This is a genomic window from Paenibacillus sabuli (genome assembly GCF_014705605.1).
Lineage (GTDB): Bacteria > Bacillota > Bacilli > Paenibacillales > Paenibacillaceae > Paenibacillus_D > Paenibacillus_D sabuli.
The window spans coordinates 1-114,362 of sequence record NZ_JACXIZ010000021.1 but is presented as its reverse complement, the minus strand read 5'-3'; the positions used below and the strand labels follow the sequence as shown (position 1 = coordinate 114,362).

At 62.0% G+C, this 114,362-nt stretch carries 112 protein-coding genes, 1 pseudogene, 1 riboswitch and 1 other annotated feature (1 of these 115 running past the window's edge); of the genes and pseudogenes, 98 read left to right on the top strand and 15 right to left on the bottom strand.

Features of this window, described 5'->3' with window-relative positions; all coding sequences use genetic code 11:
• Both ccpA and IDH44_RS13495 read left to right on the top strand, forming a co-directional pair.
• On the top strand, positions 1-506 hold the 3' portion of the coding sequence (gene ccpA / locus IDH44_RS13500; protein WP_190918434.1) for a catabolite control protein A. Its footprint begins 499 nt before the window's first position; 506 of the gene's 1,005 nt are visible here — the last part of the coding sequence; its start codon lies off the left edge, out of view; the stop codon is at positions 504-506.
• A 70-nt stretch (positions 507-576) separates the two neighbouring features.
• Positions 577-1,275, top strand: coding sequence for a 5'-methylthioadenosine/adenosylhomocysteine nucleosidase (locus tag IDH44_RS13495; RefSeq protein ID WP_190918432.1), 699 nt, complete (start codon positions 577-579; stop codon positions 1,273-1,275).
• Between the two features lie 8 nt (positions 1,276-1,283).
• Here the strand turns inward: IDH44_RS13495 and IDH44_RS13490 are convergent, their stop codons facing one another.
• On the bottom strand, positions 1,284-2,456 hold the full coding sequence (locus IDH44_RS13490) for an acetoin utilization protein AcuC (protein WP_190918430.1): 1,173 nt from the start codon (positions 2,454-2,456) through the stop codon (positions 1,284-1,286).
• Between the two features lie 63 nt (positions 2,457-2,519).
• A complete protein-coding gene (locus IDH44_RS13485) occupies positions 2,520-3,152 on the bottom strand; it encodes a GNAT family N-acetyltransferase (RefSeq protein ID WP_317890181.1) in 633 nt (210 codons plus the stop codon).
• A gap of 250 nt (positions 3,153-3,402) precedes the next feature.
• On the opposite strand from IDH44_RS13485, the gene acsA reads away from it, so the two are divergent.
• Positions 3,403-5,127 (top strand): acetate--CoA ligase, encoded by a 1,725-nt coding sequence (gene acsA, locus IDH44_RS13480; protein WP_190918427.1) that lies wholly within the window; start codon positions 3,403-3,405, stop codon positions 5,125-5,127.
• Between the two features lie 108 nt (positions 5,128-5,235).
• Here the strand turns inward: acsA and IDH44_RS13475 are convergent, their stop codons facing one another.
• Positions 5,236-8,415: a transglycosylase domain-containing protein gene (locus IDH44_RS13475; protein WP_190918425.1), complete on the bottom strand. Its 3,180-nt coding sequence runs from the start codon at positions 8,413-8,415 to the stop codon at positions 5,236-5,238.
• Positions 8,416-8,556: 141 nt separating this feature from the next.
• Positions 8,557-8,805 (top strand) — a binding site (T-box leader).
• Between the two features lie 50 nt (positions 8,806-8,855).
• Between IDH44_RS13475 and tyrS the strand changes: the two genes are divergently transcribed.
• The 3 genes from tyrS to IDH44_RS13460 all read left to right on the top strand — a co-directional run bounded on the left by tyrS (position 8,856) and on the right by IDH44_RS13460 (position 12,320).
• Positions 8,856-10,118 carry a tyrosine--tRNA ligase gene (tyrS, locus tag IDH44_RS13470; protein WP_190918423.1) on the top strand — a complete coding sequence of 421 codons (1,263 nt, stop codon included), beginning with the start codon at positions 8,856-8,858 and terminating at the stop codon, positions 10,116-10,118.
• Positions 10,119-10,222: 104 nt separating this feature from the next.
• Positions 10,223-10,756: an NfeD family protein gene (locus IDH44_RS13465; RefSeq protein ID WP_190918421.1), complete on the top strand. Its 534-nt coding sequence runs from the start codon at positions 10,223-10,225 to the stop codon at positions 10,754-10,756.
• Positions 10,757-10,784: 28 nt separating this feature from the next.
• Positions 10,785-12,320, top strand: a complete 1,536-nt coding sequence (locus tag IDH44_RS13460) for a flotillin family protein (RefSeq protein ID WP_190918419.1) — start codon at positions 10,785-10,787, stop codon at positions 12,318-12,320.
• A 148-nt stretch (positions 12,321-12,468) separates the two neighbouring features.
• Here the strand turns inward: IDH44_RS13460 and rpsD are convergent, their stop codons facing one another.
• Positions 12,469-13,068: a 30S ribosomal protein S4 gene (rpsD, locus tag IDH44_RS13455; protein WP_190918417.1), complete on the bottom strand. Its 600-nt coding sequence runs from the start codon at positions 13,066-13,068 to the stop codon at positions 12,469-12,471.
• A gap of 314 nt (positions 13,069-13,382) precedes the next feature.
• On the opposite strand from rpsD, the gene IDH44_RS13450 reads away from it, so the two are divergent.
• From IDH44_RS13450 to IDH44_RS13435, 4 genes are all read left to right on the top strand, one after another.
• Complete coding sequence (locus IDH44_RS13450) at positions 13,383-15,416, top strand: sensor domain-containing diguanylate cyclase (RefSeq protein ID WP_223869647.1); 2,034 nt, start codon at positions 13,383-13,385, stop codon at positions 15,414-15,416.
• Positions 15,417-15,552: 136 nt separating this feature from the next.
• Positions 15,553-16,668, top strand: coding sequence for an aminopeptidase (locus IDH44_RS13445; RefSeq protein WP_190918415.1), 1,116 nt, complete (start codon positions 15,553-15,555; stop codon positions 16,666-16,668).
• Positions 16,669-16,766: 98 nt separating this feature from the next.
• Positions 16,767-17,009, top strand: coding sequence for an HPr family phosphocarrier protein (locus IDH44_RS13440; protein WP_190918414.1), 243 nt, complete (start codon positions 16,767-16,769; stop codon positions 17,007-17,009).
• 148 nt (positions 17,010-17,157) lie between these two features.
• The gene (locus tag IDH44_RS13435; protein ID WP_190918412.1) at positions 17,158-17,445 is read left to right on the top strand and encodes a YlaN family protein; all 288 of its coding nucleotides are present in this window, start codon (positions 17,158-17,160) and stop codon (positions 17,443-17,445) included.
• Between the two features lie 83 nt (positions 17,446-17,528).
• Here the strand turns inward: IDH44_RS13435 and cax are convergent, their stop codons facing one another.
• Positions 17,529-18,587 carry a calcium/proton exchanger gene (cax, locus tag IDH44_RS13430; protein ID WP_190918409.1) on the bottom strand — a complete coding sequence of 353 codons (1,059 nt, stop codon included), beginning with the start codon at positions 18,585-18,587 and terminating at the stop codon, positions 17,529-17,531.
• Between the two features lie 166 nt (positions 18,588-18,753).
• Here cax and IDH44_RS13425 point away from each other — a divergent pair, with 166 nt between their 5' ends.
• Positions 18,754-19,143 (top strand): Asp23/Gls24 family envelope stress response protein, encoded by a 390-nt coding sequence (locus IDH44_RS13425; protein WP_190918408.1) that lies wholly within the window; start codon positions 18,754-18,756, stop codon positions 19,141-19,143.
• A 78-nt stretch (positions 19,144-19,221) separates the two neighbouring features.
• On the opposite strand, the gene ftsW is transcribed toward IDH44_RS13425, so the two are convergent.
• Positions 19,222-20,403, bottom strand: a complete 1,182-nt coding sequence (ftsW, locus tag IDH44_RS13420; protein WP_190918405.1) for a putative lipid II flippase FtsW — start codon at positions 20,401-20,403, stop codon at positions 19,222-19,224.
• Between the two features lie 15 nt (positions 20,404-20,418).
• Complete coding sequence (locus IDH44_RS13415) at positions 20,419-20,763, bottom strand: YugN family protein (protein WP_190918404.1); 345 nt, start codon at positions 20,761-20,763, stop codon at positions 20,419-20,421.
• A gap of 201 nt (positions 20,764-20,964) precedes the next feature.
• Here IDH44_RS13415 and IDH44_RS13410 point away from each other — a divergent pair, with 201 nt between their 5' ends.
• The 3 genes from IDH44_RS13410 (at position 20,965) to IDH44_RS13400 (ending at position 23,645) form a co-directional block, all read left to right on the top strand.
• Positions 20,965-22,170, top strand: a complete 1,206-nt coding sequence (locus IDH44_RS13410; RefSeq protein ID WP_190918402.1) for a M20 metallopeptidase family protein — start codon at positions 20,965-20,967, stop codon at positions 22,168-22,170.
• 122 nt (positions 22,171-22,292) lie between these two features.
• Entirely contained in the window at positions 22,293-22,736 is a 444-nt protein-coding gene (locus tag IDH44_RS13405; protein WP_190918400.1) for a CBS domain-containing protein, read from the top strand.
• Between the two features lie 114 nt (positions 22,737-22,850).
• Positions 22,851-23,645: a thermonuclease family protein gene (locus IDH44_RS13400; RefSeq protein ID WP_223869646.1), complete on the top strand. Its 795-nt coding sequence runs from the start codon at positions 22,851-22,853 to the stop codon at positions 23,643-23,645.
• Positions 23,646-23,657: 12 nt separating this feature from the next.
• Here IDH44_RS13400 and IDH44_RS13395 read toward each other — a convergent pair whose 3' ends face one another.
• Together IDH44_RS13395 and IDH44_RS13390 are read right to left on the bottom strand one after the other, a co-directional pair.
• The gene (locus IDH44_RS13395) at positions 23,658-24,077 is read right to left on the bottom strand and encodes an ImmA/IrrE family metallo-endopeptidase (RefSeq protein ID WP_190918398.1); all 420 of its coding nucleotides are present in this window, start codon (positions 24,075-24,077) and stop codon (positions 23,658-23,660) included.
• A 33-nt stretch (positions 24,078-24,110) separates the two neighbouring features.
• Positions 24,111-24,530: a helix-turn-helix domain-containing protein gene (locus IDH44_RS13390; protein ID WP_317890180.1), complete on the bottom strand. Its 420-nt coding sequence runs from the start codon at positions 24,528-24,530 to the stop codon at positions 24,111-24,113.
• Positions 24,531-25,384: 854 nt separating this feature from the next.
• Here IDH44_RS13390 and IDH44_RS13385 point away from each other — a divergent pair.
• The 24 genes from IDH44_RS13385 to IDH44_RS13270 all read left to right on the top strand — a co-directional run bounded on the left by IDH44_RS13385 (position 25,385) and on the right by IDH44_RS13270 (position 46,938).
• Positions 25,385-25,816 (top strand): phage tail terminator family protein, encoded by a 432-nt coding sequence (locus tag IDH44_RS13385; protein WP_190918394.1) that lies wholly within the window; start codon positions 25,385-25,387, stop codon positions 25,814-25,816.
• A 158-nt stretch (positions 25,817-25,974) separates the two neighbouring features.
• The gene (locus tag IDH44_RS13380; protein ID WP_190918392.1) at positions 25,975-27,291 is read left to right on the top strand and encodes a phage tail sheath family protein; all 1,317 of its coding nucleotides are present in this window, start codon (positions 25,975-25,977) and stop codon (positions 27,289-27,291) included.
• A gap of 1 nt (position 27,292) precedes the next feature.
• The gene (locus IDH44_RS13375) at positions 27,293-27,757 is read left to right on the top strand and encodes a phage tail tube protein (protein WP_190918390.1); all 465 of its coding nucleotides are present in this window, start codon (positions 27,293-27,295) and stop codon (positions 27,755-27,757) included.
• 29 nt (positions 27,758-27,786) lie between these two features.
• Positions 27,787-28,197 carry a phage tail assembly chaperone gene (locus IDH44_RS13370; protein ID WP_190918388.1) on the top strand — a complete coding sequence of 137 codons (411 nt, stop codon included), beginning with the start codon at positions 27,787-27,789 and terminating at the stop codon, positions 28,195-28,197.
• A gap of 224 nt (positions 28,198-28,421) precedes the next feature.
• Positions 28,422-30,785 (top strand): hypothetical protein, encoded by a 2,364-nt coding sequence (locus IDH44_RS13365; protein ID WP_190918386.1) that lies wholly within the window; start codon positions 28,422-28,424, stop codon positions 30,783-30,785.
• The gene (locus IDH44_RS13360) at positions 30,782-31,465 is read left to right on the top strand and encodes a LysM peptidoglycan-binding domain-containing protein (protein ID WP_190918384.1); all 684 of its coding nucleotides are present in this window, start codon (positions 30,782-30,784) and stop codon (positions 31,463-31,465) included. Before IDH44_RS13365 ends, IDH44_RS13360 begins: the two co-directional genes overlap by 4 nt.
• Entirely contained in the window at positions 31,458-32,426 is a 969-nt protein-coding gene (locus IDH44_RS13355) for an XkdQ/YqbQ family protein (RefSeq protein ID WP_190918381.1), read from the top strand. Before IDH44_RS13360 ends, IDH44_RS13355 begins: the two co-directional genes overlap by 8 nt.
• Before the next feature lies 1 nt (position 32,427).
• Positions 32,428-32,730: a DUF2577 domain-containing protein gene (locus IDH44_RS13350; protein WP_190918379.1), complete on the top strand. Its 303-nt coding sequence runs from the start codon at positions 32,428-32,430 to the stop codon at positions 32,728-32,730.
• The gene (locus IDH44_RS13345; RefSeq protein ID WP_190918377.1) at positions 32,727-33,134 is read left to right on the top strand and encodes a DUF2634 domain-containing protein; all 408 of its coding nucleotides are present in this window, start codon (positions 32,727-32,729) and stop codon (positions 33,132-33,134) included. The genes IDH44_RS13350 and IDH44_RS13345 overlap by 4 nt, the downstream gene beginning before the upstream one ends.
• Complete coding sequence (locus IDH44_RS13340) at positions 33,127-34,200, top strand: baseplate J/gp47 family protein (RefSeq protein ID WP_190918376.1); 1,074 nt, start codon at positions 33,127-33,129, stop codon at positions 34,198-34,200. The genes IDH44_RS13345 and IDH44_RS13340 overlap by 8 nt, the downstream gene beginning before the upstream one ends.
• Positions 34,200-34,805 (top strand): putative phage tail protein, encoded by a 606-nt coding sequence (locus IDH44_RS13335; protein WP_223869660.1) that lies wholly within the window; start codon positions 34,200-34,202, stop codon positions 34,803-34,805. Before IDH44_RS13340 ends, IDH44_RS13335 begins: the two co-directional genes overlap by 1 nt.
• Positions 34,802-35,086 (top strand): ketopantoate hydroxymethyltransferase, encoded by a 285-nt coding sequence (locus tag IDH44_RS13330; RefSeq protein WP_190918374.1) that lies wholly within the window; start codon positions 34,802-34,804, stop codon positions 35,084-35,086. Before IDH44_RS13335 ends, IDH44_RS13330 begins: the two co-directional genes overlap by 4 nt.
• 1 nt (position 35,087) lies before the next feature.
• Entirely contained in the window at positions 35,088-35,327 is a 240-nt protein-coding gene (locus IDH44_RS13325) for a hypothetical protein (protein WP_190918372.1), read from the top strand.
• A 143-nt stretch (positions 35,328-35,470) separates the two neighbouring features.
• Positions 35,471-36,664 (top strand): tail fiber protein, encoded by a 1,194-nt coding sequence (locus IDH44_RS27195; protein ID WP_317890179.1) that lies wholly within the window; start codon positions 35,471-35,473, stop codon positions 36,662-36,664.
• A 1,107-nt stretch (positions 36,665-37,771) separates the two neighbouring features.
• Complete coding sequence (locus IDH44_RS13315) at positions 37,772-38,014, top strand: hypothetical protein (protein WP_190918371.1); 243 nt, start codon at positions 37,772-37,774, stop codon at positions 38,012-38,014.
• A 177-nt stretch (positions 38,015-38,191) separates the two neighbouring features.
• Positions 38,192-38,476 (top strand): phage holin family protein, encoded by a 285-nt coding sequence (locus tag IDH44_RS13310; protein WP_190918369.1) that lies wholly within the window; start codon positions 38,192-38,194, stop codon positions 38,474-38,476.
• Positions 38,454-39,215, top strand: coding sequence for a M23 family metallopeptidase (locus tag IDH44_RS27190; protein ID WP_190918367.1), 762 nt, complete (start codon positions 38,454-38,456; stop codon positions 39,213-39,215). The genes IDH44_RS13310 and IDH44_RS27190 overlap by 23 nt, the downstream gene beginning before the upstream one ends.
• A gap of 357 nt (positions 39,216-39,572) precedes the next feature.
• The gene (locus IDH44_RS13300) at positions 39,573-41,336 is read left to right on the top strand and encodes a DNA repair helicase XPB (protein ID WP_223869644.1); all 1,764 of its coding nucleotides are present in this window, start codon (positions 39,573-39,575) and stop codon (positions 41,334-41,336) included.
• Complete coding sequence (locus IDH44_RS13295; RefSeq protein ID WP_190918366.1) at positions 41,333-43,369, top strand: hypothetical protein; 2,037 nt, start codon at positions 41,333-41,335, stop codon at positions 43,367-43,369. The genes IDH44_RS13300 and IDH44_RS13295 overlap by 4 nt, the downstream gene beginning before the upstream one ends.
• A gap of 163 nt (positions 43,370-43,532) precedes the next feature.
• Entirely contained in the window at positions 43,533-43,955 is a 423-nt protein-coding gene (locus IDH44_RS13290; protein WP_223869659.1) for a YlbF family regulator, read from the top strand.
• Positions 43,956-44,003: 48 nt separating this feature from the next.
• Positions 44,004-44,267 (top strand): YlbG family protein, encoded by a 264-nt coding sequence (locus IDH44_RS13285; RefSeq protein ID WP_190918363.1) that lies wholly within the window; start codon positions 44,004-44,006, stop codon positions 44,265-44,267.
• A 200-nt stretch (positions 44,268-44,467) separates the two neighbouring features.
• On the top strand, positions 44,468-44,905 hold the full coding sequence (locus tag IDH44_RS13280; RefSeq protein ID WP_190918361.1) for a hypothetical protein: 438 nt from the start codon (positions 44,468-44,470) through the stop codon (positions 44,903-44,905).
• A gap of 270 nt (positions 44,906-45,175) precedes the next feature.
• Complete coding sequence (locus tag IDH44_RS13275; RefSeq protein WP_190918359.1) at positions 45,176-46,087, top strand: selenium metabolism-associated LysR family transcriptional regulator; 912 nt, start codon at positions 45,176-45,178, stop codon at positions 46,085-46,087.
• Positions 46,078-46,938 (top strand): PHP domain-containing protein, encoded by an 861-nt coding sequence (locus tag IDH44_RS13270; protein ID WP_190918357.1) that lies wholly within the window; start codon positions 46,078-46,080, stop codon positions 46,936-46,938. The genes IDH44_RS13275 and IDH44_RS13270 overlap by 10 nt, the downstream gene beginning before the upstream one ends.
• A gap of 24 nt (positions 46,939-46,962) precedes the next feature.
• Here the strand turns inward: IDH44_RS13270 and IDH44_RS13265 are convergent, their stop codons facing one another.
• Positions 46,963-48,696, bottom strand: coding sequence for an Rqc2 family fibronectin-binding protein (locus IDH44_RS13265; protein ID WP_190918356.1), 1,734 nt, complete (start codon positions 48,694-48,696; stop codon positions 46,963-46,965).
• 198 nt (positions 48,697-48,894) lie between these two features.
• On the opposite strand from IDH44_RS13265, the gene IDH44_RS13260 reads away from it, so the two are divergent.
• From IDH44_RS13260 to spoVM, 18 genes are all read left to right on the top strand, one after another.
• Positions 48,895-51,675 carry a calcium-translocating P-type ATPase, SERCA-type gene (locus tag IDH44_RS13260; RefSeq protein ID WP_190918354.1) on the top strand — a complete coding sequence of 927 codons (2,781 nt, stop codon included), beginning with the start codon at positions 48,895-48,897 and terminating at the stop codon, positions 51,673-51,675.
• 1,077 nt (positions 51,676-52,752) lie between these two features.
• A complete protein-coding gene (gene dapF / locus IDH44_RS13255; RefSeq protein WP_190918352.1) occupies positions 52,753-53,583 on the top strand; it encodes a diaminopimelate epimerase in 831 nt (276 codons plus the stop codon).
• 179 nt (positions 53,584-53,762) lie between these two features.
• Complete coding sequence (locus IDH44_RS13250; RefSeq protein WP_190918350.1) at positions 53,763-55,688, top strand: bifunctional homocysteine S-methyltransferase/methylenetetrahydrofolate reductase; 1,926 nt, start codon at positions 53,763-53,765, stop codon at positions 55,686-55,688.
• Positions 55,689-56,129: 441 nt separating this feature from the next.
• On the top strand, positions 56,130-56,390 hold the full coding sequence (remA, locus tag IDH44_RS13245; protein ID WP_020615370.1) for an extracellular matrix/biofilm regulator RemA: 261 nt from the start codon (positions 56,130-56,132) through the stop codon (positions 56,388-56,390).
• 12 nt (positions 56,391-56,402) lie between these two features.
• Positions 56,403-57,020, top strand: coding sequence for a guanylate kinase (gene gmk / locus IDH44_RS13240; protein WP_190918349.1), 618 nt, complete (start codon positions 56,403-56,405; stop codon positions 57,018-57,020).
• A 15-nt stretch (positions 57,021-57,035) separates the two neighbouring features.
• Positions 57,036-57,245 (top strand): DNA-directed RNA polymerase subunit omega, encoded by a 210-nt coding sequence (rpoZ, locus tag IDH44_RS13235; RefSeq protein ID WP_190918347.1) that lies wholly within the window; start codon positions 57,036-57,038, stop codon positions 57,243-57,245.
• 63 nt (positions 57,246-57,308) lie between these two features.
• Positions 57,309-58,547 (top strand): bifunctional phosphopantothenoylcysteine decarboxylase/phosphopantothenate--cysteine ligase CoaBC, encoded by a 1,239-nt coding sequence (gene coaBC, locus IDH44_RS13230; protein WP_190918346.1) that lies wholly within the window; start codon positions 57,309-57,311, stop codon positions 58,545-58,547.
• Positions 58,544-61,072, top strand: a complete 2,529-nt coding sequence (gene priA, locus IDH44_RS13225; protein ID WP_190918344.1) for a primosomal protein N' — start codon at positions 58,544-58,546, stop codon at positions 61,070-61,072. Before coaBC ends, priA begins: the two co-directional genes overlap by 4 nt.
• 50 nt (positions 61,073-61,122) lie before the next feature.
• A complete protein-coding gene (def, locus tag IDH44_RS13220) occupies positions 61,123-61,614 on the top strand; it encodes a peptide deformylase (protein ID WP_190918342.1) in 492 nt (163 codons plus the stop codon).
• Positions 61,615-61,618: 4 nt separating this feature from the next.
• Positions 61,619-62,572 carry a methionyl-tRNA formyltransferase gene (fmt, locus tag IDH44_RS13215; protein WP_190918340.1) on the top strand — a complete coding sequence of 318 codons (954 nt, stop codon included), beginning with the start codon at positions 61,619-61,621 and terminating at the stop codon, positions 62,570-62,572.
• A complete protein-coding gene (gene rsmB, locus IDH44_RS13210; protein ID WP_190918338.1) occupies positions 62,569-63,975 on the top strand; it encodes a 16S rRNA (cytosine(967)-C(5))-methyltransferase RsmB in 1,407 nt (468 codons plus the stop codon). Before fmt ends, rsmB begins: the two co-directional genes overlap by 4 nt.
• Before the next feature lie 169 nt (positions 63,976-64,144).
• The gene (rlmN, locus tag IDH44_RS13205) at positions 64,145-65,191 is read left to right on the top strand and encodes a 23S rRNA (adenine(2503)-C(2))-methyltransferase RlmN (protein ID WP_190918337.1); all 1,047 of its coding nucleotides are present in this window, start codon (positions 64,145-64,147) and stop codon (positions 65,189-65,191) included.
• A 13-nt stretch (positions 65,192-65,204) separates the two neighbouring features.
• Complete coding sequence (locus IDH44_RS13200; RefSeq protein ID WP_397326775.1) at positions 65,205-65,954, top strand: Stp1/IreP family PP2C-type Ser/Thr phosphatase; 750 nt, start codon at positions 65,205-65,207, stop codon at positions 65,952-65,954.
• 7 nt (positions 65,955-65,961) lie between these two features.
• Positions 65,962-68,157, top strand: a complete 2,196-nt coding sequence (pknB, locus tag IDH44_RS13195; protein ID WP_190918333.1) for a Stk1 family PASTA domain-containing Ser/Thr kinase — start codon at positions 65,962-65,964, stop codon at positions 68,155-68,157.
• The gene (gene rsgA / locus IDH44_RS13190) at positions 68,141-69,070 is read left to right on the top strand and encodes a ribosome small subunit-dependent GTPase A (RefSeq protein WP_397326774.1); all 930 of its coding nucleotides are present in this window, start codon (positions 68,141-68,143) and stop codon (positions 69,068-69,070) included. Before pknB ends, rsgA begins: the two co-directional genes overlap by 17 nt.
• 4 nt (positions 69,071-69,074) lie before the next feature.
• Complete coding sequence (gene rpe, locus IDH44_RS13185; protein WP_190918331.1) at positions 69,075-69,740, top strand: ribulose-phosphate 3-epimerase; 666 nt, start codon at positions 69,075-69,077, stop codon at positions 69,738-69,740.
• Complete coding sequence (locus IDH44_RS13180; RefSeq protein ID WP_190918329.1) at positions 69,733-70,176, top strand: hypothetical protein; 444 nt, start codon at positions 69,733-69,735, stop codon at positions 70,174-70,176. The genes rpe and IDH44_RS13180 overlap by 8 nt, the downstream gene beginning before the upstream one ends.
• 151 nt (positions 70,177-70,327) lie before the next feature.
• Complete coding sequence (spoVM, locus tag IDH44_RS13175) at positions 70,328-70,408, top strand: stage V sporulation protein SpoVM (protein WP_036709866.1); 81 nt, start codon at positions 70,328-70,330, stop codon at positions 70,406-70,408.
• A gap of 97 nt (positions 70,409-70,505) precedes the next feature.
• Here spoVM and rpmB read toward each other — a convergent pair whose 3' ends face one another.
• On the bottom strand, positions 70,506-70,694 hold the full coding sequence (rpmB, locus tag IDH44_RS13170) for a 50S ribosomal protein L28 (protein ID WP_190918327.1): 189 nt from the start codon (positions 70,692-70,694) through the stop codon (positions 70,506-70,508).
• 331 nt (positions 70,695-71,025) lie between these two features.
• On the opposite strand from rpmB, the gene IDH44_RS13165 reads away from it, so the two are divergent.
• From IDH44_RS13165 to IDH44_RS13145, 5 genes are all read left to right on the top strand, one after another.
• Positions 71,026-71,385: an Asp23/Gls24 family envelope stress response protein gene (locus IDH44_RS13165; RefSeq protein WP_190918325.1), complete on the top strand. Its 360-nt coding sequence runs from the start codon at positions 71,026-71,028 to the stop codon at positions 71,383-71,385.
• Between the two features lie 15 nt (positions 71,386-71,400).
• A complete protein-coding gene (locus IDH44_RS13160) occupies positions 71,401-73,167 on the top strand; it encodes a DAK2 domain-containing protein (protein WP_190918324.1) in 1,767 nt (588 codons plus the stop codon).
• 18 nt (positions 73,168-73,185) lie between these two features.
• Entirely contained in the window at positions 73,186-74,046 is an 861-nt protein-coding gene (locus IDH44_RS13155; RefSeq protein ID WP_190918323.1) for a DegV family protein, read from the top strand.
• Between the two features lie 5 nt (positions 74,047-74,051).
• Positions 74,052-76,112, top strand: a complete 2,061-nt coding sequence (gene recG, locus IDH44_RS13150; protein ID WP_190918322.1) for an ATP-dependent DNA helicase RecG — start codon at positions 74,052-74,054, stop codon at positions 76,110-76,112.
• Positions 76,113-76,184: 72 nt separating this feature from the next.
• Positions 76,185-76,472 (top strand): stage VI sporulation protein F, encoded by a 288-nt coding sequence (locus tag IDH44_RS13145; protein ID WP_190918321.1) that lies wholly within the window; start codon positions 76,185-76,187, stop codon positions 76,470-76,472.
• A 95-nt stretch (positions 76,473-76,567) separates the two neighbouring features.
• On the opposite strand, the gene IDH44_RS13140 is transcribed toward IDH44_RS13145, so the two are convergent.
• Positions 76,568-77,248: an SOS response-associated peptidase gene (locus tag IDH44_RS13140; RefSeq protein WP_190918320.1), complete on the bottom strand. Its 681-nt coding sequence runs from the start codon at positions 77,246-77,248 to the stop codon at positions 76,568-76,570.
• A 166-nt stretch (positions 77,249-77,414) separates the two neighbouring features.
• Between IDH44_RS13140 and IDH44_RS13135 the strand changes: the two genes are divergently transcribed.
• From IDH44_RS13135 to coaD, 13 genes are all read left to right on the top strand, one after another.
• Entirely contained in the window at positions 77,415-78,689 is a 1,275-nt protein-coding gene (locus tag IDH44_RS13135) for a DUF2515 family protein (protein WP_223869643.1), read from the top strand.
• 84 nt (positions 78,690-78,773) lie between these two features.
• Positions 78,774-78,884, top strand: a riboswitch (TPP riboswitch).
• A gap of 149 nt (positions 78,885-79,033) precedes the next feature.
• A complete protein-coding gene (locus IDH44_RS13130) occupies positions 79,034-80,122 on the top strand; it encodes an ABC transporter substrate-binding protein (RefSeq protein ID WP_223869642.1) in 1,089 nt (362 codons plus the stop codon).
• A 70-nt stretch (positions 80,123-80,192) separates the two neighbouring features.
• Complete coding sequence (locus tag IDH44_RS13125; protein ID WP_190918319.1) at positions 80,193-80,495, top strand: thiamine-binding protein; 303 nt, start codon at positions 80,193-80,195, stop codon at positions 80,493-80,495.
• Positions 80,485-81,261 (top strand): ABC transporter permease, encoded by a 777-nt coding sequence (locus IDH44_RS13120; RefSeq protein WP_190918317.1) that lies wholly within the window; start codon positions 80,485-80,487, stop codon positions 81,259-81,261. Before IDH44_RS13125 ends, IDH44_RS13120 begins: the two co-directional genes overlap by 11 nt.
• On the top strand, positions 81,258-82,058 hold the full coding sequence (locus tag IDH44_RS13115; protein WP_190918316.1) for an ABC transporter ATP-binding protein: 801 nt from the start codon (positions 81,258-81,260) through the stop codon (positions 82,056-82,058). Before IDH44_RS13120 ends, IDH44_RS13115 begins: the two co-directional genes overlap by 4 nt.
• A complete protein-coding gene (locus tag IDH44_RS13110) occupies positions 82,055-82,894 on the top strand; it encodes a TatD family hydrolase (RefSeq protein ID WP_190918313.1) in 840 nt (279 codons plus the stop codon). Before IDH44_RS13115 ends, IDH44_RS13110 begins: the two co-directional genes overlap by 4 nt.
• Before the next feature lie 252 nt (positions 82,895-83,146).
• Complete coding sequence (locus tag IDH44_RS26970; RefSeq protein ID WP_263364386.1) at positions 83,147-84,022, top strand: N-acetylmuramoyl-L-alanine amidase; 876 nt, start codon at positions 83,147-83,149, stop codon at positions 84,020-84,022.
• 186 nt (positions 84,023-84,208) lie between these two features.
• Positions 84,209-84,598, top strand: a complete 390-nt coding sequence (locus tag IDH44_RS13100; protein ID WP_190918309.1) for a hypothetical protein — start codon at positions 84,209-84,211, stop codon at positions 84,596-84,598.
• Positions 84,599-84,873: 275 nt separating this feature from the next.
• Positions 84,874-85,959 (top strand): endospore germination permease, encoded by a 1,086-nt coding sequence (locus tag IDH44_RS13095; protein WP_190918307.1) that lies wholly within the window; start codon positions 84,874-84,876, stop codon positions 85,957-85,959.
• Positions 85,960-87,435: a spore germination protein gene (locus IDH44_RS13090; RefSeq protein WP_190918305.1), complete on the top strand. Its 1,476-nt coding sequence runs from the start codon at positions 85,960-85,962 to the stop codon at positions 87,433-87,435.
• 2 nt (positions 87,436-87,437) lie between these two features.
• On the top strand, positions 87,438-88,607 hold the full coding sequence (locus IDH44_RS13085; RefSeq protein WP_190918303.1) for a Ger(x)C family spore germination protein: 1,170 nt from the start codon (positions 87,438-87,440) through the stop codon (positions 88,605-88,607).
• A gap of 278 nt (positions 88,608-88,885) precedes the next feature.
• Positions 88,886-89,482, top strand: coding sequence for a 16S rRNA (guanine(966)-N(2))-methyltransferase RsmD (gene rsmD / locus IDH44_RS13080; RefSeq protein ID WP_190918301.1), 597 nt, complete (start codon positions 88,886-88,888; stop codon positions 89,480-89,482).
• Positions 89,469-89,978, top strand: coding sequence for a pantetheine-phosphate adenylyltransferase (gene coaD / locus IDH44_RS13075; RefSeq protein ID WP_190918299.1), 510 nt, complete (start codon positions 89,469-89,471; stop codon positions 89,976-89,978). The genes rsmD and coaD overlap by 14 nt, the downstream gene beginning before the upstream one ends.
• A 21-nt stretch (positions 89,979-89,999) precedes the next feature.
• Here coaD and IDH44_RS13070 read toward each other — a convergent pair whose 3' ends face one another.
• The gene (locus IDH44_RS13070; RefSeq protein ID WP_190918298.1) at positions 90,000-91,199 is read right to left on the bottom strand and encodes a nucleoside recognition domain-containing protein; all 1,200 of its coding nucleotides are present in this window, start codon (positions 91,197-91,199) and stop codon (positions 90,000-90,002) included.
• 108 nt (positions 91,200-91,307) lie between these two features.
• On the opposite strand from IDH44_RS13070, the gene IDH44_RS13065 reads away from it, so the two are divergent.
• Entirely contained in the window at positions 91,308-92,357 is a 1,050-nt protein-coding gene (locus IDH44_RS13065; protein ID WP_190918297.1) for a S16 family serine protease, read from the top strand.
• Here the strand turns inward: IDH44_RS13065 and IDH44_RS13060 are convergent.
• Positions 92,354-93,595: a nucleotidyltransferase gene (locus IDH44_RS13060; RefSeq protein WP_190918550.1), complete on the bottom strand. Its 1,242-nt coding sequence runs from the start codon at positions 93,593-93,595 to the stop codon at positions 92,354-92,356. The two genes, IDH44_RS13065 and IDH44_RS13060, sit on opposite strands and share 4 nt — an antisense overlap.
• 127 nt (positions 93,596-93,722) lie before the next feature.
• Between IDH44_RS13060 and IDH44_RS13055 the strand changes: the two genes are divergently transcribed.
• From IDH44_RS13055 to trmD, 18 genes are all read left to right on the top strand, one after another.
• A complete protein-coding gene (locus IDH44_RS13055; protein ID WP_190918296.1) occupies positions 93,723-94,232 on the top strand; it encodes a YceD family protein in 510 nt (169 codons plus the stop codon).
• A gap of 67 nt (positions 94,233-94,299) precedes the next feature.
• Positions 94,300-94,473 carry a 50S ribosomal protein L32 gene (gene rpmF, locus IDH44_RS13050; protein WP_190918295.1) on the top strand — a complete coding sequence of 58 codons (174 nt, stop codon included), beginning with the start codon at positions 94,300-94,302 and terminating at the stop codon, positions 94,471-94,473.
• Between the two features lie 161 nt (positions 94,474-94,634).
• The gene (fapR, locus tag IDH44_RS13045; RefSeq protein WP_190918548.1) at positions 94,635-95,231 is read left to right on the top strand and encodes a transcription factor FapR; all 597 of its coding nucleotides are present in this window, start codon (positions 94,635-94,637) and stop codon (positions 95,229-95,231) included.
• Entirely contained in the window at positions 95,215-96,204 is a 990-nt protein-coding gene (gene plsX, locus IDH44_RS13040) for a phosphate acyltransferase PlsX (RefSeq protein ID WP_190918294.1), read from the top strand. The genes fapR and plsX overlap by 17 nt, the downstream gene beginning before the upstream one ends.
• Positions 96,205-96,214: 10 nt before the next feature.
• Positions 96,215-97,201, top strand: a complete 987-nt coding sequence (locus IDH44_RS13035; RefSeq protein ID WP_190918293.1) for a beta-ketoacyl-ACP synthase III — start codon at positions 96,215-96,217, stop codon at positions 97,199-97,201.
• A 19-nt stretch (positions 97,202-97,220) separates the two neighbouring features.
• Positions 97,221-98,150: an ACP S-malonyltransferase gene (gene fabD / locus IDH44_RS13030; RefSeq protein ID WP_190918292.1), complete on the top strand. Its 930-nt coding sequence runs from the start codon at positions 97,221-97,223 to the stop codon at positions 98,148-98,150.
• A gap of 22 nt (positions 98,151-98,172) precedes the next feature.
• Entirely contained in the window at positions 98,173-98,925 is a 753-nt protein-coding gene (gene fabG / locus IDH44_RS13025) for a 3-oxoacyl-[acyl-carrier-protein] reductase (protein WP_190918290.1), read from the top strand.
• A gap of 85 nt (positions 98,926-99,010) precedes the next feature.
• The gene (gene acpP, locus IDH44_RS13020) at positions 99,011-99,244 is read left to right on the top strand and encodes an acyl carrier protein (protein WP_190918288.1); all 234 of its coding nucleotides are present in this window, start codon (positions 99,011-99,013) and stop codon (positions 99,242-99,244) included.
• Positions 99,245-99,415: 171 nt separating this feature from the next.
• A complete protein-coding gene (gene fabF / locus IDH44_RS13015) occupies positions 99,416-100,657 on the top strand; it encodes a beta-ketoacyl-ACP synthase II (RefSeq protein ID WP_190918286.1) in 1,242 nt (413 codons plus the stop codon).
• Positions 100,647-101,342, top strand: coding sequence for a ribonuclease III (gene rnc / locus IDH44_RS13010; RefSeq protein ID WP_190918284.1), 696 nt, complete (start codon positions 100,647-100,649; stop codon positions 101,340-101,342). The genes fabF and rnc overlap by 11 nt, the downstream gene beginning before the upstream one ends.
• Before the next feature lie 156 nt (positions 101,343-101,498).
• Positions 101,499-105,074, top strand: a complete 3,576-nt coding sequence (smc, locus tag IDH44_RS13005; protein WP_190918282.1) for a chromosome segregation protein SMC — start codon at positions 101,499-101,501, stop codon at positions 105,072-105,074.
• Positions 105,075-105,126: 52 nt separating this feature from the next.
• On the top strand, positions 105,127-106,119 hold the full coding sequence (gene ftsY, locus IDH44_RS13000) for a signal recognition particle-docking protein FtsY (RefSeq protein ID WP_190918280.1): 993 nt from the start codon (positions 105,127-105,129) through the stop codon (positions 106,117-106,119).
• Positions 106,120-106,243: 124 nt separating this feature from the next.
• Positions 106,244-106,669, top strand: a complete 426-nt coding sequence (ylxM, locus tag IDH44_RS12995) for a YlxM family DNA-binding protein (protein WP_190918278.1) — start codon at positions 106,244-106,246, stop codon at positions 106,667-106,669.
• Positions 106,659-108,044 carry a signal recognition particle protein gene (ffh, locus tag IDH44_RS12990; protein ID WP_190918276.1) on the top strand — a complete coding sequence of 462 codons (1,386 nt, stop codon included), beginning with the start codon at positions 106,659-106,661 and terminating at the stop codon, positions 108,042-108,044. The genes ylxM and ffh overlap by 11 nt, the downstream gene beginning before the upstream one ends.
• Before the next feature lie 37 nt (positions 108,045-108,081).
• Positions 108,082-108,354, top strand: coding sequence for a 30S ribosomal protein S16 (gene rpsP / locus IDH44_RS12985; protein ID WP_190918274.1), 273 nt, complete (start codon positions 108,082-108,084; stop codon positions 108,352-108,354).
• A gap of 26 nt (positions 108,355-108,380) precedes the next feature.
• Positions 108,381-108,611, top strand: a complete 231-nt coding sequence (locus IDH44_RS12980; RefSeq protein WP_190918272.1) for a KH domain-containing protein — start codon at positions 108,381-108,383, stop codon at positions 108,609-108,611.
• Between the two features lie 67 nt (positions 108,612-108,678).
• Positions 108,679-109,197 (top strand): ribosome maturation factor RimM, encoded by a 519-nt coding sequence (gene rimM / locus IDH44_RS12975; RefSeq protein WP_190918270.1) that lies wholly within the window; start codon positions 108,679-108,681, stop codon positions 109,195-109,197.
• A gap of 6 nt (positions 109,198-109,203) precedes the next feature.
• Entirely contained in the window at positions 109,204-109,956 is a 753-nt protein-coding gene (gene trmD / locus IDH44_RS12970) for a tRNA (guanosine(37)-N1)-methyltransferase TrmD (RefSeq protein ID WP_190918546.1), read from the top strand.
• On the opposite strand, the gene IDH44_RS12965 is transcribed toward trmD, so the two are convergent.
• Positions 109,945-110,646 (bottom strand): HNH endonuclease, encoded by a 702-nt coding sequence (locus tag IDH44_RS12965; RefSeq protein ID WP_190918269.1) that lies wholly within the window; start codon positions 110,644-110,646, stop codon positions 109,945-109,947. The two genes, trmD and IDH44_RS12965, sit on opposite strands and share 12 nt — an antisense overlap.
• A gap of 233 nt (positions 110,647-110,879) precedes the next feature.
• Between IDH44_RS12965 and rplS the strand changes: the two genes are divergently transcribed.
• The 5 genes and pseudogenes from rplS to IDH44_RS12940 form a co-directional block, all read left to right on the top strand.
• Positions 110,880-111,221, top strand: a complete 342-nt coding sequence (rplS, locus tag IDH44_RS12960) for a 50S ribosomal protein L19 (protein WP_190918267.1) — start codon at positions 110,880-110,882, stop codon at positions 111,219-111,221.
• A 68-nt stretch (positions 111,222-111,289) separates the two neighbouring features.
• Positions 111,290-111,985 carry a signal peptidase I gene (gene lepB, locus IDH44_RS12955; RefSeq protein ID WP_190918265.1) on the top strand — a complete coding sequence of 232 codons (696 nt, stop codon included), beginning with the start codon at positions 111,290-111,292 and terminating at the stop codon, positions 111,983-111,985.
• A 14-nt stretch (positions 111,986-111,999) separates the two neighbouring features.
• Complete coding sequence (gene ylqF / locus IDH44_RS12950; protein ID WP_190918263.1) at positions 112,000-112,869, top strand: ribosome biogenesis GTPase YlqF; 870 nt, start codon at positions 112,000-112,002, stop codon at positions 112,867-112,869.
• A gap of 79 nt (positions 112,870-112,948) precedes the next feature.
• The gene (locus IDH44_RS12945) at positions 112,949-113,563 is read left to right on the top strand and encodes a ribonuclease HII (protein WP_190918261.1); all 615 of its coding nucleotides are present in this window, start codon (positions 112,949-112,951) and stop codon (positions 113,561-113,563) included.
• A 73-nt stretch (positions 113,564-113,636) separates the two neighbouring features.
• A pseudogene (locus IDH44_RS12940) lies at positions 113,637-114,362 on the top strand (DNA ligase); the annotation flags it as partial.

The window sequence follows — 114,362 nt, the reverse complement described above, 5'->3', positions numbered from 1 at the left end:
ATGCCGTCAATGCGTTGATTCAAAAAGGCCATCGCGCCATCGCCATGATCAGCGGAACGCTGCAGGACCCTGCTAACGGCTATGCCCGCTTCCAGGGCTATAAGCGGGCACTCGAGCAAGCAGGCATCGCGTACGACGAATCGCTCGTTCGCGTCGGCAATTACCGCTACGAGTCGGGCATCGAAGCGATGAAGTATTTCCTGGAGCTTAAGGACACGCCGACGGCCGTATTCTCGGCTACCGACGAGATGGCGATCGGCGCCATTCATGCCATTCAGGATTCCGGCGCCAAAGTGCCAGACGACATCTCGGTCATTAGCGTAGACAACAGCCGGATGGCCTCGATGGTACGTCCGCAGCTGTCGACGGTGGCGCAGCCAATGTACGATATCGGCGCTGTATCGATGCGCCTGCTGACCAAGCTGATGAAAAAAGAAAATGTGGATGATCCCAAAGTCGTATTGCCGCACGAATACATTTCGCGTCAATCGGTCCAACCCGTTTAGCGACACAACCATCTAATCCCTTGGCGCTCGTTGCGTCGAGGGCGTTTTTTTGAAAAGGAAGGGGAAGCATGTGAAGAACAGGAAAATGGGCATTATTGGAGCCATGTCCGAGGAAGTCGAACTGCTGCATCGCCATGTCGAGGTGACGCAAAAGCATGAAAAGGCCGGTCTGACGCTGTACGAGGGGACGCTGCACGGACGTGATGTGGTGTACGGCAAATCCGGCGTAGGCAAGGTGAATGCGGCAGTCTGCACGCAATTCATGATTGATCTTGGCGCGGGGGGGATCTGCTTCACCGGCGTAGCCGGTGCGCTCGACCCGGAGTTGGAAATCGGAGATCTCGTCATCTCCTCAAGCTGTGTGCAGCATGACATGGACGCTTCGCCACTCGGCTTCGCACGGGGAGAGGTGCCGTTCCAAGAGGTCTCGGATTATGCAGCCGACGGAACACTCGTCGAGCTGGCACGGCAGACCGGAGAGCGGCTCTTCCCCGGGCGTTGTCTCGTCGGCAAGGTACTCTCGGGCGACCAATTCATCGCCAGTCGCGAGTCCGTACAAATGCTCCGCGAGGAGATGGGCGGGGCGTGCGTGGAGATGGAGGGCGCAGCCTTGGCGCAGGTCTGCTGGATGAACGGTACCCCGTTCGTCGTCATCCGTTCCATGTCGGACAAGGCAGACGGCTCTGCCCAGGTTAATTTTGAGACCTTTACCCAGGAAGCAGCCGACCGCTCTTATCGCTTCGTTAGCGCGCTCGTCGAAGCGCTCTGACGCTCAGCTCAAAGATCCTGAACGGCAATTGCAGCGGTGCTGCGGTTGCTATGCGCGATCTCGTCTCTTCGGGGCATGGGCGCCCAGCTCGAGGTATCATCCAGCCAATGCGTCGGCAGCTCCACCGGACTCTCCGGCTGCCAGCGCTCCATCCACTGCCGAGGCAGCGTCTGGGGGCCCGCTCCGAGCTGCGCGACGAGCGGATGCTCGATCATCGTCAGCCATACCATCGCCCATGCGCGCGGCACGACGCGCCAGATGTCATACCCGCCGCCGCCGATCGCGACCCAGCGTCCGTCTGCATAGCGATGCGCGAGCCGGTGAATGCGCGCCGGCATCTCCTCATAGATGCGCATGCTGCAGTGGACGTGCGAGAGCGGATCGTAAGCATGGGCATCGCAGCCGTGCTGACTGATGATCAAGTCGGGCTTGAAGGCCGCTGCGACCTTCTCGATGCTGGCGGAAAAGCATTCCAGCCACGAATCATCCTCGGTATACGGATCGAGCGGGATGTTGTAGCAGGCGCCGAATCCTTCGTGGCCGCCCTTCTCCTGCACGAACCCCGTGCCCGGAAACAAAAACTTGCCGGTCTCGTGAATCGAGTACGTGCAGACGTCCGGATCGTGATAGAACGCAAACTGCACCCCGTCGCCATGATGGACGTCGGTATCGATATAGAGCACGCGCAGCTTGTAACGGCTGCGAATGTGAGCGATTGCAACGGCGGCGTCGTTGTATACGCAAAAGCCCGCCCCGCGCTCGGGAAATGCGTGGTGCAGCCCGCCCCCCATATGAAACGCGTGCCTCGCTCGACCCGAAGCGACGAGCTCGGCGGCATGCACGCTGCCCCCGACCAGCGCCGCGGAAGCCCGATGCATGCCCGGGAAAAAGGGTGTGTCTTCCGTCTGAAGGCCGTAGGCTGCAGCCTTGGCGAGCCATGACGAGGACGGCTGCTCCGTGCTGAGCGCCTGCACCGCTTCGATGTAATCGTCGCGGTGGACAAGCCGCAGCAGCTCGTCGCTGGCAGGAGGCGGCACCTGCATATGCGAACGCTCCAGCGCCGACACATTATGCAGCAGATCGATCGCTAGTTTGAGGCGCTGCGGATTAAAAGGGTGTTGATCGTTGAACCGGTAATGCATCGCCTCCGGGTGATGAACAAATACGGCATCGGACGGCATGGCAATCGTCTCCTCCTTTCTTTTGCGGCCAATTAAATGCGCCGGTCTGCGCAGGATCTTAAGCTAGTACATGAAGCGTTGCCTGAAGCGAACCCGGTCGAACTTCTCGACCGACGATAGCGGCACCTCTTTGCCGATGCGGACCATCAGACAGTTGGCCGGGTGGGAACAGATTTCGGGATCATCCGTCGCAAACCATACCATATCGACCGATTTCATCAGATTCTCCATCATTTTACGGTAATCCCAGACGTTCATTTTGTTGCCTTCCAGATCCCAGTGCCAATAATACTCGGTTGCGAACACAATGGCATTATCCAATTGGCTGTCCGCGAACGCGCTGCGGATCATGTGCTTGCCCAGTCCGAGCGCCCGGTACGAGTTGGAGACTTCGACAGCGCCGAGCTCGATTAAATCGTCCATGTTGCCCTCGGACCAGCGTTCGAGCTCGTCCGGATAGTGAAAGGTCACGTAGCCGACAATGGTCGTGTCGTCGCGGGTGACAATGACGCGGCCTTCCTCCAGGGCGGCGATTTCGACGAGCGCTTCGTGCTGGTCGCGCGGCCGGCGAAAGGCGTCCAGATCGGTATGCATGCTCCAGCCTGCAAGCACGTCCGGCGCTACCGGTCCCTCTACGAGCAGCTCGCCCTCCTTGGAGGACAGACGGTTGACCTGATAGATTTTTCGATGTTCCACTCGCCATCCCATCCTTCCATCCTGCTACTTCAAAGCGTATCAAAAAGTTGTCTTAAAAGTAAAGGACGTATGCGGAATAGTTGTGTTATGCTATAATACGTTTTGTCGGTATAAGCGTAAACGGATACACAAACCGAGACTTGCCGCGCCGGCGACCGTCATACTTGCGCGATGCAGCGCGATGCGCGTCTGTCTTGTAAGCGTATACTGCGGGCGGCGTGAACGATCAGAGTTCAGGAGGATGATTCGGATGGAAAATGTTCAGCAAGAACGCATCGCGGCCACCGCGACGACACCGAACATGCGAGATTACGAGAACACGTATGCGTCGATGCGATGGGAAGAGGTGGAGAAGCAGTTCTCCTGGCATGAGACCGGCAAGGTCAATATGGCCTACGAGGCTGTCGACCGTCATGTCGAGCAGGGGCGCGGCAGTAAAACGGCGCTGCTGTACAGTGACGCTTCACGCGAGGAATCGTACACCTTTGCCGATATTGCTGCGCAATCGTCTCGTTTTGCCAACGTGCTGAGGGGACTTGGCATCGGCAAGGGCGACCGCGTTTTTATATTCATGCCGCGTACGCCGGAGCTGTACTTCAGCCTGATGGGCGCGCTCAAAATCGGCGCCGTGGTCGGGCCGCTGTTCGAAGCGTTCATGGAGACGGCGGTGCGCGATCGACTGCAGGACAGCGAAGCGGTCGCCATCGTCACGACGCCCGCACTGCTCGGCCGTATTCCGCGCAGCGAGCTGCCTGCGCTGAAGCATGTCATCGTCTTCGGCGACGACGTGCCGTCGGAGGAAGGCATCGTCGATTATCGCACCGAGATGGCCGGCGCCTCCGAGGAGGCGCAGATCGAGTGGCTGGGACGCGAGGACGGATTGCTCCTCCATTATACGTCGGGCTCCACCGGCAAGCCCAAAGGCGTCTATCATGTGCAGAATGCCATGATTCAGCATTACTACACCGGACAGGTCGTACTGGACCTGCAGCCCGACGATGTGTACTGGTGCACAGCCGACCCGGGTTGGGTGACGGGCACCTCGTACGGGATTTTCGCGCCTTGGCTCAATGGCGTAACCAATGTCATTCGCGGCGGGCGGTTCAGCCCGCAGGACTGGTACGCGACCCTGCAGAAGTACGGCGTGACGGTCTGGTACAGCGCCCCTACTGCATTTCGCATGCTGATGGGCGCAGGCGACGAGGTCGTCCAACAGTACGATCTGTCGAAGCTGCGCCACGTGCTGAGCGTCGGAGAGCCGCTCAACCCCGAGGTCGTGCGCTGGGGGCTCAAGGTCTACGGGCATCGCATCCACGACACCTGGTGGATGACCGAGACAGGCGGGCAGCTAGTCTGCAACTACCCTTGCATGACGATCAAGCCGGGCTCGATGGGCAAGCCGCTCCCGGGCATCGAGGCGGCGATCATCGACGACAACGGCAACGAGCTGCCGCCCAATCGCATGGGCAACCTGGCCATTCGCACGCCGTGGCCGTCGATGATGCGCAAAATCTGGAACAATCCGGCCAAGTACGAGGAATACTTCCGTCTGCAAGGCTGGTACGTCTCCGGCGATTCCGCGTATCGTGACGAAGAGGGGTACTTCTGGTTCCAAGGTCGAATCGACGATGTCATCAACACCTCCGGCGAACGCGTCGGCCCGTTCGAGGTTGAGAGCAAGCTGGTCGAGCACCCGGCGATCGCCGAGGCGGGCGTCATCGGCAAGCCGGACCCGATGCGCGGGGAGATTATCAAGGCGTTCATCTCGCTGCGCGAAGGCTTCGAGCCCTCTGAGGAGCTCAAAAAGGAAATCTACACCTTTGTCAAGGTAGGCTTGTCGGCGCATGCGGCGCCGCGCGAAATCGAGTTCAAAGACAAGCTGCCGAAAACACGCAGCGGAAAAATCATGCGGCGGGTGCTCAAAGCGTGGGAGCTGGACTTGCCGACAGGCGATCTTTCGACAATCGAGGACTAATTTCAATGAAATTCAAAACGGCACGGGACCTTAGCCCCGTGCCGTTTTGTCTTGAAAGTATAGAACATATATGATTTCGCCTAGCTCGTAACGGTTAGCCCACCCATGCTATTTCAGCTGCACGGGAGCGGAGCGTTCCGACTCGCCGCCGGCATTGACCGCCGTAATTTGGAACCAGCCGGATTCGAGCGTGGAGATGTAGTCGAAGCGGCCGACCGGTGCACTGCCGATCTTGGTGTAGCTGCCGCCGTCCGCGCTGTAATAGACGTTGTAGCTGGTAACCTGCTGGCTGGTGTCGTTAGCCTTCCAACTGAGTCGGACGCCGGTCTCCGTCTTGCGAGCGGTGATCGGCCCGGGAGCAGTGACAGCGCCCGGCGTGTTATCCTCGGCCTCGTTTCCACTGTCCGTATCTTCCCCATCCGAGCCGCCGTCGTTGCCTGCGCCGTTGCCCCCATTCGGAGCACCGGGGTCGTTCGGCTCGTTGGAATTCCCGTCCTCGTCGTTCGGATCCTCCGTCGTTCCGCCGCCATTCTCCGGCTGTTGCGGCTCGTTGGAGGGCTGACCGAGCTCGGCGACGCGGCTCGGCGCAGACTCGCGCCCGGCGACGTCGACCGCAGTGACATAGTAGCGGTAGCTGTTGCCGGCAATGCTGGTAGAGAAGCTCGTCGCACTTCCCGCACTGATCGAATCGCCGATTTTGCTGTAACCGGCGCCGTTGATCGAGCGATACAGGCGGTAACCGACCACGTCGGATTCCGGGCTCGCGTTGAAGGTAATGCTGACGGTGCCGCCTTCAGGCGCGGCTAGCCGCACATTGGCCGGCGGCGCGGGCGTTGCGCCGTCGTCGGTGCGCGGGTCCGTCTTGGACGGCGCCTCGTCCCCGGCATCGCGCGGCATGTAGCTGCCGAGCGGCCGGCGGTCGCTGGCCGGCATCACTTTGAGCGCCTCCTGAATCTGATCCATCAACGCATCCAGCGGCTCCTTGCGCTTGATGACAATCTTGCGCTGCACGAAGTCCTCGGGCGTTGTGTCATGCGGTATATAGTTAACCCCGTTGTACGTGATATAGGCGGCTTGGACCAGCGCATCGTCCGCTTCGGTCGGCACGTAGGCCTCGTTGAACCAGTCCGTCACCAGCAGGCCGCGCTGTCGTGTCAGATCGGTTGGCCTTTTGCCGCTGACGCTTGAGACCGTCGCTTTAACGATGCCGTCCGGCTGCTCGAAGGCTTCCGACTTGAACAACTCGCTTCTTGCGTCGGTTACCTGATTCAGAATCTCGGCCCAGAGCAAGCGCGCCCGGCTGCGTCCTTCGCCGGTGAGTGAATTTTTTTGCTTTTCGTATCCGACCCAGACGCCGAGCGTCACGTCGGGCGTATAGCCCATGAACCAGACGTCGCCGTAATTTTGGGTCGTGCCGGTTTTTCCGGCAATTGGAATCTCGCCATATTTGTTGAACAAGCCGGTAAGCGAGTGCCCGGTCGATCCCGACTGGGACACGACCGTGCGCAGCATATCGGTCATCAGGAACGCCGATTGCTCGCTCACGACCCGTTCGGGCACGGCCTTGTGCGCGTACACCTCGTTCCCGTCGGCGTCCACGATCTTGCTGACCATGAACGCATCGTTGAAGACGCCGTGATTGGCGATCGCGCCGTACGCATTGGTCAGCTCCTCGACCGTGACGCCTATGCTCAGGCCGCCGATGACGCCCGTCTGAGCTGCGTCGTCCTGCGGCTGCAGCGTCGTTACGCCGAGCTTGCGCACGAACTCCCACGCCTTTTCGATCGTGACGTCGTTCAGGAAGATTTTCAGCGCCGGCAGATTGAGCGAGCGATTGAGCGCCTCGCGCGCCGTTACCAGTCCGTCGTATCCGGACGAGTAGTTTTTCGGGATATGGTAGCCCTTGGAATAGTCGCGCAGCACGATCGGCGCGTCGTCTATGATGGAAGCCGGCTGCACAAGCCCCGCATCGATGGCCGGCAGATATGCGGCGATTGGCTTCATCGCCGAGCCCGGTTGACGCGTCATCTGCGTGGCATAGTTCATCTGCTCGTGATAAAAATCCCGTCCTTCGATCATGCCGAGAATGGCGCCGGTTTTGTGATCGATCAGCATCGCCGCGGTTTGCTCCATCCCTTTTTCCGGATTGTCGGGAGAAAAATTGTCCGGGTTGGCGGCAATTTGCTGCATGACCTGGTAGATTTGCGGATCGATCGTCGTGTGCACATGATAGCCGCCGCGCAGCAGCTTTTGCCGCGCCTCCTCCAGCATGGTGCCGTAATTCTCGTCGCGCCGCAGCTGCTCGAGCGTCATATTCGGCTTCTCCTGCTGAAGAAGCACCTCCGATGCCTGGCGCTCCGCCTCCAGCATCAGGTAGGGATAAGTGGAGTAGGCTTTTTCCTCGGACTCGGCCAGCGCGCCGCGAATGTCAAAGGCAACCGCCTCATCGTACTGCTGCTGCGAGATGCGCTCGGTAAAGAGCATCCGGCTCAAGACGAAGCGCTGTCGCTCGATGGCGCGCTCAATGTTGCGTTCGTTCATTTCGCCGCGGCCGTTGTAGGCCGAATACAAGGACGGCAATTGCGGAAGACCGGCCAAGTAGGCGGATTGGGCGATATTGAGCTGGCTTAGATCTGTGATGTCAAATATGCCCTCGGCGGCGGCTTTGATGCCGAACACCTGATAGCCGTTGGAGCCGTTGCCAAACGGCATTTTGTTCAAGTAAGCGGTAAGAATTTCGGGCTTGGTCAAATACCGCTCCATGCGGAACGAAAGAAAGATTTCCTTGAATTTGCGGGCATCGGTCACGTCCAGACTCAAAAAGACGCGGCGCGCCAACTGCTGCGTCAGCGTGCTGCCGCCGGTCTGATTTGCCTCGTTCAGCAGCTTTTGCTTGACGGCTCGCCCAAAGCCGTTGATATCGACGCCTTTGTGCTCGAAAAAATTGCTGTCCTCGACGGAAAGCAGCGCGTCGATGACCTGCTGCGGAATTTCGTCGGGCTCGGCCAGGCGCCGGTCCTCCTCGGTCCGCAGCTGGCCGACCAGCTCGCCGTTATTGAAATAGACGAAGCCGGTCAGCGCGTTTTCGTTGATTTCGGACTCGATCACGGTGCGCGGCCGCACCGGGTCGTCCTTGACGAGGGAAGCGACGTAGCCGGTGACGGCGCCTCCGCCGAACAGGCCGAAGATGAGGATAAAGATGATGATCCACTTTATCGTTGTATACACGACGAGCCCGAAGGTGCGCCAGCCGCTGCGGGCGCTCGTGCGTGGTTTTTTTTCTTCCATTACTATGTAGGCCTCCTCTGCAAAATCCCCCATTATTATAGCACAACCTGTCAGATCAACGCACAAAATCGAAGCGATTTTAATGCAGCGCCGACATTGACATCGTCAGGTCGCTATGATATAAATTTCATATTAATAAGGTTACAAGCTGTGACAGGCTTCAGTAGACCTGCGAACACGCGTTGCAGAGAACCGGTGGAGGGTGCGAACCGGTACGCGCCGCAGCAGTCGAATTACCGCCTTGAGCTTAACGGTCGAACGCTGCCCCGCAGCCGGTAGGCCGTCTACGGTTCGTACCCGTTAGCGTACTCGAGTGAGCGTGTGCCCGATCTGACCAAGGGCGCATGCTAACGAGGGTGGTACCGCGAGCAAATCCTTCTCGTCCCTTGGGACGCGAAGGATTTTTTTGTTGAAAACCAATGGAAAATGGAGATGAGCACATGAGCAAGTGGGAGCAACTGACAAGCGAGCAAAAGCAGGAGGTCGAACGTCAACTGAAGGTTATTCGCCGCGGCGTGGTGGAGATCGTGCCGGAAGACGAGCTGCAGGAAAAGGTAGCCGGCGCGGTCGCGAGCGGCCAGCCGCTCAAGATCAAGCTGGGGCTCGATCCGTCCGCGCCGGATATCCACATCGGCCATACGGTCGTGCTGCACAAGCTGCGTCAGTTCCAGGAACTGGGCCATGAGGTGCAGCTGATTATCGGCGACTTTACCGGCCGGATCGGCGACCCGACCGGCAAGTCGGAGACCCGCAAGCAGCTGACGGAGGAGGATGTGAAGCGCAACGCCGAGACGTACCGGCAGCAAATTTTTAAAATTCTCGATCCCGACCGCACGACCATTTATTTTAATTCCGAGTGGCTCGGCCCGATGACCTTCGCCGAGGTTGTTGGCCTCTCGGCGAAGGTGACGGTGGCGCGGATGCTGGAGCGGGACGACTTCACCAAGCGTTACCAATCCGGGCAGGCGATCAGCATTCACGAATTTTTTTATCCGCTCATGCAGGGCTATGACTCGGTAGCGCTGGAGAGCGACGTCGAGCTCGGCGGGACCGACCAGAAGTTCAATCTGCTGATGGGCCGCACCTTGCAAAAGGAATACGGCAAACGCACGCAGGCGACGATCATGACCCCGCTCATCGAGGGCCTCGACGGGGCGATGAAGATGAGCAAGAGCCTCGGCAATTACATCGGCATTGATGAAGCGCCGGGCGAGATCTACGGCAAGGCGATGTCCATCCCCGACGAATTGATGACCAAATACTATGAGCTGGCTACAGATATCGGCCAAGCGGAGCTCGATGAGCTGACGCGCGGGCTGGCGGAGGGCAGCGTCCATCCCCGCGATGCCAAAATGCGACTGGCCCGAACCTTCGTCCGTATGTACCACGGGGAAGAAGCGGCGCAGGCGGCGGAGACGACCTTCGTCACGGTGTTTCAGCAGCGCGCGCTGCCGGATGAGATCGCCGAGGCCGTGCTCGCCAGCGAAGAGCTGGAGGAGGGCCGGATTCGTCTGGGCCGGCTGCTGGTCGCCCTCGGGCTGCAAGGCTCCGGCAGCGAGGCGCGGCGCAGCATTCAGCAAGGCGCCGTGCGGCTCAACGAGGAGAAGCTGACCGACCCCAATGCTGAAATCGCGCCGAAGGACGGCGATATTGTGCAGGTCGGCAAGCGAAAGTTCGCAAAGATCAAGCTGGGCGGCGCTTGAAGAAATATGGCGATCTTGTGAAACTTTACGCATGGATGTCACGTATTAAATAACGGATATCGGCTTTCAAATCCTGGGTGGTATGGAGAGGGGCGGGCGTTGCGGTGGAAGTGTTATTCTGGTCCTGTTTGCTCGGAGGTGTCCTGTACGCCATCGTTACCGTCATCTTCGGCGATCTGCTCGGCACCGCGCTCGACGGCGCGCTCGATTTTTTGTCGGCGGACTCGCCGTGGCTGCAGCCGATGACGCTTGTCGGCGGCGTCACCGCATTCGGCGGCGCGGGCGTGCTGCTGACGCGCTACACGGAGCTGGCGATTCCGGCGATCCTCGTCATTGCCGTGCTCGGCGCGGTGCTGATCGGCATCGGCGTGTACTTCATGTACGTCAAGCCGATGAAGGACAGCGAGAATTCGACGGGCTACTCCATGACGGAGATGGGCGGCAAAATCGCCGAGGTGCTCGTGCCGATTCCCGCAACGGGCTACGGCGAAGTGCTGCTGCGCGTTGGGGGAGCGGGCGTAACGAATCAGATTGCAGCCAGCTTCAACGGGCAGACGATCGAAGCCGGCGCCCGCGTCGTGGTCGTCGAGGTCAAGGACGACACGCTCTTCGTATCCAGACTGGACCTGGAAGGTTAGGAGCCGTAGTCATGAGAGGAGAGATGGAATGCCTGAATATTTAGTCGTACCCGCTATAGTGGTGGGCGTATTCGTCGTGCTTGGCTTGGCCTTTTGGGCGCGCTTCAAGACCGTGAGTCCGGACGAGGCGATGGTTGTGACCGGTTCGTTCCTGGGCAAGCGCAATACGCTGGTGGACGAGAGCGGACGGCGGATCAAAATCGTACGGGGCGGCGGCGCGTTTATCCTGCCGGTGTTCCAAAAGTCTGAATTCCTGTCCCTGCTCTCGCACAAGCTGGATGTGTCGACGCCTGAAGTGTACACCGAGCAAGGGGTGCCGGTCATGGCCGACGGGGTGGCGATCATCAAGATCGGCGGCTCGATCGAGGACGTATCGACAGCGGCGGAGCAATTCATGGGCAAGCCGACCGAGGCCCTCAAGTCCGAGGCGCAGGAGGTGCTCGAAGGGCACCTGCGGGCGATCCTCGGCTCGATGACGGTCGAAGAGGTGTATCGCAACCGCGACCGCTTCGCGCAGGAGGTGCAGGGCGTGGCGGCCAAGGATCTCAAGAAGATGGGCCTGCAAATCGTCTCCTTCACAATCAAGGATCTGCGCGATACGAACGGTTATCTGGACGCGCTCGGTAAGCCGCGGATCGCCGTAGTCAAGCGAGACGCCGAAATTGCCGAGGCCGAGGCGATCCGGGATTCGCGGATTCAGAAGGCCCGGGCCGAAGAAGAAGGCCAGAAAGCCGAGCTGCTGCGGGATACGAATATCGCCGAAGCCTCCAAGGAGAAAGAGCTGAAAATCGCGGCCTTCAAGCGCGATCAGGATACGGCCAAGGCGGACGCCGATCAGGCGTATTCCATCCAAGAGGCGCGTGCCAAGCAAAGCGCGGTCGAGGAGCAAATGAAGGTCGAGCTGGTGCGCAAGGAGCGCGAGATCGATCTGGAAGCGAAGGAAATCCTGCGGCGGGAGAAGCAATACGACGCCGAGGTCAAGAAAAAAGCCGACGCCGACCGATATGCGGTCGAGCAGGCGGCCGAGGCCGACAAGGCCAAACGCTATCGCGAGGCGGACGCGCTGCAGTACAAGATCGAAGCGGAAGCCAAAGCGATGGCGGAGCAAAAGCGGCTCGACGGTCTGGCCGCGGCCGATGCCGAGCGCGCGAAGGGTACGGCGGACGCCGAGGTCATCCGACTGCGCGGTCTGGCCGAGGCAGAGGCCAAGGAGAAGCTGGCCGAAGCGTTCAGCAAGTTCGGCGAGGCGGCGGTGCTGGACATCATCGTCAAAATGCTGCCTGAGCTGGCCGGCAAGGTCGCGGAGCCGCTGCAGCAGATCGACAAGCTGACGGTGGTGGACACGGGCAGCGGCGAAGGCGCGGCACGGGTGAGCAACTACGTCACCTCGCTGATGGCGACTGCGCCGCAAATGCTCAAGGATGTGTCGGGCATCGATCTCGACAATCTGGTCCGGAACCTGACGAGTAAAAGCGCGCCGGGGCGCGACAGCGAGCGGCTGCCGGTCCAGGCCGAAGCGGGCGAGGCGACGGCGGTCCAGACGAAAGATTCCCTACCCGAATAACGAAAGGCCAGCAGAGACAGATACCAAACACCAGACACCAAGACACCAAGACACCAAGACACCAACCCATTCGAAGCCCCGCTTTCCTTATTGAAAGCGGGGCTTGGCGAAAAAAAACCGCCGCAGAATGCGACGGTTTTTGGCAGCCTTAGCGGCTGTAAAATTCGACGATTTGCTTTTCGTCGATGTCCTGGGACAGCTCGGCGCGTTCCGGCAAACGGATGTACTTGCCTTCCATTGCCGTATCGTTGAACTCCAGGTAGTTCGGGATATGATGACGACCTTCCAGCGCTTCCTTGATCGCTTTCAGCGAACGGCTGCGCTCGCGCAGGCCGATGATGTCGCCCAAGCTGACCATGTAAGACGGGATGTCCACTTTTTTGCCGTTGACCGTCACGTGACCATGCGCAACCAATTGGCGCGCGCCTGCACGGGAGTTGGACAGACCCAGACGATAGACGAGGTTGTCCAGACGGCTTTCCAGCAGGAACATGAAGTTCTCGCCGGCAATCCCTTTCAGCTTGGTAGCTTTGTCGAACAGGTTGCGGAACTGCTTTTCGTTCAAGCCGTACATGTGACGCAGCTTTTGCTTTTCTTGCAGCTGAATGCCGTAGCCGCTCAGTTTTTTGCGTTGTCCCGGGCCGTGTTGACCTGGAGGGAACGGGCGCTTCAGCTCTTTGCCGTTGCCGCCCAGCGAGATGCCCAGACGACGGCTCAATTTAAACTTGGGTCCTGTATAACGTGCCATGCGTAGTCAAAACTCCTTCATCAAATGGAATGTTTGAGTAAGGGGTTCTCCTGTTTCGCCGGCATTGCTCGATCGTCTCCCGAATCCGGTGGACGTCCGTCAGACACTTCAGCCGCTGGTCTGTCGGTGAGCGCAGCCATGAGGGTGACACAAAACCGTAAGCCCTTTATTCAACATCTAATATTAAAGGAAATTGGGGGAGAAAGTCAAGTGTCAGTAAGCAGGTGAGTCAAGAGGGAGTCTTCACAAAATTTTATGGCTCCAAAGTCCTGTCTTGCATACAGAAACTAGTGCATTCTTCATGAAAATGAAGTATGATGGCTATATTAATCCACGCGTCGGTCACCGATGTGACCGGAGAAAGCCGCGAGAAGGACTGGGTGCTGCGTATGGCTGAAGAAATCCGCGCTCAAGACACCTGTTGGCCAGACATGACAAGCGATTCGTCAGGGAAAGGCTCGACTGCGAATCCGATGATTCGCAAATGGCTCGGCGAGGTTGAAGCGCCCCCGTTGGAGGAGTTGCTGGAAGCTAGCTTGGTCGCGTGGGCGGCAGAAGCGGCGCAGCTGGAAATGGTCAGCCGCGGCATCTGCATGCTGGGGGACGCTGACGGGCAGGCGATCGCCCTGCAGCAGGGGGAACTGTGCGCCGACCCGGTGATCGGCGCGCGGCTGCGGGAGCTGCTCGCCAAGTCGCTCGGCGAGGCTGCCGCCTCGGGCCAGTATACGGCCGCACACTTGCCCATGGAGGAGGGGCCCGGGCTGGTTGCAGCGGCACGACCAATCTATGCGGCTGATGGCGCCGCGATGCTGTGCATCCTGGCGATCGCCGCGCGAGGCGAGGCGCCGCCTTCGTCGGATCTGATGACGGCAGCAGCGCTGCATTTCCGCTCTCGCTTTGACCAGCGGTACACGGAGGCGCTGCTTCAGCGCTTGCTGGCACGCCAGAGCCACGCCGAACGGGCGACGGAACGGGAAGCGGCGCTGTTCGATTCGACGAAGCGGCTGCACGATCAGATCAATGTGACGTCCGTGCTGCGTGAGCTTGTCATTACGCTGGAGACGTTGTACCCCGATGCGCATGTCGATCTATTGCTCTCCCAGGATCATGCCAATGCCGATGCGCGCGTGAAGCCGCTTGTTTTCAAGCATGGGGCGAACGATCTCTGCGCCAGAGCCTTCGTGGAAGGGCGCGCGGTCACCGAAGCCGCAGACGGCCAGACCCATGTGGCGGTTCCGATGACGGGCAAGCAGGCGGTCTACGGCGTCATTCGCCTGGTATGCGAGACGCCCCTTTGGGAGCGGGCATGGCTTCCGGAATTCCAGATGCTGGCCAACACCGCCGGCTCGGCATTCGAGAATGCCAAGCTGTATGAGCAGTCCAACCTGCTCATTAGCGAGCTGCAATTGATCAACGAATTGACCAAGCGGCTCAATCAGTCGCTGCGGCTGAGCGAAATTTTCAAGCTGGCTACCACGGATCTGCTGCAAATTTTTGAAGCCGATTATTGCTGCCTGCTGCAGTTCGACAAAAAGACCGAGCAATTCGTCGTGATGAGCGCCAACCATCCGGGACTGGACAGCGATCTGTTCCCCAAGGATTACGGCTTCTGCGGAACGGTGTATCAGACGAGGGAGCCGCTGATCGTATCGGATTATGCGGAGAAAAACACGGTCCCCTCCAAGCTGATGCAGCTGACGGGCTCGCGCTCGTTGATTGCATCGCCGATTGTCGTCAACAGCGATGTCGTCGGCGTCATTCTCGTGTCCCATCGCAGCGCGAATTTTTTTTCGTACGACAACTACAAGCTGCTCCAGGTGCTCTCCACGCATGTAGGCCTGGCTATCACAAATGCTTCCCTGCATGCCGAGGTGCGCCGCATGGTCATCACGGACAACTTGACCGGGCTGCATGCTCGCCACTACCTGAACGAACGGATTCAGGAAAAGCAGCGCTCCGATCCCAGCGGCTCGTTGATCCTGGTCGATATCGATCATTTCAAGCGCATCAACGACACGTACGGCCATCAGGTGGGCGACGAAATTCTGATCCAGGTCGGCCGTATCGTGCGGGCCTGCATCCGGGAGACGGACATCGCCGCGCGCTGGGGAGGCGAGGAGCTGGCCGTCTATCTGCCCCGGGTCCGGACCGATCAGGGCTACCGGATCGCCGAGCGCATTCGCTCCCAGGTGGAGGCGCAGACCTCTCCGACGGTGACGAGCTCTTGCGGGGTCTCGGAATGGACCTTCGAGGACGACAAGATCAGCGTCGAAAGCTTGTTTTATCGAGCGGATATGGCCCTCTACGAGGCCAAAAACAACGGCCGCAACCGGGTGTTTGTCGGCTAGCCGCAGCAACTGTGCAACGCCCTTCGCGCAAGGGCGTTTTTGTGTGCTTTCGTTCCGGCCTGCGACAGCTTGGCATCGCATCGGCAAACGTGATAGGATGTGTACACAATGTACTGAATAGAAGGAGGCGAGGCAAGTGAAGGATCCGCGCATTGCAAAGTTGGCTCAAAATCTGGCGGGCTACTCCATTGATGTGCAGCCTGGCGAAAATATTCTGATTCATATGACCGGATCGGAGCGCGAGCTCGTGTACGCCCTGATCGAGGAGGTCAGCAAGCGGGGCGGGCGGCCGTTCGTCGAGACCAGCGACCGGTCGGTGCTGCGTACGATGCTGATGCACGCGACGAAGGAACAGATGGAACTGTGGGCGCAATTCGATCTGCGCCGCATGGAAGCGATGGACGGCTACATCGGGATTCGCGCCGGCGAGAATGCAAACGAACTGGCCGACGTGCCCGAGGAGCGAATGAGACTCTACGAGCGGCTGTATCAGCATCCGGTGCATCTGGAGCAGCGCGTCAAGCATACCAAATGGGTCGTGCTGCGTTATCCGAATGCGTCGATGGCGCAATTGGCGAATACGAGCACCGAGGCGTTCGAACAGTTTTATTTCGACGTGTGCAATCTGGATTACGCCAGAATGGAAAAAGCGATGGCGCCGCTGGAGGCGCTCATGAAGCGCACCGACCGTGTTCGCATCGTGTCGCCCGGCACGGACCTGTCGTTCTCGATCTTGAACATCGGGGCCAAAATCTGCTCCGGCCACCGCAATATCCCGGATGGGGAGGTCTTCACGGCGCCGGTGCGCAATTCGGTCGAAGGCACGATTGCCTACAATACCCCGAGCGTGCATGCGGGCGTGACGTTCGAGCGGATTGTCTTCACGTTTGAGAAGGGCCGAATCGTGCAGGCGACGAGCAACGACGACAAGCGGCTGGCGGAAATACTGGACGTCGACGAGGGCGCCCGCTATATCGGCGAATTCAGCCTTGGCTTCAATCCGCATATTCTGCATCCGATGAAGGATACGCTGTTCGACGAAAAAATAGCGGGCAGCCTGCACTTTACGCCGGGACAGGCGTATGAAGAAACCGACAACGGCAATCGCTCCTCGGTGCATTGGGACCTCGTGCTGATCCAGCGCCCGGAATACGGCGGCGGAGAGATCTATTTCGACGACGTGCTGATTCGCAAGGACGGACGCTTTGTCCTGCCGGAGCTGGAGGGGCTGAATCCGGAGCATCTTCGCTAAAGCCTGGCGTATTTGTGCATTTGACTATTGAACGTTCGGGAAAATCAGGGTATGATGTAGAAAAGGTTTTCACAAAGACGATATTGGAGGGGATTTTCATGTCCAACAACGCAGCAATTGTAGATATCTCGCAAACCGCTAATCGATTCCGTTCTTCGATCGTTCTTCAAGCTGAAAACAAGTATATCGATGTGAAAAGCATCCTCGGCCTGTTCACGACGCTGGTCAGCGGACATTCCTACGAGCTCCATGTCCACGGTCCGGACGCAGAAGAGGCGAAAACCGCGATGGCCGAGGTGTTCAAAAAGCATAACCTCGACATTGCGATTGTACCGGAATAAGGACACGAATGACCCTCGCCAATGCTTGCTCCACGCCCTTCCGTTATTCGGCAGGGCGCCTTTTTTGTTTTGTCCTTGTGTATTGGCCCGTTTTCGACTAATATAAAAGGTATAGCAGACGGCGACGATCGCACAGGGGGGAGTACAATTGTCTTCATCGGATGTTATGGTGAGTATGCACCACAAGGCGCTGCATCTTCTCCAGGAGGATGCGAACAAGATTGAAAAGCTGATCGAAGTTCAGATGGAGAACTTGACCACTCGCAAGTGCCCGCTGTACGAGGAAGTGCTGGATACCCAGATGTTCGGCTTCTCACGCGAGGTTGATTTTGCGGTTCGCGCCGGGTTGATCCCTGTCGCTGCGGGCAAGGATCTGTTAAGCAGGCTGGAGCGTAATCTTGCGCAGCTATACGAAGCATTGAATCCAAAAGGGTAGTCTCCGCGGAGGCTGCTCTTTTTTTATCGGGTCCTCCCCTGGCGGCGCAGCGCATCCGGGGAGGGCTTGGGGGCCTGGATGCGTCAGACGAGGAAGAAAGCAATGCCCAAAATGAAATACACCATAAGCAGAAGCGCGCCCTCGTACCAGTTCGTACGTCCGTCGCGCGAGACCGAGGCGGCAATGAAGACCGACACGCCGATGGCGGTCAGCTCGATCGGTGTAAACAAAATATCCATCGTCTTGCCGAACAAGGCGCTGGCAAAAATAAGCACCGGCGCGACAAACAGTGCGATTTGCAAGCTGCTTCCGACCGCAATTTCGACAGCGCCGCCGATTTTGTTTTTGAGCGCCAGCATGACCGCGGCGCTGTGCTCGGCGGCATTGCCGACGATCGCAATCAGGAAGGCGCCGACGAACAATTCGGACAGGCCGAATTCGGTGGTGAATTGGTCGAGCGTGCCGACCAGCCATTCGCTGACGAGGGCGACCATGGCGGTCGCGAGCAGCAAGTACACGATGGAGCGGCGACGGGACCAGGCAGGCGCTTCGTCGTGATCAGCTTGACTCTGTTCGTCGCGCAGCAGCTCCTTGTGCGTCACCATCGAAAACACGAGCCATAGCAGATAGGAGACAATCAGGATGGCGGCGACCGACAGGCTCAGCAGCTCGTCCTTGGCGGCGGAGAAGCGCTCGCTGGTCACGAACATGGCCGGCACAAAAAGCCCGATTACAGCCAGGACCATCAAGGTGGCATTGTGGCCGGCCGCTTCCTCGTTGTAGCGCTGCTGCTTGTACTTGAGCCCGCCGAGCAGGATGCTCAGGCCGAGCACGAGCAGCAAATTACCGATAATGGCGCCGGTCAAGCTGGCCTTGACCATGTCGAACAACCCTTCCTTGACGAGGAACAGGGCGATAATCAGCTCGGCTGCATTGCCGAAGGTCGCGTTCAAAAAACCGCCCAGCCGCTGTCCGGCATAATGGGCTACGCTTTCGGTCGCTTGACCGAGAAAACCGGCCACAAACAATATGGCAATTGCAGAAAATGCGAATTGTACGGTCATGTTCCAGTGCAAAAAATGACTGCCGGCGCTAAGCGCAAAAAATAGCGCCAATCCGGCTACAAACCACTTGCTTCGCATCCGCTCACCTCGCTAGGGAATCAGCCTCTACAACGAATACGTTACCCAAAGCCGCCGCATGTTAATCGGTCCGATGCACGTCTGGCGACTGCGAGGTAGGCGCTGCTTGCTTCACTCCTGACGTTCCAGTACAATGAATATATCTGGTAAACGAGGAGTGAAGGATATGACCGAAGAGCTCTCTACGCAGACAGGAGTCGTACGCATTTCCGATGATGTCGTATCCACCATTGCGGGTCTGGCTGCACTGGAGACGCCCGGAATCGCGGCGATGTCCGGAGGGATCTCCGAAGGCCTGGCGAAGCGGCTCAGCGGCCGCAATGTGCAACGCGGCGTATCGGTCGAGGTCGGTCAGCTGGAGGCGGCTATCGACCTGCGCATCATCGTCAAGTATGGCATTCCGATTCAGGAGGTATGCCGCGTCCTGCAGCAAAATGTACGCGAAGCGGTGCTGAATATGACCGGCTTGCAGGTCGTTGAGGTGAACGTCAAGGTCGAGGGCGTCGCCTTCCGCGAGGAAGAAACGGAAGACATTCAAGCGCTTCGCGTCAAATAAGCGCCAGTCCAGCACAGTGCCATTCCGAACAGTCTCCGATACGCGACACAAAAAACAGCCCGCAGCGCGTCTTACGCGCTAGCGGGCTGTCGGTTTTCGCTTGTTCGTCGAGCGCTGGGGCTGACGGTCGTATTCGCGGGATATGCTGAGCAGCACGCCGACGCTGCCGAAGACGACCAGCATGGACGACCCGCCGTGGCTGATGAACGGAAGGGTAACGCCCGTGATCGGAATCGTGCCCGTCACGCCGCCGATATTGACGAAGGCCTGAATAGCAATCATGCCGACAATCCCCGCCCCTACGACGGTGCCGTACACATCGCTGCAGCGCAGGCAGACGAGCAAGCCGCGCCACAGGAAGACCAGATACACGAGCAGGAACAGCACGCTGCCGATGAAGCCGAATTCTTCGCCTATGACGGCAAAAATAAAATCGCTGTAAGCGTAGGTCAGGTAATGCAGCTTTTGTACGCCGTCGCCAAGACCGACGCCGGTCAGACCGCCGTGTCCAAGCGCAAACAGCGAATGGGACAGGTGCCAGCCGCTGCCCTGCATGTCTTCCAGCGGATTCATCATCGTCGTGAAACGGTCGATGCGGTACTGCCACGCCATCGGGTCGTGCAGCATGGAGGCGCTCACCATCAGGGCGACGACGACGGAGACGATGACGCCGGAGTAGAACAGATGCTTGAGGTTGGCGCCGCCCGCCACGATCATGACGGCCGCGGTGGCGGCCAGAATGAGGCAAGAGCCCAGATCGGGCTGCAGCATAATCAGACCGCATATAAAACCGACGATGACCATGATCGGCAGCAGACCGCGCTTGAATTCGCGAAATTTCTCGCCTTTTTTGGTAATCAGACGACCGAGGTACAAGATCAGCGCGAGCTTGGCAAATTCGGTAGGCTGGATGCCCAGACCGGCAAAGCCGAACCAGCTGCGCGCGCCATTGCGCTCCTCTCCGATGAACGGCACGATGATCAGCATGAGCAGAACAGGCAAAAAATAAAGAATAAAGCCTTTTTTGAAGCGTTCGTACCGAATGTTCATCACGGTCAGCATGATGACCGTGCCGAGCGCAACCCATACCAGCTGACGCTTCAGGAAGTACAGCGCATCATGGCCATATTCGGCGCTGGACACCGCGATATTCGAGCTGGCGCTGAACACCATGACCAATCCGAAGCCCGAAAGCAGCAGCGTCAGGATGAGCAGTACAAAATCAGGTCTGCCCCGTGTTCTCGTCTGCGGCTTGTTCACCGGCCGTTCCACGGGCTAAGCCAGCAGTCGTTTCAGGCTCTCAAGCCGCTGCAAGGCCGTATTAAGAATCGGCTCGGGTACGGGCGTCTCGTACTCCAGCCCGTGCGGGAACGTGCTGCGTCCGAGATAGACGGCTTCGATGGCCAGAATCGCATGCGGCTGCTCCAGCTTGCCCTCTACGGCGCGGGTGTTGATGCGCAGGAAGTATTCGTTTTTGTTGGCGCGGTCCTCCAGCTTCAGATCGTAGGTCGCACGATAATACTCCCACTGCCAGCGGACGAAGCCGAGCTGCTCCGCAGAATCATCCAAATGCGCCAGGTCGCTTGTCATGCCGTTCAGGCCTGTATCTTCAATGATCACGGATATTCCCCCTTCAAAATGGTACAATGTACGTATTCTATATTATGATAGTATGTTTCCCTGTCATGTGCAAGCTTTCCGCACTCGGACGGCTGCGGAAAACGTGACAGAATGACGAACTGTTTCGACGCCTGCGCTTTACGGGGGCTATCCGGGATTGATAGAATAGGAGCATCATAAGCGAATCAGAGGGGGCCGAGGATGAAGACCAACGAACAAATTCAAGCGGCGCTCGAGGCGCGTCTGCCGCAGATGACGGCATGGCGCAGATACTTGCATCAGCATCCCGAGCCGTCCTTCCATGAACAGGAGACGGCCCGATATATCGCCGAGCAGCTGCGCGAGATGGGCTGCGACATCCGGACCGGCGTGGGCGGTCACGGGATCGTCGCGACGATTCGCGGCGAGCGGCCGGGGCCGGTCATCGCGCTGCGCGCGGATATCGACGCTCTGCCGATCCAGGATGAGAAGGACGTCCCGTACCGCTCGACGGTAGACGGCGTCATGCACGCCTGCGGCCACGACGCGCATACCTCGACCATGCTGGGGATCGCCTCCTATTACCAGAGCGTCCGCGGCGAGCTGCAAGGCGAGCGCAGGCTGCTGTTCCAGCCGGCGGAGGAGATCTGTCCGGGCGGCGCCAAGCCGATGATCGAGGCGGGCGTGCTGGAAGGCGTCGATGCCATCTACGGCGTGCATCTCTGGTCGCCGCTGCCGTATGGCGCGGTCGCTACGCGCCCGGGGCCGTTCATGGCTGCGGCGGACGAATTCACGGTCACCGTGACGGGCCAGGGCGGGCATGGCGGCTTGCCGCATCAGACAATCGATGCCGTCGTAGCCGGGAGCGCGCTGGTCCAGGCGCTGCAGTCGATCGTCAGCCGCAATGTCAATCCGCTGCAGCCGGCGGTCCTGTCGGTGGGCGCCTTTCACGCCGGCAAGTCGGGCAATGTCATTGCCGAGCGCGCCGTGATGAACGGGACGGTGCGCACCTTCGATCCGCAGACGCGGCGCATGATTCGAGCGAGGATGGAGCAGATCGTCGCCCAGACGGCCGAGCTCCATGGCGCCAAGGGCGAGCTGAATTATCGCGAGGGCTATCCGTCCGTGGTCAATGACGCGGGCGAGGTCGACCGCTTCATGCGCGTGGCGGCGCAGCTCCCCGGCGAGCTGCAGGTGGAGCGTTCGGACATGATTATGGCAGCTGAGGATTTTGCTTATTACCTGCAGCAGGTGCCGGGCTGCTTCATGTTCGTCGGAGCGGGCAACGAGCAGACGGGCGCGATCTACGCGCACCATCATCCCCGCTTCGATCTCGACGAGCGGGCGATGGCCGTAGCGGCCCGTCTGCTGATCGCGATGGCAGAGGACCGTGTCGGCGCTGCGTCCGGGACGGCGGGCGCGGGATAAGCCTGTCCGGCGAGGCGATGTATGGAGCCGGACCGTCCGGGCATGCTAATGGCTGGATGCGCCGGCCTCGTTTCTAACGGGGTTCGGCGCTCTCGAATCCAGATGACGGGCGGAGGGTAACGATGCGCAAAGTAAGCGACATCATGTCTACAGATTGTGTCACTGCGACGATGCAGGACACGATCTACGAATTGGCGATTCTGATGAAAAACAACGATATCGGCTTCGTGCCGATCGTGGAGGGCCGCGAACTAAAGGGCGTGGTGACCGACCGCGATCTGGTCACGCGCGGCTACGCGGGCAAGCATTCCGGATCGACCGAAGCGTCGGAGGTCGTCACGACCGATATCCGCAGCATCACCGGCGATCTACCTGTGGACGAAGCGGCCCGCATTATGGCCAAGCACCAGATCAGGCGGCTGCCGGTGGTGGAGGACGGCGACCTCGTAGGCGTCGTCGCGATCGGCGATCTGGCAGTGCGCGAGTTGCTTGAGGACGCGGCAGGAGGCGCCCTGAGCGGCATCTCCGAGCATGAGCATCGCGAGCCGCACGCGTCGCTGCACTAGGGCGAGTGTGCATACACGCCCTGGCCGTCGAATTTCAGGCGCGCAGCACAATCCCCCTTTCGCTCGCGGAAGGGGGATTGTGCTGCGCAATTTCGTGGAGAGGCAGGAATTCATTTGATAAAAAAACAGTTAATTGATGGAGACAGTAAAAGAAAGCGATACAGGGCCGCGATCATCGCCCCCATCTGGCTGCTGCTGGCGCTGCTCGCGAGCGGGTGCGGGCAGATTGCCACGACCGCGGCGCCTGCCGGCGACATCGCAGCGGCGTATCCGGAGCTGGAGGGGTTGACTGCCGAATCCGGCAAGGTGGAGCGCGTCATCGACGGCGACACCTTCGTCCTGGAGGGCGGGGCGCGGGTCAGGCTGATTGGCGTCAACACGCCGGAGATCAGTGGCAAGGCCGAATATTACGGGCAAGAGGCGGCGGCGTACGCCCGGCAGCGTCTGGATGGCGCGAGCGTGCGGCTGGTGAAGGATACCGGCGACACGGATCGGTACGGGCGGCTGCTGCGCTATGTCTTCGTCGGCGAGGAAGCGCGCATGTTCAATGAAGAGCTCGTCCTGGCGGGCTATGCCTCCGTCATGACGATTCAGCCGAATGTACGCTTGGCCGACCGCTTCGTCGAAGCGGAGCGCAGCGCGCGCGCGGCCGAGTCCGGACTGTGGGGCGGCGAGCAGGAGGGGAGCGCCGCTGCGGCGGACAGCGGCGCAGACGACGCCGGCACGGCGGACGGCTCGCCCCGGTCTTCCGCTTGTGAGGATCCCCGGGTCAAGGGCAATATCAATAGCAAGCGCGAACGGATCTACCATGTGCCCGGCAGCCGTTACTACGAGCAGACCGTGCCGGAGGAGCTTTTTTGCACGGCGGAGGAAGCCGAGGCTGCGGGCTTCCGCGCGCCCAAGGGCTAGCGGTCTGGAGCTCTAGAGGTAATACGCATGCATGTCGCGGGGCACGCCGCAGCGCAGGAGGAAGCTCTCCAGCTGCTCGCCGTGCTCCATGCGCTCGCCGACCGCCAGCAGCTTGACGGCGAATTCGTTGGCTTGCCGTTCGAATTTGCCGATGACGAAGTTGGTCTCCTTCTGCACGAAGTAATGATTGACCCCCTTATGCAGCACGATGTGCCCGAGCTCGTGGGCGCAGATGAAGCGCTGCTCCTCCTCTTCCAGCTGAGCGTTAATGATGATAAACTTGCGCCGCAGCAAGCGCTGGCAGTAGCCCTTGACGGACTGTGGCAGCTCCAGATGAAGGACCGTGACGTTGAGACAGGCCGCCAGCTTGAAGGGGTCGCTTGTTCCGTATTTGGCATGGAGATTGCGCGTTCTCCTTTTAATGTCGATCATAATTCCCCCTTGCTTTGCAAGGCCAGTGCGCTGTCAGTTCTCGGTGAGGTTGTTCGGGTTTCTGGCCTTTTTGTAATTTTCCTTGTTACGCTGCTTGGCTTCCCAAAAAATCGTCTCCATCACGCCCATCATCTTGGCGCGGTCCGTTTCGGAAAACTCAATGCCGTCGAAAAACAGCACCTCCGGGCTCTCCAGCATTTTTTTGAGGTCGCGTTTGTCCTTGGCCGTCGCCCAATCGGGCACAGCATGCTGAAATTCCTCGCGCCCGAGCAAATGGTCGGTGGAGGTATTGAGCAGCTCGGCGATTTTGAGCAGGGTCTCGCTCGGGGGAATGGCCACGTCCCGTTCATAGTTGGAAAAATTGGCCCGGTTCATGCCGAGCTGCTCCGCCATCTTGTCTTGGGTGAACCCGCGCCGGTTGCGCAGCGCTCGAATCCTTTGCCCTATGGACACGGTCATCTCTCCTAAAAAGAAAATTAAATTTGCACTTGACGTAAATTATATTTGCTTTTATACTGAAAAGCAAGCGGAAGACGACAACAAGCGCAAATCACATTTACATTTGGCGCTGGTTAGACAAATCTTACAGCGCATCGCTCACAATTTATATTTACGGGATTAGTATACCGCGTAAATATAATGCGCGCAATGGGTTCTGGCATGTTGGGTGCATAGCGGACAGAAATGACCGTTACAGCGCCGATTGCGCTAGATGAGCGTTGTAACGGACACTTTTGACTGTTAGCGGACTCTGGCGCTTGTGTTAAGCCGAATTCTCAGTCTAACGGACAAAAAATGTCCGTAAGGAGCAAGGAGCCTATCCGATGCCTAGCTGATGTCTACCTGACGCTTGGCCGAATCCGGCCATCATCAGCGACTCCGAGGTCGTCAGCGAATGGCATCAGTCGCGCCGACTCCGCCAGCGAATGGCATAAGTCGTTCCGATACGCCAAAAAATTGCGCCAGTCGGTCCGATGCCTGCGAAGGATTTCGCCAACCGTTCCGACGCCGACAAAGGTTTGCATCAGTCGTTCCAATATAGCCAATGAATTGCATCAGCTGCGTCGACGACGTCAGAAGCTTGCATTCGTCGATTCGCCTGGTCCGACGTGCAGATGTTGCATGCAGGCTAGTTGTTGCATGTCATATAAGTAAATTATATTTACTTATAACCAAAAAAACGTGTATGAGGTTTTCTAATATGCCCTGCCATACGGCATTAAACTGGGCCCGGCTGCGCAAGCGAGGACAGTCGGATCAGCAGAGGGGCCTGGCCCCCCTCGCGCAGAAAGGAGGGAGCATGGAGCGTGGATGCCATCACGATGCAAGGATTCCGCAGCGGCGTCCAGACGCTGCTCGAAGCATCGCTGCCCGAACTGCCGGTCACGGAGCCCGGCAATCCGGAGCAATTGACCGTCGCGCATCTGCAATTGGATGCTCTGCCCATCGTCCATACGCCGGCCACCGGCTGGCGGGCCAGGAGATCGCATGTTGTCAACGTGCGGTACGCGGCGCCTCAGGATACGCAGGAGGAGGCGCTGGCCGTTGCGGAGCGGCTGACCGACGCACTCGAACGGGTGCAGCTCGGCAGCCAGTTGTATCGCTGCTCCGAGCTGCGCGTCGAATCGGCGCCGGACGGGCTGCGGGTGACGGCGAGCTATGCATTCGATGTGCTGCGAGAGCACGGTCAGGAGCCGGCGATGCAGCGCATGACGCATGACGGTGCGGTGAGCGGGTAAGGCCGTCTGCCACCGCCGTCATGCCGCCGGACCCCGCGTGCTGGGAGCTGTGCGCGGAAGGACTGCCCGAATGCAAGCAATGCGAACAAGAAAAGCAAAGCGGTTGACCCGGCTTCGCCCACATTTCAACTAAATTAAAACTCAGGAGGATGAATCGCATGCAAGGAGGAACATGGACCACACAAAACAAGGTGCGCCCCGGCGTATACATCAACTTCAACTCGGCGCCGCAGCCGACAGGTACAGTCGGCGAACGCGGCATCGTCACGATGCCGGCGGAGCTCGCATGGGGAGCCCCGCACGAGGTGCTCACCATCGAAGCCGGCGCGGCGACGCTGGAGCGGCTCGGCTACGCGCTCGGCGAACCGCAGCTGCTGCTCGTCCGCGAGGCGCTCAAGCGCGCCCGCACGCTGCTGCTGTACCGTGTCAACAGCGGGACGCCCGCTGCTGCGACGAGCGACGATCTGACCGTGACGGCCGCATACGGCGGCAGCCGCGGCAACGACCTTGCGGTGGCCGTCACGGAGACGGAGGGCGAAAGCGGTACGTTTACGGTGACGACCTATCTGTCCGGCAAAGAAATCGATACGCAGCAAGCGGCGACGGTCGGGGAGCTGACCGATAACGGCTGGGTGGCCTTCAGCGGCACTGGCGCGCTGCAGGCGATCGCCGCGCTTCCGCTGACAGGCGGTGCGAACGGAGCGGCGACGGCACAGGATTATGCCGATTATCTGAGCGCCATCGAGCTGCACGATTTCCACGCGATGGCCGTGCCTTCGACCGACGATACCCTCAAGCAGACGATTGCGGACTTCGTGCGCCGCTTGCGCGAGCAGGAGGGGCGCAAGGTGCAGGCCGTGCTGGCCAATTATCCGATCGCCGACTACGAGGGCGTCATCAGCGTACGCAATGGCGTCCGTCTGGCGGACGAGACCGTGCTGGACGCGGCGCAGGCGACGGCCTGGACGGCCGGCGCGGCGGCCGGGGCGCAGATGAACGAGTCGCTGACCTATGCGGCGTACGACGGGGCGATCGATGTCGAGCCGCGTCTCACGCATACGGATACGGTAGCGGCGCTGCAGGGAGGCGAGTGGGTATTCACGCACAATGCCGGCCGCGCGATCGTCGAGCAAGACATCAACTCGCTCACGAGCTTCACGCCGGAGACGGGCAAGGCCTTCGCTAAAAACCGCGTCATCCGCGTCCTCGACGGCATCAACAACGACTTCGTGCGCATCTTCGGCGCGAACTATATCGGCAAAGCCCCGAACAACGAGGACGGGCGCAATCTGCTCAAAAGCGAGTGCATCAGTTATCTGTCCTCGCTGCAGGGAATCGGCGCGATTCAGAATTTCGACGCGCAAGCAGACATTGCCGTCCTGGCGGGGGCGGATGTCGACAGCGTCGTCATCGAGTCGTACGTCCAGCCGGTCGACAGCATCGAAAAAATCTATATTCAAGTGGAGGTACGCTAATATGGCCTATCTGAATCCGAGAGACACGATTAGCGGCAAAACGGGCAAGGCGTTCGCAATCCTGGAGGGGCAGGTGCACGAGCTGTTCTACGCCAAAACGGTCGAATCGACGATTGAAAAAAACAAAGCGGACGTGCCGGTGCTCGGCCGCACCAACATCGGTAAAAAAGCGGCCGGCTGGAGCGGCAGCGGCACGCTGACCGTGTACTACATGACCAGCGTCTTCCGCCAGCTCATGCTGGAATTCATCAATACGGGCAAGGACTTCTACTTCGATCTGCAGATCGTCAACGAGGACCCGGCCTCCAGCGTCGGCAAGCAGACGGTCGTGCTGCGCAACTGCAACCTCGACAGCATGATTGCCGCCAAATTCGACGCCACCAGCGACGACATGCTCGACGAGGAGATGGCCTTTACCTTTGAAGGCTACGACATCCTGGATCAATTCAACGCGCCGGCTCAATAAGCAAGCAGCGAAGGAAGGGGAGTAACCGCATGAGCAATCTGCAGCAATTTCTGAATGCCCACCCGATCGACAACCTGACCGACGAGGTCGTCATCTCCGAGCGCTTCAAGGGAGAGGACGGCAAGCGGCTCAAGTTCAAGATCAAAGCGATGTCCAATCGCGACTTTGACGACATCCGGCGGCAATCGATGGAGATTCGCAAAAACAAAAAGGTGGAGCTGGATCTGCAAAAATTCAATTCCGCGATCATCATTAACCATACGCTGGAGCCGGACTTCAAGGATGCGGCGAGCATCCAGGCGACCGGGAGCCTCAATCCGGAGGAGTACCTGAACAAGGTGCTGCTGGCTGGCGAGATCGCCGAGCTGTCGATGCAGATTCAGCGGCTGAGCGGGTTCGATCAGGACATGGACGAGCTCGTGAACGAAGCAAAAAACTGATTCGGGAGGGCGATGCGGAGGCGAACTACGCCTACTACGCTCTCCACAAGCTGCACACGATGCCCGGCGACTTCATCGCGCTGCCGCGGCGGGAAAAGGCGTTCGTGATGGCGTGCATCGACGAGCGCCTCAAGGCCGAGAGCCGCGCCGCCAAGCGCCGGAAGTGACGGGCTCCTAAATATCGCGGCCGGACCAGGCGTCCGGCCGGAAAGGGGGGAGGAAGGATGGCGAGTGCCGAGTCGCTTATTAAGCGCATTGGAAAGCTTGAAAATTCGTTGGGGAAATTTAATCGCTCAATTAACCAGGCTGCCGATAGCTTAAAACGGTTGAACAACGCGACAAGAAAGTCCTCGAAGAGCAAAGCCGAAAAATGTTGCTGCGAGGGCAATGCAGGAAATAAGACGGGAGCCTCTAAAGCTGCAGCTGCTGACTTGTCCCAAACCATTAAGTTTATGACCACTTGGATTGGCAAATTGACCGGTCTGGCTTTTAAATCAATTAAACAGTTAGCCGTTTCAACACCCAAATTTTTGGTTCAAGCATCGAAGGCGATAAAGCAATGGTCATTGGCCGTGCCTAAAGTTCTGAAAGCTGCTCCAAGCGTCATAAAAGGCTGGGCTCAAGCAGTTCCAAGGCTGCTTAAAGGAGCGCCGGCCGTTATGAGACAGTGGGCCGGCGCAGTACCCAGGCTTTTGAAATCGGCGCCGGGTGTTCTAAAAGGGTGGGCCTCAGCCGTTCCCAAGCTATTGAAGGCAGCGCCAGGCGTCATGAAAGGTTGGGCGGCAGCGGGCGCCAAGCGATTTGGAAAGGGAGCTGAGGTCTGTAAAAAGCAAACGGAGAAAGCTTGCAAGCCGCAAACTGGATCGGGGAACTCCGGTACAAGCAGCTCCTCAGGAAAAACGTTAAATAAGTTGGGACGATCTGCATTAAACGCTGCCATTCCACTTGTGATTGATGGGGGAATGGAACAACAAAAAGTACTCGATACGTTTATTGCAAGAACGGGCGATGCCGAGATTGGCGGAGCGATGTTTGACAAGCTCAAGACAAATGCGCTGAATGCAGGACAAGATGTAACCAAGGCGCTTCAAAACTCCCTAACCTTAATGCCAAAGGTTGAAAATTATAGCCAGCTAGAGAAATTAAGCGGAATTGCGATGCAGATTCAAGGCTCCGATGCTACCGGAAAAGGCGGCGCAAACGGAATGAGCGCCATTCAGGCCGCGCTAAAAGGGGATGAGACCGGCGTAGCTGCTTCGTTGGGAGTAGCGACAAGTACTGTGACGGCTTCCGGAATTGGAGAGCTGGGCAAATCCGGCGACATCGAAGGCGTTATAGCAGCTCTCCAGCGTCTCACGGAGCAGGCAGGCATGGGGGAGCAGGCGCTGAACCAAATGGCGACAACGCCCAGCGGCATGATTGAATCGTTAAAAACTAAGTTTCTTGACGGATTTGCCACGGCAGGCATGAACGGCATTCAGGCGATCTCGCCGCTCTTAACGCTGCTGACAGAAGCCTTTCAACAAGGGAAATTTGATCCCTTCTTCAGCGGTTTGACCGCAGCGATGCAAATGCTTGGGCAAGTGGTAACGAGTGTCGGAACGTGGATAATCGATAATCTTGATATCGTCAAGACAGTCCTTTGGTCGATCGCCATCGTCATCGCAGCACTCGGCGCCATTTGGTTACTGAATTGGCTGATCGCGATGTGGCCTGTACTGGCGGTTATAGCGGGCATTGCTATGCTCATGATGATCTTGGGCGAGCTTGGCGTCTCAACCGAACAAATTCTCGGCTTTGTCGGCGGCTTGTTCATGTCGTTATGGGCAATTGTAAAAAATGTTTTTGCCATGGCCTGGAACACGATTCTGTCATTTGCTCAATTTTTGGCCAATTTATTTATCGATCCGGTCTACACCATCAAAAAACTGTTTTACGATCTGGCTTCGCAAGTTTTAGACTACTTCGGAAACTTGATCAACAGCTTGGTGGACAAACTGAACAATTTGATCAAAGTCGGTCAAAATCTGGGGTTTAACATTGACCTGATTCCGACCTTCCCGGACAGCAGCGAGCTATTGGAAAAGTGGAAGCCTGAGACCGACAAAAACATCGTCAATCTCGACCATCTCAAAATGGAGTACGAAGATCTGGGAGACGCCTTCAATACCGGCTACGCCGGCGGCAGCAAGCTGCTGCAGGGCGCGGGCAGTCTGCTGAACGGTATGCCGGGTGCCGAAAACGATTGGACCCAGGATCTCGGGGGAATGTCGCCGGCTGCGGCAACTGGAATGCCGCCCGCCGCGGGAGCGGCAACACCGCCGACAGCAGCGATGCCGACCGAGCTGGATCGGGTGGACGAGGTCGGACGCATCGACGAGAAGGTGGACATTTCCAGCGAGGACATCAAGCTGATGCGCGAGCTGGCGGAGATGAAAAACATTCAGAACTTCGTCTCGCTGACGCCGACCGTATCGGTCCAGACCGGGGACATCAACAACAACACAGACGTCGACTCGGTGATCACGCGCATCGAGACGGTGCTCTCGGAGCAGATCGCCTCGTCCGCGAGGGGGGCGTACGCATGAGGTACTCCATTGAACTGAGCTACAACAACAAGGAGGAGTCGTTCGTGCTGCCGGTTAATCCGCAGCAGCTCGAGGCCGGCGACGCCGCGGGCGGCACGACCTACGACGTCATCGGGCTCGGCGAGATCAATGTGCTCAAGCCGCCGACCCTCACGGACTTCACGCTGGCGGGTCTGTTCCCGGCGACGCTGTATCCGTTCCGTACGGTCGAAACGCCGCTGCCTCCGATGGATTACGTGTTGTTGCTGCGCAAGTGGATGCGCAAGCAGCGCCCTGTTCGCTTCATCCTGATCGGCGCCGGCTACGAGATCAACACCGCCGCCTCGATCGAGCAGTTCGACTGGACCGAGGCTGCCGGCGGCAGCGGGGATATCGAGTATACGCTCAAGCTGAAGAGCTACCGGTTCTACGCGGCGCGCAAGGTCAATCGGACGCGAACGGCGAGCGGGGATGCGGCGCTGACGCGCCAAGCGGAGCCGCGCCCGGACGAGCGCGAAATTCCGGCCACCTATACGCTGCGCCGGGGAGATACGCTCTGGACGGTCGCGCAATGGCAGCTCGGCGACGGGACGCGCTGGCGCGAGATCCAGACGCTGAACGGGATCTCCGAGGCCGAGGTGCTCCAGCTGCCCGTCGGCAAGGTGCTGCAGTTGCCGCAGGGAGGGGACGCCAATGGTTGAGCTCGTGATCGACGACCGCTCCGGCGGCATCTGGGACCTCTCGCAGCTCGTCTCGGAGCTGTCCTGGAAGACGAGCCGGATCGGCCGGCCGGCCAGCCTGGAATTCACGCTGCTCCAGCAGCCGCACACGGTGACGAACCGCTTCCGCTGCGAGAACGGCTACATCGTCCGGCTCCGCGTGGATGAGCGCGACCTCTTCTACGGCTATGTGTTCTCGGTCAGCGGCGGCAAGAGCGAGGACATGCGCGTGCTCGCCTACGATCAGGTGCGGTACCTGATGACCAGCGATACGTACGTGCTGAGCGACGTGACGGCGACCGAAGTCGTGCAGCGCATTGCCACGGACTTCGAGCTCCAGCTCGGCCGGCTGGACGATACGGGCTACCGCATTCCGACGATGGTCGAGGACGGGCAAAAGCTGCTGGACGTCATCTGCAAGGCGCTCGATCTGACGCTGATCCACAGCGGCCGCAACTTCGTCTTCTTCGACGACTTCGGCGAGCTGACGATTCGCAATATCGAGGAGCTGGAGACGGACTTCTATCTCGGGGCGGACAGCCTGCTCTACGATTACGATTACGAATCGTCCATCGATTCGAGCACGTACAACCGCATCAAGCTGTACCGGGACAACAAGGAGAGCGGCAAGCGCGAGCTGTACATCGTGCAGGACAGCGCGACGATCGCCAGATGGGGCCTGCTGCAGCTGTACGAATCGGTCGACGAGAATCGCAACGAGGCGCAGATCAAGGAGCTGCTCGATACGTATATCACGCTGCGCAACCGGGAGTCGCGCACCATCAAGCTGCGGGCGATCGGCGACACCCGGCTGCGCGCAGGCTGCTATGTGCCGGTCATACTCGAGCGCTATGACTTGAATCAGCCGTTCCTCGTGGAGGAATGCACCCATAGCTTCGAGCCGGGCAAGCATACGATGAATCTGGAATTGAAGGTGATCTGATATGGCAGGCATGCTGGACTTAATCAAGGCCGCCGGCGCTTCGGCGGTGGAGGCGGGAGCGCCGGTGCAGCTGCGCTACGGCGTCGTGGCGTCGGTAGAGCCGCTGGCGATCACGGTCGATCAGCGCTTCTCGCTGACGCGGCCATTTCTCGTCCTCACGGCCGCGCTGCAGCGGCTCACGGTATCGGTGGACGGCAGCGAGCGCGTCGTGCGTCCCGGGCTTCAGCCCGGGGAGCGGGTATTGCTCGTGCGGATGCAGGGCGGTCAGCAATATGTCGTGCTGGACAAGGTGGTGGAGGCATGATCCCGAACGGGACGACGGTCGGCAATCTGGCGGTCACCTCGCGCAGCGCGCCGTCGCTGACCTGGCGGCTGGATATGACGCGCGGGCGCATCGCCGGCATGACGGACGGGCTGGAGGCGATCCGGCAAGCGGTGTTCAAGGTGCTGCAGACGGCTCGCTTCCGACACGTCATCTACAGCGCCGACTACGGCAGCGAGCTGCATACGCTGATCGGGCGTCAGCCCGCCTATGTGAGGACCGAGGCCGAGCGCATGCTGCGCGAGGCGCTGCTGCAGGATGGTCGCATCACGGACATTCGCGACCTGCAGGTCGCGGTGGTCGGCGACAAGCTGACCGTGACCTTCGGCGTCGTGACGGTCGAAGGTCAACTGAACATCGAGGAGGAGGTGAATGCCGATGTATGAGACCTATACGTTCCAATACGTGCTGCAGCGCATGCTGGATCGCATCCCGCAGGATCTGGATCGCCGAGAGGGCTCCATCATTCATGATGCGCTCGCCCCGGCCGCGGCCGAGCTGGCGCAGCTGTATATTCAACTGGATGTGCAGCGCAATCTGGTATTCGCGGATACCGCATCCGGCGACTATCTGAGCCGCCGGGTCGCCGAATTCGGGGTGCAGCGCAAGGCGGCGACGCGCGCGCGCTGGGAGGCGGCGATGCTCGGCACGGGCGAGGTGCCGACGGAGGTGCCGATCGGCAGCCGATTCGGCAGCGAGGGGCTCGTCTATGTCGCCGCCCGGCGCATCGAGGCCGGGCGCTATGAGCTGGAGTGCGAGACGCCCGGTAACGCGGGCAATCAGCCGCCGGGCCCGCTGCTGCCGCTCAGCTATATCGAGGGACTCGTAACGGTCGAGCTGCTCGAGCTGCTCGTGCCGGGCGAGGCGACCGAGGACGACGAGGCGCTGCGCCGCCGCTACTATGCGGCGGTCAACGAACCGGCCTACGGCGGCAACGTCGCCGATTACAAGCAGAAGGTGGAAGCGATGGACGGCGTCGGCGCGGTCAAGGTCATCCCGGTCTGGAACGGCGGCGGCACGGTCAAGTGCGTGCTGATCGCCGCGGACTGGAGCGCGCCGTCCGCCGCGCTGCTCGACCAAGTGAAGCAGGCGCTCGATCCCGAGGAGGGCTCCGGCCAGGGGCTCGGCATCGCCCCGATCGGGCATCAGGTCACAGTGGAAGGCGTAGCGGCCGTCACGCTGGATGTGACGACGACCCTGACGCTGGGAGACGGCATGACGACAGGACAGGTGCAAGAGCCGGTCGAGCAGGCGATCGGGGACTACTTGCTGAGGCTGCGCGAGAGCTGGGCGGAAGCCTCGCATGTCATCGTGCGGATCGCCTTGCTCGAGGCGGCGATCCTGGGCGTGCCGGGCGTCATCGACGTGACGGGCACGACGCTTGGCGGGAGCCCCGATAATCTGCCGCTCGGCGCGCATGAGGTGCCGGTGCTCGGGGAGGTGAGCCTGTGATGGAGCCGCTGAGCGACTACATGGCGCGGTTCAAGGACTACTGGCCGGACTATTACCACGCCATCGCCGAGATGATGGCGCTGGCGGGCAGCGAGGGCGAGGAGCTGCATGCGGCGCTCGCGGAGACGAATCGGCAGTTGGACGATCAGTTCGTGCTGACGTCCTCCCTTGCGGCCGTGCGGCGGCGCGAGGCGATGCTCGGCATCCAGGCCGACCCGGATGCGGAGAGCCTGAGCTTTCGCCGCAAGCGCATCGTCAACCGCTACTCCACGAAGCCGCCGTTTACGCTGAGGTATCTGCAGCAGCGGCTGGACTATTTGGTTGGCATAGGCGCAGCCATTGCATCTGTCGATGAACATGCGTATCTCCTTCGAGTGACGGCCAGCATTGACAATGCCGTCGTGTTCAACGAAGTGATGCGTACGATCGAGACGATCAAGCCCGCGAATCTGGTGTATCAACAAAATACGGCGCTCGCCCTCAAAATCGGCGTGGAAGAGCAGATCGTCGCCAAGGCGATGACATGGAACTATCGATTGGATGAATCTTGGAGGCTCGGCGATACGCCGTTTGTCTCCTACGGATCGGAGGTGCCGCTGACATGATTGCAACCAACTTCCTGCATGATATCGCGGACTATGTGGATCACCGCGTTGCCAAGGTGGTCATTAACGGGTCTTATGAAATTACGCAGTTCGAGGTGAAAAGCGTAACGGATCAAACGCTTGCGCTCAATTATGTCGTACCGCTTGCCGAGGTGTCGCAAATTACATTGATCGAACTGAAGGATGCCGAGAATCAAGTGTTAACTGCCAATTCGGTCGATGTTCCGATTACCGCGGATCACCTGATGGTCCATACGCTATCAATCAAGGAGGTGAGCTAGCATGGTCAAAACTGACTGGACGATGAACGACGCGGTCAAGCCGGAGGATATGAATCAGATCGGTCAAGAAATCAATGCCAAGACCGTGACTGTGCTATCCGCGACCCCGCCGGAAAATCCGACGTTAAATACAATCTGGTATGAAGACCTGGGGGAGAATCCTGACCTGGGAGGAGGTGGTCTCGTCATTGCAAATGCGAGCACGGACGGCGACGAAGAAATTTGGCTAGAAGAAATTTAACGGGGGAGGCGGAACGCAGCATGGCAGCAAAAGATATTCAAATCAAAATTGACAATGGGAGCGGCTGGGACGAGTTGTAGCCGCGGACCAAATTGGCGCTGGTTGAGGGTGCGTAATATGTGCTCGAAAGCAAGGTAGACAAGGTGTCCGGCAAGCAATTGTCGACGGAGAATTACAGCAGCGCAGAAAAGACAAAGCTGAGCGGGATCGAGGTCGGGGCAAACCATTACGTACATCCGACTGGCGACGGTCACGAGCACGTGCCGGCGACCGGTTCGAACAACAGTGGCAAGGTACTCAAAGCCGGGGCGACGGCAGGGAGTGCATCGTGGCAGGCCCTGAATAGCGGGGACATCCCCGCGCTGGCGCTCTCCAAAATTGTGGATGCCGGCTCGGCCGCGGGTCGCGATATCGGGGCGTCGAGCGGCAATGTGCCGGTGCTGGACGCCGAGGGGAAGCTGGACGTCGGCTTACTGCCGGCCATTGCCATTACGGATACGTTCGTGATCGAATCGGAAGCGCAAATGCTTGGCTTGACGGCGCAGATCGGCGATGTGGCTGTGCGGACAGACGAGAGCAAGTCCTACATCCTCAAGGCGGCGGGCGCCTCTACGCTGGCGAACTGGGAGGAGCTGCTGTCCCCGGTTAGTCCGGTCCAAAGTGTAGCGGGAAAGACAGGTGCAGTGACGCTGAGCAAGAACGATGTGGGCCTGGATAATATCTTCAATTATCCAATCGCCTCGCAGACTGCTGCGGAAGCAGGATCGGCGACGGATGCCTACATGACGCCGCAGCGCACCGCGCAAGCCATTGCCGCAAAGACAGCGGGTCTTGGCGGCGACATGAGCAAGGCGGTCTACGACAGTGACAACGACGGCAAGGTCGATGCGGCCGAGTCTGCGGACAGCGTGCCATGGAGCGGCGTGACCGGCAAGCCTGGCACCTATCCCCCGGCAGCACATCAGCATAGCGGTGCGGACATTGCTTCCGGCACAGTAGCGGCGAAGAGGCTGCCGGCGGCGAGCACGAGCGCGGCGGGTATTGCGCAGCTCAATAACAGCACGTCTAGCACGAGCACGTCGCAGGCGGCGACCGCTGCAGCCGTCAAATCGGCTTATGATCTTGCTAGCTGCAAGAGTCGGGTTGTGCTAAGCACTGTTGAGCCTGCAGGGGCAAATGTTTGGTACCAAGAGCTTTATAAGGAGGGGACGGAACATGGCAAAAAATTTTTTGCAAAAGCATTGGGACGGGACCCAATGGGTGGAGTTGCACCCCGTTACCAAGGCATCCAATGTAATTGGGACAAATGGCGACAGCATTCAGGAGCACGTCAATGACACCAACAATCCGCATGGTGTGACGCCGGAACAGATTGGGGCGGAGACGCCGAGTGGGGCGCAGGCGAGGGCTGATGCTGCTAAGGCTTCGGCGAATGATTATACTGATACAGCATCAGAGAATTTATTAGAGGAGATCGGCGGGCTGGGTGAACTGGTAGGTTCGGCAAGTCTTGGTACCTCAAATACACGATACGCTTCCAATCTGGACACGGAAATCAAGAACGGATGGGTACGTTACGATGCTTCCACAAACAATAGACCTAGTTTGGGAATATCAGGATTTCCAACGAATGGGGTCGTGCAAATCAGCGCTCGCACATCTGATCGCTTGGTTCAAATTGCATTAGGCGCAAACGGCAATCAAGATAGCCGAATAGCTCTACGCACGATGGGGAGTGGAGGCTGGGGCACATGGGTTGGATTGATTAGCAGTGCGGGCGGCACGATGACGGGAGACTTAACTATTAATAGCAATCGAGTTTATATTGACGGTCCTTCCAATACCCACTTATTTTATGATCAAAACGGAGAACGTCGCGGACTTGTGTTTTACGATACAAATAGTAATTCTCTTAAGCTTAGGGCTTATAACTCGGTAAACGACACCCAGTGGAGAGAGATCGTAATTGCGTATGGTAAACCGGATCCAGTCTTCAGTAACTTTAAAATGTGGCATGCCGGGAACCTCCCCTATGAAACGGGGATGTGGACGCCTGTTTTGACCTTTGGAGGTTCAAGTAGCGGTATTGTATTTAGTAGTCGCTTCGGACGATACACTCGGATCGGAAATATTGTCCATTGGTCTGTTGACTTCATTCTGAATTCAAAAGGAACTGCTTCGGGAGATGCTGTAATTCTTGGATTACCCTTTGTATCTTCAAGCACTCAGCCGTATGCCAATGTTGCAGGTACTTTCGCGCGCTTACTTTTGCCTAGTGGTGTTAGTGGATTGACCATGTTCATTAGTTTAAGTTCGACGTCCGTTACATTACGCCGAATGGGGAATGATATAGATTTGGTAAATGGATTTACTAGTAGTGATTTTAAAGATAATACAACAATCAGAGCTATTGGAACATACTTCATTTAAGAGGAGGACCACCCATGCCATACGAAAAAATCACACTCGACATGCTCACGACCGAATCGGTGAGCGTCAAAACACAGCAGTACATCGATGTCAGCGGCACCGAGTATCCCATTGGCGAGCCTCACCGCAAAGCCTACACAAACAGCTTAAGCGGCAGAGAGCAAGTAACCGATGAATTGCCTGCTACCCAGCAAAGCGCTATATTTGCAATTTGGGGCTCGACCCCGACAGTTGAAGAATCCGAACAGGAAGCATGAAAATGAATACGTGGTGCTGAAACAGATGCCAAAGTGGCCGAAAATGCGTTGGAGAAGCGAAGCATCCGCCATCTTACTCCTCGATTTCTTCCTCTGAGTAGCTTAGGAGAATCCAGGAGGCAAGGCGGCATTATTTTTCAACACTTGAGATCAATTACCGAAAGGAAGTGATCTCCCATGACCTGGGACCAACTCAACGCCTTCCTTGATCCGCAGCTGGCGATCGTCGTGGCGGCTTGCTGGGTGATCGGATCGATGCTGAAGCAGACGCCGCGCGTGCCGAACTGGTCGATTGTGTATCTGGTCACGGCGGCCGCCATCGCCTTCACCCTTGCGCTGACCGGCTTCACCGCACTGGCCGTGCTTCAGGGCATATTGGCCGGCGCGCTGGCCGTGTTCGGGCATCAGCTCATCAAGCAAGCGCGCAATGGAGCCGACCATGACCAGTCAATGGGCTTGTGATTCGAGCTTCGTCGTCAGCAGTTCGTATGGCGAACGCGTGCATCCGGTCTACGGCACGGTCAAGTTTCACAAGGGCATCGACCTCGTGGCGAGCCCGCCGGATCGCATCCTCTACGCCTTCGTGCCGGGCGTGGTGGTACATGCGGGCGAAGGGCAGACAGGCAGCGGCTTCGGGAAAATGGGCCTGGTCGTAGCGATTCGAGACGAGGCGGGCTACCTACACGTCTATGCCCATCTATCGGCCGTTGCCGTCAAGCGCGGCGCCTCTATCCGCAAGGGGGAAGCGATTGGCCGCCAAGGCAGCACCGGCTTGTCGACCGGTCCGCATCTGCACTATGAAGTGCGCAAGCGGTCGCAGCCCAGCTACGGCTGGACGGCGGATGCGAGCGGCGTCGTCGACCCGACAGCCTATGTGCTGCGCTACAATCAGGAGAAGGAGGAGGAGCCGATGACAGCCGAGGAGCGGCAACTGCTGCAGGGGATGCACGCGCAACTTGGAGCGCAAGCGGCGCGGATCGCCGATCTCGAGCAAGAACGCGCGCTGCAGCAGCGGCGCATGGAACGGCAACAGCAAGAACTCGAGGAGCTCGAGAAGCTGCAGCGCATGTCGCCTCCCGCATGGGCGGAGGCGGCGGTGCGGGCGGCGGCGCAGGCCGGGCTCGTCGACTCGCCGGAGCAGGGCAGCTACGACTTTTATCGCATGCTGACCGTGCTCCACAGAGCGCAGGCAATCGGATGATCGGTGACGACGGCAGCCGTTTCGCCTTGAAATATATAGAACTTATAAGTTTCACGCTTATAAACGGTCTCTATATTCTCGGAACGAAACGTGCTCCGCCGTTAAAGGACGGCGGCAGTCATTTCGCCTTGGCCGAGCCCGTTTAGTTCCTGTCTCGTCCCGAAATATCCAGGCAAGTACACGCGAGATCGCATACTTCTAATCGTAGACCGCATGCCCTACCCGCTTCGGGTCCGGCGTGCGGTCTATTTGGTTGGCATAAAAATGCTCATCTTATACCAAACTATGTAAATCGGAACGCATGGGCAAGCTACAAGTAGGCGATTGCAACAGCAAAGCAAACGCAAAAGGAGGCGCATGATGACTCTAGACGCGCAATTCCGCCGCACGCAGGAGGCGGCGCACGACAGGCCCTCGCACACGGCGTACCCGGCGCTGATCGTGCAGTCCGATTGCACGGTATTGCTGGACGGCCGGCATCCGGAGCAGGAGGCGGCGGCAGATGCGCTGAGCCGCTTCGCCGATCTGATCAAGCGTCCGGGCGACCTGCATACGTATCGCATCTCGCCGCTGTCGGTGTGGAATGCGCGCGCTGCGGGCTGGACAGCCGAGCAGATGTGCGATACGCTGCGCCGCTACGGCGGCGGGCGCGCGCCCGAGCGGGTCGCGGCGCAGCTGACGGAGTGGGCGGGGCGCTGCGGCCGGCTGTCGCTGGAGCAGCGCGACGACGAACTGTGCCTGACGGCCGACGATCCGCAGCTGCTGGAGGCGCTGGCCGGACAAGCGGCGGTGCGCGCTGCGCTGGCCGAGCGGCGCGGGGCGTCGGCATGGGCGGTGCAGCCGGCCGAGCGCGGCCGGCTCAAGCAGGAGCTGCTGCGCTGCGGCTACCCCGTGCAGGATCGGGCGGGCTATCACGAAGGGGAGGCGCTCTCCGTGCAGCTGCGGGATCGCGGCGCCGACGCCAGGGTCGCGCTGCGGGCGTATCAGGCGGCGGCGGTGGATACCTTCTATCGCCCGGGCGACGATCCGCAGCTGGGCGGCGGCAGCGGCGTGCTCGTCCTGCCCTGCGGCGCGGGCAAGACGGTCATCGGCATCGCCGCGCTGGCCCGCCTCGGCTGCGCGACGCTCATTCTGACATCCAACGTGACGTCGGTGAAGCAGTGGAAGGAGGAGCTGCTGGACAAGACGACGCTGGAGGAGGCGCAGATCGGCCAATACGCGGGCACGCGCAAGCAGGTGCGCCCCGTGACGATTGCGACCTACCAGATCTTGACCCATCGCTCGACCAGCGACCAGCATTATCGGCACATGGGGCTGTTCCATGAGCGCGATTGGGGGCTGATTATCTACGACGAGGTGCACTTGCTGCCGGCGCCGGTCTTTCGCATGACGGCGGAGATTCAGGCGACGCGCAGGATGGGGCTGACGGCGACGCTGGTGCGCGAGGACGGCCGCGAGCGGGATGTGTTCTCCCTCATCGGGCCCAAGCGCTACGACATGCCGTGGAAAGCGCTGGAGCGCGACGGCTGGATCGCCGAGGCGCTGTGCACGGAGCTGCGCGTCCTCCTGCCGGACCCGCAGCGGTACGAGGAGGCCGACGCGCGAGCGCGCCTGCGGCTGGCCTACGAGAATCCGCACAAGGCGGAGGTCGTCCAGGCGCTGCTCGAGCGCCACGCGGGCCTGCCGACGCTCGTGATCGGCCAATATTTGAACCAGCTGCGCCTGCTGGCCGGTCAGCTCGACGCGCCGCTGCTGACCGGCCAGACGCGGCATGACGAGCGCGAACGGTTGCTTGCCGCCTTTCGAAGGGGCGAGCAGCGCATCCTGATCGTGTCCAAGGTGGCGAACTTCGCCGTCAACCTGCCCGATGCCGCAGTGGCGATCCAGGTGTCCGGCAGCTTCGGCTCGCGGCAGGAGGAGGCGCAGCGGATCGGTCGCATCCTGCGGCCGAAGCGCGGCGACAACCGCGCCTGGTTCTACAGCCTCGTGTCCGAGGCGACGCGCGAAGCGGAGTTCGCACGGCGGCGTCAGCTATTCATGATCGAGCAGGGCTATCGCTACGAGCTGGTGCGGTGGGACGCCGCAGCGGCGGCTCCGTCTGAGAGCAGGCCGGCGACATGAAGTCCGCCGACTACGAGACGTTGCTGTCGGCAGAGGAGGCCGGGCGCCTGCGAGCGGAGCCGCTCTGGCATTCGGGCGCCTGCGGCCGGACATGGCCGCAGGCGCTGACCTGCCCGTGCTGTGCCGCAGGGGCGCTGCCCCGTCTCAGCCAAGATGCGCAGGCCGCGCTGCGCCTGATGCTGCGGCGCTGCGGCGCCAGGCCAATGACGGAGCGCCAGCTCGTACGGCTGGCGGAGGAGGAAGCGGGGCCCTCCGGCGCAGAGACGCTGCTCGGGCTCGACGAGCTGCGGCGCTGTGGCCTCGTCTTCACCCATCGGCGCGTCTGGGGCGAGACGCTGCACGCCATCCCTGCCGATGCCTTCGCGCCATGGCTGCTGATCGTCTGTCCGTTCGAGACGGGGGAGAGCGGCGCGCGCCTACCGTTCAGGCCGAGTCCGACCGCGGCGCATCCGTCGCTGCCGCTTGGCCGCCGCATGCTCGGCATGCTCGCCGAGCTGCAGCGGGCCGGCACCGCCTGCACCAAGCGCGGCGTGCTGCCCAAGCGCACGATCTCGCGCCTTCAGCAGCGGCTGGAGACGGGGCTGCCGGCGCAGTGGCCTTCGCTGCGGGGCTGGGCGGCCGGCTACGCCCACCCGGCCGATTATCCGCCTCTGCTGGCGATGCTGCTCGACGCCGCTTGTCAGGCGCAGATCGTCGCGCCGCAGCCGGGCGGGTACGCCTGGGACGAGGCGGCGCTGCGCCGGTGGCTCGAGCTGGATGCGGCGGCGCGGGAGCGCCTTTTGCTGGCGCGCTTTTTGGAGACGGCTGCGGCGGCGGCCCCGTCGCTGCAGTGGATCGCGGCGTTGCTGCCGTCGCTGGCACCGGGCGAGGTGTGCCGCGAAGAGGAGCTGCTGGCCTGGATGCGACGGCACGGGCTCGGCGCGCAACCGGTTCATACATCGCTCACCCGCGGCTCGGAGTGGGCGAATGCGTCAGGAGCGCCGGCGCCGGCGACGAAGCCGGTATCGGCAGCAAAGGCAGTGAAGGAAGCTATGGAAGCCAGCCATGCACCAGCAGCGAATTACGCACGGCAAGCATCCGATTCGCCATCCACGCCGGATGCGCCGGCATCCGGGCTGGCGCGCGACCTGCACGACTTGCTGCAGGACTTGGCTGCGCTCGGCTGGCTGGAGCTGGGCGAAGCGGGAAGCGAGGCCGCCATGCGCTGGCTCGGTGCGGATACGGCCCAAGCAACTCCTGCGCCGCCGGTACGCCTGCAGCCGAGCGGCGAGCTGGTGGCGTTCCCCGGCACGCCCTTCCCGGTGCTCTGGCGTCTGGAGCAGCTGGCGGAGCCGCGCACGCTGGACGTCGCCTCGGTGTATAGGCTCACGCCGCGCTCGGTGCGGGAGGCGTGCGCCGGCGGCTGGACGAGCGAGCGGATGCTGGCGGCGCTGACCGAAGTCGGAGCCGGCGAGCCGCCCCCGCTCGTGCTGGAGCTGCTGGCCGCGGAGAGCCCGGCGCCATCGCCCCCGGCAGCGCCCCCGGCGCCGCACTCGAGACAGCCTCCAGCTGCCCACTCGACAGATCCCTCGAATGCGCCGCCGAAAGCGCGTCAGGCGCCGCCGCACTCGACACAGCCCTCGAGAGCGAGCCATTCCGCAGCTCCGCAGACGCCGGAGCCGCTCTATCTGCACGTGGACGAGCTGAGGCGCTGCCCGCTGCTGCCGCCGCCGCGGGCAGATCGCGACGCCCGCTTCCCGGGCTTGCGCGACGTGCCGCCCGCATGGCTCACCCAGCTGCGGATGTACCATGCTTCGACCAAGCGCGAGCTGGTCGAGCAAGCGCTGCGCTGGCGGGCGCCGCTGGAGCTGCGGCAGCAGGGCCGTCCGCTCGAATTTGTCCCGCTGCGACTGGACGATCATGCGGGCGCATGGGTGGTGCTGGGCCGTCCGCGCCGGTCGCCGGCGGGTGCGGCCGCAGGCCCCGAGCTGCGGCTGTCGCCGGACATGTGGGAGGAGATGCGCGTCGCCCTGCCGGACAATTCATCCGGTTGAAAAGCCTACATTCTGACCGCGATTCATGGTATGATAGACGTGTGCCAGACCATGACAAGTCATGAAGGAGTGGTTCACGATGGCGATTGCCGGTCAGTTTGCCGCTCAGGCATCGGACGTGGCGAATCAGGCCGCAGCGGACCCCACGGATGCTTCGCTGGATATGGCCGGATTGCTGCTCCATGCTTACGAGCTGGGCGATATGATCAACGGGTCGGCCGAGGTTGCCGATTATTTATATTGGAAGGCCGTCGTCGATCGGGACGACGAGGTCCGGGCGCTGATCAAGCGCTTTGACAAAGCGAAGGAACTGTATGCCGAATGCGAGCGCTTCGGACGCTTTCATCCCGATTTCAACGACGCCAAGGACAAGGTGAAGGCGATCGAGCGCGAATTGGACGATATGGAATGCGTCAGCCGCTTCAAGGCGGCCGAGCGCGAGGTCGATCAGCTCCTTTTCACCGTCTCGCAGTCGATTGCCGGTGCCGTCTCGGAGACGATCAAGGTGCCGGGCAACGAACCGGCGGGCGGAGGGGGATGCGGCGCAGGCGGCTCTTGCAGCTGCGGCAGCGGCGGGTGCGGCTGACGCCGCCCCGCACGCTTTTACGACAGGACACGGGAACGGGGGGACACGATGTTATCCGAGCGTACGGGCTACATTATCTGGGTAAGTGATTTGAAAGCGGCGCGCGCGTTGGAGAAGTACGGCTCCGTGCATTACATGTCGCGCAAAATGCATTACGTGGTGATCTACATGAACGCCGAGCGCGCGGAAGATACGATCCGCAACATTGAGCGGCTTCATTTCGTCAAAAGAGTGGAACGCTCCTATCGCAATGAGATCAAGACGGAATACGCGTCCGATATCCCCGACAAAACCAGGTTTTACAGCCTTTAGGATGCTGCGCGTGCAGCATTTTGACAAGTTGCGTATCCGTTTACACGCGGCTCGGCGTCCAAGATTGCGAGAAAGCGGCACGAGCCGAAGCGGATGCTTTTCATTTAAAGGTTGAAATTGTAGTCTAGGATGATTTAGAATATATAGGTAATTGTGCATGGTTATTTAGGTCCTGCCTCCCAGAAAGGAGTGGTTTGGAGATGAAAGATAAGACGACGGAGAGATGGAATACGTATGAATCGTTTCATGTCGTGCTCGGGGATAAAAAAGTGGCGGACGTCGTCATCACGAACCACGCAAAGATCCGATGGGCCGATCGTGTCGAGTCCGAGCAATCCGGTCAAGAGGATATCGCCGCCTTCATATGGGAGGCGCTGAAGCAGGATCGTGTGGAGCCGTATTATCGCAACGAGGAAGACGTCTATCTGATCGACGAGGATCTGGTGTTCGTGGCCGAGTTCACCAGTCTGGAGGGCGAGACGGACCTGGTCGGCAATCCGCTGCACAAGATGATTGTGGTGACGTTTCTGGGTCGAATGTCGGAGACGATCGAGCTCCGGGATCTGAAGTCTTACTATTCTTGGCTGCGGCATTCCCGGCGTATGACCCTGATCAAAAATAGTCGCAAACGGAGATAGCGCTCCCAGTGTCGGCTATCCCCGCAAATCGCGCATCGCAGCCGGTGCGCGATTTTTGGCGTGCGCGCGTACGCACGCGCAAGGCACGGTGTGCTGCAAGGTCTGAGGCGCAGCCGGTGCCGGATGACGGCGCGGCCCTGATATCCGCAGCCGCCGCGGCCTCACAGCTGCCGCAGCCTGCGCTTCGCCTGCAAAAAGGGCGCGCAAAGGTGTACCGCGGCGCGATGGCGTCTGCTATACTGAAGGCAGCACAAGAAGGAGGATCAACGGATGGCGCTTAACTTTCATCAGCTGCACATCTTTTATACCGTGGCGGACAAGGGGAGCTTTTCGGCAGCGGCGCAAGCGCTGCACATGACGCAGCCGGCCGTGACGATGCAGGTGCAGTCGCTGGAGGACTATTTCGGCACGAAGCTGCTGCATCGCTCGACGAAGCGGATTGAGCTGAGCGAGGCGGGGCGAACGCTGTTGCCGTTTGCCCAGCGCAGCATCGATCTCATCCGCGACACCGACTCCACCATGTCCAAGTTCACCAAGCAGCTCAAGGGGCGTCTGCAGCTGGGGGCAAGCTTGACGATCGGCGAATACATTTTGCCGCGACTGCTAGGTCCATTTGCCCAGGAATATCCGCATATTGCGATCAGCATGAAAGTGATGAACACGGCGCAGATCATGGACGAGATCGTCAATCATCAGCTCAACTTCGGTCTGATCGAGGCGCCCGTCAATCATCCGGATATGCATATGGAAGCGGTGATGAGCGACGAGCTCAAGCTGGTCGTCTCCTCCAAGCACCCGCTCGCCAAGGCGGACCGCGTGACGATCGAGGAAGCGCTGGCGCACCCGGTCGTGCTGCGCGAGCAAGGCTCCGGCACCCGGCTCGTCATGGAGGAGGAGCTGCGCAGCAAGCAGATCGATCCGAACGAGATGAACATCGTGATGGAGCTGGGCAGCACGGGAGCGGTCAAGTCGGCGGTGGAAGCGGGCCTCGGCGTCTCCTTCCTGTCCGGCTCGTCGATCAAGCACGAGGAGGCGCTCGGGCTGATCCGCGCGATCCCGGTGACGGGCTTGCAGTTCAAGCGGCAATTCTACTCCATCTACCTCAAGTCCGCGCTGCTGCCGATCTCGGCCGTGACCTTCCTCACCTTCCTCCGGGAGAAGGATCTGCGCCAATGGCTATAACGGATCAGCGTGCGGATCTGCACGCGCATACGACGGCCTCGGACGGGATGCTGGCGCCGGGCGCGCTCGTACGCCTGGCTGCGCAAGCGGGACTGGCGGCGGTGGCGGTAACCGATCACGATACGACCGCCGGCGTCGACGAGGCGCTCGCCGAAGGCGCGCGGCTCGGCGTCGAGGTGGTGCCGGGGATCGAGATCAGCGCCTATGCCGACGATCAGGCGATCCATGTGCTCGGCTACTGCATGGACCTCGGCGATGCGGACTGGCAGCGGCGGATCGAGGGACTGCGCGGCGGGCGGCAGCGGCGCAACGAGCAGATCGTCGCGAGGCTCAATGCGCTCGGCATCGCGCTGACGATGGAGCAGGTGCGCCGCATCGCCGGCAAGGCGGGGACGGCGGAGGAGACGCTCGGCCGTCCGCATATTGCGGCGGCGCTCGTCGCCTGCGGCGCGGCAGCCAGCGTGACCGATGCATTCGAGCGCTACCTCGGCTCGGGCTGTGCGGCCTATGTGGCGATCCCGCGGCTGAGCCCGCACGAGGCGGTCGGCTGGATCCGGGAGGCCGGCGGCGCTGCGGTCATCGCGCATCCGGGCCTGTACCGGCGCGATGACCTGGTCGAGCGGCTGCTGCGCGGCGGCGCAGCCGGTCTGGAGGTCAGTCATCCCGACCATGACGGGGAGGACGAGCGGCGCTACCGCGCGCTGGCCGAGCGCTGCGGCGCGATTGCGACGGCAGGCTCGGACTTCCACGGCGAGCGCGAGGGCGGGGCCTACCACGGGGCGCTCGGCAGCCGCAGCGTGCCGGTGGAGGTGCTGCGCCGCATTGCGCGCGCCTGCGGCGACGCGACTTGACGACGCGACTTGAGACGGTCGACGCTACTTGATCTGACAGGGCAGAGCGCTCAGACGCTGTTCATCCGGTGTGATGAACAGCGTTTTTTGATGGTCGTAGATGACGTAGCCGGGCTTCGCGCCGCTCGGCTTGCGGACGTGGCGGACGGCGGTGTAATCGATCGGCACCTGACTGGAGGCCCGCGCCTTGCTATAGTGCGCGGCCAGCATCGCCGCCTCTTCCAATGTAGCGTCGCCGTAATCGGTGCCGCGAATCAGCACATGCGAGCCCGGGATGTCCTTCGTGTGCAGCCAGGTGTCGTGCTGGGCGGCGAGCTTGTTCGTCAGGTAGTCGTTCTGGGTGTTGTTCTTGCCGACCAGGATCAGCTTGTCCTCGGAGGACGTATAATGCAGCAGCGCCGGGCGGGCGTTTTTTTTCTTTTTCGGGCCGCGGCGGCTGCGGGCCTTGAGGTAGCCCTGCTCCACGAGCTCGTCGCGAATCTCCTCGATGTCGCCGAGCGCCGCCGTATCGAGCTGCTGCAGCAGCTCGTCGAGGTAGCGAATTTCGGCATGGGCAGACTCGAGCTGACCCTGCACGGCGGCTACGCTGTTCTTGGCCTTGGTGTAGCGTCTGAAGTGCCGCTGCGCATTCTCCGACGGGGTCAGCTGCGGGTCGAGCTCGATCTGCACGGCGCGCTGCTCCGGATCGTAATAATCGACCACCTCCACGCGGTCCGAGCCGGGCTCGATCTGATGCATATAGGCGGTGAGCAGCTCGCCCAGCACGCGATGCCGGTCGGCGTCGGCTGCGGCAGCGAGCGTATCCTGGAGCTTGCCCAGCTTCTTTTCGTTTTTGGCACGCTCGTTCTGCAGGAAGCGCAGCAGGTCCGATGCCCGCTGCTTGACCGTATCGCGCTCCGCCTTGTCGCCATAGTACGCTTCCAGACAGGCGCTCACCCCGTCGAACGTCTGCCGCTCGCCATCCAGGTGGGTCAGCTCCGTCACGGAAAAAAACGACTTGCCGTCCGGCCGCGTCACGATGCACGGGGTGAAGGCGCCGCGCCGGATCGGCGCCATCAAGTCGGCGAACGCCGCGTAGAGCGCCTCCACGCCAGCGCCCTGGCCTCCGGCTCGGTGCGCCGTCTCGCGCGCGAGCAGCGGGCTGAAGCCGGCGAAGGCTTCCATCAGGCGCTTCTCCGGCGGCGCTTCGGCTGCCGCGAGGTTCAGCGCCGCTGCGAATTGCGCAGGGTCCGCGATCGTGTACGGATCGGCCTTGTGCTGGGCCGGCGGCGCGGTGTAAGGGCTGCCCGGCATGACGATGCGATAGCTGCTGATCGCCGGTGTGACGTGATGGATGCCGTCGTGAATCGTGCCGCTCTCCGGATCGAGCAGGATGATGTTGCTGTGCCGCCCCATCAGCTCGATTACGAGGCGGCGGCGCGACTCGTCGCCGAGCTCGTCGCGGCGGCGCACGGTCATATGGATGATCCGCTCGCAGCCGGGCTGCTCGATCGCTTCAATCACGCCGCCCTCGCAATATTTGCGCAGCAGCATGCAGAACATCGGCGCCTCCAGCGGGTTGGTGTAGGTCTGCTTGGTCCAATGGACGCGCGGGTACGTCGGATTCGCGGACAGCAGCAGCTTGCCCTGCACGCCGGCGCCCCGAATTTGCAGCACCAGCTCATGCGGGCCGGGTTGATGAATTTTATGAATGCGGGCGCCCACGCAGCTGCCGAGCTCGCGTACGATGGCGCCGGTTACGATACCGTCGAGGGCCATAGTGGTTCATTCTCCTTCTTTCTCTTGCCTATCTCCCTATGATGCCATAGTTCCGCGCAAAACTTAAGTCCCGCGCTGGGATAATTTGCGGGTTGTCCGAATACATTTACGAAAGAGAAGGGCTGTCCGGCCCGCCGCCCGGGCGAATACGGCGTCCGCAGCGCGCAAGGCGGCTTGACGCGGGAGGGAGATTCGAACATGGAACAGAAGATGTGGCATCAAATGGAGCGAGGCGAGCTGGCGAAGGCGCTCGGCTGCGAGCCGGAGCGCGGACTCGACGCCGCCGAAGCGTCCCGGCGGCTCGAGAAGCAAGGACGCAACGAGCTGAGCGAGGGCAAGCGCGTGTCGCCGCTGATCCTGCTGCTCAATCAATTCAAGGATTTCATGGTGCTGGTGCTCGTCGGCGCGACGCTGATCTCCGGGCTGCTCGGCGAATACCTCGACGCGCTGACGATCGTCGCCATTATCGTTATCAACGGCGTGCTCGGCTTCGTGCAGGAATTCCGGGCAGAGCGCTCGCTGCGCGCGCTCCAGGAGCTATCGGCGCCGCATGCCAAGGTGATGCGCGGCGGCGTGCAGACTGTGGTGCCCGCCAGCGAGCTCGTGCCCGGCGACCTCGTGCTGCTGGAGGCGGGCGACCGCATGCCGGCCGACGTGCGGCTCCTGCAGACCAACAGTCTGTACGCCGAGGAATCGGCGCTGACCGGGGAATCGGTGCCGGTCGGCAAGCATGCCGCGCCGATCTGGGAGCGCGAGCTGCCGCTCGGCGATCAGCGCAACCTCGGCTTCATGGGGACAATGATCACGCGCGGCACGGGACGCGCGGTCGTGATTCGCACCGGCATGGAGACGGAGATGGGGCGGATCGCCGATCTGATCCAGCAGACCGACGCCATGCAGACGCCGCTGCAGCATCGTCTGGAGCAGCTCGGCAAGATCCTGATCGCGGTGGCGATCGGCCTGACGATCATGGTCGTCGCGGCGGGCATCCTGCACGGTCAGCCGGCGTACGGCATGTTCCTGGCGGGCGTCAGTCTGGCGGTCGCGGCCATTCCCGAAGGGCTGCCGGCGATCGTGACGATCGCGCTCGCGCTCGGCGTGCAGCGGATGATCCGGCGCAAGGCGATCGTGCGCAAGCTGCCGTCGGTCGAGACGCTCGGCTGCGCCTCGGTCATCTGCTCCGACAAGACGGGCACGCTGACGCAGAACAAGATGACCGTGACCAAGGCCTGGATCGGCGGCCGCGAGCTCGAGGTGACCGGCGAAGGCTACGAGCCGGTCGGCGAGCTCACCGAGGGCGGCCGCAGCGTCGATCTCAAGCTCGACCAGCCAGTGCGGCGCATGCTCCAGGTGGCGGCCTTGTGCAACAATGCCACGCTGGAGCAGCGCGAGCCGGCGGCGCCGCCGGCCAAAAAGCGCAAGCCCGCATCCGATGCGGAGCGCGAATGGGCGATCAAGGGCGATCCGACCGAGGGCGCGCTGCTCGTACTGGCGGCCAAGCTCGGCGTGACGACGCGCACGCTCGAGGGGCTGTATACGCGGGAGCGGGAATTCCCCTTCGATTCGGAGCGCAAGCGCATGTCCGTGCTGGTGGGGCATCAGGGCGGGCGGCTGCTGTGCGCCAAGGGCGCGCCAGACCTGCTGCTGGAGCAATGCGCCTATATGCTGTGGGACGGCAAGGTCGTGCCGCTCACCCCGAGTCTGCGGCAGCGGGTCGCGGATGCGGCCGAGCAGATGGCGCGGCAGGCGCTGCGCGTGCTCGGGCTGGCGTATCGCGATCTGCGCGAGCAAGACCCGTGCGAGACGGAGGAGGAGGCGGAGAGCCAGCTGATCTTCATCGGGCTGGCGGGCATGATCGATCCGCCGCGGCGCGAGGTGGCCGAGGCGATCGCCACGTGCCGCCGGGCCGGCATCAAGACGGTGATGATTACCGGCGATCATCAGCTCACGGCCGAGTCGATCGCCCGCCAGCTCGGCATCCTGCCACGCGGCGGACTGTCCTTCAGCGGCCGTGAATTGGCGGGGATGAGCGACGAGCAGTTGGACCGGCAGGTCGATCAGACGTATGTCTATGCCCGCGTCTCGCCCGAGCACAAGCTGCGCATCGTCAAGGCGCTGCAGCGCCGCGGGCATATCGTCGCCATGACCGGCGACGGCGTCAACGACGCGCCCGCCATCAAGGCGGCGGACATCGGCATCGCGATGGGCATCACCGGCACCGACGTGTCCAAGGAAGCGTCCGCGCTCGTGCTCAGCGACGACAATTTTGCGACCATTGTCGCCGCCATCGAGGAAGGACGGGGCATCTACGAGAACATTCGCAAGTTCATCCGGTATCTGCTCGCCTCCAACGTCGGCGAGATCCTGACGATGTTCCTGGCGATGATGGCGGGCATGCCGCTGCCGCTCGTGCCGATCCAGATCCTGTGGGTCAACCTCGTCACCGACGGTCTGCCCGCGATGGCGCTCGGCGTCGACCAGGCGGAGAAGGATCTGATGCAGCACAAGCCGCGCGCCGCCAAGGAGAGCGTGTTCGCCCGGCGCCTGGGCTGGAAGATCATTAGCCGCGGCGTGCTGATCGGCGTCTGCACGCTCGGCGCCTTCTGGCTGACGCTGCGCTCGGGCACGTCGCTGGCGCACGCCCAGACGGTGGCGTTCACCACGCTCGTCATGGCCCAGCTCATCCATGTATTCGACTGCCGCAGCTCGCGCTCGATCTTCCATCGCAATCCATTGCAGAACAAGTACCTCGTGCTGGCGGTGCTCTCGTCGGTCGCGCTCATGCTCGGCGTGCTCTATATTGAAGCGCTGCAGCCGATCTTCAAGACGGTGCCGCTGGACTTCCGTTCGTGGTGCCTGGTGCTGGTCGCGGCGGGCATCCCGACCTTCGTGATGGGCATCGGCAGCGTGCTCGGCACCTCCAAGCCCAGGAAGCGCACGCGCCTGCCGCTCGGCGGATCGCGTCCGGTCGCGCGCTAGAGCGCTAGTTTCAAGGCGAAACGGCTCACGCCGACCTGTGGCGGCGCGGCAAGTTACGTTCCGAGAAATCTAGACAAGTTATGAAGCAAGCTACATACTTTCTATGATTTCAAGGCGAAACGGCTCACGCCGACCTGTGGCGGCGTGGCAAGTTACGTTCCGAGAAATCTAGACAAGTTATGAAGCAAGCTATATACTTTCTATGATTTCAAGGCGAAACGGCTCACGCCGACCTCTGGCGGCGTGGTATATATTGAGACGGTGTCCGCATCCGTTGTGGTGCGGGCCGCCTCTTTTTGCTGCCGGAGCCGAATCCGCCGAATAGCCACACATTTTACGCTTATTTCCGCCGCCGGAGCCGAATCCACCGAGTAACCTCACATTTTACGCTTATTTCCGTCGCGGGAGCCGAATCCGCCGAATAGCCTCACATTTTATGCTTATTTCCGTCGCGGGAGCCGAATCCGCCGAGTAACCTCACATTTTACGCTTATTTCCGTCGCGGGAGCCGAATCCGCCGAATAGCCACACATTTTACGCTTATTTCCGTCGCGGGAGCCGAATCCGCCGAATAGCCACACATTTTACGCTTATTCCCGTCGCGGGAGCCGAATCCGCCGAATAGCCTCACATTTTGCGCTTATTTCCGTCGCGGGAGCCGAATCCGCCGAATAGCCTCACATTTTGCGCTTATTTCCGTCGCTGTAGCCGAATCCGCCGAATAGCCACACATTTTACGCTTATTTCCGCCGCCGGAGCCGAATCCACCGAGTAACCTCACATTTTACGCTTATTTCCGCCGCCGGAGCCGAATCCACCGAGTAACCTCACATTTTACGCTTATTCCCGCCGCTGTAGCCGATTCGCCCGAGTAGCCTCACATTTTGCGCTTATTCATCTCTTAGGCGATGCGACTGGCGCAGTCCCTTATTGGCGCGGCGCGTTTCGTTCCTTTCTATAAAAACTTTGTACAAAAGAGCAATAGCGTTTCTCCCAAACTTGCGGTATGCTGAAGTATAGAGAAAAAGCATGCAGCTTGGAGACAAGCGGCATCGGACGCAAAGGGAGTGCAAGCGAATGGACTTTACAAAAATGCATGGACTGGGCAACGACTTCATCGTCATCTACGGAGAACGCGAGCTGCCGGCTGAGGCGGCGGAGCTGGCCACGCGGCTATGCGACCGCCACTTCGGCATCGGAGCGGACGGACTCGTCTATATTCTGCCATCGGAGCGCGCCGACTACAGAATGCGTATCATCAACTCCGACGGCTCAGAGGCAGAGCAGTGCGGCAACGCCATCCGTTGCGTCGCCAAGTACGTCTACGACAACGGGCACGCCGCGTCGCAAGAGCTGACGATCGAGACGCTCGGCGCCGGCGTGCAGAAGGTGCAGCTGACTGTGCGCGATGGCAAGGCCGAGCGCGTGCGCGTCGATATGGGCGAGCCGGTGCTCGACGGACTGAAGGTGCCGACGACGGTCGACACCGATCCGGTGCTTGATCATCCAATCGAAGTCGGGGGACGCGAGTTCCGCTTCACGGCGGTGTCGATGGGCAATCCGCACTGCGTCATCTACGTCGACGACGCGGCCGGCTTCGATCTGGCGGCTTGGGGACCGCTGCTGGAGACGCACCCGATGTTCCCCCGCAAAATCAACGTCGAATTCGTCACCGTCAAGTCGCGCTCGCACACTGACATGCGGGTGTGGGAGCGCGGCGCCGGTCCGACGCTGGCCTGCGGCACCGGTGCTTGTGCCACCGTTGTCGCCTCGGCGCTGAACGGGCTGACGGATCGCACCGCGACGGTGTCGCTGGCGGGCGGCGATCTGCTGATCGAATGGAGCGGGGCCGACAATCACGTCTACATGACCGGCCCGGCCGAGACGGTTTTCAGCGGCCAAGTTTAATTGAAGAGACAACGTATTTCGGGCATACCGTCACAATTCGCTATACATGATCTCGATTTTGCTCCACGGCGGCACAATTCGCCGCACAATCGAAGCAGGCGATAGCAAGAGCATGGCAGACGGCTCCCCTGCGCGGGGAGTCTGCTTTTATTTTAGGGTAAGAGGAAGGAAGTGGGGACATGCTCGATCTGCGCACGGCCTTGCGGACGACGAGGATCGCCGGCGACGGCGCAATGGGCACGTATCTGTACCAGACCGGCTTCCCGGTGGGAGTATCGTACGAGGAATACAATCTGCTGCGGCCGGAGGTCATCGAGCGCGTGCATCGGCAGTACTATGACGCCGGAGCTCGGCTGATTGAGACCAATACCTTCTCCGCCAACGAGGAGAAGCTCGCGAAGTACGGGCTGGAGCACGAGACGGAGGCGATCAATCGCGCCGGGGTGCGCATCGCCCGGGCGGCGGCGGGCAAGGACGCCTACATCGTCGGAGCGGTCGGATCGATCCGCGCCGGCAAGCGCGGCAACAACCGCACCGCCGACGTGCAGCGCGCCTTTCGCAGACAGCTGGCGGCGCTGGCGGAGGAGGGCGTGGACGGCATCCTGCTGGAGACGTTCTACGATCTGGAGGAAATACTGATCGCGCTGCGCATCGTGCGCGAGCTCGGCGACCTGCCGGCGATCTGCCAGCTCGCCGTCGAGGATGTCGGCCGCACGCGGGACGGCATCGGACTGGACGAAGCCTTCGCCACACTGGCCGATGCCGGCGCGGATATGGTCGGGCTCAATTGCCGTAGCGGCCCGGTCGGGATCCTGCGCGCGCTCGATACGATGGAGCATCGCGCGGCGCTGCCGCTCTCGATCTTCCCCAATGCGGGCATACCCGACTATGTGGATGGCAAGTATCAGTTCACGGCGGGACCGGCGTATTTCGCCGACGCGGCGCGCCGCTTCGCCAACCGCGGCGCGCATCTGGTCGGCGGCTGCTGCGGCACGACGCCGGAGCATATCGCCGCGATCGCCGAGGCGCTGCAGCATTATCGGCCAGGGGCGGAGCGCGAAGGCGCGCGGCCGCCAGCCGCGGACGAGCGTGGCGGAGCGCTTGCGGCGGCTCGGCCGATCGCACCGGCGGGCGACCGATCAACCGCACCCGCAGCGCCCATCGCACCTGCCGCGCCGGCGGACAAGCCGCCGACGATCGTCGATCTGGCCCGCCGCCGCCATACCGTGATCGTCGAGCTCGATCCGCCGCGCGATCTCGACATCCGCAAGTTCATGGCCGGGGCCGAGGCGCTTCAGGCGGCGCATGCCGATGCGGTAACGATGGCGGACAATTCGCTGGCGGTCACGCGGATGAGCAACATTGCGCTGGCCTCGCTCGTGCAGCAGCGAATCGGGCTGCGGCCGCTCGTGCATATCGCCTGCCGCGACCGCAACCTGATCGGCACGCAGTCGCACATGATGGGGCTCGATGCGCTCGGCATCGACCATGTCCTGGCGGTGACCGGCGATCCGGCGCGGTTCGGCGATCTGCCGGATTCCAGCTCGGTGTACGACCTGACCTCGTTCGAGATGATCCGGATGATCAAGCAGCTCAACGCCGGCACCGCGTTCTCCGGCAAGCCGCTCAAGCAGCGCGCGGATTTCGTCGTGGGGGCGGCCTTCAACCCTAACGTGAAGCATCTGGACAAGGCGGTGCAGCGGCTGGAGCGCAAGATCGCCTCCGGCGCGGACTATATCATGACGCAGCCAGTCTACGATCCCGAGCTGATCGCGCGGGTGGCAGACGCGACCGCGCACTTGCCGGTGCCGGTCTTCATCGGGATCATGCCGCTGGCCAGCGGACGCAATGCCGAATACCTCCACAACGAGGTGCCCGGCATTCAGCTCTCCGACGAAGTGCGCCAGCGGATGGCGGGACTGGAGGGCGAGGCGGGCCGGGCCGAGGGCGTGCGCATTGCCCAGGAGTTGCTTGACGCGGCGCTGCCGCATTTCAACGGCATCTATCTGATTACGCCGTTCATGTTCTACGAGATGACGGCAGAGCTGACGCGATACGTATGGCGCAAGGTGCAGGGAGCGAGCCCTTCCGCCGCTATGAAATAGATAAACGAAACGAACTCGGCCATAAAAAGGCGGCCTCGCCGTTTCGCCTTGAAATTATAGAAAGCATATGATTTCGTTTATGTTTTTCTAAATTTCTCGGAACGAAACGAACTCGGCCATAAAAAGGCGGCCTCGCCGTTTCGCCTTGAGCAAAAACCGCCGATTTCGCGCGAAATGAACGAAATTCGGCCGTTTTTTTGAATGTGCGCCGATTTTCTCTTGTTCCCGTTTGCAAAATGAATTAGAATAAGTGCAAGGATAGGGCCGGCAAGGTATGCACCGGGCTTGATTCGTCAACAATAGTGCAAACTGCCCAAGGGCACCACTCGTGACTGTTACAGTTAGCGTACTCGTAATCGCGGCATACGCACGCAATGCGAACGGCTGGCGTCCTGTCTATGTCGGCGGCGCCGGTTCGCAAGACCGGAGGGGACCTTATTCATGGCTATTAAGCTGATCAACATCGGATTCGGCAACATCGTGTCCGCCAACCGCATCATCTCGATCGTCAGCCCGGAATCGGCGCCGATCAAGCGGATTATCCAGGAGGCGCGCGATCGCCACATGCTGATCGACGCCACTTACGGACGGCGCACGCGGGCCGTTATTATTACGGACAGCGACCACGTCATCTTGTCGGCCGTACAGCCGGAGACGGTGGCGCACCGGTTGTCCACCAAGGACGACGATCATGATGAATAGATGGTGAGTAGGATGAGAAAAGGATTGCTGATCGTATTGTCCGGGCCGTCCGGGGTAGGCAAGGGCAGCGTCTGCTCCGTGCTGCGCGGGCGCATGCCGGAGCTGGTCTACTCCGTGTCGGCGACGACGCGGACGCCGCGGCAGGGCGAACTGGACGGCGTCAATTATTTTTTCAAGTCCCGTGCGCAGTTCCAGGATATGATCGCGCGGGACATGCTGCTCGAGCACGCGGAATATGTCGGCAATTATTACGGCACGCCGCGTGATTTTGTGGAGCGCACGATTGCCGCCGGCAAGGACATCATTCTCGAGATCGAGGTGCAGGGCGCGCTCAAGGTGAAGGAGAAATTCCCGGAGGGCGTGTTCATCTTCCTGCTGCCGCCGTCGCTCGACGAGCTCAAGCAGCGCATCACCGGGCGGGGCACCGAGAGCGTGGACACGATCGATCACCGCATGAACGTCGCGGTCGAGGAGATGAACCTGCTGCGCCATTACGATTATGCGGTCCTCAACGATGAGATCGACCAGGCGTGCCACCGCATCGAGAGCATTATCGTCGCCGAGCATTGCCGCAAGGAGCATTACCTGAGTGAATTTACCCAGATGCAGCACGCATCCGAAAAAGCGTAAGCGAGGTGAACCGCATTGTTATATCCGTCCATTGACGAGCTGGTCAAAAAAGTAGATAGCAAATATTCGCTTGTTGTCGCCGCCTCGAGACGCGCGCGCATGCTGCGCGACGGCGCCAAATCGGAGCTTCCGCAGCCGAAATCGCACAAGTACGTCGGCGTGGCGCTGGAGGAAATCTACAGCGAACAGATTATTGTCGAATCCGATCCTGCCGCGCAAGCCTAAAAAGCAATACCTTTAATGACAACCGGCTCGGTTGTTATTTTTTTTCGGGAGGTGCAGGTGATTATGCTGCAAGGGAAGACCATATTGCTCGGCGTCACCGGCGGCATTGCCGCCTACAAAGCGGCGACGCTCGTGAGCCGGCTGACGCAGGCGGGCGCTCGCGTCGACGTCATCATGACCGAGGGCGCGGCCCGCTTCATCACGCCGCTCGCGCTGCAGACGCTCTCGCGGCGTCCGGTGTACACCGATACGTTCGACGAGCAGAATCCCGCCGTCGTCTCGCACATCGATCTGGCGGATCGCGCGGACGCCGTGGTGATCGCGCCGGCCACTGCCAACCTGATCGCCAAGCTGGCGCACGGCCTGGCCGACGACATGCTCAGCACGACCCTGCTGGCGACGACCGCGCCGCTGCTCATCGCACCGGCGATGAATGTGCACATGTACGCCCATCCCGCGACTGCGCACAACATGCGCGTGTTGGAGGAGCGGGGCGCCCGCTACGTCGAGCCGGGCGAAGGTCAGCTCGCTTGCGGCTATGTCGGCAAGGGAAGGCTGGCCGAGCCCGAGGCGATCCTCTTCGCGCTGGAGCGGCTGCTCGGCCGCAGGCAGCTGCTGGCGGGCAAGCGCGTGCTCGTCACCGCAGGAGGCACGGTCGAGCGCATCGATCCGGTGCGCTACCTGACCAACGACTCCTCGGGCCGTATGGGCTTCGCGATCGCGGAGGCGGCGCGCGACATGGGGGCGCAGGTGACGCTGGTGGCGGCGCGGACGCAGGCGCAGCCGCCGACAGGCGTAGAGCTGATCCGTGCGGAGACCGCAGAGGCGATGGCGGAGGCGGTGCTGCAGCGCTACGCGCAGATGGAGATCGTCGTCAAGGCGGCGGCGGTCGCCGATTACCGGCCGGTGCAGCGTCATGCCCAAAAGCTCAAAAAGACGGAAGAGCGGCTCGTCGTCGAGCTGGAGCGTACGACCGACATCCTGGCGGAGCTGGGCCGGCGCAAGCGCGGCCAGTATCTCGTCGGCTTCGCGGCCGAGACGAATGACGTCGAGCGCCACGCGCTGGACAAGCTGAAGCGCAAAAATTGCGATCTGCTCGTCGCCAACAACGTCGCCGAAGCGGGGGCGGGCTTTCACGGCGAGACGAATATCGTGCAGTTGTATGACGGCGGCGGCCTTGTCGCCTCCTGGCCGCTGCTATCCAAGCGGGAGGTGGCGGAGCGGCTCATGCAGGAGATTGCCGCTCGACTGCCCGCCGGCGCAGCGGGTGCGCGAGGCGACGAGGGCGGGGCCCTCGAATGATCGCACGGGTCATCGTCGACGTGCCGAGTCGGAAGACCGACCGGCCGTTCGATTATCTCGTCCCGGTCCCGATGCAGGAATGGGTCGAGGTCGGCAGCCGGGTCGGGGTGCCGTTCGGCGGCCGCGTGCTGCAGGGCTTCGTCGTCGGCTTCGCCGATTCGGCGGAGGTGGACGAGAGCCGGCTCAAGGCGCTGGCCGAGGTGCTCGATCCGGTGCCGCCGCTCGCATCCGATCTCGTCGAGCTGGCGCGCTGGATGAGCGAGAAATATTGCTGTACCTGGACGGCGGCGCTGCAGGCGATGATTCCGAGCGCGCTGCGCGGCAAGGCCAGGCGGGTCGTAGCGCTCGCAGGTCCCGAACAGGTGGCGGAGCAAGCGGACTTGCTCGGCCCATCGCCGCTGCCGGAAGCGGTCACGGCCTACATCGGCGCGGGGCATGGCGTCCTGCTGACGACCTTGCTGGACCGCTATCCGGAGGCGGCCGGGCAGATTCGCGCTGCGCTCCGTCAAGGGACGCTCGTCGAGCACGCCCGGCTACGCGACCGGATGCAGGTGCGCAAGGTGCTCACCGTGTACCCGCCGGAGCGGCCGGAGGCGGCGCGGGAAGCGCTGGCGCAGCTCCCGCAGCGGGCGGTACGCCAGCGCGAGCTGCTCGCGCGCGTGCTGGAGCTGGATGAGCCGATCGCGCTGCAGCAGCTGCTGACCGAGACCGGCGCCTCGGCCGGGAGCGTGCGCGCGCTCGCCGACAAGGACCTGCTCGCGCTGCGCGAGCGCGAGGTCGGCCGCGATCCGTATGCCGGCCGCAGCTTCGCGCGCTCGGAGCCGCTCGCGCTCACCGCGCCGCAGGCCGAGGTGCACGCGCAGATCTGCGCGGCGATGGAGGAGGCGCGCGGCCGCGTGCTGCTGCTGCAGGGCGTGACCGGCAGCGGCAAGACCGAGGTCTATCTGCAGGCGATCGAGCGCAGCATCGCGCGCGGCCGCGAGGCGATCGTGCTCGTCCCGGAGATCGCGCTGACGCCGCAGATGGTGGAGCGGTTCAAGGGGCGCTTCGGCGACGATGTAGCCGTGCTGCACAGCCGGCTCTCCGGCGGCGAGCGCTACGACGAGTGGCGCAAGATCAAGGCGCGGCGCGTGCGCGTGGCGATCGGCGCGCGTTCGGCGATTTTTGCGCCCTTCGAGCGAATCGGCCTCATCATCATCGACGAAGAGCACGAATCGTCTTACAAGCAGGAGGAAAGCCCGAAGTATCACGCGCGCGACGTCGCCATCAAGCGGGCGCGCCAGCACGGCGCGGTCGTCGTGCTCGGCTCGGCGACGCCTTCGCTGGAGAGCTATGTGGCCGCCACGGCCGCGCGCCCCGCTGCCACTGCCGCGGAGGGCGGACCGGAAGCGGCGCGGGCGCTGCTGCCGCTCAGCGAGCGGGTGCAGGGCCGGCCGCTGCCGCCGGTGGAGCTGGTGGACATGCGGCTGGAGCTGGAGGCCGGCAATCGCTCGATGTTCAGCCGGCGGCTGCGCAGCGCGCTGGCCGAGCGGCTGGAGCGGGGCGAGCAGGCGGTGCTGCTGCTCAACCGGCGCGGGTATTCCACCTTCGTCATGTGCCGCTCCTGCGGTTACACGGCTGGCTGCCCGCATTGCGACATCTCGTTAACCTATCATCAGAAGACGCGCATGCTGCGCTGCCATTATTGCGGCCATGCCGAATCGGCGCCGACGGCCTGTCCGTCCTGCGAGAGCGAGCATATCCGTTTTTTCGGCACCGGGACGCAGCGCGTCGAGGAGGAGCTGGCGAGGCTATTTCCGGGCGTGCGCGTCATTCGCATGGATGTGGATACGACGACGGAGAAGGGCGCGCACGAGAAGCTGCTGTCTGCCTTCGGCGCGCGCCAGGCCGATGTGCTGCTCGGCACGCAGATGGTGGCCAAGGGGCTGGATTTTCCGTATGTGACGCTGGTTGGCGTCATTGCGGCGGACGCCTCGCTCAATCTGCCGGATTTTCGAGCGGCGGAGAAGACGTTCCAGCTGCTGACCCAGGTCGCCGGACGAGCGGGCCGCCATCATCTGGCGGGCGAGGTCGTCGTACAGACGTACGCCCCGGAGCACTATTCGATCCAGGCGGCGCGGCGTCACGATTACACCGGCTTCGCCCAGCAGGAGCTGCGCCACCGGCGGCTGCTGTCGTATCCGCCGTATTGCCGGCTCGCGCTGGTGACGATGACGCATCCGCAGCTGCCCCTGCTCGTCGAGCAGGGCGAGCGCTTCGCGGCCGCTTTGCGCGAGCTGGCGGGGCGCGAGGGCGTGCTCGCGCCGCTGGACGGCGCCAGCCCGCGCGCGCTGGAGATCTTCGGGCCGGTGGCCTCGCCGATCCCGCGGCTCAAGGATCGCTACCGTTTTCAATGTATGATAAAATATCGGGGAAGCCTTGACGCGGCCCAGCTGCTGCGCGACGCGCTGGCGCCGTTCACTGCCGGCTCGGCCCCGGATCGGGTGCTGTTCAGCGTCGATGTCGATCCGCAGGTCATCATGTAGCCGGCCGGGCATAAGTATATACAAATTACTCGAAAAAGGCAGGGAAGGCAATGGCCATCCGAATCATCGTAAAAGACCCCGATCCCGTGCTGCGGGAGCGGGCCAAAGAAGTGACGAAATTCAACGCCAGCCTGCACAGGCTGCTGGGTAATATGGCCGATACGATGTACGAAGCCGAGGGCGTCGGACTCGCGGCGCCGCAGATCGGCATTCTCAAGCGCGTTATCGTCGTCGACATCGGCGACGAGCACGGACTGATCGAAATGGTCAATCCCGAGATCGTCGAGCGCGAGGGCGAGCAGCTCGGACCGGAGGGCTGCCTCAGCATTCCCGGCATCAACGGGGACGTCAAGCGCGCCTTCCGCGTCAAGATGGCGGGGCTGGATCGCGACGGCCAGCCGCTGACCGTCGAAGCGGAGGACTACCTGGCGCGGGCGTTCCAGCACGAGGTGGACCACCTCAACGGCGTGCTGTTCACCGATATTGCCGAACGGGTATACGAGATCCAGGCCAAGCCGGTGCCCGGCGAAGACGGGGCGTGAACCGATGCGCATTGTATTCATGGGCACACCGGAATTCGCCGTCCCCTCGCTCAAAAAATTGCTGCAGATGAAATGCGAGATCGTCGCGGTCGTCACGCAGCCGGACCGCCCCAAAGGCCGTAAACGCCAGCTCGCCGCTCCTCCAGTCAAGGAAGCGGCGCTGCTGCTGGGGCTGCCGGTGCTGCAGCCGGAGAAGCTGCGCACGAGCGCCGAGACGCTGGAGCGACTGGAGGCGCTCGCGCCCGATCTGATCGTGACGGCGGCCTACGGCCAGCTCCTCCCGAAGGCGGTGCTGGAGCTGCCCCGCCTGGGCTGCATCAACGTGCACGGCTCGCTGCTGCCGAAGTACCGCGGCGGCGCCCCGATCCAGCGGGCGATCATGAACGGCGAGACCGTGACCGGCGTGACCATCATGTACATGGCCGAAGGCCTCGACACCGGCGACATGATCAGCCGCACCGAAGTGCCGATCGGACCGGAGGATACTTCGGGCACGATGTTCGCCAAGCTCAGCGACGCCGGGGCGCGTCTGCTGGGCGAGACGCTGCCGCGTCTGCTGGACGGCAGCGTCCGGGCGGAGCCCCAGGACGAGCGCGAGGCGACGTACGCGCCCAATCTGACGCGCGAGGACGAGCGCATCGACTGGACGCGCGCGGCCGAGCAGATTCGCAATCAGGTGCGCGGACTCTCGCCGATGGCCGGGGCGTTCACGTACCTGCACGGCGAAGTGTTCAAGGTACGGGCGTGCGAGCTCGCCGAGCCTGCGCCCGGGGCGCCCGAGGTGGCGCCGGGCACGGTGCTGGAGACGGCGCGCGGCAGCCTGCTCGTGCAGACCGGGGACGGCGCGCTGGCGCTGACGCAGATTCAGCCCGCCGGGCGCAAGGCGTTGCCCGCCGCAGACTGGCTGCGCGGCGCCGGGCTGGAGCCCGGCACGATGCTCGGCGAGGCGTCGTCATGACGCGCGGCGACGATCGTTCGAAACGGCGGCGCGCGCCGGCGGCAGGCGCGCGCGAGCTGGCGCTGGACACGCTGCTGCGGGTGGAGCGCGAGGGCGCGTACAGCAATCTCGAGCTCGGCCGGGCGCTGCAGCAGGCAGGCTTGAGCAGGCCGGATGCGGCGCTGGCGACGGAGCTCGTCTACGGCACGCTGCAGCGTCAGGCGACCCTGGATTACTGGCTCGGCCGCTTCGTGGCCAAGGGGCTGGACCGGCTCGAGCCGTGGGTGCGCCTGCTGCTGCGGCTGAGCCTCTATCAGCTCGTCTATCTCGATCGCGTGCCGGACTTCGCCGTCGTGAACGAGGCGGTGGCGCTGGCGCGGCGGCGCGGACATGCCGGGATCGCCGGCATGGTCAACGGCGTACTGCGCAGCGCGCTGCGCCGGCGCGGAGAGCTGGTGGCACCGAAGGGCGGCGCGCCTGCGCAGCGGCTGGCCATCGCGCATTCCTACCCCGAATGGCTCGTGCGGCGCTGGATCGATACATACGGCGCGGAGGAGGCGGAGGCGATCTGCGCCGCAGGCAACCGTCCGCCCCCGTCCTCCATCCGCGTCAATCTGCGGCGCGGCACGGTCGAGGCCGTGCAGCGGGGGCTGCGCGAGAGCGGGATCGAGGCGGCGCCGGCCGGTGCTTCGCCAGCCGGCCTGATCGCGCGCGGCGCCGGCAATCTCGCGGATCGCGACGGTTATCGGGAGGGCCGCTGGAGCATCCAGGATATTGGCTCGATGCTGGTCGCCGAGGCGGCCGAGCCGCAGCCGGACATGGAGGTGCTGGACTGCTGCGCCGCTCCCGGCGGCAAGAGCACGCACCTGGCGGAGCTCATGGACGACCGCGGCACTGTCTGGGCGAACGATCTGCATCCTCACAAGCAGCGGCTCATCGAGCAGCAGGCCCAGCGCCTCGGGCTGACGAGCGTGCGGGCCGTATGCGGCGATGCGGCGGCCCTGGGCGAGCGCTTCGCCCCCGGCTCGCTCGATCTCGTGCTGCTCGATGCGCCGTGCTCGGGACTCGGTGTCATTCACCGCAAGCCGGAGGTCAAATGGACGAAATCGCCCGCCGACGTCGCCGAATTGGCCAAGCTGCAAGAGCGGCTGCTGGACGCGGCGGCGCCGCTCGTGCGCGTGGGCGGACGACTGGTCTACAGCACGTGCACGATCGCGCCGGAGGAGAACGAGCGCCAGGTGGAGGCGTTTTTGGCCCGCCACCCGGACTACGCGCTCGATCCGCAGTGGCCGGAGCCGCTGCTGGCAGCGCTGCGCCGGGCGCAGGCGCTGCCCGAGCGTTTCGCCGGCATGCTGCAGCTGCTGCCGCAGACCTTTGGCAGCGACGGCTTTTTCATCGCGCGTCTGACGCGCAAAAGCCGTTGACCGGACCCGGCCCGCGCTAAGGGCGACATGAAACCCAGCGCCCTGCGGCGAGCTGCCTTTGCCGCTTGCGGTGGTCGGTCTGTGCCGTTTATGGTAAAATAGAGCGATGGTCTGCCCGCGAGGCATCCGGGCAAGGGCCGAAATTCTATGCCGGACAGGTGAGATTTGAGTGAAACCTTTCATATATGACTATACGCTCGAGCGGCTGCGCGAGTGGATGAACGAAGCGGGCCAGCCCGCCTTTCGTGCGGACCAGCTCTTCGACTGGCTGTACGTGAAGCGGGTGTGCGACTTCGAGGAGATGACCAATCTGCCCAAGATGCTGCGCGCTCGTCTTGCGGAAGCGTTCGGCTTCGTGACGCTGTCCGAGATTACCAAGTTCGAATCCAAGGACGGCACGGTCAAGTTTTTGTTCGGGTTGCACGATGATCATGCGATCGAGACGGTCGTCATGCGCCACAATTATGGCAACAGCATCTGTGTGACGACGCAGGTCGGCTGCCGGATCGGCTGTACGTTTTGCGCTTCGACATTGGGCGGCCTCAAGCGCAATCTGACGGCCGGCGAGATCGTCGCGCAGGTCGTCACCGCCCAGCAGCTGCTCGACGAGACGGACGAGCGTATTTCCAGCATCGTCATCATGGGCTCGGGCGAACCGTTCGAAAACTACGAGGCGACGATGGACTTTTTGCGGATCATGATTCATGACAAGGGGCTGCATATCGGGCAGCGCCATATCACGGTCTCCACGAGCGGCATCGTGCCGAGCATCTACAAGTTCGCCGACGAGGGCACCCAGATCAATCTGGCGATCTCGATCCATGCCCCCAATGACGCGCTCCGCTCCAAGCTGATGCCGGTCAACCGCCGCTTTCCGTTCGAAGAGGTGATGGAATCGCTGCGCTATTACATGGCCAAGACCGGCCGCCGCATTACCTTCGAATATGCGCTGATCGGCGGCGTCAACGACCGACCGGAGCATGCCGAGGAGCTGGCGCAGGTGCTGCAGGGCATGCTGTGCCACGTCAATCTGATACCGGTTAACCATGTGCCGGAGCGCAAGTATGTCCGGACGCCGCGCGAGGACATCTTCGAATTCCAGCGCATCCTAGAGCGCGCAGGCGTCAATGCCACGATTCGCCGCGAGCAGGGGCACGACATCGAGGCGGCATGCGGACAGCTGCGGGCGAAGCATATGGAATTCCAGGCGAGGTGAAGCGAACTTGTTAATGGCGTATCGAAGTGATGTCGGCCGCGTCCGCACGGTCAATGAAGACCGGGCCTGGGCGTCTCTGGCCGAAGACGGCGGCGCGGTCGCGATCGTGGCCGACGGCATGGGCGGCCATCAGGCCGGAGACGTCGCCAGCGAGCTGGCGGTCGAAGCGTTCCGCGAGTCGCTGGCGTCGTTCGGCGGGAAGGTGTCCCCCGATGAGGCCAAGGCGAGGCTAGCCGAGGCGCTGAAGCGGGCGAACGGAATCGTCTACGATATGGCCTCCCAGAATGAGCAATATCACAGCATGGGCACGACCGTCGTAGCGGTGCTGCAGCAGCGCAATTATGCCGTCGTCGGACATATCGGCGACAGCCGCGCCTACCTGATCGAGGGCGGGCAGATTCGCCAGCTCACGGAGGACCACACCCTGGTCGGCGAGCTGGCTCGCAGCGGTCAGATCACCCCCGAGGAGGCGGCCGTCCACCCGCGCCGCAACGTGCTCACGCGCGCGCTCGGCACCGATCCGCAGGTCGAGGCGGACGTGCAGGAGATTGCATGGCAGCCCGGCTGCATGCTGCTGCTGTGCAGCGATGGACTCAGCAACATGGTGAGCGACCAGGAAATCGTCCAGACGCTGGAGGCGTCCGACCTGGATCTCGATGCCAAGGCGGAGCAGCTCGTCGAGCTGGCGCTGCAGGCAGGAGGAGACGACAACATTACCGTCGTCCTGCTGCTCGGCGACACCGTCACGGAGCAAGAGGAGTGAGAAGGGCATGATTGGACAAGAATTGGCCGGCCGCTACGAGATCCTGGCCAGAATCGGCGGCGGCGGCATGGCGCTCGTCTACAAGGCGCAGGATATGCTGCTGGGCCGCAACGTCGCCGTCAAGGTGCTGCGGCAGCAATTTGTGGACGACGATGAATTCGTGCGCCGCTTCCGCCGCGAAGCGCAGGCGGCCGCCTCGCTCTCGCATCCGAACGTGGTCAGCGTCTACGATGTCGGACAAGAGGGCGATACCCACTACATTGTAATGGAGTACGTCGAGGGCAGCAATCTCAACGAGATCATCCTTGAGCGTGCGCCGCTGCGGGTCGAGGAAGCGGTGCATATCGCGCTGCAGATCTGCGACGCGCTCGATCACGCGCATCACAATCAGATCGTGCATCGCGACATCAAGCCGCACAACATCCTGATCGGCAACAACGGCCGCGTCAAGGTGACCGACTTCGGCATCGCCCGCGCGGTGACCTCTTCGACGATCACCCAGACCGGTTCGGTCGTCGGGTCGGTGCATTACTTCTCTCCGGAGCATGCCAAGGGCATCATGACGGGCGAGAAGTCGGACATCTATTCGCTCGGCATCGTCCTGTACCAGATGCTCACCGGCAAGCTGCCGTTCCTCGGAGAGAGCCCGATCAGCGTCGCGCTCAAGCATCTGCAGGAGGAATTCGAGGAGCCGCGGGCGACGCATCCGGAGATTCCACAGAGCGTGGAGAATGTCATTTTGCGCGCCATGCGCAAAAATGCCGACGAGCGCTACGGCTCGGCCGCCGAAATGATGCGCGATCTGGAATCGTGCTTGCAGCCGGGACGGCTGCACGAGGCCAAGACCGACTTTGGCCGGATCGATCACGAGGCGACGCGCGTCATGCCGGCGCTGCGCGGTCCTGCCGCGCATGCGGTAGCCGCCGAGAGCGGGGAAGCGCGGGAGTCCGGCGCTGCAGAGGAAGCCCGTCCGAAGGGCAGGTCGAAGCGACCGCTGATCGCGATCCTGTCGACCTTGATCGGGCTCGCCGTGCTGGTCGGCGGGTTCCTGTGGGTGCTGAATCTTATCGACACCGACGAGGTGGATGTCCCCTATGTCATCGGCATGACCGAGGAACAGGCGCTGCAGGAGCTCGAGGCGGTCGGACTCAAGATCGAGGAGCCGATCATCCGCGAGGTCCACGACGAGGTCGAGGAGGGGGTCGTCTACGACCAGACGAAGCAGAATATGCGCGTCAAGCAGGGCGCGCTGGTCAAGCTGTTCGTCAGTCTAGGCCCGGAGATGGAAGTCATGGACAACTACGAGGGCGCGCGGTTCGCCGACGTCAAGACGCAGCTGCTCGCGCTCGGCGTAGCCGAGGCACGGATCACGAGCACCGAAGAATACAGCGCGCAAGGGGCGGGCACGGTGCTCACCCAGTCGCTCGCGGCGGGAGAGCCGTTCAACCCGGATACGGCGGAATTCTCGTTCGTCGTCAGCCAGGGGCCGGAGCCGTTCGAAATGCCGGAGCTCGTCGGCCGCACCGAGCAAGATGCGCTGCAACGGCTCAAGGAAGTCGGTCTGACGACCGGGCCTAACGGCGGCATCGAGCGTCAGCCCAGCTACAAGCCCGAGGGCGAGGTCATCGATCAGTTCCCGCACAAGGCCGGCGACATGGTGACCAAGGGCGAGGAAGTGACGATCACGGTGAGCTCCGGATTGCCGGAGGAAGCGATCCGTTATACGTTCAATCTCTCGATCGCACCGGCGCGGATCGGCGAATCCAGCGACATTCGGATCGAATATACCGACGCACGCGGCGAGAAAATCGAATGTTGCACACGGACGATCAAGGACTGGCAGTCGTTCAATGTAGAGGTCGTCCTGGCGCCCAACACCGAGGCGCTCGTCAGCATCTACCGCGACGGCTCGTTCAAGGATACGCTGTCGATCACCTATGACGAGGCCAAAGCGGGAGGCGGCGGCTTCACCGAGACCGTACCGAGCGACGAACCGCCGCCGGATGAGCCGACAGGCGGTCCGGACGACGGCGCCAACGGAGAAGGCGCGCCCGACGAGCCGGCGGACGGCGATGCCGAGCAGGACACTCCGGCTGATGACGGCGCCGATCCGGGCGATGAGCCGAACGCCCCGGACGACGGCGGCGCGGATGCGACGTCCGCGGACGCTCAGGCGGGAGGCGGCGATGAGCAACAGTCTTGAATTGCGCTCCGGTCGCATCGTCAAGGCGCTCAGCGGCTATTACTACGTGCAGCCGGACGGGGCGGCGGAGTCGGGCGCGCCTGACGACACGCCGATCCAATGCCGGGCGCGCGGCGTTTTCAAAAAAAGAGGCTTGACGCCGTTGGTCGGCGATCTTGTACACTACTTGCCGGACGGGCACGGCGAAGGGACCGTCACCGAGCTGCTGCCGCGCTCCAGCGTGCTCGTGCGTCCGCCGGTGGCGAACATCGAGCTGGCAGTGCTCGTCTTCGCAGTGACGGAGCCGACGCTCAATCTCCAGTTGCTGGACAAGTTCCTGGCCCACATCGAGCATGCCGGACTCGAGACGATCATCTGTCTGAGCAAGCAAGACCTGCAGGATACGGCGGCGGAGCGCGCGGTGGCGGACGTGCTGCGCATCTATCCGCCGCTCGGCTACGACGTCTATCCGACCAGCGCCCTGCGCGGCGACGGCGCCGATGCGCTGCTCCAGCGCTTGCAGGGGCGGCTCTCGGTATTCGCCGGGCAGTCCGGCGTCGGCAAGTCCTCGCTGCTCAATCGGCTGGTGCCGGGGCTGGAGCTGGAGACCAATGCGATTAGCAATCGGCTCGGCCGGGGCAAGCATACGACGCGGCACGTCGAGCTGATCGCGATCGGCGGCGATGGATATGTCGCCGATACGCCCGGTTTCAGTCAGCTCGATTTTGCACAGCTGGGCGTGGAGGAGCTGGACACGTGCTTCCCCGAGCTGCGCGCGCATGCTTCCGACTGCCGGTTTCGCGGGTGCACGCATCTGCACGAGCCCGGCTGCGCGGTACTGGAGGCGAAGGCGGCCGGAGCAATCGCCGATAGCCGATATGACCATTACGCCTTGTTCGTCGAAGAGTTGAAAGACAAAAAGCGGAGGTATTGAATTCATGTCCATCATCGCACCATCGATCCTTTCGGCGGATTTTGCCAAGCTGGCGGAGGATATCGCCCATGTCGAGAGGGGCGGCGCGGATTGGATCCATGTCGACGTCATGGATGGCCATTTCGTTCCGAATCTGACCTTTGGCCCTATGGTCGTCCAGGCGGTGCGCCCGCATACGCAGCTCCCGCTGGACGTGCACCTGATGATCGAGCACCCGGAGCGCTCCGTCGCCGAGTTCGCCCAGGCGGGCGCGGACCGCATCACCGTCCATGCCGAAGCTTGCGTGCACCTGCATCGCGTGCTGCATATGATCCGGGAGCAGGGCCTGCCGGCCGGCGTGGCGCTCAATCCGGCGACGCCGCTGGCGGCGGTGGAGCATGTGCTCGATGATGTCGATCTGATCCTCATCATGACGGTCAATCCCGGCTTTGGCGGGCAGCAGTTCATCCCGCATTCGGCGGACAAGGTGCGTCAGCTGCGCCGGTTGCTGCGCGAGCGGGGCCGCGATGAGGTGCTGATCGAGGTCGATGGCGGCATCAATGCCGAGACCGCTCCGCTGATTCGAGCGGCCGGAGCCGATGTGCTCGTCGCAGGCAGCGCGGTCTTCAGCGAGACCGACCGAGCGGCAGCGATCCACGCCCTGCGCCCGGGAGGTGAGGCCAGTGCATGAGCGCGATTCGCGCGAGACGCGCGCATCCGACGAGGGGCAGCGCGTGCCCGCCGGTACGGATACCTCGCTCTCGCTCGCCGAGGCGGGCCAGGACGAGGAGACGCCGGATCGTCCCAAGGTCGAAGGCAGCGAGGCTGGCTACGATGAGTTCGCGCAGCCGTCGAGGCTCAAGAACGCTTTCTGGATCACCGGGTACGCTATGGTTTGCGGTGCGCTGCTGGCCGTATTCTCCAGCTTCACCGGGCTTGGACTGCTGCGCTTTGCCTTCTCGCTTGGGGCGCTGCTGCTCGGCATCCGCTTCTTCCGTCGCTTTGAAAAAGTATCGCAGCGTGTTATTTTTGTGGCGCTCTCGCTCGTTTTTTTCTGTCTGGCGATCGTGGTGATCACGTTTGCGCTGATCGTGCAAGGCCAGATCGAGCTGCCGGCGGCGCCTTGATTGGCGCCAAGGATGGGTGGTCCGCGCTGGAATAGGACAATCCGGGCCCGCATAGGATGGTTACATGAGGAATGACTCCCGTGTAACCTTTTTGCGTTTTGCGCGGCACAGACGGGACAATTCGAAGCGCGTGGCCAAGGAGGGATGGAGCATGAAATTTTATACGATCAAGTTGCCGAAGTTTTTGGGCGGGTTCGTGAAGGCGGTCCTGAACACCTTTCAAAAAAACTGACCTCGCTTGCAGCACGTTCCGAATGTCTGCTGTCTGCGAACGCGCAAAAAAAGCACCTCTGCATGCGCATGCCGGGTGCTTTTTGTTATGGCTGGGACTATACGCGCGTCAACTTGCCGGATTTCAGGGCGCGGGCGCTCACATAGACGCGCTTCGGCTTGCCGTCGACAAGAATGCGGACTTTTTGCACATTGGCTCCCCACGTGCGGCGATTTTTGTTGTTCGCATGGGACACATGGTTGCCGGAGCTTGGACCTTTACCGGTAATAATGCATTTGCGGGACATTGCGGTACACCTCCTTTGCCGTAGGCTGAACGAAAAAGCCTGCGGGCCATATCGGAACAAAACATACTGCAATATCATAGCATATTCCCTTCCCAAAAGCTAGACCCGAAAGCGCAAAAACACAGACTCGCCGGGCTAGGTCCGCTTCGCCGTGCACCAAACGGGGTAAATCTAAGCGAAAGCGGGTAGAATCGCGCAAATACCGGCGTCCGCCCCGGAAAATCAGGCGCTTACAGGCGCAAGCGCGCGTCCAGACTTCTATATCGCTTTTTTTTATAGTACAATGTTGAGTAGTGCGAACCTTGTGTTCATCAAAGAAGGAGTGAGTCCCATGCCTGTGCAGCAAGCTACCGAGCTGGGGAAGATTATCATCAACGACGAAGTCGTTTCCATTCTTGCAGGTTCTGCGGCGATGGATTGCTACGGACTGGTAGGCATGGCATCACGCAAGCAGCTGAAGGACGGCATCGCCGAGCTGTTGGGCCGCGAGAATTTGTCGAAAGGCATCGTCGTGCGGCGTGAAAACGAAGCGCTGCATCTGGATCTGTACATCATCGTCAGCTACGGCACGAAAATTTCCGAGGTGGCGCATAATATTCAAGCCAAAGTCAAATACGTGCTGAACGAGGTCATCGGCCTGAGCGTCGATCACGTCCATATCTTTGTTCAGGGTGTGCGTGTATCTCGGTAAGGGGGGAACGGAAAAATGAGTAAGCGCTTCATTTCTGGAGCCGATTTCGCAGCTATGGTCAGCCAGGGGGCACGCGTGCTCGCCGCAAAAGCCGACCACGTCAACGCACTGAATGTATTCCCCGTTCCCGACGGCGACACGGGTACCAATATGGACCTGACGATGAGCGCCGGTGCCAAGGAGCTGGCCGGCAGGTCGGCCGAGGGCCTGGGCCGCAGCGCGGAGGTGTTCTCCAAGGGGCTGCTGATGGGCGCCCGCGGCAATTCCGGCGTCATCCTGTCGCAGTTGTTCCGCGGCTTCGCACGGGGGCTCGGCGGACTTGACGAGGCGAATGCCGAGCAGCTGGCAACGGCCCTCCAGCAAGGTGTGAACATGGCGTACAAGGCGGTCGTCAAGCCGGTCGAAGGCACGATCCTCACCGTAGCCAAGGAGGCGGCCAAGCATGCGGTCGCGATTGCGCGGCGTACGCCGGACGTCACTGCGCTGATGGACGAGGTCCACCGCAAAGCGGGCGAGGCGCTCGCCCGCACGCCGCAGCAGCTGCCGGTCCTGAAGCAGGTCGGCGTCGTCGATTCGGGCGGTCAGGGACTGGTCTACATCTACGAAGGCTTCCTGATGGCGCTCTCCGGAGCGGACGAGCTGGATCCCGAATACGCGCCGATCCGGCCCGCCGCGACCGCTGCGCGGCCGGCAATCGGCGCGGCCCAGGCGCGGCTGGCCACCGCGGACATTCGGTACCCGTACGACATGGAATTCGTCATCGATCGCCGGCGTCAGTCCGCCTCGGGTATTCGCTTCGACGAGCAGTTGCTGCGCAGATCGCTCGCCAAGGACGGCGATTCGGTCGTCGTCATCGCCGACGAGGATCGGATTAAGGTGCATGTCCATTCCAGCAAGCCGGGCGACGTGTTCAATCTGGCGCTCCCGTACGGCGAGCTGACGGACATACACATCCTCAATATGCGCGACCAGCATCGCGAGCTGCTGGGCGCCGCCAGCGCCGACGACGCGGCGGCGGTAGCGGCGATACCGGTCGGCGACGCCGAGCGTGAGCTGGCGGACGCGCTGCCGGAGCTGCTCGCCGGTTCCCCGGTGCAGGAGCGGACGCCGCAGGCGCATGAGCTGGCGCCGTACGGCATGATCGGCGTGGCGATGGGCGAGGGAATCGGCCGCATTTTTCTGGACAATAGCGTCGATGTCGTGCTCTCGGGCGGCCAGACGATGAATCCGAGCACCGAGGACTTCGTACAGGCGATCGAATCGCTCTCCGCAGCGCATATCTTCCTGCTGCCCAATAACGGCAACATCATCCTGGCGGCGCAGCAGGCCGCCGAGCTGAGCGGGCGCAGCGTCACGGTCATCGAGACCAAGACGATTCCGCAAGGATTGGCGGCGCTGCTGGCCTTTCGGGACGACGAGACGCCGGAGCGCAACGCGGCTTACATGCGGCAAGCGGGAGAGCAGGTTCGCTCCGGGCAAGTGACGAAGGCAGTTCGCGACACGGTGCTGGGCGAGCTGATCATCAGCGAAGGCGACTATATCGGCATCGAAGAGAAGACGATTGTCGCCGCCGCCCCGCAGCTGCAGACGGCCTGCCGCGATCTGTTGCAGCGCATGATCGGCGACGACGGAGAGCTGCTCACCGTGCTTACGGGCGAAGGCTCGGACGAGCGCGAGACGGCGGAGCTGGAGCAATGGGCCCGGGCGACCTTTCCCGAGCTCGAGCTGGAGATTCATCAAGGCGGACAGCCGCTGTATCCGTATGTGTTCGCCGTCGAATAGCGAAAGGGGGAGCTTAGCTTGGATCAACGCGTGACGATTGTGACGGACAGCACGGCGGATATTCCCCGTGAACTGCGCGAGCGGCTGCAGATCGAGATGGTGCCGCTCAAGGTGCATTTCGGCAACGAGGTGTTCCTGGACGGGGTCACGATTGAGCCTGATGCCTTCTACACGCGGCTGGCCGCTTCTTCGGCGCTGCCGACGACGTCGCAGCCGTCGCCCGCCGAGTTCGTGGAGGCGTACGAGCGCATCCTGCGGGAGCGGCCGGGCACGGCGATCGTGTCGTATCACCTGTCCTCGGCCTTCAGCGGTACCTATCAATCGGCCGTGCTGGCTCAATCGCTGATGGAGCAGGACGCGGATCTGACGATTGTGGACACCAAGTCGGCCTCTTACGGCTTCGGCCAGCTCGTGGTGCTGGCCGCCGAGATGGCGCAGGCCGGCAGCACGCGCGAGCAGATCATCGCCGCCACGGAGCAGCTGCACGAGCAGCAGCGGCTGTATTTTCTGGTCGACACGCTGGAATATTTGCAGAAGGGCGGGCGGATCGGCAAGGCCTCCGCGCTGCTGGGCACGATCCTGAACATCAAGCCGATCCTGACGATTGACGGAGAGGGCGTCGTGGCGCCGGTGGACAAGGTGCGCGGGACCAAGAAAGCAATGCAGCGCATCGTCGATCTGCTGCGCCGCGATTTTGCGGCGGAGGAGCCGGTCCGGGCGGTCTATGCCTACTCCCAGTCGCGCGGCGCGGCGACGCAGCTGGATGCGCTGATCGGGTCCCATTTCAATGTGCAGGAGACGATCTATACCGAGCTCGGCGCGGTGATCGGCACCCATGTCGGCCCCGGCACCGCCGCTATTTTTATGTCCAGGATGTGAATGCGATGACGACAACGCCGGACCTGCATGCGCTGCCGGTCGGCAAGCTCAAGGGCGTGAGCGCTTCGAAAGCGGAAGCGCTGCACGCCCTTGGCATTGCGACGGCAGCCGATCTGCTCGAATATTATCCGTTCCGATACGAGGATTATCGCATCCGCAATCTGACCGAGGTGAAGGACGGGGAGAAAATCACGGTGCAGGGCACCGTGATGAGCGTACCCGCGCTACAGCGCTACGGGCGCGGCAAGGCGCGGCTCTCCTGCCGGGTCACGATCGAGCGGTGGCTCGTCACCGCGGTCTGGTTCAACCGCGCCTTCCTCAAGGACCAGTTGACCGTCGGTCGGGAGATCGTGCTCACCGGCAAGTGGGATCAGCGCCGCAAGCAGCTGACCGTCACCGAATCCGAATTCGCGGACAAGGCGGGCGGCCGCGCGGGCTCGCTGCAGCCGGTCTACTCGATCACCGGCTCGCTGACGCAGAGCTGGATGCGGCGCTGCATCGAGCAGGCGCTGGAGCAGCTCGGCGGGTATATCGAGGAGGTGCTGCCCGGCGACCTGCTGACCCGTCATCGCCTGATGGCGCGCCGCGAGGCGATCCGGCGCATTCATACGCCGGAGGACACGCGGGAGGGACAGGAGGCGCGGCGGCGCCTCGTCTACGAGGAGCTGTTTTTGTTCCAGCTCAAGCTGCACGCCTATCGTCAGGTGACGCGCAGCCGCATGGACGGGGTGGCGCATGCGATCGACAACGAGGCGGTGCTGGCCTTCGCCGCCGCGCTGCCGTTCGAGCTGACCGACGGGCAGAAGAAGGTCACCAACGAAATCCTGCGCGATATGCGCGAGCCGTACGCCATGAACCGGCTGCTGCAGGGCGATGTCGGGTCGGGCAAAACGGTCGTCGCCGCGATCGCCTTGTTCGCGACTGTGAAGTCCGGGCATCAAGGGGCGCTGATGGTGCCGACGGAGATCCTGGCCGAGCAGCATCTGCGCTCGCTGCAGGGGCTGTTCGCGCCGCTCGGTATCGAGGTCGCTCTGCTCGTGGGCGGCATGCCGGCGCGCAGGCGTCGGGACGCGCTGGCCGGCCTTCAGATGGGCATGACCGATATCGTCGTCGGCACGCATGCGCTGATCCAGGAGGATGTGGCGTTCCGCAGTCTCGGGCTCGTTGTGACCGACGAGCAGCACCGCTTTGGCGTGAGCCAGCGCAGCATCCTGCGGCGCAAAGGCATGAATCCCGACGTGCTGACAATGACGGCGACGCCGATCCCGCGCACGCTGGCGATTACCGCCTTCGGCGATATGGACGTCAGCACGATTCGCGAGCGGCCGCAGGGACGCCGGCCGATCCGCACGTATTGGGTCAAGCACGAGCTGATGGACCGGGTGCTCGGGTTCATTCGGCGCGAGGCTGCTGCCGGCAGGCAAGCCTACATCATCTGTCCGCTCATCGAGGAGTCGGACAAGCTGGACGTGCAGAATGCGATCGATGTGCATGTGCAGATCCAGCAAGCGTTCCCCGATCTGCGGATCGGCTTGCTGCACGGACGCATGAGCGCGGCGGAGAAGGAGGAGGCGATGCGCGCCTTCGGAGCGGGCGAACTGCACGCGCTCGTCTCGACGACGGTCGTCGAGGTCGGCGTAGACGTGCCGAACGCGACGCTGATGGTCGTCATGGACGCGGAGCGCTTCGGCCTCTCGCAGCTGCACCAGCTGCGCGGGCGCGTCGGACGGGGCGCTCATCAGTCGTATTGCGTGCTGGTCGCCGATCCCAAGTCGGAGACCGGTCAGGAGCGGATGCGAGTAATGACGGAAACGGACGACGGCTTCGAGGTGGCGCGCCGCGATCTCGAGCTGCGCGGTCCGGGCGACTTTTTCGGGACCAAGCAGAGCGGCCTGCCGGAGTTCCGACTGGCGGACATGTCCAGCGACTTCGGCGTGCTGGAGACGGCGCGCGACGACGCGGCGGAGCTGGTCGGGCGCGCCGATTTTTGGCGGGATGAGACGTACGCGCCGCTGCGCGAGCGGCTATCGCGTGCGCAAATTTTTGAAGGGGACGTGCTGGATTAGGCAAATTCCTGCCGGGCCGGGCATATAGTGGTACAGTTGCCCAGCAGACCAAGTAAAGCGAGGTGCCCCGGCATGAGCTATCAAAAGTATGGCATCAGTCCCGAGCTGGTGGCTCGGGTCAAGACGAAGATGAAGCATCCGGCTGTCAAGGAGCGCATCAAGCAGCAGCTGGAAGGCGTGACGAAGCACGATCTGCAGGATCGTGCGAAGGTGCGCCGGCTCGTCCGCGCGGCTGCCCATACGCTGAGCGAGCCGCTGACGGAGACGCAGGAGACGCAGATTATCAACTTCGTAGTCGCCCAGAAGATCGATCCGAACAATACGTTTCATTTGCTGAAATTGTGGGGCAAGTTTCGTTAGTCCCCCCGCAGCGCCGTCCGGTTCGCCGGGCGGCCATTTTTTTTGGGGCGGAATCCGCGGGCTTGAGCGCCGGAGCGGGCGACTTGGTGCGACTATTACCGCTTCGGACCGCGCGGCTCGATCAGGCGCGGCTCGTCATTGGCGACATTGCCGACGGCGCGATCCACCGGATACGCCTCGAGCTCCTCGCTCGGCAGCGGCTGCATGAGAGCGGTCAGCTCGGCCGGATCGCGGAGAGTCCGGTCGAGCCAGCGCGCGGTCTGCGGCTCGGGAATGACGACCGGCATCCGGTCGTGGATCGGCGCCATCAGGTTGTTGGCCGCGGTCGTCAGGATCGTACAGGTCGGCACCTTGCGGCCGTCCGGCGCCCTCCAGACCTCGTACAAGCCGGCCAGGCCGAGCAGCCCGCCGCCTTTGCGCACGATGCGCATCGGCTGCTTGCCGGCGTCGGTTTTTTGCCATTCGTAGAAGCCGTCCGCCGGGATCAGGCAGCGTCTGCGCGCGAGCGCCTCACGAAAGGCGGACTTGGCCGCCGCCGTCTCCGAGCGCGCGTTGATCATGCGGCTGCCGATCCGCTCGTCGTTGGCCCAGACGGGCACGAGCCCCCATCGCAGCGTACCGAGCCGGCGGCCGCGACCGTCGTCGATGAGGGCGGGCACCTGCTGCGTCGGGGCAATATTGTAGCGTGGAGCGAGCGCGTCCAGCGCGCTGCTGTCAATGTCGTAGTAGCGAATCAGCTCTTCGAGCGAGATGACCAGGGTGAAGCGTCCGCACATATCGCGATGCCTCCTTCATGGATCTGACTCCAGTATAACGCGCCGGCCCCTCGTATGAAACCACCCGCGGATGAGGCATACTGGGAGCAATGCCGGACGTGCGGCGCAAAGGCGCCGGAGCAACTGAAAGTGGGAGTGCTCCAAGGAACGGACAGGGGGGGGTTGTATGACAATAGATGCGCGCTCTTCCGGGCGTATGCGGAGCGCCCTCGCAAGGCTCGCACAGCTGCCGGAGGACGCCCTGCACTATGCAGTAGGCAAGGCGCGGGGCTGGGCGGTATCGCGGCGGCTCGCCGCCGCGGGCCGCGCGCCGCGGCTGCGCGCATCGGCAGTGCGCGAGCTGGAGCAGCGCTGGGGTCGGCTCGCGCAAGGGCAGCAGGCGGATGGAGCAGGTCCGACCGCGGCGGAGCGTCTGCTGCTGCGACAGATCCGGGAAGCGACGGCCGCAGCCAATCGCAACAACGTCACCCGCACCGCCGCCTATCTGGCGGTGTACGAGCGCTGCCCGGAGCTGCATTGGGCGCTGCTGGCGCATCTGGTCTCGCGCAACGGCGGCTGGAACATGACCGATCTGGCCGGCGAGCTGCTGCCGGCGCTGCTCGATGCGCCGCAGCGCGCGGCCGTATTCGCCATGCTCGAACGCGCCAATGCGTTAATTTTTGGCGACGCTTATCCGCAGCTGCTGCTGTACGAGGCGGCGCTGTCTCGCGGCCGCTGTCTCGCGCATCTATTGCCTGACCTGGGCGTGTCGCGCTTCATGGGGCCGGTGTGGGAGCAGTTCTGGCGGCTGCGCGATCCGGTGCCGCTGGCGCTGGCGCTGATTGTCAACGAGCAGCATTTCATCGAGGGCCGCGTCGTGCGCAATGCCGCATTCCGCCACGAGGTGCTGGACCAGCCTTTTTTTGCGCTGCAAGGGCCGGCTCAGCTCAATCTGGTGCTGTTTCCGTATGGGGAGCCGGACGGTCGGCTGCGGCTCGCCGGCCTTGTGCTGGAGGATTTCTCCGACCTGAGCGAGCGCATTGGCTTCGGCAAGCGCCTCTACGCGCTGCTGTTCGGCGTGCCGGCGGTGCACGCGGGCGCGCTCGCCTTTGCCCGCCGCATGCCGCATACCGGCTCTCGCGCCGATTACGCGCCGCGGCTGTTCCGCGCCGCACGGCCTCCCGCCGCACCGGCCGCGCCTGCGGATCGCATCCATCGCGGACGACTGCGGCGCGGGGCCGCGCTGTTGTGCAGTCCTCCGCTCTGCGCGGCTTGGCCGGACCGTCCGGTCGCGACCGCCGAGCCGGGCGACTGGTTCGCAGACGCGCCTTCGGTTGTTCGGCATATGCGGGGGGTGCGGCGGCCGCATTCCTACGAGCTTACCAATGAGTACGGCTTCGCGCTCAATAAGCTGGAGACGGCGGCGGATGCCGCACGACGGCTGAAGCGGCCTCCGGATTGAAGCCTTGCTTAGGCGTCTGTTTGCCTTCGAAGGGGCATTGTATTTTTCACGCGGTCTGCTATAATAGGGGAACCGACAATTGAATCGCAATTCCAGGGGAGCTGGAGAGGCCGGCTGAGAGGGTATCCCGTGAACGATACCGACCCTTGACCTGATCTGGATAATGCCAGCGTAGGAATGAGCGGGACAGTCCGCGCCCTTGTGTTGCCGTATAGGCGGCATGCGGTGCGAGCTGCATCATGTGAACGCACAGCGTCCTCCGGATCGGGAGGGCGTTTTTTTGTTGGCTCTTCGATTTTTTTGTTGGCACTACGATTATTGGATTGGGGAAGGGGAAAGACATCATGCATCACATCGCAAGACGGCGCGTGCTCGCCATGCTGGCGCTGGCGCTGCTGCTGCTGGCGGCGGCCTGCAGCTCGGACAACGGCGACGCAGCGAACAACGGCGCTACGGCAAGCAACGGCGCGAATGCCGGAGGCGGCAACACCGAGGCGAATAACCAAAACGCGGGCTCCGGCGAGGACGGAGAGGGACTGACGCCGGTGCGCGTCGTGCTCGACTGGACGCCCAATACGAACCATACCGGGCTGTACGTCGCCCGCGACAAAGGCTTTTTTGCGGAGCAGGGGCTGGAGGTCGAGATTATGCAACCGGGAGAGGGCAACGCGGATACGATGGTCGCCACCGGCGACGTCGAATTCGGCGTGAGCTACCAGGAGGGGGTCACGCAAGGGCGAGTCAACGGCGTACCGCTCGTCTCGCTGGCGGCAGTGATTCAGCACAATACGTCGGGCTTTGCTTCGCCGGTCGACAAGCAGATCGAGACGCCGGCCGACTTTGAGGGCATGACCTACGGCGGCTGGGGTTCGCCGATCGACGCGGCGGTAATCGAATCGCTGATGCAAGAGGTGGAGGCCGATTACAGCAAGGTAAATATCGTCAATATCGGCAACGCCGACTTCTTCACGGCGGTCAAGCGCGACATCGACTTTGCCTGGATCTACTACGCCTGGACAGGCGTGGAGGCGGAGCTGAAGGGCGAGGAGCTGAACGTCGTCTATCTGACCGACTACAGCGACAAGCTGGATTATTATACGCCGGTGCTCGTCACCAACGAGGATCTGATCCAGGACAACCCGGACATTGTACAAGCATTCGTCGCCGGCGCGGCGCAGGGCTATCAGTACGCAATCGATCATCCGGCCGACGCCGCCGAGGTGCTGATCGCGGCAGAGCCGGATCTCAACGCCGAGCTGGTGCGCGCCAGCCAGGAGTGGCTGAGCCCGCGCTATCAGGACGATGCGCCGCGTTGGGGCGAGCAGAGCCGCGACGTCTGGGCGGGATATGCCGACTGGATGTTCGAGCATGAGCTGCTGGAGCAAGAGCTCGACGTCGATGCCGCATTTACGAACGACTACTTGCCGCAATAATAGGTTCACGCTCACTTGAGGCTTGAAGCGGGGGGCAGCGCCCCTATTGAACACGAAGGAGGAGACGCACATGGCTGGCGCATTGCTGAGCATTCAGATCTTGCCGAGTACGCCGTCCGGCGAGAGCGTAATTCCGTATGTGGACCGGGCGATCGAAGTCATCAAGCAAGCGGGCGTGCCGTATCGGGTGGCACCGCTGGAGACGACGATGGAGGGCGAGCTGCCGCAGCTGCTCGATATCGTCAAGCAGATGAACGAGGCGATGACGGAGATGGGTTGTCCGTCCGTCATCTCGCAGGTCAAGATTTACTGCAATTCCGCCGGGGAGGCGTCCATGAGCCGCCTGCTGGAGAAGTACCCGGATGGGCAATAAATGGCTCGCATACTGGCCCTCGGCGGCCGTCATGACCGCGCTTCTGCTCTTGTGGCAGGGCGCGGTCATCGTCTTTGACATCGAGGAATGGTTTTTGCCCGGACCGGCGGCGATCGTGCGGGAGACTGCGGCGATCTGGCCGCGGCTGCTGGAGCACACCGGCGCGACGCTGCGTCTGACGCTGCTCGGCTACGCGCTCGGGACGACGGCCGGGATAGCGGTCGGGATGCTGTTCCATCTCGCGCCGGGACTGCGCCGCAGCACGTATCCGCTGCTGGTGCTTTCGCAGAATGTGCCGATCATCGTACTCGGGCCGCTGCTGCTCATGTGGCTCGGCTTTGGCATGCTGCCCAAAATCGTGCTGCTCGTGCTTGTCTGCTTCTTCCCGGTCTCGGTGGCGATGCTGGCGGGGCTGGGCAGCGCGGATTCGAGCCTGACCAATTACATGCGGATGATCGGCGCGGGCAATTGGACGATCTTCCGCCGCCTGGAGCTGCCGCACGCGGTGCCTTCGCTGTTCTCCGGGCTGAAGATTGCGGCGGCCTACAGTGTGACAAGCGCGATCGTCGCGGAATGGATCGGCGCGAGCAAAGGGCTCGGCTACTTCATCCAGCTGTCGGCGCGCGGCTTCCAGGCGCCGCGCGTATTCGCCGCGGTGCTGATCATCGTCCTGCTCAGCATGCTGCTGTTCGGCGCGGTCGCGCTGGCCGAGCGCCGGCTGCTGCGCTGGCGGCCGCGCAGCACGGAAGGAGGGAAGCGTCCATGACAGACGTCCTGGAAGCGATCGATATTCGTCAGCGCTTCGACAACGGCGGCGCAGCTGTCGAGGTGCTGGCTGGCGTCTCGCTGCGCGTCGGAGCGGGCGAGTTCGTGTCCTTGCTCGGGCCGAGCGGCAGCGGCAAGAGCACGCTGTTCCAGATTATCGGCGGGCTGCTGCAGCCGAGCGGCGGCGAGATCCGGATGGGCGGCGAGGTGGTTACCGGCGATCGCGGCCGCATCGCCTATATGCCGCAGCAGGCTTCGCTGCTGCCGTGGCTGACGGTGGCGGGCAATATCGAGTTGGCGCTCGAGGTGGCTGGGACGGCGCGGGCGGAGGCCCGTCGTCTCGCGCACGAGTGGCTGGAGCGGATCGAGCTGGCGGCGTATGCGGACCGCTATCCGCATGTGCTCTCGGGCGGCATGCAGCAGCGCGTGTCGTTCCTGCGGGCGCTGCTGATGCCGCGTCCGCTCATGTGCCTCGACGAGCCGTTCGGCGCGCTGGATGCGCTGACGCGCATGCAGATGCAGCAGTGGCTGCTCCAGCTGTGGGAGCAGAGCCGGCGCGCGGTGCTGCTGATCACGCACAGCATCGAGGAGGCGTTGCTGCTCTCCGACCGGATCGTCGTCATCTCGGCCGCGCCGGCGGTCGTGCTGCACGAGCTCGAGGTGCCGTTCGCCCGGCCGCGCGACGAGACGCTGTGGACCGATCCGCAGTTCAACCGGCTCAAGCAGCAGATCTACGGGCTGCTGCGTCAGGACGATGAGCCGGGACCGCCGCCGCTGCGTGCGGGAGGTGAACGATGAGCCGGCCCGATCGCCAGCCCGCCATAGTCGACGCCCATCTGCATCTTGACTTGTACGAGCCGGCGGAGCGCGAGGCAGTGCTGCGAGATGCGTCGGCCGGCGGCGTCGGCGGCATCGTCGCCGTCTCGATGGATCTGGCTTCCGCGGAGGCTGTCCGGGCGCTGGCGCTTCGTCATCCTGCGCTGGTCATGCCGGCGTATGGCTATCATCCGGAGCAGCCGCTGCCGGAGCCGCAGCAAGAGGAAGCGCTGATCGCGTGGATTCGCGCCCGCTATCGGGCGGGCGAGCGATTTGCGATCGGCGAGGTCGGACTGCCTTACTATACGCGCACGGAGCGCGCAGGGACGGACGAACCATTGGACGAGGCGCCGTACGTAAGGCTGCTGGATCGCTTCGCCGCGCTGGCCGCGGAGCTGGATCGGCCGCTCGCCCTTCATGCGGTATACGAGGACGCGGACAAGGCGTGCGAGCTGCTGAAGCGGCACGGCGTGCGGCGCGCGCATTTTCACTGGTTCAAGGGACCGGAGCATACGATCCGGCGAATGATCGCAGCCGGCTATCGCATCTCGGTCACGCCCGACGTCGCCTACGAGCCGGACATTCGCGCGCTCGTGCAGCGCTATCCGCTGGAGCTGATGATGACGGAGACGGATGGTCCGTGGCGCTTCGAGGGACCTTACTCCGGCCGCCCGACGCGGCCGTCGATGGTGCGCGACGTAGCCGCGCATATCGCCGCGCTCAAGGGGCTGGAGCCCGCTGAGACGGCGCGGCGTCTGGCGGCGAATGCGCGGACATTCTACCGTATGGATGTGCCCGCAGGCGATCGGACGACCTGACTGCCCTGCTCCGTCCTGCTGCGTTCGGTTCCGCTCGCCCACTTGCCAGCTTCGACCTGCCGCATTTGCGTTTGCCCGCGTCTGCTTTTGTACGTTTTGTCCGTCTGCCCCGTTCGCTGCTGACACTGCCGAATGCAGGGCGATGATGACCGTGGAGGCAAACGGGCTGCTGCGTCGGCGCAACCGCCCGTCCGTGCAAAGCGCTCGGCTCATATACTGAGGAAAAGCCTTCAGGAAAGGGAGCGGGCCAACATGAGCCTTACCATTGCTATCGACGATGGGCACGGCATGCAGACGCCGGGCAAGCGCACCCCCGTGCTGCCGAGTGGAGAAGTGATGCGGGAGAACGAATTCAATCGGCGTGTCGCCGCGCTGCTGGAGGCGCATCTGACGCGGTGCGGCTTTGACACGCTGCTCGTCGCGCCGACCGACGCGGATACGCCGCTGGCTGAACGGACGACGGTGGCCAATCGCGCCGGTGCCGACTTGTACGTCTCCGTGCACGCCAATGCCTTCGGCGCAGGCGGCTGGAACGGTGTGCGAGGGATCGAGACTTATCACTACGCGGGAAGCACAGCGGGTGCGCGCGCCGCACGGATGCTTCATCGTCATCTGCTGGCGGGGACCCCGTTGCCGGATCGCGGCGTGCGGACGGCTAATTTTTATGTGCTGCGCCATACCGCGATGCCGGCGGTACTCGTCGAATGCGGCTTCATGACCAACCAGGCGGACGCGCGTCTGCTGATGAGCGAGACCTATCGTGCGGAATGCGCCGAAGAGCTGGCGCGCGGCATATGCGAATATTTCGGCAGACCTTATGCAGTCCCCGTCCCCGACCCTGAGACAGCGAATGCTGCGCCGGTGCGACTGACGGTGAACGGCAAGGCGATAGACGATGCGCTGCTGATCGACTCGGCGGCCTATGTCCCGCTGCGCGCGTTCGGGGAAGCGCTCGGGCTAGCCGTCGGCTGGCGGAATGCGGACAAGCGGGCGACACTGGACGGGCGCCCGGTATCGGGACGACTGATCGACGGTGTGATGTACGCACCGCTGCGCGAGCTCGGTCAGACGCTGGGCGGCCGCGTCGGATGGGACCAGGCCTCGCGTACAGCCTCGTATTGGGATTGAGCAGCCGGCCGCGTTAGAATGTCCTCATTTAATGTGAGGCTTACGTTGCGTTAAGGTTTTTTTCAGCTTGTCCCTTTACCGTTAGAGTCAGATGCAGGAAGGGAGGGAAGCGGCGGAGCAGCTCACGCTGCGGAATGGCGGTGCGCATGACCGCGACGACGACTTCTTCTAACGGAGGTAAGGGATATGAAAGCAAACAAGCATGCCTTGATGGTGTTGGCGCTGGCCGTCATGCTCGCTGGGGCCGGCTGCGCCAATTCGGCGAATGACGACGCGAATAATAATGCAAGCACCGGCACAGTGCCGGTGGACAACGGAGCCGGCAACGGCATGAATAGCGCGGACAGCGATACCGGCACCGGCAACGATCTGACAGACGACAGCATGGGCGATGGTGGGCTGTCGGAGGACGGCGCGGGCAGCGGACAGATGGATGACGGCGCAGCCAGCGGCGACATGAACGGCAACTCTGCGCCCAATGGCGATGACGCCAGCGACATGACCCCGGAAGGCGATACGGAAGGCGATGCAGCGCAGTCAGACGCGATCGTACCCGAGACGCTGCCGGCGGAATAAGGCGCTGCGGATGACCGTACGCTTTTTATCGCAACAGAACGATTAGGAGCGGCTCCCCGCATTATGCGGCGGAGCCGTTTGACGTTCAAAAATCCGCAAGGAGGAGCTCCTGTCATGCAGGCGCTCTTTTTTTATGCGCGTGCCCGTTTTCTGCGCGTCCCCGTTTCGACGGTGTATATTGCAAGAGGGAGTGGATAAAATAGGTGAACGGTGCGGAGTTTTCCTGTCTGCATTCGGTAGATAACAGGATTCCGCAGGGTGGGATGTGAGTTGAGATGGATTCGGACGTAAAAATCAGTTATTGGCAATTATTTATGATCTTTGCGCTCATGAACGGGTTGATCAGCCACGTTGTTGTCAACCCGATGATATTGGATGCATCCCGACGGGATGCTTGGCTTGTCCCGATCGTTGCGGGGGTGCCCTTCCTGCTGTGGAGCGTGTTGGTGCAGGGGATTATGCGACTAACGGGGATCGCAGAGTGGAAGCAGTGGCTGGCACAGCGCCTGCATCCGGCAGTTGCCTGGGTCTTGCTCGCTCCGGTTGGGCTGCAGTTGTATATGATCGGCGGCATGACGGTCATCCATACGTCGGTATGGCACACGACCAATTATCTGCCGACGCTGCCCGAGCAGTTCCTCATTGTCAGTCTGGTGACCTTCTGTGCCGCGTTGGCCTTTTGGGGACTCCGTACGATTGCGCTTGTATCGGGTATTTTGCTGCCGATCGTTTCGGCACTGGGCGTATTTGTCGGTTTGTTCAATAAGCCAGCCAAGGATTTCAAGCTGATTCGACCCGTTCTGGAACACGGCTGGGGGCCGGTGCTGGACGGCTTGGTCTACAGCGGTTCGGGTTTTGTAGAACTGCTCTTTTTGATCGTCATTCAGCACCGTTTGAAGCGCCTGCCGAAATGGTGGCAAGTCGCATCTTATGTTCTTTTTTCGATTGCAATCTCGATCGGGCCTCTTTTGGGGGCGATCACCGAGTTTGGTCCGCAGGAGGCCGCACTGCAAATGATTTCGCCTTACGAACAGTGGCGGCTTGTGCAAATCGGCCATTTTATCGAGCACCTCGACTTCTTGTCCATATTTCAATGGCTGTCCGGAGCCTGCATTCGAATCAGTCTGGCCGTTTACTTGTTTGTCGAGCTTCTTCCGCTCAGTACAAAGCGCGCTCGCCGCATTGCCATCGCGCTTGTATTGGGCAGCTATTTATCGCTCGCTGCAATTCAGGTTAACGAGTACAACTATTATTTATGGCTGACTGAATTCTATATGCCCATTTCGTTCGTGGTCATGCTGCTTTTGTCGTTGGTATGGACGGCCGCAGCGTGGGGCGGCGCGCGAAGGAGGATGAGCTGAATGAATGCACACACCGGCGAAAAGCCTGTCCAATGGACGGAGGAGGGGCTGACGAGAGCATTCTCGGGATGCGGGGATGTGACCTTCTATGCCGCCTACTACGGAGATGCTACCCAGGAGAAGGTGCTCCTTGTTTATTCCGAAGGACTATGCAGGACAAACGAGATCGGGCGTACCGTGCTGCCAGAGCTGGAGAGAACGTATGCCGAAAAGGGCGGTTTTTTCGGAAGCAAGGGGGCTTTTTCCGGTAGATTGCCGTTAAAGCCCGCTGCGCCCGACTTTGACAGACTCGCAGCGAATGTATTTAACGGCGAGTTGCTTTTGCTTTTTGAGCATCGGCAGCGCATATGCGTGCTGAACATTGATGACAAGCCTTCCCGCTCGCCTATGGATTCCAATACCGAGATTTCGATCAAGGGCCCGCGTGATTGTTTCGTGGAGGATCTGATGATCAACATCGCCTTGATTCGCAAGCGATTCCGCAACACTTCGCTTCAAGTCGAATTTGATACGGCGGGCAGGCGGTCGCATACCCGAATCGGCCTGCTGTACGTACGCGATATTACCAGTCCGGTGCTGCTGGAGGAGCTCAGACGCCGATTAAGCCGCATCGATACGGACTCCATTTATAGCACCGCACATCTGGAGGAACTGCTTACGGCGAGCAAGTTCAAAATCATGCCGATGATGGACTTTACCGGACGGCCGGACTACGCAGTAAACAGTCTGTTGGCCGGACGTGCGGTTCTGATTGTAGACGGTCTCCCGATGGTTCTCATCGCTCCGGCCGGTATTTCGCTGATTCTCAAGTCGCCCGAGGATGCGCATTTCAATTATGTTTACGTCTCGTTTGCGCGCATTATTCGGGCGTTGTGCTTCTTTTTGTCCATTTTTTTACCCGCCATTTGGGTCGCGTTAGTGGCGTTTCATCAGGACCAGATTCCGTTTCGGCTGTTGGCGACAATTTCCATTACTCGAATCGGGCTTCCATTTTCGGCGGCGATGGAAATGTTTTTGTTGCTGACGCTGCTTGAGATTTTTCGAGAGGCCGGCATTCGTTTGCCCAATTCCATCGGTCAGACGCTGACCTCAATTGGTGGTCTGATTATTGGAGACGCCGCGATCCGGGCAGGGCTCGTCTCACCGTCAGTCGTTGTGGTCGGGGCAATCACGGCGGTCTCCGGCGTGACCCTGGTCAACCAGACGATAAGCACCCAGGTCAGCATTTTCCGGTTGTTCTTTTTCTTCATGGCTGCTCTGCTGGGCATGTATGGCGTGATTCTGGGCATGGTGCTGCTGCTTGGCTACATGGGCAGCCTGCAATCGTTTGGGATGAGCTATTTTGCACCGTTTGCGCCGTTTAAGGCTAACGGAGCTCTCTTGTCCTTTTTGCGGGCGCCTTGGTCCTATATGGTCAAGCGACCCTCCGACACCCACCCGATAGACGGAGACCGACGAAAAGAAGAGGGGGAATAAAAATGCGGCGGGCATCGTTGGGTTGGCGCAAAGCAATACGGATCATCCTGCTGTTGGTTGTTCTGCTGCTGGGCTCGCCGGGCTGCGCCCTGTCGCCCGAGGTGCAGAACCGTGCATACGTCACCGCTATGGGGATCGATTATGAGGAAGGCAAGTGGAAAGCCTACATTCAAGTGTTGAATTTCTCCAATATTGCCCGAACGGAAGCCCAGACGCTCGGCAGCCCTGTACCGCCCTGGATCGGCCGTGGCAGCGGCGACACGGTGACGCTGGCGCTTGCTGATGCGGGTAAAAATGCGCAGTTACAGGCATTCTGGGGGCATGTGAAGGTTCTGATTATGAGTGAAAATGCAATGCGCCAAGGCACGCATGAAATTCAACGCGCCATCAACCGCTATCGCGAGGTACGCTACACGATCTTCATGTTTGGCACGAAAGAGCCGATTGAACAACTGCTCAGTACGACCTCGATGTTTAATTTATCGCCGCTGGATACCATTATGTTTACCGGGGACCAGATGCGGGCTCCGCAATCGTTTCTGGTGCCGAAAAAAGCGCACCGGGTATTAGCGGCACTAAGCGAGCCGGGATCCCCGGCGATTATTCCGTCTATTCAGAGCAGTCCGAATAACTGGAGCGAAGGTACAAAGTCGATGGCGATGTATATGATTACGGGCGGTTATTTTTTTGACCAATTCAAAATGATAGGCCGGCTTCGTCTGGACGAGCTCAAGGGACTGCGCTGGAGCAATCCGGAGGTGCAGGAATTGCCGGTGCAAATTCACGCCGACGGCGCAATTCAGGCGGTGATTACACTGGCAGCGCCCAAGATGAAAATTCAGCCGATTACGGTGGGGGAGCGAACGCAATTCGATATCGAGGTGCATGCCCAGGGCTACGTACTGGAGTTGAATCGCCAGCTGTCCTTAAAAGAATTGCAGGATTATGTTCATGCGGAGGCTGAGGCGGATATTCGACGGACATTTGCCAAGGGTCTGAGCAAGGGATGCGATCCGCTGAAACTGCGTTATGCGTTGTATCTCAGCAATCCCGAACGGATGCGCAACGGCGGGGAGGAGGCTGCGTCGGAGCTGCGGCCGGATTCGATCCGCTCGATTCGCACGGAGGTGCATTTTGCGGGATTCGGCAAATACAAGGGCAGGCTCGACTAGCTTGGCAAAAGGAAATAGGCAAAAAAATCGACCCTTGCCTTTCGGCAAGGGTCTTTCATGGGAGAGGAGAAACCGGACGAAGAGCTTATGGGGAAACGTAAGCCTTCTCCGCGGTTGTCTACGGCACCTTGCGGGGTGCCGATAACTATAGGATTGCCGGTTTGCCCGGATTTATACATCGGCTGCAAAAAAATACGGTACATTTGAAAACGATGGCAAGGGCGCGAATAAATATGGTACGATAGCAGCAATGCATGTGTCGAAGGGAGCAAGTCAGGTTGCGGGTAATTGCGGGCGAGGCCAAGGGACGACCGCTTCAGGCGGTTCCCGGCAAAGGGACGAGGCCGACAACGGACAAGGTAAAGGAAGCGATATTCAGCATGATCGGTCCTTATTTCAACGGCGGTCTCGCGCTTGATCTTTTCGCGGGTACGGGAGGACTGGGGATCGAAGCGCTAAGCCGCGGTTTCGAGCGTGCCATCTTCGTGGATCGCGATCCGCGCAGCGTAGCGGTCATTCACGATAATGTGCGGCGCACGGGCATGCATGCGCGCGCGGAGGTATATCGCAACGATGCGGGACGAGCCCTCAAGGCCCTGGAGAAGCGCAGGGCCGCGCTGAATTTGGTGCTGCTGGACCCGCCCTATGCGGTGCGGGACGCGGATGCCTTGATGGTCGAGATGGACGACCGAGGGCTGCTTGCGCCGGCGGCGCTTGTCGTCGTCGAGCATGCCGCAGACGTCCGGTACGCGGAGCGATTCGGATCGTTTACGACGGTGAACGAGGCGAATTATGGCGAAATAACCGTGACCGTCTACCGGTATGAACCGGGTGCAAAAGCGCCAGAAGGAGCAGAAAACGATGCAACAATTTGAAGACGGTGCGCGTGTTGCGCGCATCGCGGTATACCCCGGCAGTTTTGATCCGGTGACTTACGGGCATCTGGACATCATCGAACGAGCGGCGAAGCAATTCGACCGGCTGGTGGTCGCCGTATTGAACAACTTGAGCAAAAAACCGCTGTTTTCCGTGGAGGAACGCACGGCGCTGCTGCGCGAGGTAACGCGTTCGCTTCCAAACGTCGAAATCGACAGCTTTCGGGATTTGCTGGTGCGCTATATGCGCACCAAAAACGCACAGGTGATCGTCCGCGGCATTCGCTCAATTACCGATTTTGAGTACGAACTGCAGTTGGCTTCGACGAATCAGCATCTGGACCGCAGCGTCGAGACGATCTTCATGGCCACCAATCCAAAATTCGGCTATCTCAGCTCGAGCATTGTAAAAGAGATCGCCCAGTTCAAGGGCAGCATCAGCGAGCTGGTACCGCCGGCGGTCGAGCAAGCGGTGCTGCGCAAGCGGGAGGGCTAGCTGGCCGCCTGGACAGGAGGCCTAGCGTCTGCGTATGCGCAGTATGGAGGAGCTGCCGAGCAGGAGCAGCAACAGCGCAAATGCGAGCAGAGCGTGAGGCAGCAGCGGCCATAAACTGGGCATATCCGTCGCGTCAATGCCTGCAGGCCAAGTACGAAGCCAGGAGCTGCCGGCCTCGCGGTCCCCAAAGACGTGGGTCTGGGGAGAAAGGCCGAACGCGTCTGCGGCGGCCCGAAACGGACGCCACAGCACATAGGCTGCGCCGAAGGCGAGCGCGGCATGGCCGAGCTTGGCACGCAGCAGCGGCGCCAGCCGCAGATCCGTGTGGGCAACGGCGCTATGGGCTTGCAGCAGATTGCTCCAACCGCCCCAGGCGAGCACGGCAGCCGTGGCGCCGAGCAGCAGCTCCGGACTGGCGCCGGCCAAGCGATCAATGACGGCATAGGCGCCCAGATGCAGCTCGTACAGGCCGGCGAACGATACCGGGGCAAGCGGGTTCGGCAGGTCGAGGCGCAGCAGACGGATAGCCAGAGCGCATACGATGATCATGCCGCCGGCGAGCATCAGCTTCTGGACGCCTGTCGCGACGGCGTCGCCGAGCGCTTTGCCCAGTCCTCGGCCGTCCTCCGCCCGTCCGTCGGCCAACGCCTGCATGGCGCCGCCCAGCCAAGCGGGACGCGCCGTCCGGAGCCGCCGCGTATCGCCGGAGCCGCCGCCTGCCCGGTCTGCGAGCCGTCCCAGCCATGCGCCGAGCAGCGCTGCCAGCCAGACGATCAGCGCGAGGTACAGTCCCAGCAGCGGCTGATGCAAAAAACCGGCCCCGACGACGATTAGCATGACCATCGGGTTCGTCATGTGGGCGGTCGACAAAAGCCGCTGGGCTTCCCCGCGGCTGAGCCATTCCCGCTGGCGCAGCGAGGCGACGGCTTCGGCGCCAGCGCTGAAGCCGCCGCTCCAGCCGAGTGCGAGCGCCCAGCCGGCAGGTCCGGGCAAGCCGAGCAACCGGCGGCACGCCGGCTCCAGCAGGGCGCCGAGCATGTGCATCACGCCGAATGCCAGCATTAGCTCGGCCAGCACGAGAAAAGGAAGCAGCCCGGGAAAGACGATATTCCACCAAATTTCAAGGCCTTGCAGGGCGGAGTGAAACGCTTCGTCGGGATAACGGATAATCGCGCTGACTAGCCATAACGATGCCGCGGCGAATATGAGGGTGCGAGTCATCTTTCGCTCGTCTCCTTTCCAAGTAGACTTGCAGCGATGGACAATCCTTACAATTTACGCCGTCGGCGTCGGCAATAGACCAAGGCTCGGCCTAAAGGAGGGGAGGAAGTGCGCGCAAACCAGCCCAATATGTGGAGATCGATGCTGCGGCCAGCGTTGTTTGCTGCATTGGTCATGGTTTTTTTGCTGTACATTCCGACGCCTTACGTCGTGTACGAGCCAGGGATTGTGGAGAAGGCCGGGCCGATGGTCAATGTCGCATACGCCGATCCGCAGGGTCGGGGCAGCTTCATGTTGACGACGGTGCAGCTCTCTAACGCCAATTTTTGGACAGTGGCACGTACGTGGTGGGCCGACGACATGCTACTGGTGCGCAAAAGCGAGCTGCTGGGCGGACGCAGTCCGACCGAATATGCGGAGCGGCTGGTCACGATCATGCACAACTCGCAAAGCAACGCGATTGAAGCAGCTTATCGGCAGACGGGCATCGAGTACCGGATCGAGCCGCTGGAGCTGATCGTGACGGATGTGGCGGAGCTTGGCGAAGCGGGCTTTCGTCCGGGAGATGTGCTGATCGAGCTGGACGGGATGCCGATCCGCAGCGCGGACGAACTGGCGCAGCAAATGACCGCGCTCCGAGCCGGACAGGCGCTGCACTGGCGTATCCGGAGGGGATCGACCGAACAGGAGCTGACCACGTCCGTCTCTGCCGATCTCTCCGCTGCGCAAGCGATCGATCTGCCGCGTCTTTTTGGGGTGCAGCTGGCCCAAGTGCGCGACCTCGTGCCCAGTCACAAAGGGTGGAAGGTCAGCATCGAATCGGGCAGCATCGGCGGACCTTCCGCCGGGCTGATCTTTGCGCTCCAGATTTTGGATGAATTGACGGCGGGGGATCTGACGGGCGGCAGACGGATCGCCGGGACCGGCACGATCGGGCCGGACGGCGTGGTCGGCCCGATCGGCGGCGTCGGCTTGAAGGTCGTCGCTGCGGCGCGAAGCGGCGCGGCGCTGTTCCTCGCGCCCGGCCCCAATTATGAAGAGGCGGCGCGCAAGGCTGAGGCGATCGGCACCGATATGCAGATCGTAGCCGCCGATACGCTCGGCGAAGCGATCGCGGCGCTGGGCGAAGACGCGCGGCGGCAGGTCGGCCGCCGCTAGATTTGGATCGGCGCGGCATAAAAATCGCGGTACAGCTCGCCGGTTGTCGCATTTTTTGGGGCGGCCGCATAGATCGCCGAAGCCCGTACGTCGAGCTCCAGATACCGCAGCCCCTCCGGCGCGCGCGCCGCGCTCAGCAGTATGGGCAAGCTGGCCGTGGTCCGCATTCGCCGCAGTAGCCGACGACCGGTCGCGTTGAAGCCGAGCACGCGGATGTAGTCGACGCCGCTTCTGAGCATGTCCGGAGTTTGCGCGTGCTTTTGCTGGCCGAGCAGTACGGCGAGCAGGGCGCGTTGCAGCTTCGTCCGCGTGTAACGCCGCGTCGCGACAGCCTGCACCAGCTCCTCGTAGCCGAGTGTTTTCAGCCGCGGCAGTGCGTGCAGGATGCGGTGCTCGAGCCCCTCGTTCATTTCGCGAATGGCGAAGAGACTGTCCGGGGTGTGGGTGAGCAGGGCGTGCAGCAACTGAGGGAAATAATCCGGCCAGCTGCGGCAGCCGCCTGGCTCGGTGGCTGCCGTCTGCAGAAGCTGCAGGGTGGTCGCCGGCACGTACGGCGCGAGCTCGTCAAGCGCCGCGCCCGATTCCAGCATGCGGCGCAGCGCCGTGGCGCTGGCGATCCGGCTGTCCTGCGGCTGCTGCTCGTGATAGCCGGCTTTTTGGCGGCGGATCGTCAGCGGCAGGATCGGGCTGCCAAGCCGCTCGAGCGCCAGCATATAATGAAGGCCGAGCGTATTGTTCGGCTGAGCAAGCGGAAAAGCGGCGGCCTCGGGCTCCCCGATCGCGCGCATGTAACGTACGACGGCCTCGCTGTAAGCAGCCGGATATTGAAGTCCGCGCTGCAGCAGCTGACGCAGCTCGCTACGGAAGGCCGGGGGCTCGTCGGCCAGCGTCCGGGCGATGCATTGCAATGCCTTCAGGTCGCCGCTTTCGCTGCCGAAGCAGACGCTGTCCACGACGCCGGTCGCCTCCAGCGTAGCCATCGCGCCATAGGCGAACCACTCGGCGGCCTGGGTCGCATAGGCGACAGGCAGCTCGAGCACGAGATCGCAGCCGCCGCGCAGCGCCATTTCCGCGCGCAGCCATTTGTCGACCAGCGCAGGCTCGCCGCGCTGCAAAAAAGGCCCGCTCATCACAGCTACCACGGCTTCGGCAGCGGACGCCGCGCGCGATTCGCGAAGATGAAGCTGATGCCCGTTGTGAAACGGATTGTATTCGACGACGACGCCTACGGTTCGCATCAATTCCGATTCTCCCTTCTGACAAGCTCCATCTACTATAGCACGCCGGCCGGTCGGCGGATAAGTGTTGACAAATCGCCTGCGGGATCGATATAATAATTTTTGTCTGTTTGGAGTGATGCATAAGATGAATTTGCGTATACAGGAACTGATTGCCAAGGATGTTCCGGTTTCCTTTGAACAATCGTTGCCGGTCGACAAGCTCTTCGCGGGCAATCGCGAGGTGCGCGAGGCGGGCCCGCTTCAGGTGAGGCTGACGGCCCGTCCCGAGGACAAGGTGGCCGTCGTCGAGGGCGACTTCGCTTGCGAGCTGGAGATGGCCTGCTCGCGCTGTTTGGAGCCTGCACGCGTGCGGATTGAAGCCCCTTTCGAGGAGCATTTCCGGCAGGGCAGTCCGCCTGCCAACGAGGACGAGCAGGATGCCGATGTTGAGTATGCCCCGGACGGCAAGGTTAATCTCGTGCCTTACGTCGAGGAGGCGCTGCTGTTGCACCTGCCCTTTGTGCCGCTTTGCAGCGACAATTGCAAAGGGTTGTGCCCGCAATGCGGACACAATTTGAACGAAGGCGAATGCGGCTGCTCGCGCGAGCGCATCGATCCTCGTCTGGCAGGGCTGAAGGATCTGTTCAAGGAATAGATGACTGGCGTCCGCCAATGCGCGTGCAAGGATGCAGCGAACAAGCCTGTGAAGGAGGTGGGAATCGATGGCAGTACCACAACGTAGAACGTCGAAGACGCGTCGTGACAAGCGCCGTACGCACTTCAAGCTGACCGTGCCCGGCATGGTCAAATGCGACCAGTGCGGCGAGCTGAAGTTGGCGCACCGCGTGTGCAAAGTTTGCGGCACGTACAAGTCGAGAGAGGTTATCAAGCAATAGTCGAAAAAGAAGTAGTACTTCATCCTATCGGTGAGGTGCTATTTTTTTTCATCGGCGATCCGTCATTGCGTCCGGCGCCGTTTTCTTCTATACTGAATTGGGACCAGGTAATAAATGCGTCCTGAATCTATTGGACAAAGGTGGTGCGGGCCATCGAACGTCTGCCCAAGCGTCAGAGGCAGCAGCAGCTCTCGAGGCTGATTGTGGACAATCCGTTTATTGCGGACCGGGAGTTGAGCCGGATGCTCAAAGTCAGCATCCAAACGATTCGGCTTGATCGCTTGGAGCTGGGCATTCCGGAGCAGCGCGAGCGACTGAAGCTGATGGCCGAACGCTCTTATGATGCGGTCCGTTCGCTGCCGCTGGATGAAGTCATTGGCGACATTATTGATTTGCAGCTTGACCGCAGCGGAATTTCGATGTTCGAGATCCGCGAGGAGCATGTCTTTTCGCGCACCGGTATTGCTCGCGGCCACCATGTGTTCGCACAGGCCAACTCGCTGGCGGTGGCGGTCATCAACGACGAGATCGCATTGACGGCCAGTGCCGATATCCGGTTTATTCGTTCGGTCAAGCTGGGCGAGAAATGCATTGCCAAAGGATACGTCAGATCGATCTCGGGCGGGCGCAGCAAAGCCAAGGTCGAAGTGTTTACATATGTGGGCGAGGAAATGGTATTTCAAGGAAGCTTTATCATTTACCGATCCGCAGGAGAGGCAAGCGTCGAAAGGGGAATAGAAGATGCGGATCGCGATTGACGTAATGGGGGGCGACCATGCGCCGGAGGCGCTCGTCGAGGGCGCGCTCGCGGCGGCGGCCGAGTGGCCCGATACACGGCTGCTGCTCGTAGGCGCCGAGGACAAAATTTCCCCGCTGCTGGAAGGGAAAGCGGCTGCCAACGTCGAAGTGGTGCACGCTGCGGAGGTCATCGGGCCGGACGAGGAGCCGGTACGCGCCATCCGGCGCAAAAAAGACGCTTCTATGGCGGTGGCGGGCCGACTCGTGCGGGACGGCGAGGCGGACGCCATGATCTCCGCCGGAAATACCGGAGCTCTGATGACGGCGGGGCTGCTCGTCGTCGGACGCATAGCCGGCATCGAGCGTCCGGCGCTCGCGCCGATCGTGCCGACGGTCGACGGCGTCGGCGTGCTGGCTCTGGATCTGGGCGCTAACATGGACGCCAGACCCGAGCATCTGGAGCAATACGCGCGGATGGGGAGCCTTTACCGGGAAAAGGTGCACGGCTTGAAGGCGCCCAAAGTCGGCTTGCTCAATGTCGGGACCGAGGCGCGCAAAGGCAATGAATTAACGAAGCAGGCTTACGATCTGCTCGAGGCTTCGCCGGTCGCCTTCATCGGCAATGTGGAGGCTAGGGATGTCATGCGCCGCAATTGCGACGTGCTCGTGTGCGACGGCTTCGCGGGCAACATCATGCTCAAGGCGATGGAGGGGACGGCCGGCACGATCATGGGCGTGCTCAAGCAGGAATTTCAGCGCAATTGGCTCACCAAGCTGGCGGCTGCCGTCATGATGCCGGGGCTGCGCGGTCTGCGCCAAACGATGGACTACAAGGAACACGGCGCCGCCCCGCTGCTGGGGGTCAACGGTCTGGTGATGAAGTCTCACGGCTCCTCGGATGCCAAAGCCGTCAAAAACGCAGTGCGGCAAGCGCGAGTGGCGCTGCAGGGCAATCTGATCGAAACGATCACTTCGCAAATAAGCGGGAAATGAGTGTGACGTTATGAGTGTGCAGGCAGTCGGAATACTCGGAGCCGGTAAATACGTGCCCGAGCGCATTCTGACCAACCAGGAACTGGAGCAAATGGTCGAAACCAATGATGAGTGGATCGTCACGCGGACCGGCATTCGCGAGCGCCGGATCGCTGCGAACGAGCAAGCTACCTCGGATCTGGCCTACGAGGCGGCCGTGAAGGCGCTTGACGCAGCGGGCGTCACGGCCGCTCAACTCGATCTGATTATTGTCGCGACGATTACGCCGGACAAGCACTTCCCTTCGACGGCTTGCATTCTGCAAGACAAGCTGGGCGCCTCGCAGGCCGCCGCCTTCGATCTTGGCGCGGCGTGCTCCGGTTTCATTTACAGCTTGGCTACGGCGAGCGCAATGATCGGCACCGGCATGTATCGGCATGCTTTGGTCGTAGGGGCGGAATGCCTCTCGCGGATCACCGACTATACGGACCGCAACACGTGTATTCTATTCGGCGACGGGGCCGGAGCGGTCGTGCTCGGACCGGTCGCCGAGGGACGAGGCTTCCGCTCCTTCGAGCTGGGGGCGGACGGTGCAGGGGGGAATCTGCTGCAGGTGTCCGCCGGCGGTTCGCGGATGCCGGCCTCGGCAGACAGCGTGCGCGAGCGGCGTCACTTCATCGAGATGGCGGGCAGCGACGTGTTCAAATTCGCGGTCCGGATCATGGGCAGCGCGGCGGAGCAAGCGCTTCGCAAGGCGGGATTGGACAAATCCGATGTCGACCTGCTGGTGCCCCATCAGGCGAATATTCGAATCATTCAGTCCGCGCTTAATCGCCTTGAGCTGGGGGCGGACAAATGCATGATTAATTTGGACCGGTACGGCAATGTGTCCGCGGCTTCGATTCCGATCGCGCTCGCGGAGGCGATCGAGCAGGAGCGGGTGAAGGACGGCGACACGCTGGTGCTCGTCGGCTTCGGCGGCGGTCTGACATGGGGCGCGGCGGTGTTGGTATGGTAGCTTGTGAGAGGAGGCGGCAATGAGTAAAGTCGCATTTGTATTTCCCGGTCAAGGCGCGCAAGCGGTCGGCATGGGCAAGGAGGTATGCGCCAAGTATCCGGCTGCGCAAGCGCTGCTGAGCCGCGCCGACGAGGCGCTGGGCTTTCCGCTCTCGAAGCTGATCTTCGAGGGGCCGGAGGAGCAGCTGCGCCAAACGGCGAATACGCAGCCGGCGCTGCTCGCGGTGAGCGCTGCGCTGCTGGAAGTCTATCGGACGCGCCGTCCCGGCGCGGATTATGTCGCCGGGCACAGTCTGGGCGAGTACAGCGCATTGCTGGCGGCCGGTGTGCTGGGCTTTGAGGACGCGGTCCGCATCGTGCGTCTGCGCGGCGAGTTCATGGAGCAGGCTGTGCCGAGCGGCCAGGGCGCGATGGCGGCGGTGCTCGGCGCCGAGCGCGAAGTGCTGCGCGAGCTGTGCGGCCAAGTTAGCTCGGAGGTCGGCGTCGTGGAGCTGGCCAATGTAAATTGTCCGGGACAGATCGTCGTCTCCGGCTCGGCGGCGGGCGTGGCGGCGGTCGCGGCGCGTGCCAAGGAGGCAGGGGCCAAACGGGCCATCCCGCTGGAGGTGAGCGGGCCGTTTCACTCCTCGCTGATGGAGCCGGCCGCCCGGAGGCTGGAAGAGGCGCTGCGGTCCCTGCCGATGCAGGACGCATCGACCCCGCTGATTGCCAATGTGACGGCGCAGCCGGTGAACGCGGTGGAGACGATCCGCGAGCTGCTCGTGCGCCAGGTCGTCTCTCCGGTGCTCTGGGAGGACAGTGTGCGCACGATGATCGCGTCTGGCGTCGACACCTTCGTCGAGCTGGGCTCGGGCACGGTCCTCACCGGGCTGATCCGCAAGATCGATCGCGGCGTCAAGGTCGTCACGGTCAATGATCTGGACAGCCTCGAAGCAGCGCTGCAGGACTAAAGCGACAGGAGGGGCGAAATATATGTATGGAGATCTGACGGGCAAGCGCGCGCTGGTCACGGGCGCGTCGCGCGGCATCGGCCGGGCGATCGCCGTGGCGCTGGCCGAAGCCGGCGCCGATGTGGCAGTCAACTATGCCGGCAGCGAGGCGGCGGCCCGCGAGACGGTGGATGCGATCGAGGCGCTCGGCCGCCGCGCCGTGCTGGCGCAGGCCAACGTCGGCAAGGCGGACGAATGCCAGGCCATGGTGGAGCGCGTCATCGCCGAGCTGGGCGGGGTCGACATTCTGGTCAACAATGCCGGGATTACCCGCGACAATCTGCTCATGCGCATGAAGGAAGAGGAATTCGATCAGGTGATCGAAACGAATCTCAAGGGTGTGTTCAACGGCATCAAGGCCGTCACGCGACCGATGATGAAGCAGCGCTCGGGCACCATTATCAATATTTCCTCGGTTGTCGGTGCTTTGGGCAATCCGGGACAGGCCAATTACGTCGCCGCCAAGGCCGGCGTGATCGGGCTCACCAAAGCGTCGGCGCGCGAGCTCGCCTCGCGCGGCATCACGGTCAACTGCGTCGCGCCGGGCTTCATCGAGACCGAGATGACGGGCAAGCTGCCGGACGATATGCGCGGCCAACTGGCTGCCCAGATTCCGCTGGCGCGATTCGGGCGTCCGGCAGATATCGCGGCCGCGGTGCGGTTTTTGGCCTCGGACGCGGCGGCTTACATGACCGGTCAGACCGTCCACGTCGACGGCGGAATGTACATGGGCTAAGCCTGAAGCCGATTCCAAAAAGACGGATTAAGCTTGTGGCAATTTGTCCACAATTCTCGTATAATACCAGAAGGAGGTGAACCGGATGTCCGACGTATTTGACCGCGTAAAACGCATCGTCGTCGACCGCCTTGGCGTTGAAGAAGCTGAAGTCAACATGGAAGCTTCGTTCAAGGACGACCTTGGCGCTGATTCGCTCGACGTTGTGGAATTGGTCATGGAATTGGAAGACGAGTTCGACTTGGAGATCTCCGATGAAGATGCGGAGAAAATTACCACGGTGGGAGAAGTAGTGAATTACATACAATCTCATACGTAGGCCGTACAAAGCAAAGTCCCGTTGCATAACGGGACTTCTCTCCATTCGCAAACACCCCCTGATGATGATAACAAGGTGCAACAACTGGCTTTCCTATAAATTTAGCTTGCGTTTACCATCAATCGGCATTGGCGAGCAGCCACGCCGTTGTCCTAATCGAGGTGATTGAACTTGAAGCAACGCGTCGTAGTAACCGGCATGGGCGTCATGACTTCGCTGGGTCACGAGCTGGAGCCATTCTGGGCCAATCTGCTCGGCGGCAAGTCGGGCGTATCGCTGATCGAAGCATTCGACGTATCGGAGTATCCGACCCGTATCGCGGCCGAGATCAAAAACTTCGATCCGACCGCATTCGGTATCGACAAGAAGGAAGCGCGCCGCATGGACCGCTTCGTTCAATTCGCGGTAGTGGCCAGTCTGAAGGCGATAAAGGATGCCGGACTGACGATCGGAGAAGGCGTAGAGGCCGAGCGGGCGGGCGTCATGATCGGCTCCGGAATTGGTGGCCTCGGCACCTGGGAGGATCAGCATAATCTGCTGCTGGAAAAAGGGCCGAAGCGGGTCAGTCCGTTCTTCATCCCGATGATGATTGCCAACATGGCCTCCGGGCAAGTCTCGATGACGCTCGGGGCCAAAGGTCCGAATTCGACGGCGGTGACCGCCTGCGCAACGGGCACGCATTCGATTGGCGATTCGTACAAGCTGATCCAGCGCGGCATGGCCGACGTGATGATCTGCGGCGGCGCCGAAGCGACGATTCGTCCGACCGGCATGGCCGGCTTTTGCGCCATGCGGGCGATGTCGACCCGCAACGAGGAGCCAGACAAGGCGAGCCGACCGTTCGATACCGGGCGCGACGGATTCGTCATGGGCGAGGGCGCGGGCGTCCTGATCCTGGAATCGCTCGAGCATGCGCTCGCGCGCGGCGCGCGCATCTATGGCGAAGTGATCGGCTACGGAATGAGCGGCGACGCCCACCATATGACCGATCCCGATCCCGACGGCGCAGCGCGCTGCATGACCCAAGCGCTGCGCGATGCCGAGATCGCGCCGGAGGAAGTGGAGTACATCAATGCCCATGGCACGTCGACCCCGGTCGGCGATCGTTCGGAGACGACTGCGGTCAAAAAGGCGTTTGGCGAGCATGCCTACAAGCTGGCCGTCAGCTCGACCAAATCGATGACCGGGCATCTGCTCGGCGCAGCCGGCGGCGTCGAAGGGATCATCGTGGCGCTCACGCTGTACTATGGGCAGATCGCTCCGACCATTAATCTGGACGATCAGGATCCGGAGTGCGATCTCGACTATGTGCCGAATGCGCCGCGCCAGGCGAACGTGCGAACGGCGATTTCCAATTCGTTCGGCTTTGGCGGTCACAATGCCACCATTGTGATGCGGAAGTATGAAGCGTAGCCGATTTCAAGAGCTGCAGCAGTGGCTCGACCTTCGCTTCGCGCAGGGCGCGCTGCTGCGGCAGGCGTTTACACACACGTCTTATGTGAACGAGCACCGGCACGGCGCGATTGCCGACAACGAACGCCTGGAGTTTCTCGGCGACGCCGTGCTGCAGCTGCTCGTCTCGGATTATCTCTATGATACGTATCCGACCCGGCCGGAAGGCGAGTTGACACGGATGCGCGCCTCGATCGTCTGCGAGCCCTCGCTGGCACGATTTGCCGAGCTGCTGGATTTCGGTTCGTATGTGCTGCTCGGGCGCGGCGAGGAGCAGCTCGGCGGTCGGCAGCGGCCCTCGCTGCTGGCGGATCTGTTTGAATCGTTCATCGGCGCGCTCTATTTGGATCAGGGTCTGGAGCGGGTGCGCCATTTTTTACAGGAGCGCGTGTTTCCGCATATCGACGGCGACGAACCGATGCTCGTCAAGGATTTCAAGTCGAAGCTGCAGGAACGCGCCCAGCACGGCGGTCTGGGTCCGGTCGAGTACCGCGTCATCGAAGAACGCGGACCGGCGCATGACCGCGAATTTGTCGTCGAGGTGTGCCTCAACGAGCAAGTATGGGGCAGAGGCAGCGGCCGCACCAAAAAAGAAGCCGAGCAGCAGGCCGCTTCCGAGGCCTGGCGCAAGCTGCTGGCGCAATAGCGAGCAAGCCCACAGGCTCCGACAGCGATGTCGGGGCCTGTGAGCTTGCTTGGGCATAGCGGGCATGCGAGGCCGGGAACGGCCGGCCTTTTCGCCGGAGGCGTTTTGCGAGATTCGGGAGTATGGTACAATGAGCGGGTGAGGTGAAGGCCATCCATGTTTTTGAAACGCATTGAACTATCCGGCTTCAAATCATTTGCCGACCGGACGGAGCTCGAATTCGTACCCGGCATCACGGCGGTAGTCGGCCCCAACGGCAGCGGAAAGAGCAATATTTCCGACGGCATCAGATGGGTGCTGGGCGAGCAGAGCGCCAAAAGTCTGCGCGGCGGAAAGATGGAAGACATTATTTTTGCCGGCAGCGACGCGCGCAAGGCGGTCAACTATGGCGAGGTGTCCTTGACGCTGGACAACAGCGATCAGGCGCTCCCGCTTGAATACAACGAAGTCACGGTGACGCGGCGGGTGCACCGCAGCGGGGACAGTGAATATTTAATCAACAAGCAGGCTTGCCGGCTCAAGGACATCACCGAATTGTTCATGGATACGGGCATTGGCAAGGAGGCTTATTCCATCATTGGCCAGGGACGGATCGAGGAGATTCTCAGCACGCGCTCGGAGGACCGGCGCGGCATTTTTGAAGAAGCCTCGGGCATCGTCAAATTCAAGTCCCGCAAGCGCGAGGCCAAGCGCAAGCTTGACGATACGGAGCAGAACTTGCTGCGCATCAGCGACCTGGTCGCCGAGCTCGAGGATCAGCTCGAGCCGCTGAAGGAGCAGGCAGACAAGGCAATTCACTTCAAGGACTTGAAGGAGCAGCTCAAAACGAAGGAAATCGCGATGTACGTGCATCAGATCGAACAGGTGCACAGCTCGTGGGAGGCGCAAAACGACAAGCTGTCCAAGCTGAAGGAGGAACAGCTTGTTTTGTCATCCGTGGTAAGCAAGCACGACGCCGCGCTGGAGCGCGAGCGGCTGCAACTGCGCGACACGGAGCAGGCGCTCGATGCGCTGCATGCCCAGATGCTCGCCTACAGCGAGGAGTACGAGAAGTGCGAGGGCTACGGCGAGGTGCTGCGCGAACGCAAGCGCAATCTCGAGCAGAACCGGACGCAGGCGGAGGAGAATCAGGTCCAGCAGGAGACGCGTATCGCCGAGCTCACCGCCGAGGAAGCGGAGCTGCGCGGCAAGGGGGCGGCGCTCGGCAGCGAGCTGACCGGTCTGCGCGCGCGGCTGGCGCAGGAACAGGAGGCGCTCAGCGGGGTGGCCGGCGAGGCCGGCGACAGCGCGGAGGAGAGCTTGAAGGGCGAACTGCTCGATGTGCTGAGCCGGATGGCGCAGGCGCGCAACGAGATTCGCTATGCCGCGCAGCAGCAGGAGGCGCTCGGCAAGCGGCTGGAGCGTCTCGGCGGGGAACAGGCGAAATGGGCCGAGCAGACCGAGCAGTTGGACGGTCGCCGCAAGCAATTGCAGGACAAGCTGGATGCGGTGCTGACGGAGCTGGAGCAGGTGCGTGCCCGCTATCTCGAGGAGAACGAGCGGATCGCTTCCCTGCAGCAGCTCCAGCAGGAGGCGCAAGGCCTGCTGCGCAAGCAGGAGCAGCAGCATGATGCGCTTACTTCCAGGCGCGATACGATGAAGGAAATGGAGCAGGATCTCGACGGCTTCATGCACGGCGTGCGCGAGGTCTTGCGCGCCTCGCGCCGCAGCTCCGGCGGACTGGACGGCGTGCGCGGCGCGGTCGCGGAGCTGATCGAGGTGCCGCAGCGCCTCGAGGTGGCGGTGGAGACCGCGCTCGGCGGCGCGCTGCAGCATATCGTCATGGAGGACGAGCGCAGCGCGCGCGCGGCTATTCACTACTTGAAGAGCCGCCAGCTCGGCCGGGCGACCTTCCTGCCGCTCGACGTTATTCGCAGCCGCTCGATCTCGGAGAGCGATCGCCGCGTCGTGGAGGGGCTGGACGGATTCGTGGGGGTGGCCGCCGAGCTGGTCCGCAGCAAGGAAGCCTATCGCTCGATCGTCGGCAACCTGCTCGGCAACGTTCTGATTGCGGAGAATCTGGAGCAGGCCAACCGAATCGCCTCGCGCGCGCACTACCGCTTCCGCGTCGTCACGCTGGAGGGCGACGTCGTCAACGCGGGCGGCTCGATGACCGGCGGCAGCTTGCAGCGAAAAGGGGCCAAGCTGCTCGGCCGGCAGCGCCAGATCGAGCAGCTCGACACCCAGATCAAGGCGGCGGCGGAGCAGTTGGACACGCTCAAGGACCGCATCTCGGATGTGCGCAAGGAGCTCTCGATACGTGCGCAGAATGTGGAGGAGCTGCGCGAGCGCGGGGAGCGCAGACGCATCGAGGAGCAGCAGGTGCGCGCCGGGCTGCAGCAGCTGGAGGTCGAAACGCGGCACCTGGATGAGCAGCGGCAGCTAGGGGAGGCGGACAGCAGCGGCCAGTTGGCGGAGCAGAGCAGCCTGGCGGAGACTGCCAAGGCGGCGGAGCAGCGGCTGGCCGAGCTGACGGATGCCGAGCAGCGGCTGCAGCAGGCGATCGCCGATGCGGAACAGCGACGCAAAGCAAGCGAATCCGCCAAGGAAGAGTTGCAGGGGCAGCTGACCGATCTGAAGATTGCAGTGGCGAAAACCGAGCAAGAGAAGCATTCCTTCGAGGATCAGGCGGCGCGGATCCGCGGCGAGGTGCAGCGGGCGAAGCAGGAGCTTGGCGCGCTCCGGGCCATGCAGGAGCGTCAGGACGAGGAGCAGGAGCGGCACGCCGCCGAGCAGACGGCCCAGCTCGAGGAGCTGAACCGATTGCGCATCAAGAAGCAGGAGACCGCCGAGCAGACCGACTTCAAGCGTGCCGAGCGTGCCGCCTTCATGCAGCAGCTGGAGGAGGGCGAGAGCGAGACCAAAGAGCAGCGCAATCGGCTGCGCCAGGTCGAGGAGCAGATGCGGCAGGCGGAAATCGCCGCCAACCGGCTCGATGTCGAGCTGGACAACCTGCTGCGCAAATTAAGCGAAGATTACGCGCTCAGCTTCGAGCTGGCGAAGGAGCGCTATCCGGTGCCGGAGGACGTCCAGGCGGCGGGGCAGGAGGTGCGGGAGCTGAAGCGTCGCATCACGATGCTGGGCGAGGTCAACCTCGGCGCGATCGACGAGCACGCGCGGGTGAAGGAGCGCTACGAGTTCCTGGACGAGCAGAAGCAGGATTTGATCGAAGCCAAGACGACGCTTTACGAGGTCATCGCCGAGATGGACGAGGAGATGGGCCGTCGTTTCCGCGAGACGTTCGAGGCGATCCGCGGCCATTTCGTGGTCGTCTTCGCCAAGCTGTTCGGCGGCGGTCGCGCCGATTTGGTCTTGGCTGAGCCGGATCGCGTGCTGGACACCGGAATCGATATTGTCGCCCAGCCGCCGGGTAAAAAGCTGCAAAACCTGCAGCTGCTCTCGGGCGGGGAGCGCGCGCTTACGGCAATTGCGTTGTTGTTTGCGATTTTGCAGGTGAAGCCGGTTCCGTTCTGTGTGCTCGACGAGGTCGAGGCGGCGCTGGACGAAGCCAATGTGGCGCGTTTTGCGCAATATTTGCGTGAATTTTCGGGACTGACGCAGTTCATCGTCGTCACCCACCGCAAAGGAACGATGGAAGAGGCGGACGTGCTGTACGGCGTCACGATGGAGGAGGGCGGCGTCTCCAAGCTCGTCTCGGTCAGACTGGACGACGAAGAGGCCGTGTCTGCCTGAGCTTCAAAAGACAGGTACCGCATAACCTGAATGAGGAAAGGAAGAGCTGGGCATGAGTTTTTTCAAGCGATTAAAGGAGAGCATCTCCACCCGAACGGATGCGGTCACGACCGTGTTCAAGGAGGGGCTGACGAAGACGCGGACCGCTTTTGTCGAGCGCGTCGAGGATCTGATCGTGCGCCGCAAGAAGATTGACGAGGCGTTCTACGAGGAGCTGGAGGAAATCCTGATCGGCGCCGACGTCGGCGTCAATACGGTGCTGGAGCTGGTGGACGAGCTGCGCGCCGAGGTGCGCAAGCGCAAAATCGAGGACGCGGCCGAGCTGCAGCCCGTGCTCTCGGAGAAGCTGGTCGAGCTGCTGCGCGGCGACGAGGATCCGTCGCTGAATATGGCTGCCTCCGGGATGACCGTCATCCTGTTCGTCGGCGTCAACGGCGTCGGCAAAACGACGACGATCGGCAAGCTGGCGCATCGCTTCAAGACGGAAGGCAAGCGCGTGCTGCTGGCGGCGGGAGACACCTTCCGGGCGGGAGCGATCGAGCAGCTGGAGGTGTGGGGACAACGCGTCGGCGTCGACGTCATCAAGCAGCAGGCCGGCTCCGACCCCGCGGCGGTCATGTACGACGCAGTCCAGGCCGCCAAACAGCGTGGCGTCGACGTGCTGCTCTGCGACACGGCGGGCCGGCTGCAGAACAAGACAAATCTGATGGAGGAGCTCAACAAGATCTTCCGGGTCATTCAGCGGGAGGTGCCGAGCGCGCCGCATGAGGTTCTGCTCGTGCTGGATTCGACAACCGGGCAGAACGCGCTGAGTCAGGCGAAGCTGTTCGGCGAGAAGAGCGGGGTGACCGGTCTGGTCTTGACCAAGCTCGACGGCACCGCCAAGGGCGGTATTGTCATCGCCATCCGCAATGAGCTCAATCTCCCCGTCAAGCTCGTCGGACTGGGTGAAAAAATGGAGGATCTGCAGCAGTTCGACTCCGAGCAATTCGTGCATGCGCTGTTCGCCGGTCTCATCGAGCAAGAAACAGGTGACAAGGTCTAGCCCTTGACAGTGTATTGCGAATTGAGTATGATGGGTAAGATCAAGAAATAGGAACGGCGAGCGCGGCTGACGGTCTGTCCGCAGAGCGACGCGCGGAGCGTTCGGGTACGCAGGAGGGTCTTGCATGACAACGAACGAACGGGCTGCCCTCGCGAAGACGAATCGAATCAATTATTTGTTTGATTTTTATGCCCCGCTGCTTACCGACAAGCAGCGGACATTTCTTACATATTATTTTCACGACGATTTCTCATTGGGTGAGATCAGCGCGGAATTCGCCATCAGCCGTCAGGCGGTGTACGAGCATCTCAAGCGCGCGGAGCAAGCGCTGGAGGGCTACGAGCGCAAGCTGGGCCTGCTGGGGCGGCACGAGACGATGCGTGCGCTCATCGGCGAGTTGGATGCCTTGGTCGGCGAGCTGCCCGGCCAAGGCGAGCCGGGCAGCAGATTGCGCGCACTGAGCGCGCGGTTGCGCATGGCGGAAGGACTTGCTTCGCCGGAGGCGCCGGCGCGGCAAGGAATACAGGAGGTGAAGCGAGATGGCATTTGAAGGATTGGCGAGCCGGCTACAGGGCGTATTCGGCAAGCTCAAGGGCAAGGGCAAAGTATCGGATGAGGACGTTGCGGAGGCGATGCGCGAGGTCCGCTTGGCGCTGCTTGAAGCGGATGTCAATTTCAAGGTCGTCAAGCAGTTCATCAGCAGCGTGAAGGAGAAAGCCGTCGGTCAGGACGTGATGAAGAGCTTCACGCCCGGCATGGTCATTATCGACATCGTCAACAAGGAATTGACGGAGCTGATGGGCGGGACCCAGAGCAAGCTGGCGCGCGCCAACCGGCCGCCGACGGTCATCATGATGGCGGGGCTGCAGGGCGCGGGCAAAACGACGACCTCAGGCAAGCTCGCCAAGCTGCTGCAAAAAGGCAACCACAAGCCGCTGCTCGTGGCCTGCGACATCTACCGTCCGGCAGCCATCAAGCAGCTGCAGGTGCTCGGCAGCCAGATCGGGGCTCCGGTGTTCAGCATGGGCGATCAGGCCAGCCCGGTCGATATCGCGCGGGCCGCGCTGGAAGAAGCCAAGGCGAACAACAATGACTATGTCATTATCGATACCGCCGGCCGCTTGCACATCGACGAAGCGCTGATGGAGGAGCTGCGACAGGTGCACGCCGTGGCCAAGCCCGACGAGGTGCTGCTCGTCATCGATGCGATGACCGGGCAGGACGCGGTCAATGTGGCGGAGAGCTTCCACAGCCAGCTGGAGCTGAGCGGGGTCGTGCTGACCAAGCTCGACGGCGATACGCGCGGCGGGGCAGCGCTCTCCGTCAAGGCCGTGACCGGCTGCCCGATCAAGTTCGCCGCCATGGGCGAAAAGATCGATTCCCTCGAGCCGTTCCATCCGGATCGGATGGCCTCGCGCATCCTCGGGATGGGCGATATGCTCTCGCTGATCGAAAAAGCGCAGACGAACATCGACGCCGAAAAAGCGGCGGAGATGGAGCGCAAAATGCGCAATGCGGAGTTCACCTTCGAGGATTTTCTGGAGCAGATGGCCCAGGTGCGCAAGATGGGGCCGCTCGATCAGCTGCTGGAGATGGTGCCCGGCATGAACAAGATGAAGGGGCTCAAGGATATGAAGGTGGATGAGCGCCAAATCAATCGGGTCGAAGCGATCGTCAAGTCGATGACCACGGAAGAAAAGAACAAGCCCGATCTGTTGAATCACAGCCGGCGCAAGCGGATTGCCGCCGGTTCGGGCCAGACGGTCGCGGACGTGAACCGGCTCATCAAGCAGTTTGACGACATGCGCAAAATGATGAAGCAGTTCTCCACGATGATGGACGGACAAAAAGGTAAAAAAGGCGCGAAGGGCATGAAAGGCATGAAGGGTATGCTCGGCGGAAACAACCGCTTCCCGTTTGGTTAAGGAGCAAGCGTGTATTCTTTGAAGGAGGTGAATGTTCATGGCAGTACGTATTCGTTTGAAACGGATCGGCGCGCACAAATCGCCGTTCTATCGCGTTGTCGTATCGGACTCCCGTTCGCCGCGCGACGGTCGCTTTATCGAGGAGATCGGCACGTACAATCCGATTACCCAACCGGCACAAGTTAACATCAACGAGGAAAAAGCGTTGCAGTGGCTCCAAAACGGCGCGCAAGCGTCGGACACGGTCCGCAACCTTCTGAGCAAGGCCGGTGTGCTTGCAAAATTCCACGAGCTGAAGCATCAGAAATAAGGGATTGCGCTGCGGAGGGCCTTGATATGGAACAATTGATTTTGGTCATGGCAAGAGCCTTGGTGGATCATCCGGACGCGGCGCGCGTAGTAGCGCGGGAGGACGGACGCGGCATCGTCTACGAGCTGAGCGTGCATCCCAGCGACGTCGGCAAGGTTATCGGCAAGCAGGGACGCATCGCCAAAGCGCTGCGCACGGTTGCCTCGTCGGCCGCCGTCAAGTCGCAACAGCGCGTCACGATCGATATTATTTCCTAATGCATAAGCAAATGAAGAAAGGTTAGGAGCTTGTCTCCTAGCCTTTTTTTCAAAGGGAGGACCAAGCTTGACTGATCAGTGGCTTAATGTAGGCAAACTTGTCAATACGCACGGCTTGCGCGGCGAAATCAAGGTGCTGCCGCAAACCGATTTTCCGGATGTCCGCTTCGCCAAGGGCAGCCGGCTGACGCTACTCCGTCCGGACGGCGCGGATAGCCGCGAGGTGGAAGTGGCCGGCGCGCGCGAAGTGAAGGGCATGTATGTCGTCAAGCTCAAAGGGATCGAGACGATTAACGAAATCGAGTCCTGCAAGGGCTGGGATGTGAAGGTGCCGGCCGAGCAGCGGGTGGAACTGGAGGACGGCGAATATTATCATCGCGACATTATCGGGAGCGAGGTGGTGACCGAAGGCGGCGAGCTCCTCGGCACGATCGGCGAAATCCTGCAGCCCGGCGCCAACGACGTGTGGTCGGTCTCGCGACCGGGCGAAAAGCCGCTGCTGCTGCCGGTCATCGATGAGGTCGTGCTGGGTGTCGATATCGCTGCGAAACGGGTCACCGTGCGCTTGATGGAAGGCATGGTCTAGCATATGCTGCGCGTGGATGTGCTGACCTTGTTTCCGGAAATGCTCGAAGGGGTGTTCGGCTCCAGCATTCTTGGCAAAGCCCAGGAAAAGGGGCTGGCTGCGCTAAGGGCGGTCAATTTTCGCGATTATGCCTACAACAAACACCGCACGGTGGACGATTATCCGTACGGCGGCGGCGGCGGCATGGTGCTCAAGCCGGACCCGGTGTTCGCGGCGGTGGAGGATCTTCCGAAGGATCCGGACGCGCCGCCGCGGATTATCCTCATGTGCCCGCAAGGCGAACCGTTCACCCAGCGCAGGGCGGAGGAGCTCGCGGAGCAGCGGCACCTCGTTTTTATATGCGGGCATTATGAAGGGTATGACGAGCGCATTCGTGAGCATCTGGTGACGGACGAGCTGTCGATCGGCGACTATGTGCTGACCGGCGGAGAGCTGCCGGCGATGGTGGTCATCGACAGCATCGTCCGTCTGCTGCCCGGCGCGCTCGGCAACGCCGCCTCCGCCGCGAGCGACTCGTTCAGCGACGGTCTGCTCGAATACCCGCACTATACCCGGCCGGAGCGCTATCGCCAGTGGGACGTGCCCGAGGTGCTGCTCTCCGGGCATCACGGCCGCATCGAAGCCTGGCGGCGCGAGCAATCGCTGCTGCGCACGCTCCGGCGCCGCCCGGAGCTGCTGGAGCGTGCGCAGCTGAGCGAGCGCGAGCGCGCCTGGCTCGCCGAGCAGCGGCGGAGCATTGAGCTCGAATCAGGAGAATGATTGGATGAAATCCTCGAGGTTGCGGTCGGCCTTGCTCTGGTTGCACAAGCTGCAGGTGCAGACGCAGTTGACGGGCGTCGTGTGGCCGCCTTTGGCGCGCGGCACGAGATGGTCGAGCGTGTCTCCGTACTCGCCGCAGTAGAAACAGGTGTAATTGTCGCGCGTCAATATATAATGGCGGAAGTTGCGGTTGCTGTATAGCCGGCGGACCGTGTGACGGTTGACAACGACGGCGGCATGCTCTTTGACGAGCGTGACGGCCGTCTCCAGATCCGACTCCTGCTGCCATCTGCGCCCCTTGTCGGTACGTCCGCGCATCCAGACGATGCCCTTGCGGGTCGGTCTGAGCACGGAGGGATCGGACGGCTTGACGCCCGGAGGCAGCGGCGGCGGCGTAGGCAATGGTCGCTGCATGCGCAGGACCCGCGGACGCGGCGTCTCCTCCTCTGCCGGTTGGGCAGGCGTCGTTTCGCCGGTCGACACGGCCTGCATATGAGGCTCGTCCTGTTGCCGCAGCTTGCGGCAGGCGCGGCAGGTGCCCCGTCTTGCGCCGGGACCGGCGCGGCGGCCCGTACGACGCAAAAAATGCGAGAGCGGCTTGTGCTCTGCGCATACGGCGCACTGCTTCTCCGCCTGCTTGACAAGCGTTCCTTCTTGCTCCGTTTCCGTTGTGAGATGATCGTGAGCCATTGGATTTCCCCTCAGCCAGAATTAAAGTAAAACAATAGTCTTTTTTCTATTGTAACCGAGATCGCACGATTCGCAAAATCGCTTTTGTTTCGTTGTTGTGATTTGCCCGCGAATATGGTAAAATTTCAAATGTTGTTTGGAATAATCGGACGGTCCGCTGTCGGCCATGACCCGAGCTTGCGAAGCTCGGCGAGCTTATAAGAACGTCTGTTACGGAAGGAGGCCACCAATAGATGAATATCGTACAAGAACTGACTCAGGAGCAGATCCGCAAGGACATCCCGAATTTTCGTCCCGGCGACACGCTGAAAGTGCACGTCAAGGTTATCGAGGGTACGCGCGAGCGGATTCAGCTGTTCGAAGGCGTCGTCATCAAGCGCCGCGGCGGCGGAATCAGCGAAACGTTCACCGTCCGCAAAATTTCCTACGGCGTCGGCGTGGAAAGAACGTTCCCGGTCAATTCCCCAAAACTCGATAAAATCGAAGTGGCTCGCCGCGGCAAAGTCCGTCGTGCGAAACTGTACTACCTGCGCAACCTGCGCGGTAAAGCAGCCAGAATTAAAGAGATTCGTTAAAAGTGAGAGGGGCTTGCGCAAACAAGTCCCTTTTCCTTATTCAGAATACGGAAAGTGAGCGTCGTAAAATGGAGCAAAAGCCAGGTGAAGGGTTGCCGGATGAAGAGATGGAGCCCGGTGTCCGGGAGCAACCGCAATCGGAGGCTCAGCGCGGGACCGGCGAGGCCGAGGCGAGCGAGCCTGCTTCCGGTCGCAAGTCAAACGCGCGCAAAGAGCTGCTGGAATGGATCAAGGCACTGGCGATTGCGGCGGTGCTCGTGTTTGTCATTCGCATGTTTTTGTTCTCTCCGTTCATCGTAGACGGCCCTTCGATGGAGCCCAATTTCGTAACCGGCGAGCGCGTCATTGTGAACAAGATCCTTTACGACATCCGCGCGCCGCAGCGAGGCGAGGTCGTCGTCTTCCATGTTCCGGAGGAAGGACGCGACTTTATCAAGCGTGTCATCGCGGTGCCTGGCGACAAGGTCAAGCTTGAGGGCGACCGGCTTTATATCAACGGCAGCCAGGTCGAGGAGCCGTATTTGAAAGAAGCGATCGAAGCCGCCCAGAGCAATGATGGCGTTTACAACACTGGCGCCAATTTTCCGAACGGAAACGTACAGACCGACATCGTGCCGGAAGGCATGATACTCGCGTTTGGCGACAACAGAGGCAACAGCAAGGACAGCCGGACAATCGGCTACGTTTCCCAGGACGAGGTGATCGGTCGGGCGGATTTAATTTTTTGGCCGCTTGGCAAAATTCAATTGGTGAATCATAGATGAGGTGACGTAACACAATGACGATTCAGTGGTTTCCGGGCCATATGACCAAGGCGCGGCGGCAGATTCAGGATAAGCTGAAGCTGATCGACGTCGCGATCGAACTGCTGGACGCGCGAGTGCCGCTGTCAAGCCGCAACCCGATGATCGACGATATTTTGCAGGCCAAGCCGCGATTGATTGTTTTGAACAAAGCCGATTTGGCGGATCCACGGGCGACGGACCGGTGGATTTCTTTTTTTTCGGCACGCGGGCACGCTTGCATGGCCGTCGATTCGTCCAGCGGGACAGGCGTATCCGGGATTCTCAGCCGGGTCCAGGACCTGCTGCGCGACCAGCTCGCCCGCAGAGCGGCCAAGGGCGTCAAGCCGCGCGCAGTGAGGGGGCTGATCGTCGGTATCCCGAATGTCGGCAAGTCGACGCTGATCAATCGCCTCGCCGGACGCAGCATCGCCGCGACGGGTGACCGTCCGGGCATCACCAAGGGCCAGCAATGGATCAAAGCGGGACCGGGGCTGGAATTGCTAGATACGCCTGGTATTCTATGGCCCAAGTTCGAGGACCAGGAGGTCGGCTACCGGCTGGCGACGGTCGGAACGATTCGCGAGGAGATCCTGAACGTCGAGGATATCGCGTTTTTTGCGTTGCGTATTCTGAGCGACCGGTACTGGGAGGCGCTCGCCGCGCGCTTCGGACTGGAGGAGGCGCCGGATGATCCGGACGACACGGGCGAGATCGTCTCGCTCATGGAGGAGATCGGCCGTACGCGCGGCGCGCTGCGCAGCGGAGGGCTGGTTGATCTGGAGAAGGTGTCGGGCATTGTACTGCGCGAGCTGCGCGCGGGCAAGCTCGGCCGTTTGACGCTGGAGGAGCCGCCTGCGCAATAGGCAGGCTACCGCCGCTGCGTGCAGGCCTGGTACGTTAGGGAAGCCCGCCTGCGGCGGCGGAGCTGGGAGGAGAGAGACTGTGCTGGATTATGAACGTGAGCTATGGCAGCAGAACTATGCGGCGATAGCGGGGGTAGACGAGGTCGGACGCGGGTGTCTGTTCGGCGATGTCGTGGCCGCTGCCGTCGTGCTCCCGCCGGGCTTGGTCCTGGCCGATATCGACGATTCCAAAAAACTGACGGCGCGCAAACGGGAGCACCTCTATGAGGTAATCGTGGAAGCCGCGGAGGACTGGGCGGTCGCAGCCGTAGACGCCGCGACGATCGATCGCATCAATATCAAGCAAGCGGCTCGCCTGGCGATGGGGCAAGCGGTCGAAGGTCTGACGCGCACCGCGGCCGACTATTTGCTCGTCGATGCGGAAAAGCTCGACAGCGAACTGCCGCAACTGGCGATCATACACGGCGATGCCCGCAGTCAGTCCATCGCGGCCGCCTCCATCGTGGCCAAGGTGACGCGGGACAGGCGATGTGCGGAGGAATGGGACCGCCTGTATCCGGAATACGGCATTGCCATACATAAAGGCTACGCAACGAAGCTGCACCGGGAGCGAATTCTGGAATTCGGGCCGAGCCCGCTGCACCGCCGCAGCTTTTTGAACCGGCTGCTGGCCGAGCAGCAGGAGTTGTCCTAGCCAGAGGTTAAAGAGCCGGAGCCTTGGGCCGATATATATAGAGAGAGAGCCAACAAGGACAGGGGCGGACGGTATGAACATTACGCAATTGATGCGGGGCTTGCTCGGCGAGCCGAATCCCGAGAGCAGCCGGGCGCTGGAGCTGAAGGTGGGCCAGATCGTCCGCGGGGTCGTGCTGCAGACGGGCGATAATCAGGAGGCGCTGGTGCAAATAGCCGGCGTGCGCGTACGCGCAAAGCTCGAGGTGCCGATGCAGCCCGGGCAATCGACGCTGCTGCAGGTCCAGCCTGAATCGGCCAAGGGTCTCGTCGTGCTGAAGCCGACCTCGCTGGAAGCGGTGCTGCCGCAGGAGACGCTCAAGGAGCTGGCCAAATCGCTCGGGCTGCCGGATAAGCGCTGGGCGCTGGACCTGCTCGTCGGGCTGCGCCGCGAGGGCATCCCGCTCGACCGCGCGCTCGGGCGGGAGCTCGGCCGCGCCATGGCGGGCATGCCCAAGGGAGCCGAGCCGTCGGAATGGATGCAGGCTGCAGCTACGGCGTATAAGCGCGGTTTGCCGATGACGGAAGCGACGATCAGCGCGCTGAGGCAGGTTCAATTCGGCAAGCCGCTGCACGAGCTGCTCGCGACGTTGCAGAGTCAGGCCGCGGCTTTTCATACGGAGGCCGAGGCCGGGCCGCCCGGCGCTCCGCCAAGCCAGGCGCGGGCGCTCGCGGGCGCGCTGCTGCGCTTGCTCGGCGACCAGGAAGCGCTGCTGCGGCTGCCGGAGGCTGCGCGACAGGCCGCAGGAGCCTCCGCCTCC

Excerpts from the sequence above, each read along its gene's own strand:
- IDH44_RS13490 (WP_190918430.1), bottom strand. The coding sequence starts at position 2,456 with ATGCCGTCCGATGCCGTATTTGTTCATCACCCGGAGGCGATGCATTAC.
- acsA (WP_190918427.1), top strand. The coding sequence starts at position 3,403 with ATGGAAAATGTTCAGCAAGAACGCATCGCGGCCACCGCGACGACACCG.
- IDH44_RS13475 (WP_190918425.1), bottom strand. The coding sequence starts at position 8,415 with ATGGAAGAAAAAAAACCACGCACGAGCGCCCGCAGCGGCTGGCGCACC.
- tyrS (WP_190918423.1), top strand. The coding sequence starts at position 8,856 with ATGAGCAAGTGGGAGCAACTGACAAGCGAGCAAAAGCAGGAGGTCGAA.
- IDH44_RS13460 (WP_190918419.1), top strand. The coding sequence starts at position 10,785 with ATGCCTGAATATTTAGTCGTACCCGCTATAGTGGTGGGCGTATTCGTC.
- rpsD (WP_190918417.1), bottom strand. The coding sequence starts at position 13,068 with ATGGCACGTTATACAGGACCCAAGTTTAAATTGAGCCGTCGTCTGGGC.
- IDH44_RS13450 (WP_223869647.1), top strand. The coding sequence starts at position 13,383 with ATGATGGCTATATTAATCCACGCGTCGGTCACCGATGTGACCGGAGAA.
- IDH44_RS13440 (WP_190918414.1), top strand. The coding sequence starts at position 16,767 with ATGTCCAACAACGCAGCAATTGTAGATATCTCGCAAACCGCTAATCGA.
- cax (WP_190918409.1), bottom strand. The coding sequence starts at position 18,587 with ATGCGAAGCAAGTGGTTTGTAGCCGGATTGGCGCTATTTTTTGCGCTT.
- IDH44_RS13425 (WP_190918408.1), top strand. The coding sequence starts at position 18,754 with ATGACCGAAGAGCTCTCTACGCAGACAGGAGTCGTACGCATTTCCGAT.
- IDH44_RS13410 (WP_190918402.1), top strand. The coding sequence starts at position 20,965 with ATGAAGACCAACGAACAAATTCAAGCGGCGCTCGAGGCGCGTCTGCCG.
- IDH44_RS13405 (WP_190918400.1), top strand. The coding sequence starts at position 22,293 with ATGCGCAAAGTAAGCGACATCATGTCTACAGATTGTGTCACTGCGACG.
- IDH44_RS13395 (WP_190918398.1), bottom strand. The coding sequence starts at position 24,077 with ATGATCGACATTAAAAGGAGAACGCGCAATCTCCATGCCAAATACGGA.
- IDH44_RS13380 (WP_190918392.1), top strand. The coding sequence starts at position 25,975 with ATGCAAGGAGGAACATGGACCACACAAAACAAGGTGCGCCCCGGCGTA.
- IDH44_RS13375 (WP_190918390.1), top strand. The coding sequence starts at position 27,293 with ATGGCCTATCTGAATCCGAGAGACACGATTAGCGGCAAAACGGGCAAG.
- IDH44_RS13370 (WP_190918388.1), top strand. The coding sequence starts at position 27,787 with ATGAGCAATCTGCAGCAATTTCTGAATGCCCACCCGATCGACAACCTG.
- IDH44_RS13365 (WP_190918386.1), top strand. The coding sequence starts at position 28,422 with ATGGCGAGTGCCGAGTCGCTTATTAAGCGCATTGGAAAGCTTGAAAAT.
- IDH44_RS13360 (WP_190918384.1), top strand. The coding sequence starts at position 30,782 with ATGAGGTACTCCATTGAACTGAGCTACAACAACAAGGAGGAGTCGTTC.
- IDH44_RS13355 (WP_190918381.1), top strand. The coding sequence starts at position 31,458 with ATGGTTGAGCTCGTGATCGACGACCGCTCCGGCGGCATCTGGGACCTC.
- IDH44_RS13350 (WP_190918379.1), top strand. The coding sequence starts at position 32,428 with ATGGCAGGCATGCTGGACTTAATCAAGGCCGCCGGCGCTTCGGCGGTG.
- IDH44_RS13345 (WP_190918377.1), top strand. The coding sequence starts at position 32,727 with ATGATCCCGAACGGGACGACGGTCGGCAATCTGGCGGTCACCTCGCGC.
- IDH44_RS13340 (WP_190918376.1), top strand. The coding sequence starts at position 33,127 with ATGTATGAGACCTATACGTTCCAATACGTGCTGCAGCGCATGCTGGAT.
- IDH44_RS13335 (WP_223869660.1), top strand. The coding sequence starts at position 34,200 with ATGGAGCCGCTGAGCGACTACATGGCGCGGTTCAAGGACTACTGGCCG.
- IDH44_RS13330 (WP_190918374.1), top strand. The coding sequence starts at position 34,802 with ATGATTGCAACCAACTTCCTGCATGATATCGCGGACTATGTGGATCAC.
- IDH44_RS13325 (WP_190918372.1), top strand. The coding sequence starts at position 35,088 with ATGGTCAAAACTGACTGGACGATGAACGACGCGGTCAAGCCGGAGGAT.
- IDH44_RS13315 (WP_190918371.1), top strand. The coding sequence starts at position 37,772 with ATGCCATACGAAAAAATCACACTCGACATGCTCACGACCGAATCGGTG.
- IDH44_RS13310 (WP_190918369.1), top strand. The coding sequence starts at position 38,192 with ATGACCTGGGACCAACTCAACGCCTTCCTTGATCCGCAGCTGGCGATC.
- IDH44_RS27190 (WP_190918367.1), top strand. The coding sequence starts at position 38,454 with ATGACCAGTCAATGGGCTTGTGATTCGAGCTTCGTCGTCAGCAGTTCG.
- IDH44_RS13300 (WP_223869644.1), top strand. The coding sequence starts at position 39,573 with ATGATGACTCTAGACGCGCAATTCCGCCGCACGCAGGAGGCGGCGCAC.
- IDH44_RS13295 (WP_190918366.1), top strand. The coding sequence starts at position 41,333 with ATGAAGTCCGCCGACTACGAGACGTTGCTGTCGGCAGAGGAGGCCGGG.
- IDH44_RS13290 (WP_223869659.1), top strand. The coding sequence starts at position 43,533 with ATGGCCGGATTGCTGCTCCATGCTTACGAGCTGGGCGATATGATCAAC.
- IDH44_RS13285 (WP_190918363.1), top strand. The coding sequence starts at position 44,004 with ATGTTATCCGAGCGTACGGGCTACATTATCTGGGTAAGTGATTTGAAA.
- IDH44_RS13280 (WP_190918361.1), top strand. The coding sequence starts at position 44,468 with ATGAAAGATAAGACGACGGAGAGATGGAATACGTATGAATCGTTTCAT.
- IDH44_RS13275 (WP_190918359.1), top strand. The coding sequence starts at position 45,176 with ATGGCGCTTAACTTTCATCAGCTGCACATCTTTTATACCGTGGCGGAC.
- IDH44_RS13270 (WP_190918357.1), top strand. The coding sequence starts at position 46,078 with ATGGCTATAACGGATCAGCGTGCGGATCTGCACGCGCATACGACGGCC.
- IDH44_RS13265 (WP_190918356.1), bottom strand. The coding sequence starts at position 48,696 with ATGGCCCTCGACGGTATCGTAACCGGCGCCATCGTACGCGAGCTCGGC.
- IDH44_RS13260 (WP_190918354.1), top strand. The coding sequence starts at position 48,895 with ATGGAACAGAAGATGTGGCATCAAATGGAGCGAGGCGAGCTGGCGAAG.
- dapF (WP_190918352.1), top strand. The coding sequence starts at position 52,753 with ATGGACTTTACAAAAATGCATGGACTGGGCAACGACTTCATCGTCATC.
- IDH44_RS13250 (WP_190918350.1), top strand. The coding sequence starts at position 53,763 with ATGCTCGATCTGCGCACGGCCTTGCGGACGACGAGGATCGCCGGCGAC.
- remA (WP_020615370.1), top strand. The coding sequence starts at position 56,130 with ATGGCTATTAAGCTGATCAACATCGGATTCGGCAACATCGTGTCCGCC.
- gmk (WP_190918349.1), top strand. The coding sequence starts at position 56,403 with ATGAGAAAAGGATTGCTGATCGTATTGTCCGGGCCGTCCGGGGTAGGC.
- coaBC (WP_190918346.1), top strand. The coding sequence starts at position 57,309 with ATGCTGCAAGGGAAGACCATATTGCTCGGCGTCACCGGCGGCATTGCC.
- priA (WP_190918344.1), top strand. The coding sequence starts at position 58,544 with ATGATCGCACGGGTCATCGTCGACGTGCCGAGTCGGAAGACCGACCGG.
- def (WP_190918342.1), top strand. The coding sequence starts at position 61,123 with ATGGCCATCCGAATCATCGTAAAAGACCCCGATCCCGTGCTGCGGGAG.
- fmt (WP_190918340.1), top strand. The coding sequence starts at position 61,619 with ATGCGCATTGTATTCATGGGCACACCGGAATTCGCCGTCCCCTCGCTC.
- rsmB (WP_190918338.1), top strand. The coding sequence starts at position 62,569 with ATGACGCGCGGCGACGATCGTTCGAAACGGCGGCGCGCGCCGGCGGCA.
- IDH44_RS13200 (WP_397326775.1), top strand. The coding sequence starts at position 65,205 with ATGGCGTATCGAAGTGATGTCGGCCGCGTCCGCACGGTCAATGAAGAC.
- pknB (WP_190918333.1), top strand. The coding sequence starts at position 65,962 with ATGATTGGACAAGAATTGGCCGGCCGCTACGAGATCCTGGCCAGAATC.
- rsgA (WP_397326774.1), top strand. The coding sequence starts at position 68,141 with ATGAGCAACAGTCTTGAATTGCGCTCCGGTCGCATCGTCAAGGCGCTC.
- rpe (WP_190918331.1), top strand. The coding sequence starts at position 69,075 with ATGTCCATCATCGCACCATCGATCCTTTCGGCGGATTTTGCCAAGCTG.
- spoVM (WP_036709866.1), top strand. The coding sequence starts at position 70,328 with ATGAAATTTTATACGATCAAGTTGCCGAAGTTTTTGGGCGGGTTCGTG.
- rpmB (WP_190918327.1), bottom strand. The coding sequence starts at position 70,694 with ATGTCCCGCAAATGCATTATTACCGGTAAAGGTCCAAGCTCCGGCAAC.
- IDH44_RS13165 (WP_190918325.1), top strand. The coding sequence starts at position 71,026 with ATGCCTGTGCAGCAAGCTACCGAGCTGGGGAAGATTATCATCAACGAC.
- IDH44_RS13160 (WP_190918324.1), top strand. The coding sequence starts at position 71,401 with ATGAGTAAGCGCTTCATTTCTGGAGCCGATTTCGCAGCTATGGTCAGC.
- recG (WP_190918322.1), top strand. The coding sequence starts at position 74,052 with ATGACGACAACGCCGGACCTGCATGCGCTGCCGGTCGGCAAGCTCAAG.
- IDH44_RS13145 (WP_190918321.1), top strand. The coding sequence starts at position 76,185 with ATGAGCTATCAAAAGTATGGCATCAGTCCCGAGCTGGTGGCTCGGGTC.
- IDH44_RS13140 (WP_190918320.1), bottom strand. The coding sequence starts at position 77,248 with ATGTGCGGACGCTTCACCCTGGTCATCTCGCTCGAAGAGCTGATTCGC.
- IDH44_RS13135 (WP_223869643.1), top strand. The coding sequence starts at position 77,415 with ATGACAATAGATGCGCGCTCTTCCGGGCGTATGCGGAGCGCCCTCGCA.
- IDH44_RS13130 (WP_223869642.1), top strand. The coding sequence starts at position 79,034 with ATGCATCACATCGCAAGACGGCGCGTGCTCGCCATGCTGGCGCTGGCG.
- IDH44_RS13125 (WP_190918319.1), top strand. The coding sequence starts at position 80,193 with ATGGCTGGCGCATTGCTGAGCATTCAGATCTTGCCGAGTACGCCGTCC.
- IDH44_RS13120 (WP_190918317.1), top strand. The coding sequence starts at position 80,485 with ATGGGCAATAAATGGCTCGCATACTGGCCCTCGGCGGCCGTCATGACC.
- IDH44_RS13115 (WP_190918316.1), top strand. The coding sequence starts at position 81,258 with ATGACAGACGTCCTGGAAGCGATCGATATTCGTCAGCGCTTCGACAAC.
- IDH44_RS13110 (WP_190918313.1), top strand. The coding sequence starts at position 82,055 with ATGAGCCGGCCCGATCGCCAGCCCGCCATAGTCGACGCCCATCTGCAT.
- IDH44_RS26970 (WP_263364386.1), top strand. The coding sequence starts at position 83,147 with ATGAGCCTTACCATTGCTATCGACGATGGGCACGGCATGCAGACGCCG.
- IDH44_RS13100 (WP_190918309.1), top strand. The coding sequence starts at position 84,209 with ATGAAAGCAAACAAGCATGCCTTGATGGTGTTGGCGCTGGCCGTCATG.
- IDH44_RS13095 (WP_190918307.1), top strand. The coding sequence starts at position 84,874 with ATGGATTCGGACGTAAAAATCAGTTATTGGCAATTATTTATGATCTTT.
- IDH44_RS13090 (WP_190918305.1), top strand. The coding sequence starts at position 85,960 with ATGAATGCACACACCGGCGAAAAGCCTGTCCAATGGACGGAGGAGGGG.
- IDH44_RS13085 (WP_190918303.1), top strand. The coding sequence starts at position 87,438 with ATGCGGCGGGCATCGTTGGGTTGGCGCAAAGCAATACGGATCATCCTG.
- coaD (WP_190918299.1), top strand. The coding sequence starts at position 89,469 with ATGCAACAATTTGAAGACGGTGCGCGTGTTGCGCGCATCGCGGTATAC.
- IDH44_RS13070 (WP_190918298.1), bottom strand. The coding sequence starts at position 91,199 with ATGACTCGCACCCTCATATTCGCCGCGGCATCGTTATGGCTAGTCAGC.
- IDH44_RS13060 (WP_190918550.1), bottom strand. The coding sequence starts at position 93,595 with ATGCGAACCGTAGGCGTCGTCGTCGAATACAATCCGTTTCACAACGGG.
- IDH44_RS13055 (WP_190918296.1), top strand. The coding sequence starts at position 93,723 with ATGAATTTGCGTATACAGGAACTGATTGCCAAGGATGTTCCGGTTTCC.
- rpmF (WP_190918295.1), top strand. The coding sequence starts at position 94,300 with ATGGCAGTACCACAACGTAGAACGTCGAAGACGCGTCGTGACAAGCGC.
- plsX (WP_190918294.1), top strand. The coding sequence starts at position 95,215 with ATGCGGATCGCGATTGACGTAATGGGGGGCGACCATGCGCCGGAGGCG.
- IDH44_RS13035 (WP_190918293.1), top strand. The coding sequence starts at position 96,215 with ATGAGTGTGCAGGCAGTCGGAATACTCGGAGCCGGTAAATACGTGCCC.
- fabD (WP_190918292.1), top strand. The coding sequence starts at position 97,221 with ATGAGTAAAGTCGCATTTGTATTTCCCGGTCAAGGCGCGCAAGCGGTC.
- fabG (WP_190918290.1), top strand. The coding sequence starts at position 98,173 with ATGTATGGAGATCTGACGGGCAAGCGCGCGCTGGTCACGGGCGCGTCG.
- acpP (WP_190918288.1), top strand. The coding sequence starts at position 99,011 with ATGTCCGACGTATTTGACCGCGTAAAACGCATCGTCGTCGACCGCCTT.
- rnc (WP_190918284.1), top strand. The coding sequence starts at position 100,647 with ATGAAGCGTAGCCGATTTCAAGAGCTGCAGCAGTGGCTCGACCTTCGC.
- smc (WP_190918282.1), top strand. The coding sequence starts at position 101,499 with ATGTTTTTGAAACGCATTGAACTATCCGGCTTCAAATCATTTGCCGAC.
- ftsY (WP_190918280.1), top strand. The coding sequence starts at position 105,127 with ATGAGTTTTTTCAAGCGATTAAAGGAGAGCATCTCCACCCGAACGGAT.
- ylxM (WP_190918278.1), top strand. The coding sequence starts at position 106,244 with ATGACAACGAACGAACGGGCTGCCCTCGCGAAGACGAATCGAATCAAT.
- ffh (WP_190918276.1), top strand. The coding sequence starts at position 106,659 with ATGGCATTTGAAGGATTGGCGAGCCGGCTACAGGGCGTATTCGGCAAG.
- rpsP (WP_190918274.1), top strand. The coding sequence starts at position 108,082 with ATGGCAGTACGTATTCGTTTGAAACGGATCGGCGCGCACAAATCGCCG.
- IDH44_RS12980 (WP_190918272.1), top strand. The coding sequence starts at position 108,381 with ATGGAACAATTGATTTTGGTCATGGCAAGAGCCTTGGTGGATCATCCG.
- IDH44_RS12965 (WP_190918269.1), bottom strand. The coding sequence starts at position 110,646 with ATGGCTCACGATCATCTCACAACGGAAACGGAGCAAGAAGGAACGCTT.
- rplS (WP_190918267.1), top strand. The coding sequence starts at position 110,880 with ATGAATATCGTACAAGAACTGACTCAGGAGCAGATCCGCAAGGACATC.
- lepB (WP_190918265.1), top strand. The coding sequence starts at position 111,290 with ATGGAGCAAAAGCCAGGTGAAGGGTTGCCGGATGAAGAGATGGAGCCC.
- ylqF (WP_190918263.1), top strand. The coding sequence starts at position 112,000 with ATGACGATTCAGTGGTTTCCGGGCCATATGACCAAGGCGCGGCGGCAG.